The sequence below is a fragment of the Aquabacterium humicola genome (assembly GCF_030167915.1).
Lineage (GTDB): Bacteria > Pseudomonadota > Gammaproteobacteria > Burkholderiales > Burkholderiaceae_C > Pseudaquabacterium > Pseudaquabacterium humicola.
The window spans coordinates 2,080,057-2,193,102 of sequence record NZ_JARGNB010000001.1 but is presented as its reverse complement, the minus strand read 5'-3'; the positions used below and the strand labels follow the sequence as shown (position 1 = coordinate 2,193,102).

Below are 113,046 nucleotides of genomic sequence, written 5' to 3'. Positions count from 1 at the left end.
GCTCAGCGCCCTTCGGGCGGCCGGGCGGGCGCTGATGGACGAGATCGTCTTGGCCGCGATGCGCAAGTGGCCCAACGTGCCGCATTGCTTCGGCTGGCTGGCGCTCGATGCACGCGGCGACTGGTACCTGCGCGACGAGGCCGCGCAGCGCGCCGGCCCGTTCCCGCGGGTCAAGGGCAGCCGCATCGAGCACGACAAGCTCAAGGCCTTCATCGGCCGCAACTACCTGGCCGACGAGGCCGGCCACTGGTTCTTCCAGAACGGCCCGCAGCGCGTCTACGTGCAGCTCGAGGTCGCGCCGTGGATCTGGCGCCTGGACGGTCCCGCCGGGCGGCCGACGATCACCAGCCACACCGGCCGGCCGGCGCAGCTGCGCAGCCCCTGGCTCGACGACGACGGGCGCGTGTTCCTCGACACGACACTCGGCTTCGGCCTCGTGCACAGCCAGGACATGGGCCTCGCCGCCCAGGCCGTCGAGATTGGCCACTGGGCGCCGATGCCACTGCACTTCGACGACGCGCCGGCGCGCTTCGGCTACCGGCTCGACCCTCAACCATCCATGTCCACGCCTGCGCCCGCACACGACCGCTCCTGATCCCGTTCCCGACAGGTGGGGGCGCTTCGGCCCCGGTCCGGTGGTCTACGCAGCGTGGCCGGATCCGGATGCAGGCGTGAAAAAGGCCGGCGCTGGGCCGGCCTTCTGCGGAGCGGGGACGCTCGGAGGCTTACTTGCTGGCCGCACTCGCGGCCGCTGCGCCGCTGGCGGCGGCACCGGGGGCCTTGGGCTCGGCGAAGCTCGCGCCGCCCTGGTTGGCAAGGTAGACCACCGCTCGGCCGATCTCGATGTCGCTGAACTCGCCGCCGCCCTGGGGCGGCATGCTGGCCTTGCCCTTCAGCGCTGACTGCAGCAGGCCGTCGACGCCGGCCTTCAGTCGCGGCGCCCAGGCCGCGGCATCGCCGAGCTTGGGGGCGTTCAGCGCGCCGGTGGCGTGGCAGCTGGCGCACTGCGCCTGGAACACCTGCTCGCCGGTCTTCATGGCGGCGGGGTCGTTGACGTCCTTGATCTCGACGGAGCCGACCGGACGGATGCGGCGGGCCACGGCCTCGGCCGACATGCCGTCGCTGCCCGCACCCGACTTGGTGCCGAAGGCGACGAAGTTCGTCAGCATGATGATCACCACCACCGGGACCACGAAGGCCGCGACGACGGTGAACATCAGCTGCTTCGGCGTCTTGATCGGACCTTCATGGGGGGCATCGTGACCCGCGTGGTTCTGGTGTTGGGCGTCGCTCATGGAAATCCTCGTGCCGGGGCGGCGTTCTTCAGTCGGCGTTCTTCGAGCCCGGGAAATGGGGCGGGCCCCGAGCAAAACCAGTCGATTATAACGAGCGACCTGCGCAGGACCGGCGTGCACTAGAATGCCGGGCTGCCACCTGCAAGCGACCGTGGTGAAGTGGATATCATTGGGCCCTCCGAAGGCCTAGTCGCAAGTTCGATTCTTGCCGGTCGCGCCACCCCCTCCTTCCGATCGTCCGCGCGCACTCGCCTGCGCTGCCGTCGCTGCGCTGGCCGCATGGCTGGCCGGCTGCGCCAGCGGCCCGGCGCCGCGCAGCGGACCGGTCGCCACGCCGCCCTCGGCTCCCGGCGCGCCGCGCGACGGCCGCGACGGCCCCGGCCTCGATCCCCCGCCCGATCTGCACAAGGTGCCCGACGCCGAGCCGCGCCTCGAGACCGCGCGCAGCGGCGGACCGAACAAGCCGTATGAAGTGCTCGGCCAGGCGTACGAGCCGGTCACCGGCGACCCGGTGATCGTCGAGCGCGGGCTCGCGTCGTGGTACGGCCGCAAGTTCCATGGCCGGCCGACGGCCAGCGGCGAGCTCTACAACATGTACGCGATGACCGGCGCGCACAAGACGATGCCGATTCCGAGTTATGCGCGTGTGCGCAACCCGGCCAACGGCCGCGAGGTGGTCGTGCGCATCAACGACCGCGGGCCCTTCCACCGCGACCGCATCGTGGACCTCAGCTACACCGCGGCGCTGAAGCTCGGCGTGCTCAACGGCGTCGCGCCGGTGGAGATCGAGCGCATCACGCACGAGGCGATCCGCACCGGCAGCTGGCGGCGCCCGGAGGATGCCCTCATGGTGGCCGCGGCCCCGGTTCCGGTCTCCCCGCCGGTCGCGCCGCCGGTCGCGCCGCCTTCGCCGGCGGCCGCGGCGGTCATTGCGCCGCCGACCGACGCTCGCGCGCCCGGCGCTCCGGCCGCCGCCGCGGCGTCGCCGGTCGAGACCACGCCCGCTGCCACGCCCGCCGCCCGCGGCTTCTGGCTGCAGCTGGGCGCATTCCGGCAGCGTGAGGGCGCGCTCGAGCTGCAGCGTCAGGTGCAGCAGCAGGTCGATTGGCTGGCGCCGTTGCTCGCGGTCTTCGGCGAGCGCAGCGTGCACCGCCTGCAGGCCGGCCCCTATGCCAGTCGCGACGAGGCGCAGCAGGCGATCGATCGCCTGCGCGGCGTGCTGCAGCTGTTGCCGCTGATCGTCGAGCGCCGCTGATCCGGCCGCCGCGGGCCCTCCATTTGCCCTGAAGGGCCTCGTGTGGCAGCGACTGTCAGGTGGCTTGCGGCGCGCGGCCCTTGCGGGCATGCTGCGCCGAATCTTGCAGGAGGGCCGATGGCCGGGTCGACCGATGTGCACGCGGCAATCGCCGCCTCGTCGCGGGAAACGCTCGCCGCGGACTACGCACGCGTGCGGGCGCTGTCCACCGCGCTGACCGAAGGCCTGGACGCCGAGGACATGGCGCTGCAGTCGATGCCCGACGCCAGCCCGACCAAGTGGCACCTCGCGCACACCAGCTGGTTCTTCGAGACGCTGGTGCTGCGGCCGTTTGCTGGCGGCTACGTCGCTCACGATGAGCGTTATCAGCGGCTGTTCAACTCCTACTACGAGGCGCTGGGCCCGCGCCACCCGCGGCCGCAGCGCGGCCTGCTGAGCCGGCCGACGCTGGCCGAGGTGAAGACCTACCGCAGCCATGTCGATGCGGCGATGCAGCGCTTCTTCGACACCGCCTCGCCCGCCGCATGGGAGGGCGCGGCGTCGACGGTGGCACTTGGCCTGCAGCACGAGCAGCAGCACCAGGAACTGATGCTGACCGACCTGCTGCACGCGTTCTCGTTGAACCCGCTGGCGCCGGCCTGGCGCGAGGCGGCGGTGCCGGGCAGCGGTCCGGCGGCGCCACTGCGCTGGCACGGTCTCGATCCGGGGCTGGTCGAGGTCGGCCACGACGGCAGTGGCTTCGGCTTCGACAACGAACGGCCGCGCCACCGCGTCTTCCTCGCGCCCTTCGAGCTCGCCGAACGGCTGGTCAACAACGCCGAGTACCGGGCCTTCATCGACGACGGCGGCTACCGCCGGCCCGAGTTGTGGTTGTCCGACGGCTGGGCGCTGGCGCAGGCGCAGGGCTGGAGCGCACCGCCGTACTGGCGCGAGCAGGACGGCGGCGGCTGGCAGCAGTTCACGCTGCACGGGCTGCAGCCCCTCGACCCGGCCGCACCCGTGGTGCACCTGTCGGCCTACGAAGCGGCGGCCTACGCGGCCTGGGCCGGTGCGCGGCTGCCGACCGAGTTCGAGTGGGAAGCGGCCGCCGGGCGGTGGCCGATCCAGGACGCTCCGATGACACGTTATCAGCTCGACCGCATGCTGCCGCAGCCGTCGGCGTCGCTGCTCGGCGAGGCCTGGCAGTGGACCTCGTCGGCGTATGCGCCCTACCCCGGCTTCCGGCCGTTCGAAGGTCCGGCCGCCGAGTACAACGGCAAGTTCATGGTCAACCAGCTGGTGCTGCGCGGCGGCAGCTGCGCGACGCCGCCCGGCCATGCCCGCGTGCCCTACCGCAACTTCTTCCCGCCGTCGGCGCGCTGGCAGTTCAGCGGACTGCGGCTGGCGCGGGATGCCCGATGAGCGCCGCCCGGCCGTTCCGAAGGCGCCCGGTTCCCGTCGAGGGGACCGGCGCGCAGCGCCGCAGGGGGCAACCATGAGGCCGCGCACCGAGGGATTCATCCGATGAATGCACTGACCGACCGCTGGGTGCCCCATCCGCTGGCGAGCGCGCTGCTCGAGGGCCTGCGCGAGCGTCCGCGCGCGGTGGCGCCGAAGTTCTTCTACGATGCCGCGGGCTCGGCGCTGTTCGACCGCATCTGCGAGCTGCCCGAGTACTACCCGACGCGCACCGAGACCGCGCTGCTGGCCGCCCATGCGCACGAGATGGCCGAGTGCATCGGGCCGGCGGCGGAGCTCGTCGAGTACGGCGCCGGTTCGCTGCGCAAGGTGCGGCTGTTGCTCGAGGCGCTGCGGCGCCCGGCGCGTTACCTGCCGATCGACCTGTCCGCCGAACACCTGCGCCAGCATGCGCTGCAGCTGGCCGCGGACCATCCGCAGCTGCCGGTCGAGCCGCTGGTCGCCGACTTCAGCGCGGCGATCGACCTGCCGCCGATGGCTCCCGGCGCGCGCCGGCGGGTCGGCTTCTTCCCCGGCTCGTCGATCGGCAATTTCACGCCGGACGAAGCGCGCGGCTTCCTCGAACGCGCCGCGCACGCGCTGCGCGGCGGCGGGCTGCTGATCGGCGTCGACCTGGTGAAGGACCCGGCGCTGCTGCACCGGGCCTACAACGATGCCGAGGGCGTGACGGCCGCGTTCAACAAGAACCTGCTGGCGCGTGCGAACCGGGAGCTCGGCGCCGACTTCGACCTCGACAACTTCGACCACTACGCGTTCTACGAGCCGCGCCTGCAGCGCATCGAGATGCACCTGGTGAGCCGCCGGCGCCAGCGCGTGCGCCTGTGCGGCGAAGTCTTCGAGTTCGCGCAGGGCGAGCCGCTGCACACCGAGATCTCGTGCAAGTACACGGTCGACGGCTTCGGCGCGCTGGCGCGTGCGGCCGGCTGGCGGCCCCAGGCCACGTGGGTCGATCCGGCGCAGCTCTTCAGCGTGCACTGGCTGGCGGCGCCGGCCTGAGCGCGCGCGCCGGCGCGCGCGACGGTCTGTGAGGCGGGTGTGAGGCGGCCTGGTGGGGCGGCCGGTCGGGAGGCCTGGCGCGGCGGGCTCGGGCAGCAGCCTCGGGCGGTGTCTGCCCGCCGCGACAATCGCGGCACGCTTCACACCGCGTTTACCGGCGAGCGGCATGCTGCCGCGCCGTGATCGCCCGCCCCGCCGCCAACGTGCCGACCTTCCGACCCCTTCGCGCCGTGATGCTTGGCGCCTGGCTGCCCTGTGCCGCGCTGGCCCAAGGGACCACGCCGCTGCCGCCGGCGCGTGCGGCCTCCGCGGCGCCGCAGGCGGCGTCAGCGCCCGCGGCGGCGGCATCGGCGGCGTCGGCCGCTCCCGCTCCTGCTTCCGCTCCCGCTGCAACGCCCACCGCGCCGCGCCGCGGTCCGGCCGCCACGCCGGCGCAGCAGGTCGAGGTCATCGGCAATACCGGCGTCGACAGCCAGGCGGACCGCCGCCGCTCGACCGCGTCGCGCATCGTCTACGGCCGCGAGGAGATCGACCGCATGGGCGACGGCACGCTCGGCGAGGTGCTCAAGCGCCTGCCGGGCGTGACGCTCGGCGGGCCACCGGGCCGCGGCGGGCAGATCCGCATGCGCGGCATGGGCGGCGGCTACACGCAGATCCTGATCGACGGCCAGCGCATGCCGTTCGGCTTCTCGCTCGACTCGATCGCGCCGGAGCAGATCGAGCGCATCGAGATCATGCGCGCACCGGTGGCCGAGCATGGCGCGCGGGCGATCGCCGGCACGATCAACGTGATCATGCGCGACGATTTCAAGCGCCAGGCCAACGACGTCAAGTTCGGCGGCGGCTTCGAAGACGACCGGCCGCAGGCCGGGTTGAACTGGCTCTACAGCGGCCAGACCGAGACGCTCGGCTACAACGTCACCGTCAGCGCCTACCGCCGCACCGAGGGCAACGAGAGCCGCGGCACCACGCGGCGCTTCGATGCCGATGGCGACCCCGTGCTGGAGCAGCTGAACACGGTGCTCGGCCGCGACGTGCGCCAGGGCCTCTTCTTGACCTCGCGGCTGCAGTTCCGGCTCGCGCCCGGGGAGTCGCTGGACCTGCAGCCCTTTCTCAGTGCGATGGGCAGCCGCGGCCGCAGCGACAGCACGCTGCGCCAGACCCCGGCGCAGGGCCTGCCGGCCGCCGGCGTCGATGCGCAGCCCTATGCCTTCGCCCACTCGGACAGCCGCTACGACACCCGCATGGCCCGCCTGAACGGCACCTGGATGCGGCCCACCGGCAACGGCGGCCGGCTGCAGATGCGCTTCGGCAGCATGCTGGCCCGCAGCGACAGCCGCACACAGCGCCTGGAGTTCGACGATGCCGACGGCCTCGACCACCGGCGCGACGACGACGTCTCGCAGCGCGACCTGTCGATCGACTTCAACGGCAAGTTCTCGCAGCTGATCGCCGAGCGCCACAGCTTCTCGGCCGGTTGGGAGCTGGCGCGCGGCGAGCGCCGCGACCGCCGCCGCACCGAACGCGACGGCGAGCTGCTGTTCGCCGAATACGGCGAGAACCTCGAGGCGCGCACGCTGCGCGTGGCGGCGTTCGCGCAGGACGAGTGGGACTGGAGCAAGACCTTCTCCTTCTACGCCGGCCTGCGCTGGGAAGGCATCGAGACGCGCAGCGATTCGGCGCTCGACGACCTGCGCAACCGCAGCAGCGTGCTGACCCCCTTGGTGCACATGGTGTGGAAGCTGCAGGATGCGCCTACGAGTGCGCCGCGCGACCAGATCCGCCTCGGCCTGACGCGCAGCTACCGCGCGCCGAACACCTCGGACCTGATCGCCCGCCCGCAACCCACGGTGCGGCCGAACAGCGAGACCAACCCGGACCGCGCCGGCAACCCGGCGCTGAAGCCCGAGCTGGCCTGGGGCCTGGACCTCGCCTACGAGCATTACCTCGACGCCGGCGGCATCGTCAGCGCGAATGTCTTCGTGCGCAGCATCGACGACTTGATCCGCCGCGTGACGCGGCTCGAGACCTCGGGCGACCCGGCGCAGTCGCGCTACGTGTCGCGGCCGCGGAACATCGGCGGCGCACTGTCGGCGGGCCTCGAGCTCGAAGGCAAGGTCCGCGCGTCGGACCTGTGGCAGACCGAGCTGCCGCTGTCGCTGCGCGGCAACCTGAGTCTCTTGTGGTCGCGTGTGGACGGCGTGCGCGGCCCCGACAACCGGCTCGACCAGCAGCCGCGCTACACCGCCAACCTCGGCTTCGACCTTCCGCTGCGGGGCACGCCGCTGACCATCGGCGGCAACCTGAACTTCACGCCGTCCTTCATCGTGCAGCAGCTCGACGACCAGGCCTCCCGCCAGGGCCGCAAGCGGGTGCTCGACGCCTACGCGCTGTGGCGCTTCGGGCCGTCGGCAAGCGCGCGGCTGTCGGTCTCCAACGCCGGGCCGCTGGACTACGAGACCGGCAGCACCGTGCTGCTGGACAACGGCGGCTGGCAGACGCAGGACACGGTGGCGCGCAGCTACACCACCGTCACGCTGCGCGCCGAGCTGCGGTTCTGAGGCCGGCCGCCGCGTGCCGCGCCCGCCGGCGACACGCGGGTGCGTCAGCGCCCGCCGCCAACATCCAGCAGCGCGCCGGTCGTGTAGCTCGCCTCGGCGCTCAGCAGCCAGCCGATCGCCGCGGCCACTTCCTCGGCGCGGCCGGGGCGCTGCATCGGGATCAGGTCGGTCGATTTCTGCGGCCGCGCGCGGTCGCCGCTGGCCGCGTGGATGTCGGTGTCGATGATGCCGGGCCGCACCGCGTTGACGCGCACGCCCTCGGCGGCCAGCTCGCGCGCTAGGCCGATCGTGAAGCTGTCGATCGCGCCCTTGCTGGCCGCGTAGTCGACGTACATCGCCGGTGCACCCAGCACCGCGGCGACGCTCGACAGGTTGACGATCGCGCCGCCGCGGCCGCCATGGCGGATGCTCAGGCGCTTCACCGCCGCGCGGCTGCACAGCAGCGTGCCGATCACGTTGATGTCGAACATGCGGCGCCAGCGGGCGACGTCCATCTGATCGAGCCGGGCCTTCATCGCGACGATGCCGGCGTTGTTGACGAGGCCTGCCAGCGGCGGCGCGTCGGCATCGAGGCGCGCGAACATCGCCTCGACCTGGGCTTCGTCGGCGACGTCGGCCTGCACGGTCGTCGCCTGGCGCCCGAGCGCGCGCACCTGGCCGGCGACCGCCGCCGCGGACGTTTCGTCGCGCTGGTAGTTGATCGCGACGTCGAAGCCGCGCCGCGCGAGATCCAGCGCGGCCGCGGCACCGATGCCGCGGCTGCCGCCGGTGATCAGGATGGTGCCGGTATTCATCGCACCATTGTGCGGCTTGGGTACAGTCGTCGATCCGAACCCCTGCCGGTCCTCCGCCCATGACGCTTCGCCGCCGCACCCTGATCGCCGCCACGCCCGCGCTGGCCGCCGCCCTGCCCAGCCTGCTGCACGCGCAGACCGCGCTGGAGAAACCGAAGCTGACGCTCGCCGTCGGCGGCAAGAACCTGCTGTACTACCTGCCGCTGACCATCGCCGAGCAGCTGGGCTACTTCAAGGCCGAAGGGCTGGAGCTGCAGATCGTCGACTTCGCCGGGGGCTCGCAGGCCCTGCGCGCGCTGATCGGCGGCAGCGCCGACGTCGTCAGCGGCGCCTTCGAGCACACGGTGAACATGCAGGCCAAGGGCCAGCGGCTGCGCGCCGTCGTGCTGATGGGCCGCGCGCCGCAGATCGTGCTCGGCGTCAACCCGAAGACGATGCCGAACTTCAAGTCGATCGCCGACCTGAAGGGCAAGAAGGTCGGCGTCACCGCGCCCGGCAGCTCGACCAACGTGATGACCAACTTCGTGCTGGCGAAGGCCGGCCTGAAGCCGAGCGACGTCAGCATCATCGGCGTCGGCGCGGGCAACGGCGCGGTGGCGGCGATGCGCTCGGGGCAGATCGACGCGATCTCCAACCTCGACCCGGTGATCTCGCTGCTGCAGCGCTCGAACGACCTGAAGATCGTCTCCGATACGCGCGTCGTCGCCGAGGCCGACAAGGTCTTCGGCGGCCCGATGCCCGCGGCCTGCCTGTACCTGCCGCAGGCCTTCGTCGACAAACATCCGCGTACGGTGCAGGCGCTGGTCAACGCGATCGTGCGCGCCGACAAGTGGATCCAGGCCGCCGGCCCGGGCGACATCATCAAGACCGTGCCCGAGAGCTACCTGCTCGGCGACCGCGCGGTCTACATCGATGCCTTCCTGGCCGCCAAGGGCGCGCTGTCGCCCGACGGCCTGTTCCCGGAGGCCGGCGCCGAGACCGCGCGCCGCGCGCTCGCCAGCATCGACCCGGAGATCGCCAAGGCGACGCTGGACCTGAAGGCGGTCTACACGAACGAGTTCGCGAAGGCGGCGAACCTCAAGTACCCGAAGGGCTGATGGCGTCGCCTGACGCACCGGCGCTGCGCCTCACCGGCGTGCGCTGCACCTTCGTCTCGCGCGACGAGGCGGCGCAGCGCTACACCGCGGTCGACCAGGTGACGCTGGCCGTCGGCGCGGGCGAGTTCGTCTCGGTCGTCGGCCCCACCGGCTGCGGCAAGAGCACGCTGCTGAACGTCGCGGCCGGGCTGCTGAGTCCCAGCGCCGGCACGGTCGAGGTGTTCGGCGCGCCGCTGGCCGGCCTCAATGCGCGCGCCGGCTACATGTTCCAGGCCGAGAGCCTGATGCCGTGGCGCAGCGCGCTCGGCAACGTGATGGCTGGCCTGGAGTTCCGCGGCGTGCCAGAGGCGCAGGCCCGCGAGCAGGCCGAAGCCTGGCTGCGCCGCGTCGGCCTCGGTGGTTTCGGCGACCGCTATCCGCACCAGCTGTCCGGCGGCATGCGCAAGCGCACCAGCCTCGCGCAGGTGCTGGTGCTCGACCCCGACATCATCCTGATGGACGAGCCGTTCTCGGCGCTGGACATCCAGACGCGGCAGCTGATGGAGAACGAGGTGCTCGACTTGTGGCAGCAGAAGCGCAAGGCGGTGCTCTTCATCACCCACGACCTCGACGAAGCCATCGCGATGAGCGACCGCGTGGTGGTCATGAGTGCCGGCCCGGCGTCGCGGCCGATCGGCGAGTTCACGGTCGACCTCGAACGGCCGCGTGACGTTGCCGAGGTGCGCACGACGCCGCGCTTCATCGACCTGCACAAGGCCATCTGGTCGGTGCTGCGCGACGAGGTGCTCAAGGGCTACCGGCAGCAGTTGCAGCCGCAGGAGGCGTGAGCGCGATGTGGCAAGCGATCAAGCCGAACCCGCGCAACCTGCGGATCTGGCAGCTGCTGCTGCTGGTGGCGGTGTTCGGGGTCTGGTGGGCGTTGACGACACCCGGGCTGCTGCCGAACGTCGTGTTCGAGAACGACCGCCAGGCCGCGTTCTTCTTCGGCGAGCCGCTGCAGGTGGCAGGCCGCATCTGGAAGTGGTTCGTGATCGATGCGGACATCTATGCGCATCTCTGGGTGACGCTGGTCGAGACCGTGCTGGCGTTCGCCTTCGGCGCGGTCTTCGGCCTCGGCTTCGGCCTCTGGCTGGCTCTGCAGCCGATGGCCAGCGCGCTGCTGGAGCCCTACATCAAGGCGCTGAACTCGATGCCGCGCATCATCCTCGCGCCGATCTTCGCGGTGTGGTTCGGGCTGGGCATCGCCAGCAAGGTCGCGCTCGGCGTCACGCTGGTCTTCTTCATCGTCTTCTTCAACGTCTACCAGGGCGTGCGCGAGGTGAGCCCGGTGATCCTGGCCAATGCGCGCATGCTGGGCGCGACGCGGCGCCAGCTGCTGCGCCATGTCTACCTGCCCAGCGCGACCAGCTGGGTCTTCAGCTCGCTGCATACCAGCGTCGGGCTGGCCTTCGTCGGCGCGGTGGTCGGTGAGTACCTCGGCTCCGCCAGCGGCGTCGGCTACCTGATCCACCAGGCCGAAGGCGTGTTCGACATCAACACGGTGATGGCCGGCATCCTGGTGCTGACCGGCTTCGCGCTGGCGCTGGACGCCGGCGTCGGCCGCATCGAGCGCCGGCTGATGAAGTGGCAGCCGAAGGCGGGCGAAACCGAGAAGCTCTGACCGGCGCAGTGCGCGCCGGGCCGCGCTCACATCCCGCAGAGCTTGCGGAACGGCCCCAGCACCGCCTCGCCGCGGAAGGGCTTGACGATCCAGCCGTTGACGCCGATGTCCTTGCCGCGCGCGCGCATGCTGGCGTTGTCCTCGGTGGTCAGCATCACGATGCGCACGGCGGTGTTGCCGAGGTCCTTGCGGATCTTCTCGGCCATCGTCAGGCCATCCATGTTGGGCATGTTGATGTCGCTGACGACGAGCCGGATGCCGGGATCGTCCTGCAGGCAGCGCAGGCCATCGCGGCCGTCGTTGGCCACCGCGACCTCGAAGCCGTTCTGCGTCAGGAAGGACGAAACGATCTCGCGCATCGTGCTGGAGTCGTCGACGATCAGAACCTGGGCCATGGTGGGATCAGAACAGCTCGAGCTCGCCGGTCGCGGCGACGTTCGTGGCTTCGGCGAACTCGGTGAAGGCCTCGGCTTCGAACAGCAGGTTGAAGATGAAGCGCTGCACGATGGTCAGCGGCCGCTGGCGCGGGCGCCGCGGATCGGTCAGCTGGTAGCGGATGCACAGCTGCGGGTCCTGCGACCCGAACGAGATGTACTTCTGCTCGTGATTGATGACGATCGGCACCTGCGTCTGCTGGTTGGCGAAGGCCTGCGGCGGGATGTAGCGGTTCTTGAATGCGCCCCAGATCAGGTTCGTCGTCTCGCCGAGCAGGTGGTTCAGCTCGCGGAAACCCAGGTCGCCGCCGACACCTTCGTAGCCCAGGCCCTGCGCCATGCCCTGGCGCAGCGCGCCTTCTTCGGTCTGCAGCATCATGTAGCCGCGGCACCAGGTGCTTTCCAGCGCGATCAAGGTCGACACCTGGCCGTAGATGATGCGGTCGTGCACCACGTAGGGCGGCTCGTGCTCGACCTGGGCGTTGGGAAAGGTCGAGCGCAGCGCGTGTAGCGACAGGTCGAGGATGCCCTGCACCAGCACGGTCGGGTAGCGCAGGCCGAACAGGCTGCGCTCGACATGCGCGCGCAGCGGCGCCAGGTCGTCGCTCGGCCACGGGTGCGTGACGGCGCGGGCCTCGTCGTCGGTGAGCGCGCGCGCGGTGGTGCGGCGCAGGAAGATCGGCAGCTCCGGGCGCTGGCGGTGCAGCGCCTGGGCGAGCTTCAGCCCGTTCGGCAGCCCGTCGCAGCAGGGCAGGTCCTCGGCCAGCAGCACGCCGGCCAGGTCCTTGTGCTGCGCCAGCGCATCCATGGCGTTGGCCGCGGCGCAGGGCACGGTCACCAGGCCCAGCTGCTCGCAGAACTCGAGCAGCCGTGCATAGTGCTGCACGTCGTGCTCGAGCAGCAGGATCTTCGCGGCGAGAAAGGTCGGGTCGGCCATCGATGCTCTATCGGCTCGACCGGCGCCGGGCTTGAGACCCCCCTACAGCCGGCGTGCGCCGCGCGACTACTTCGACACCGGGAACGCGAATTCCGCACCCTTGCCGATGCTCTCGCTCCAGCGCTGCATCACGCTCTTCTGCTTCGTGTAGAAACGCACGCCTTCTTCGCCGTAGGCATGCATGTCGCCGAACAGGCTCTTCTTCCAGCCGCCGAAGCCGTGCCAGGCCATCGGCACCGGGATCGGCACGTTGATGCCGACCATGCCGACCTGCACGCGGCGCGAGAACTCGCGCGCGACGCCGCCGTCGCTGGTGAAGCAGGACACGCCGTTGCCGAATTCATGGTCGTTGACCAGCTTGACCGCTTCGCCGAGGTCATGCGCACGCACGCAGGAGAGCACCGGGCCGAAGATCTCTTCCTTGTAGATGCGCATGGCCGGCGTCACGTGGTCGAACAGCGTGCCGCCGGTGAAGAAGCCGTCCTCCAGCCCCGGCACCTTCAGCCCGCGGCCGTCGACAACCAGCTTGGCGCCTTCCTCGACGCCGGTGGCGATGTAGCCCTCGATGCGCTGCTTGGCCTCGCGGGTGACGATCGGGCCCATCTCGGCCTTCAGGTCCATCGGGTTGGTGACCTTCAGCGCCTTCGCGCGTTCGGCCAGCAGCGGCACGATGCGGTCGCCGACGTCGCCGACCAGCACCGCGACCGAGATCGCCATGCAGCGCTCGCCGGCCGAGCCGTAGGCCGAGCCGATCAGCGCGTCGACCGCCTGTTCGATGTCGGCATCGGGCATCACCACCATGTGGTTCTTCGCGCCGCCCAGCGCCTGCACGCGCTTGCCGTGCCGCGCGCCGGTTTCATAGATGTACTGCGCGATCGGCGTCGAGCCGACGAAGGACAGCGCCTTGACGTCCGGGTGCGTCAGCAGCGCGTCGACCGCCACCTTGTCGCCCTGCACGACGTTGAAAACGCCGTCCGGCAGCCCGGCTTCCTTCAGCAACTCGGCCATGAACAGCGACGGCGACGGGTCGCGCTCGCTGGGCTTCAGGATGAAGGTATTGCCGGTGGCCAGCGCCAGCGGGAACATCCACAGCGGCACCATGCACGGGAAGTTGAACGGCGTGATGCCCGCGACGACGCCCAGCGGCTGGCGCAAGGTCCAGTTGTCGATGCCGGTGGAGACCTGGTCGGTGAAGTCGCCCTTGAGCAGCTGCGGCGCGCCGCAGGCGAACTCGACGATGTCGATGCCGCGCGAGACCTCGCCCTGCGCGTCGGTGAAGACCTTGCCGTGCTCGGCGCTGATCATCGCGGCCAGCGTGTCGCGGTGCTGGTTCAGCAGCTGCAGGAAGTTGTTCAGCACGCGGGCGCGGCGGATCGGCGGCGTCTCGGCCCAGGCGGGAAACGCGGCTTTTGCGGCGGCGACGGCGGCGGCGACCTCGTCGGTCGAGGCCAGCGCGACCTGGCGCGCGACGCGGCCGGTCGACGGGTTGTAGACCGCCTGCTGGCGGCCCGACGTGCCGGCGGTGCGTTCGCCGCCGATGAAGTGGCCGACGTCGGTGGTGGCGGTGAAGGCTTCCGGAGCACCCATGGCGCTGTCTCCTGGCATGTGGTCGGGGGGAAGCGGGCAGTCTAGGACTCGACCCGGCGCCGCGCTAGGCGCTGGTGGTGGATTCATTGTTCAGATTGGCGAACAATCAGCCATCTGAATCGAGAACAGCCGCGATGGACGAAGAGCGCCGCGTCGAAACGCTGTGGTCGCACCTGCACTGGTTGACCGTGCTCGGCACCGCCGGCAGTTTCACCGCGGCCGCGCAGCGCCTGGCGGTCAGCAAGGCGGCGATGAGCGCGCGCATCGCCGAGCTCGAACGCGCCGCCGGCGTGCCGCTGGTGCGGCGCACGACGCGCAGCGTGCGGCTGACCGAGGCCGGCCAGCAGCTCGTCGACGCGACGCGCGGCGCCTTCGAGGACATCGGCACCGCGTTCGCCGGCATCAAGGACCTCGCCGCGGCGCCGCGCGGTCTGCTGCGGATGACCGCGCCGGTGGCGCTGGCACGGCAGCAGATCGTGCCGCGGCTGGCGGAGTTCCTGCGCGCGCATCCCGAGGTGCGCATCGAGCTCGACCTGTCGGACCGGCTGATCCCGCTGGCGCAGGAGGGTTTCGACCTCGCGATCCGGCACACCCATGCCCCGCCGGACACGCACGTCGCGTGGACCTTGTGCGCGACGCGCTCGGTGCTGGTCGCCAGCCGCGCCTACCTGCGTCGGCGCGGCACGCCCGGCCAGCCCGCCGAGCTGGCGCAGCACGACTGCCTGCACTACCTGCGCACCGGCGAGGCGCCGGCGTGGCAGCTGGTGCCGCAGGCGGAAGGCTCGCGCTCGGCGGCCAAGGTGACGGTGCCGGTGTCCGGTCCCTTCGTCGCCAACAACAGCGAGGCGCTGCGCGAGGCGGCGCAGGGCGGGCTGGGCATCGCGCTGCTGCCGGACTTCAGCGCGCAGGCGGCGCTGGCGGCCGGCCGGCTGGTCGAGGTGTTGCCCGACTGGCGGCCGGTCGGCAGCTTCGGCGAGCACCTGTATGCGATCCGGCCCTACAGCCCCTACGTGCCACGCGCGGTGCAGGCCTTCGTGGCCTACCTGCGCGAATCGCTGCGCCAGGGCTTCGGCGTCGACTGACGCGTCGGCGACCGCGGCGCCGGGCTCAGCGTGCCTGCGGCGTCTCGTAGGCGATCAGGTTGCCGTCGGGGTCGCGCACGACGAACCAGCGCGTGCCCCAGTGCGTCGACTCCGGATGCACCACGACAGCGGCGCGGTCGGGCAGCGCCGCATAACGTGCATCTAGATCGTCCACGCGCAGGTGCAGCGTCGGCCGGTGGCCCTGGATGCCGCCGGACTTGCTGTGATCGTCGGCCGGGTGGTCCTCGGCGATCACCAGGCGCACGCCGCCGCCATTTAGTTGCGCGCCGCGTGGCTCGCCGGCGCTGCCCCACTGGAAGTCGATCGTCCAGCCCAGCGTGTCGCGGTAGAAGGCCAGCGTCGCATCGAAGGACGCGGGCTCGATGAACAGGTGGTCGAAGCGGTCGTTCACAAGCGGCTCCCGAGGGTGTGGATCAGGTGGGCGGGAACAGCGCCAGCGCGCTGCGGCGGATGTCCTGCTTGATTTGCTGCCAGCCGGCTTCGCTGTTGATCTCCAGCCCGCCGAAGATGCGGATGCGGCGCGCGCGCAGCAGCAGGTATTGCACACCGGCGACCAGCAGCAGCGTCAGCGTGCGCAGCTCGGGCCTGGACGCGAGGCTGGCGCCGCCGAGCACGCGCGCGGCCTGCTCGCCCCAGGCCTCGCGTTCGCTTTCGAGCACGGCGGTCAGTGCATTGCGGTCGAGCACCTCGGCCGCGAGGATCTCGATCGTCAGCGGCCGCGCGCGCAGCCCGTCGATGAAATGTTCGAAGAAGCGCGCCCAGCGTTCCCCTTCGGGCTGCGCCAGCAGCGCGGGCGGGTCGTCGCCGAGCAGTTCCTCGATCGGCGGCCAGAAGCGCCCGCTCGCACCCCAGGCCTGCAGCAGCTCGGGCAAGCCGCCGAAGTAGCGGTAGATCAGCACCTTGTCGACCCCGGCCTCGCGGGCGATCGCATTGACGCCGAGCGCCGCGAAGCCGTCGCGCGCGAGCACGGTGCCCACCGCGCCGAGGATGCGCTGTTCGGTGGCGCCGCGGTCGCGGGCGGGGCGGGCCGTTTCGCTCATGGCGGCCGATTGTGGCGGCCCGCGGGGGGGCGATCGGTGTGCTGGCTCAGGCGGCCCGGATCAGGCTGTCCAGCGGCCGGCGCGGCGCCGGCGCCACCGGCGCGCAGTAGCCGAGCCGGCTCAGCATCTGCACGGTGACGGCGCCGTCGTCGCGGCCGGTCAGCAGCCGGCGCAGCGCGTCGTGGTGGGGCTTCATCTCGGGAAACTCCTGCGGCGCCTGGCTCATCGGGTGCATCTGCAGGCCCAGTGCCGTCGCCGCCAGCTGCTGGCGCACGAACGCGCGGCCGGCGTTCACTTCGGCACTGCGCGTGCGGCCGGGCGCCGCCTCGGTGAGCAGCCAGGTGAAGCCCATCGCCGTGCGCGTGTGCTCGGCGAAGCGGTCGATCACCCGATCGAAGGTGCGGCTGCCGGGCTGCGGCGCCTGTTCGCGGTCGAAGAGGCCCAGCGCAGTCGCCGCGCGCGGCACCAGGTCGTTGATGCTGATGCCGTCGCGGTGGCGGCGGATCTCGTCGGGGCCGATGCGCATCAGGCGGGCGCTCTCCAGCGCGGTGCGCGGCGTGCCGACCTCGACGCGCGCGGCATCGAGGCACAGGCCGCGCAGCCGCTCGACCGCCTCCGGCTGCAGCGTGTGGCCGCAGCGCAGCCCGGGCACGTTGGCCGGCAGCGCCGCCAGCAGCGCCGCGGCGTGCGCCGGATCGACGGCACGGGCGACGTCGAAGGGCACCTTGGCGGTGTGGCGGCGCAGGATCTGCGCGAACAGCGGGTCCCTGGTCGGCGCGGCGGCCGCCGGGTCCCACGACACCCGCGCGACCGGGCGATCGTCCAGCGTGCGCGCCGCGAACTCGCCCTGCGGGAACAGCTGCAGCTGCGGCGCGAGCCCACGCTCCTTCAGCGCGATCAGCAGCAGCTCGACGAAGGTGCCCTGGCTGACCACGATCTGGCGGAACCACGGATCGGTCTCCGGCAGCAGCCGTTCGCGGTCGACGTGCAAGGTGATCACGTTCGGCTCGCGCAGGTCGACCAGCCAGGGCTGGCGGTTGTGCGAGCTCGGCGCCAGCAGCGCATGTGCCAGCGCCCAGCGCCGCACGTCGGTCTCGCCGGCCGGCCCGGCCCAGGCCGCGAGGGCCTCGTCCGGCAGGGCGGTCGAGCAGCCGGCCGCCGCCAGCGTGGAACCGAGCACACCACCGCCGGCAAGGCGGATGAATCGACGTCGCTGCATGGTCGCCCCTTCAAAGTCACTATAAGGTGACATCAGCATAGTCACTTGTTGGTGACAAATCAAGCGGGCGAAAAAAAACGCCCGCCGACTTGAATCGGCGGGCGCTGGAAGTCCTCAAAGAAAGGACGTCGTTGGGACCGTCACGGCGCGCAGCCCGGAGCCTTGGGGGCGCCGCTGTCGCTGGGGGCCGGGAGGCCGCAAGCGACAACCGAGGGCACTGTGCCGCGCGTACCGGAGTGCGGCCATCCCTAGAAAGTGCAGCCCGTGCAGGGCCGCGCCTTGCCCCGCCGCGACGGCCCGCGCAGGGCCCGGCCGCTTCAGATCGACAGCCGCGGTGATTCGGCGACGCAGCGGGCCGCTGCCAGGTCCCAAAGCGCCGAGCCGCAGCTCTTGAACAGCACCGGGCCGCGGTCCTGGCGCGCCGGCTGTTCGGCCAGCGTCTGGCATGCCGCGACGTCCACCCCGGCGACGATCAGGTCGCCGGCCTCGTGCCGCGCCGAGGCGCTGTCGACCACCACCTGGCCGCGGGCGGCGATGTCGCGCGTCAGGGCCGGATCGAGCTCCACCATCGTCGGCGTGAAGCCGCCGATCGCCGCGACGAAGGCGTCATCGCGCACGCTGCCCTGCAGGCACACCGTCTGCGCCGACGTGCAGGTGATGACCATCGGGCAGCGCTGCAGCGCGTCGTCGAGGTTCTCGGCAACCTCGGCGAACAGCCCGTGCTGGTGCAGCGCCTGCGTGAAGGCGCGGCCGGATGCGGGCGTGCGGCCGCGCACCCAGACCTCGTCGATGCCCAGCGCCTCGGTGAAGGCCGCGACATGCGCCAGGGCCTGCACGCCGGTGCCGATCACCAGCAGCGGGCCGACCGGGCGCGGCGCGAGGCGGTAGGCGGCCAGCAGCGTGACCGCCGCAGTGCGGCGCGCGGTGACGGTCGGCCCGTCGAGCAGCGCGAGGCGCTCGCCCGTGCTCGCGCGCAGCACCAGCACGTCGCCGAGGATCGCCGGCAGGCCGCGTTCGGCGTTGTCGGTCGCGTAGGTGATCAGCTTGATGGCCGCCAGGTCACCCGCCTGGGGGGCGAGCCAGGCGGGCATCAGGAACCAGGAGGTGGCGGGTGCCAGCGGCAGCACCCAGCGCTCGGGGGCCTGCACGTGCCCGGCGGCCAGGTCGGCCAGCGTGCGTTCGAGGGCATGCACCAGCGGCGCCCAGGGCAGCGCGCGGGCGGTGGCGGCGGCGTCGTGAACGATCATGGCGTCGATGATAGGCAGGAGAGAATCCGGCCATGAGTACCCGTCGCCCTGCCGCGCCGCCACTGCACAAGCCGCCGCAGCGCCGTCCACCGCCGCCGGCCGCCGGCGGCGAGGGCCCGCTGTCCGAGGCCGAGCTCGGCGAGCTCGAATCGATGCTCGACGGCCTGCCCGCCAGCCACGACGCGCTCGACGTGACGATGGTCGACGGTTACCTCTGCGGTGTGCTGCTGCAGCCCAAGCCGGTGCCCGAGGGCCAGTGGCTGCCGCCGGTGATCGACCTCGACGGCAAGCCCGCGCCGGCAGGCCTCCCGATCGACCGCCTCGCCGCGCTGCTGCGCCGCCGCCATGCCGAGCTGAACCGCGCCATCGAGCGCCGCGACTGGTTCGATCCCTGGGTCTGGGAGCTCGACGCCGAGACCAGCCCGTCGGAGACGGTGCTGCCATGGGTGGCCGGGTTCGCGGCCGCGCTCGACACCTTCGTCTCGCTGGTGCAGCGCCACGAGGACGACATCATCGAGCCGCTGGCGACGCTGTACCGTCACTTCGATCCCGAGGATCTCGAAGATGCCGATGCGCTGCTCGCCGAGATCGAGACGCTGGAGCTGCCGGTCGATCTGCCGGAGGCGGTCGAGGACCTGGTGCGCAGCGTGCTGCTGATCGCCGATGTGTCGCGGCCGCGCGCTGCGGCAGCGCCGCGGGCGTCGAAACCGCCGCCGCGCCGCGGCCCGCCGCGACGCTGACTTCGTGCGCTAGGCGAAGATCCGCCGCGCGTGCACGCCGAGGCCCTGCGCGACGCTGGCGAAGCGGTCGCCGCGCATCACCTTCGCGGCCGGGAAGCGCGCGGCGATGCGGTCGGCCAGCGGCTTGAAGCCGGTCGAGCCGCCGGTGAAGTACAGCGCGTCGATGCGGCCGGCGGGCAGCTGCGCCTGCGTCAGCGTATCGACCGCCGCCGTCACGATGCGCTCGAGGTCGGCCTCCAGCGCGGCGACGGTCGCCGCCTCGTCGATCGACGCTTCGAGGCCCGGCTCGATGAGGTCGAGGTCGATGCGCGTCGCGCCGCCTTCGGCCACCGCGATCTTCGCGGCCTCCGCGCGTGCGATCAGCGCATGGCCGAGGTGCGCCTCGACCACCGCCATCAGGCGGCGGTGCTGCTGCAGATCGGCATAGAAGGTCTTCATGCGCGCGAGCTCGCGCACCCGCGCCGGTGCGTAGACGGTGTTGATCAGGTGCCAGGTCGCGAGGTCGAAGTAGACCTTGCTCGGCACCTCGCGGCCGGTCGGGCCGGTGCCGCGGTAGCCGCAGACCGGCAGGATGCGCGCGAGCTCGATGTGGCGGTCGAAGTCGGTGCCGGCGATGTGCACGCCGTGGTTGCCGAGGATGTCGTCGCGTCGCTCGACGCGCCGGCGCCGTTCGGGTCCGACGCGCACCAGCGAGAAGTCGGAGGTGCCGCCGCCGATGTCGGCCACCAGCACCAGCTCTTCGTGGTCGATGGTGGTCTCGTAGTCCAGCGCCGCGGCGATCGGCTCGAACTGGAAGGCGATGTCGCGGAAGCCGACATCGTGTGCCGCGCGCGCCAGTGCCGCCTGCGCCGCGGCGTCGCGGGCCGGCTCGTCGTCGACGAAGAAGACCGGCCGGCCGAGCACGGCGCGCGACAGCGGCGCGCCGGCCTGGGCTTCGGCCAGCGACTTCAGGTGCCGCAGGTAGCCCGACACGACATCCAGGTATCGCACCGAGTGGCCGGCGCCGACCTCGGTCGCCTGGTCCGCCAGCGTGGAGCCGAGGATGCTCTTCATCGAGCGCATCAACCGGCCCTCGTGGCCCTCGACGTAGGTGGCCACCGCCGCGCGGCCGTAGTGGCGGTGCGGCTGCTCGTGCGGCGCGAGGCCTTCGACGCCGTAGAACACCGCGGTGGGCATCGTGCGCTGGCCGGGTTCGAGCTCGACCAGCTCGACGCCGCCACCGCTGGCCGCCGGCAGCGCGATCGCCGAGTTCGACGTGCCGAAGTCGATGGCGCAGAAGTTGGCAGCGGCCGGGTTCGAGCGGGACATGGTGCAAGGGCGACAGCCCGGGTCCGCGAGGACGCCGGGCTGTCGGGCGGTTTTCTGGGGGGCGCGATTCTAGCGATGCGCGTGGAGGACGGGCGCCGGCGCGTTGGGGCGGCCCGGCGGCGCCGGGTCAGCCGCGCGAACCTTGCGGCGCCGGCACCACGACACGCGGCCGCGCCGCCGGCAGCGAATCGCCGCCGCAATAGGCGTAGTTCAGCGCCGGGCGCTTGCCGCTGATCAGCTCGGCCAGGGCCTGGCCGGAGCCGGCGCCGTGCGTCCACCCGAGCGTGCCGTGGCCGGTGTTGAGCCACAGGTTGGCGATCTTGCTGCGGCCGATGTAGGGCAGGTTGCTCGGCGTGCTCGGGCGCAGGCCGGTCCAGAAGTTCGGCTCGCGGGTATCGGCGACGCCGGGGAACAGCTCCTCGTAGCGCTGCACCAGCGCGGCGCAGCGCTTGCGTGCGGTCGACCCGTCGAGACCCAGGTCGTACCCCGCGAGCTCGGCGGTGCCGGCGATGCGCACCGTGTCGCCCAGGCGCGAGATCGCCAGCTTGCGCGTGTCGTCGAGCAGGCTGACGACGCTGGCGTCGTCGGGGCGCTTGAGCTTCAGCGTCGCCGAGTAGCCCTTGGCCGGGTAGACGTTCAGCCAGATGCCGAGCGGGCGCAGCAGCGGCGCGCTGAACGAGCCGAGCGCGGTGACGTAGTGGTCGCCGCGCACAGTCTGCGTGCTGCCATGGCGCAGGTGGCGCACCTGCACGCCGCTGACCAGGCCACCGGCACGCTCGAAGCCGTCGATCGCCGTCTCGTGCAGGAAGGTCGCGCCGCGCTCGCGGCACAGGGCGGCCAGGCGCTGCGTGAAGATGCGCGCGTCGCCGGATTCGTCGCTGGGCGTGAAGGTGCCGCCGAAGATGCGGTCGCCGAAGGTGCGCAGCGCCGGCTCGACCGCGAGCACCTCGTCGCGGTTCAGCACGCGGCGGTCGACGCCGTGGCGGCGCATCAGCTCGGCGGCGTCGGCGCCGCTGTCGAAGTCGGCCTGCGACGAGAAGAAGTGCAGGATGCCGCGCTCCAGGCGCTCGTACTCGATGCCGGTCTGCGCGACCAAGGCTTTCAGCGACTCGTGGCTGTAGCGGCCCAGCGCGACCAGCTGCCTGACGTTGCGCTCGAAGGCGGCGTCGGTGCACTGGGTCAGGAAGGACAGGCCCCAGCGCCACTGGTGCGGATCCAGCTTCGGCCGGAACAGCAGCGGCGAGTCGTCGCGCAGCAGCCACCTGGCGACCTTCAGCGGGGCGCCCGCGTTGGCCCACGGCTCGCAGAAGCTGACCGAGATCTGCGCGCCGTTGGCGAAGCTGGTTTCCAGCGCGGCATCGGGCTGGCGGTCGATCACGGTGACCTGGTGGCCCTGCTGCAGCAGGTGCCAGGCGGTGGACACGCCGATGATGCCGGCGCCGAGGACGATGACTTTCATGGGAAGGGTCTGTAGAGGAGGAATGGACTTCAGGTGCGCAGCAGTTGCACCGCGGTGGCGGCCATCACCAGCGCGATGACCGCATCGATCACCCGCCAGACACCGGGCCGCGCGAGCTTCGGGGCCAGCGCCGCGGCGCCGTAACCGAGCGCGGCGAACCACATCAGCGAGGCCAGACCGGCGCCGATCGCGAAGGCCTGCTTCGAGGCGAGCTCGAAACCGGCCGCGGCGGCGCCGAGCAGCACGACGGTGTCGAGGTAGACATGCGGGTTGAGCCAGGTGACCGCGGCCGCCGTGGCCAGCGTGCCGGCCAGCGGCACACGCGCGCCGCTGTCGATCAGTGCGGCATCGCTTCGCCACGCGCGTTGCGCCGCGCGCCAGGCATACCAGGCGAGGAAAGCGGCGCCGATCCAGCGCAGCGCGAGCGTGGCGGTCGGCGAGCCGGCCACCAGCGCGCCGAGGCCGAAGACACCGAGCGCGGTCAGCAGCCAGTCCGACAGCGCGCACAACATCACCACCGGACCCACATGCGAGCGCAGCAGGCCCTGGCGCAACACATAAGCGTTCTGCGCGCCGATCGCGACGATCAGGCCGGCCATCATCAACCAGCCCTGCAGCAGCGGCAGCGATGCTGCGGCGTTCATCGGCGGAGGGCGGCAGGGCGGGGCATGGGGGCGGATTCTTGCGATGCGTCGGCCCATTGAGTAGCGTTCTTAATGAAATTACGTGTTCATCGCATTTGCTAATAGAGGCGACCGCGTGACGTCGGTCACCGCATCGGCGCGCGTTCCCCGCATCGGCGGGGAGTGCAGTCGCGGCCGCCTCTCGTAGCATCGCGCCCGTGCAAAAACCGACCCGTGCTTTCATTGCCCGCGGGCGCTCGGCCTTGGCCGGCGCCCTGATCGCGCTGCTGCCGTTGCTGGCCACGGCGGCCGATCCGGCGCAGGCCGCGAAGCTCTACGAGGACGCGCTCGGCCGCTACCAGAAGAACGACCTGTCGGGCGCGGTGATCCAGCTGCGCAACGCGTTGCAGGCGGACAAGAACAACCTCGCGGTGCAGATGCTGCTGGCCAAGGTGCTGTCGGCCCAGGGGGATGCCCGGGGCGCCGAAGTCGCCTACCTGGAGGCCCTGCGCCTGGGCGTCAACCGCGCCGAGGTGATCCCGGGGCTCGCCCGCGCGCTGGTCGCGCAGGCCAAGCATGCGCAGCTGTTCGAGCATGAACGTTTCGATGTCAACGGCCTGCCGCCGGCGGTCAAGCTGGAGATGCTGCTGCTGCGCGCCAGCGCGTCGGCCGACCTGGGCGATACCAAGGCGGCGTTCGCCGCGGTCGAGCAGGCACGGGCGCTGCAGCCCGGCAACGTCGAGGTCTGGCTGACCGAGGTGCCGCTGCGCATCCGCGCGCGCCAGTTCCGCGAGGCGCAAGCCGCGGTGGAGCAGGCGCTGAAGCTGGCTCCGAACGCCGCCAACGCGTGGTACCAGAAGGGCTCCGTGGCGCATGTGATGGGCGATCGCGCCGCCGCCTTCGCCGCGTACGACCGCACGTTGGCGCTGGATCCGTCCCACGTCGAAGGCTTGATCGCCCGCGCGGGCCTGTCGATGGACGCCGGCAAGCTGACCGAGGCCGCCAAGGATGTCGCCGAGCTGCGCCGCATCGCGCCCACCGAGGCCCGCGGCCTGTACCTGCGCGCGCTGCTCGCCGAGCGCGACGGCGACGCCGTCGGCGCCCGCGCCGCGCTGCGCGAGATCACCGCTTTGCTCGAGCCGGTGCCGTTCGATTTCCTGCGCTACCGGCCGCAGTTGCTGATGCTGGCGGGGCTGGCCCAGTTCGGGCTCGGCGAACGCGAGAAGGCCAAGCCGTTCCTCGACGCATTCCACCGCCAGCAGCCGGGCAGCCCGGTGGCGAAGCTGCTGGCGCAGCTGCATGTCGCCGAAGGCCAGCCCGAACTGGCGCTCGAGGTGCTGGACACCTACCTGCGTCAGCAGCCGAACGACGGCCAGGCGCTGGCGCTGAAGGCCTCGGTGCTGATGGTGCAGGGCCGGCACGCGAAGGCGACAGCGCTGATGCAGGAGTCCCTGCGGCAGAAGGACTCGCCGACGCTGCGCTCGGTGCTGGGCATGAGCATGATCGGCGGCGGCCAGGCGGGCAACGCGTTGGCCGAGCTCGAACGCGCCTACAAGGCGGACCCGAAGCAGACGCAGGCCGGCATGGCGCTGGTCAACCTGTACCTGCGGGCGCAGCAGACCGCCAAGGCGAAAGCGGTGGCCGAAGCGCTCGTGCGCCAGCGGCCGGCGAACCCGGGCTTCCACAACCTGCTCGGCATGGCGAAAGCGCAGGGCGGCGACAGCGCCGGGGCGATCGCGTCGTACAACCAGGCCATCAAGCTCGACGACAAGTTCGTCGGCGCCAAGCTGAACCTGGCGCGCCTGGAGATCGCCGCGAAGTCCTACGACGCGGCTGCGGCGCGGCTGACGGCGCTGCAGAAGAGCGACGAGACCAACATCGACATCCTGCTCGAGCTCGCGTTGCTGGCCGATCGCCGCGGCCAGTTCGCGGATGCCCAGCGCTGGCTCGAGAAGGCCGTCGACCATGCCGGTCCGCGTGAGCTGCGGCCGGGCCTCGGCCTCACCGAGTTCCACCTGCGCCGCGCCAATCCGCAGGCGGCGCTGGCCGCGGCACGCGCACTGACCGCCAAGCTGCCCGACGAGCTGGCGGTGCAGCTGGCCCTGGCACGTGCGCAACTGGCCGCCGGCGACTCGACGAACGCCCGCGCGACGTTGTCGAACGCCACCCGCACGGCCACCTACGACGCCGCGGTGCAGGTCGAGGTGGCCTTGCTGCAGATGGCGGCGGGCAATCCGGGCGGCGCCGCCTACAACCTGCAGAAGGCCTTCGCGGACAAACCCGACTTCCTGCCCGCGCACGTGCTGATGACCGAGGTCGAGATCCGCCAGAACGAGCCGGCGAAAGCCGAGGCGCGCGCGCGCCAGATCGTGCAGAAGTTCCCGCAGCGCGCCATCGGCCATACGCTGCTCGGCGATGTTTCGGCGTCGCGGGGCCAAACCGCGGCGGCGATCGACGCGTACCGCAAGGCCCACCAGACCGAGCCCTCCACCGACACGCTGCTGCGCCTTTACAACGCGCTCTACGCCCAGGGTGGGGACCGCCAGCCGGCGTTGCAGCTGGCCGAGCAGTGGCTGAAGTCGCGTCCGCAGGATCGCCAGGTGCGCCGGCTGCTGTCCGACAGCTACGCGAGGCTGGGCCGTTACCCCGCCGCCAAGCAGTCGTACGAAGCCTTCCTGAAGCTGGTGCCGGACGATCCGGAAGCCCTGAACAACCTGGCCAATGTGCTGCTGCGCATGAAGGACCCGGGCGCGCAGAAGGTGGCGGAGCAGGCGCTCGCCCGCAGTGCCAGCTCGCCGCCCGCGCTGGACACGGCCGGCTGGGCCGCGCACCTCGCCGGCCAGCAGGATCGCGCGCTGCAGCTGCTGCGCGACGCGCGCCTGCGGGATCCGGGCAACGCCGAGATTCGCTACCACCTGGCCGCCGTGCTGGCGGCGACCGGCCGGCGTACCGAAGCCCGGGACGAACTGGAAGCGGCCTTGAAGGATCGGCGCCAGCTGGAGAGCAGCGCAGCGGCCGAGGACCTGCTGCGATCACTCAAGTAGGGGCTGTACAGCCAGCGGGCGGGCGTCGAGAATTTTTACGAATGTGGGGGTCTGGTGCCCCCTAGAAACTGCAAGTCATTGATCTGAAAAGCAGTTTTTGATCGGCACCAAGTTTGCTAACCGTGACCGATCATTGCCGGCGGAGCAGGCGGCAAGAACGACTTGATAAGGAATCACCGATGAACTTCACCGTTGTCCGCAAGCTCGCCAGCGCAGCGCTGGTCGTGCTGGGTGCCGGTCTGGCCACCTCGGCCCAGGCGACCTGGAACTTCAGCAGCGGCTGCACCCAGAACGCTGCCAATTCGGGCAATTACGGGAACAGCTACGCCTGCGGCGGCGACGCCAGCGGCGTGAATGCCACCGCGACGGCGTGGTCCACGACGCGCAACGCGGCCGGCACCGTCAACAACATGAGTGGCGGCACCAACTGGACCACGGCCAACCTCGCGATGTACAGCGGCAGCGGCTTCGGCGTCAGGAACCAGTACGAGACCCTGGGCACCGGTTCGCCGAACCACTCGATGGACAGCTACAACAACACCACCGATGCGGTGCTGTTGAGCTTCGACAGCAGCGTGATCCTCAGTGATGTCGGCATCGGCTGGTACAACTCCGATTCCGACATCACCGTGATGCGCTGGACCGGCGCCTCCGCCCCGACTCTGACCGGCGCGGCGGCCGACCTCGACACCGTCAGCGGCTGGGAACTCGTCGGCAGCTATTCCGACCTGCATGCGAACGGGTACACCGCCGCGATCAACCCCGACGACAAGGCGTCGTCGTGGTGGCTGATCAGCGCCTACAACAACACCTACGGCGGGCAGAGCTGGTCGACCAACAACGACTACGTGAAGCTGCTGTCGGTTTCGGGTGTCAAGTGCACGTACAACTGCGGCCCGGATCAGGGTGTGCCGGAACCCGCTTCGCTGGCCCTCGTGGCCCTGGCGCTGGTCGCCGGCCAGGCGACGCGCCGCCGCAAGCAGCGCTGATTCGCCGCGCCGACAAGCGCGCAACCCAAGGGGCTGGCAGTTGCCAGCCCTTTTGTTTTTTGGCTGAATCGGTGCGCGACAACGAAGTGCACCGCGCTCGCCCCCCTTTTCGTCCCACCGCGCGACGATGACCGACACCACACTCGTGCAACAGGATGTTGTCGGAGTCGGACATGCCGGATGCGTTGAACCCCTCGCTGCTGCAGCGCTTGATGCGCCCGCGGCGCGCGCGTGCGCAGCCCGACCCGGCCGAGATGGGGACCGCCTTCGGGCTCGAGTACGTGCTCGGGCAGGCGGGGTCGCCGGCGGACGGCGCCGACGGCTTGCCCCACGAGCCGGCGCTGCCCTGGTGGCAGCGCTGGGGCGGACAGAGAACCGCGCGCTGACGCGCTGACGGGCTTCCAGGCCGGCGGGCTTGGGCCGCGAGCGCGGGCCCGCCCGCTCAGCGAATGATCAGCACCGGCGTCTGACAGTGCGCCATCACCTTCGTCGACACCGAGCCCAGCACCAGCTTGCCCAGCGTGCCGTGGCCGTGCGAGCCCATCATCAGCAGGTCGTAGCGACCCTCGTTGGCCACGTCGGCGATCACGTCGCCCGCCGGTCCCACCTTGCCGAGGTAGTCGGCCGGCACCTGGTGCTGCTCGAGGAAGCCGCGTATCGGCGCGAACACCTTTTCCGCCTCCTCGGCGTAGTGCTCCTTGAGCAGCTGGCGGTCCAGGGCCGCGGCGGCCCGGGAGGGCACCGCCGGCGCCACGTGCAGCACCGTGTAGGCATGCTTCGCGCCGAGCCAGTCGCCGTGTTCGACGATGTAGGCCAGGATGCGCTGGGTGAACGGGCTGCCGTCGACGGCGACGAGGATCTTCATGCGGGGGCTCCCCGGGGCTGCGAAGGCCGTCAGTGTGGCACCAGCTCGATCAGCTTGGTCGCGTCGTAGCCTCGATCCTCGCCCTTGCGCTGGAGGCCGACGGCCTGGCAGACCACCCGCGAGGGCGCGCGGCCCGGGCGCTCGACGAGGTAATCGTGCCGGCAGTGCAGGTGGCCGTGCAGCCACAGGTCGGCCAGCGGGATCAGCGGATCGTCGGCGTTGCAGAAGCTCGCCGTACCGGGCTGGCTGCCGAAGCGCGGGTCACCACTGCGCAAGCTCGGGCCAAAGTGAGTGATCACCACTGTGGCGTCGTAGGAGCCATCGGGCGGGGCGTTCAGGGTCGCCGCCAACCAGGCGCGGCAATCGAGCGACTCCGCACGCAGCCGGTCGGCATCGAGCACCTCGCCGCCGATCGTCGAGCCCATCAGGCGCAGGAAGTACCCGGCGGCGCGCATCGCCTGCGGGCGCCGGGCCTCGCCAAAGAGGTCGAAATCGGACCAGCGGATGGTGCCGACGAAGCGCACGCGCTGGCCGCCGGAATCGGTCAGCAACAGGGTCTCGCGTTCGAGCAGCCGGATGCCGCAGCCGTCGCAGCGCTGGCGCAGGGCCGGCCAGGCGTCGTCGAACTCGCGGCCGTCGAACTCGTGGTTGCCGGCCACCGCGATCACCGGCACCGGCCAGCCCTTGAAACGATCGAACGCGTCCCAGGTCGCGTCGATGTCTCCGGCCAGCACCAGCAGCTCGGCGCCGGGGACCGGCTCCGGGTCGAAGGCCTCGGTCTCGAGGTGCAGGTCGGAAAGAAGTTGCAGCCGCATGATGAAAGACGGGGCGGCCGAATCGATCGGCCGCCCCGGGGCAGTCTAGCGGTCAGGCTGGACGATCAGCGGTCGAGCCGGCGCTCCAGCACCGCCTTGATCTCCAGGAGCTCGTCGGGCAGGCGGCCGGACAGCTGCGCGAACAGCTCGCCGTGCAGCGTGAGCTCGTGCTTCCACGCGGCGTGCTCGACGGTGATCACCGTTTGGTACTGCGCCCGCGTGAAGTCGAGGCCGGTCCAGTTCAGGTCCTCGTGGCGCGGGCTGAGGCCGAACAGGCTCTCGGTGCCACCCGCATCGCCGTCGACGCGTTCGAGCATCCACTTCAGCACGCGCATGTTCTCGCCGTAGCCCGGCCAGACGAACTTGCCGTCCTCGCCCTTGCGGAACCAGTTGACGCAGAAGATCTTCGGCAGCTGCGCGCCCTGCGCCTGCAGCGTCGCGCCGACCTGCAGCCAGTGGCCGAAGTAGGCGCCCATGTGGTAGCCGATGAAGGGCAGCATCGCGAACGGGTCGCGGCGCACCACGCCTTGCGCGCCGGCGGCGGCGGCGGTGGTCTCGGAGCCCATCGTTGCGGCCATGTAGACGCCTTCGGCCCAGCTGCGGGCCTCGGTCACCAGCGGCACGGTCGTCGAGCGGCGGCCGCCGAAGATGAAGGCGTCGATCGCCACGCCGGCCGGCGAGTCCCATTGCGGGTCGAGCACCGGGTTGTTCGTCGCGGCGACGGTGAAACGGGCGTTCGGGTGCGCGGCCTTGGCGCCGGTTTCCTTGGCGATCGCCGGTGTCCAGTCCTTGCCCTGCCAGTCGATCAGGTGCGCCGGCGGCTCGTCCGTCATGCCTTCCCACCAGACGTCGCCGTCGTCGGTCAGCGCGACGTTGGTGAAGATCACGTCGCGCTGCAGCGAATCCATGCAGTTCGGATTCGTCTTGCGGTTGGTGCCCGGAGCGACGCCGAAGTAGCCGGCTTCGGGGTTGATCGCGCGCAGCTGGCCGTTCGCATCGGGCTTGATCCACGCGATGTCGTCGCCGATCGTCGTGACCTTCCAGCCCTCGAAGCCGGCCGGCGGCACCAGCATCGCGAAATTGGTCTTGCCGCAGGCGCTCGGGAAGGCGGCGGCGACGTGGTACTTGCGCCCTTCGGGGGAGGTGACGCCGAGGATCAGCATGTGCTCGGCCAGCCAGCCCTGGTCGCGGCCCATGGTGGAGGCGATGCGCAGCGCGAAGCACTTCTTGCCCAGCAGCGCGTTGCCGCCGTAGCCCGAGCCGTAGCTCCAGATCTCGCGCGTCTCGGGGTAGTGCACGATGTACTTGGTCTGGTTGCACGGCCACGCGACATCGCGCTGGCCCGGCACCAGCGGCGCGCCGACGGTGTGCACGCAGGGCACGAAGTCGCCGTCCTCGCCGAGCACGTCGAACACCGCGCGGCCCATGCGGGTCATGATGCGCATGTTCACCGCGACGTACGGGCTGTCGGACAGCTCGACGCCGATGTGCGCGATGGGCGAGCCGATCGGGCCCATCGAGAACGGCACCACGTACATCGTGCGGCCGCGCATGCAGCCGCGGAACAGCGCATCGGCGCCGGTCTGCAGCTTGTCGCGCATCTCGTCGGGCGCGACCCAGTTGTTGGTCGGGCCGGCGTCCTCTTCGTACTCGCTGCAGATGAAGGTGCGGTCCTCGACGCGCGCGACGTCGCTCGGGTCGCTCAGCGCCAGGTAGCTGTTCGGGCGCAGCTCGGCGTTCAGGCGTCGGAAGGTGCCGGCGTCGACGAGGCGCTGGCAGAGCCGGTCGTACTCGACCTCGGACCCATCGCACCAGTAGACGTCCGCGGCTTCGGTCAGCGCGGCAATCTCGGCCACCCAGGACACCAGGCGGGCGTGTTTCACGTAGGCCGGCACGTTCAGGCGCAGGCCTTCCATCACGGGCTTGTTCATCGAAGGTCCAATCATCGGATGTCAGGAAACGGGATTGGTGCAGCCTCGCCGGTGAGTGGAAGGGGCTGGACCAATGCCGCTCGGAGAGCGGGCCCGAAGAAATGGGTGGGATCGGGAGGGCAAGAGGGGTGCCGCGGAACCGTCGTGAGGTTTCAGCGGGTTACGGCGCATCCCTGGGGGTGGGGTCTCCGTGCCAGAGGGAAACGCATTGTCGGACCAGTGTAATGGGGTGGTAATCACCGGGCCCCGGGGGGTCATGCGAGTTCCGCATGACTTGATGCACGGAAACCGGCCTCCGGCGGCCGCTACGATGCACGCTCTGCTCGCCGACCCTTGCCATGACGAATGCCCTGCGCTTGCTCAGCGTCAATCGCGCGCTGGCCACCCCGATGCTGATCAACGGCCAGGCGGTGCTGACCGGCATCCGCAAGTGCGCCGTCGACGGCCCGGTGGCGGTGCGGGCGCTGGGGCTGGAAGGGGACGAGCAGGCCGATCCCAGCGTGCACGGCGGTCTGGCGAAAGCCGTCTACGCCTACCCGCAGGCGCACTATGCGTTCTGGCAGACGGTGCGCGCGCAGGCCCGCGCCGCGGCGCCGGGCGAGGCGCTGGCACCCGGCGCGATGGGCGAGAACCTGACGATCGAGGGCCTGGCCGAGGACCGGCTGTGGATCGGCGACCGGTTGCTCCTGCCCGACTGCGTGCTCGCCGTCAGCGAGCCGCGCTTCCCGTGCTTCAAGTTCAACGCGACGATGGGCTTCAACCAGGCCGCGAAGCTGATGGCGCAGTCGGGTTACTGCGGCAGCTACCTGGCGGTGATCACGCCCGGCACCGTGGCGGCCGGCCAGGTGATCGAGCTGGCGCCCGGCCCGCGGGAGGTCAACCTGCGCGAGCTGTTCATGGCGCGCATGGCGAAGGCCAAGGTCGCCGGCTGACGCGGCGGCCGGCCGTGCCGGCCGCGCTGCGCGCCGGGTGCGGCGCTACAGTGCGCGCGCCATGAACGACGCCAATCTGCCGCCCGCCGGCCCCCTGGCCGGCCTGAAGGTGCTCGAGCTCGGCCAGCTGATCGCCGGCCCCTTCGCCGGCAAGACGCTCGGCGACTTCGGCGCCGACGTCATCAAGATCGAGCCCCCGGGCGACGGCGACCCCCTGCGCAAGTGGCGCCTGCTGCACCAGGGCACCAGCGTCTGGTGGCAGGTGCAGAGCCGCAACAAGCGCAGTGTCGTGCTCGACCTGCGCACCGACGAGGGCCGCGCCGACGTGCGCCGCCTGGCCGCCGAGGCCGACGTGCTGATCGAGAACTTCAAGCCCGGCACGATGGAGAAGTGGGGCCTGGGCTACGACGTGCTCTCGGCCGACAACCCGGGCCTGGTCATGCTGCGCATCAGCGGCTACGGCCAGACCGGGCCCTACCGCGACCTGCCGGGCTTCGCCGTCGTCGCCGAGGCGATGGGCGGCCTGCGCCACCTGATGGGCGAGCCGGGGCGACCGCCGGTGCGTGCCGGCGTCAGCCTGGGCGATACGCTGGCGGCGCTGCATGGGGTGATCGGCGTGCTGCTGGCGCTGGAGGCCCGGCGCAAGAGCGTCGATGCGCTGGCGCCCAAAGGACGCGGCCAGGTGGTCGACGTGGCGCTGTTCGAAGCGGTCTTCAACTGCATGGAGAGCCTGCTGCCGGAGTACAGCGCGTTCGGCACCGTTCGTCAGCCGGCTGGTTCGGCGCTGCCCGGCATCGCACCGTCGAACGCCTACCGCTGTGCCGACGGCCAGGTGGTGATCGGCGGCAACGGCGATTCGATCTTCAAGCGGCTGATGCAGGCGATCGGCCGCGACGAGCTGGCCGCCGATCCGGGGCTGGCCGACAACGCGCAGCGTGCCGGACGCGCCGAAGAGCTCGACGCGGCCATCACCGCATGGACCGTTCAGCGGCCGGTGGCCGAGGTCGTCGAGCGCCTGCAGGCGGCCAGCGTGCCGGTCGGCCGCATCTACACGGTGGCCGACATCGCGGCCGATGCGCACTACCGCGCGCGCGGCATGCTCGAACGCATCGTCACTGCCGAGGGCCTGGCGCTCGACGTGCCCGGCATCGTGCCGAAGCTCAGCGCGACCCCGGGCGCGATCCGGCACCTCGCGCCGGCGCTGGGCGCCCACACCGATGCGGTGCTCGGCGCGATCACGCGCCCGGCGCCGAAGCCCTGAGTCAGGAACTGCGCCGGCCGCCGACGAACTGGCGCACCGCGAAACCCGCCGGTGCCGGCTCGTTCGGCTCGCGCTTCAGGTCGCGGAAGGCGGCGAACAGCCACGAGCGCATGCCGATCATCAGCGTGTAGGGCCGCTTCTGGTCCGGCGGCAGCTTCTGGTCGGCGAGGTGCTGCTGCGCGAAGTCCTGCGCCACGCGCTGCAGCCGCTCGTTGAACAGCGCCGCCAGGCTGCGGCCGATCTGGCCGTGCACCAGCATCAGCAGCTCGCCTTCGCCGTCGAAGCCGCCGCTGTAGTAGTCGCCGACCACCCTCTGGCGGAAGTACTGCATCACCGGCCCGTCCGGCCGCCAGCGGAAGGTCTTGTCCAGCTGCAGCCGGTAGCGGTTCATCGGCCGCAACTCGATGACGCCCAGGCGGTCGAGCTGCGCGAAGCGGGCAATCGCCTCCGCCTCGCTGACCGTGTAGGTGGCGACGATCTGCTCCATCGTCCACTGGCTCAGCACGCAGATCGCGCACAGCAGCAGCTTCGGATCGGCGACGACCGCCGCTTCCTGCTCCATCGTCAGCTCGCGACGCAGCGTCTTCGACGCGGCGACCTGGCGCGACAGCTCGGCGAAGTCGGTCTTCAGCACGCGGCAGATGTCGTCGATGCGCGTCAGCGGCATGTCGCCCTTGGCGAACATACGCTTGATGCTCGATTCGGCGAGGTCCAGCTCGCGCGCCAGCGCCGCGTAGGTGATGCCGGCGGTCTTCAGCTCGGCCTTGAGGACGTTGATCAGCGCTTGGGTGGTCGACATGGTCGCGCACGGTAGCACCAACGGATACCGCCGGGCCGACGCGCGTCATCCAGGCATCGAGAGGCTGGCCTGCGCAGGCCGGCCATCGCAGCATCGCGGCCCGTTGCCCACCCTTGCCGACAGGCCGCCCCCCCGATGCGAACGAACCCTCATCCGAACCGGCGCCATGTGCTGGGCTGCTGTGCCGCCGCGGCCGCCGGCCTCTTCAGCAGCCTGCTCGCGGACGACAGCGCGGCTGCGCCGACGCTGCGGGCCATGCCACCGACGCTGGCGCCGCCGCCACCACCGACGCCGAAACCCGCGCTCCCGGCCGCCGTCGACGACCTGCTCGCGCGTTGCTTCGACGGCCTCGACCCCGCCGCGCTGTGGGACGCGCACGCCCACCTGCTCGGCGTCGGCGATGCCGGCAGCGGCTGCCGCATCCACGAGCACCTGACGCAGTGGTGGCACCCGGTCGAATACGTCCGGCGCCGCGTGATCCTCGGCGCATCTGGCGTCGACGAGGCCGCACCGTCGATCGACCGCGCCTACCTCGACCGGTTGCGCGCGCTGGTGCGCGACTTTCCCGCCGGCGCGCGCTGGCTGCTGTATGCCTTCGACGATGCGCACGACGATCGCGGCCGCATCCGGCCCGACTGGAGCACCTTCCACGTGCCCGATGCCTATGCCGCGTCGATCGCCGGCGCCGAGCCGGACCGCTTCGCCTGGGTCGCATCGATCCACCCCTATCGCGAGGACGCCGCCGAATGCCTGCAGCGGGCGCTCGCCGGTGGCGCGCTGGCGATCAAGTGGCTGCCGAGCGCGATGAACATCGACCTGCGCGATCCGCGCTCGCTGGCCTTCTGCGAGCGCCTCGCCGCCGCCGACCTGCCGCTGATCGTGCACTGCGGCGAGGAGCACGCGGTGCCCGGCGCCGGCCGCGACGAGCTCGGCAACCCGCTGCACCTGCGCGCGCCGCTGGAGCGCGGCGTGCGCGTGATCGCCGCGCACTGCGCGTCGCTCGGCCAGGCGCGGGACCTGGACGCCCCGCGGCTGCGCGAGCGCCCGGCTTTCGAGCTCTTCGCGCGCCTGATGGACGAGCCGGCGTGGCGCGGCCGGCTGCTCGGCGACGTCTCGGCGATGTTCCAGCGCAACCGCAGCGCCTCGGTGTGGCGCGCGGTGCTCGAGCGCAGCGACTGGCACGGGCGCCTGCTGCACGGCTCGGACTACCCGCTGCCGGGCATCGGCCCGCTGTACTCGCTCACCGCGCTGGTGCGCGCGCAGCTGCTCGATCCGGCGCTGCTGCCGCCGCTGAACGCACTGCGCGCGCGCAACCCGCTGCTGTTCGACTTCGCGCTGAAGCGCTGCCTGCGCGTGGGCGGGGCGGGCCGCGCGGCGGGCTCGGGGCTGTCGCCCGCGGTCTTCGACACCCGCGCGCACCTGGCCCGTCCGGTATCAAAGGTATCGCCGGACGGTACCGCTTGATTCATTGGCTGCAACCGCGTGTCCCGCCATTGCACCGGCGCGGCCCAGCCGCCACCATGCGCCCCGTGTTCAACAACCGGCGTAGCGAATCAGCACGCTGACCATGACCCCCTCCAACACCCCGCTCATCCGTCGCGACACCTCGGCCTGGCGCCTGCAGGTCTGGCTCTCGTTCGGCATCGCCGTGTCGCTGTGCGCGATCGGCCTGTCGTATCTGCCGGGCGACGACATCGACCGTGCGTTCATGGTGATGGGCTATGTGTTCTGTCTGTCGACCGCCTTCGCGCTCGCCAAGTTCGTGCGCGACAACCAGCACCGGCCGGTCGACACGCCGATGTGGAAGCTGGTCGTCTGGGCCGGCTTCTTCTTCGCGATGGCGCTGACCGGCTGGGGGCTGTACCGCATGGACATCCAGCCGGTGTGGAAGGCCTACCTGCTGGTGTGCTGGCTGTTCCTGATCTCGCAGGTCTTCACGCTGGCCAAGACGTTGCGCGACGCGCACGACGCCGACCTCCTCGAAGCGCGCCTGGCCGGCCGCCGCGAGTCGAGCGAAGCGCCGATGGCCTGACCTTTCAACGAACGCATCAAGGACCTCCCGATCATGAGCAAGACCCTCTACCTGCGCACGCTGTGCGCCAGCGCCGCCGCCGCGGCCCTGATGACCTTCGCCAGCCTGCCTGCGCAGGCCCACAACAACGCGGCGTCCGAACTCAGCGCGATCTCGCTGCTGCCGGTGGCCGTGGTGGTCGCGGCGCCGGCGGCCCTGCTGTCCGGCGGCGCGATGCTGACAGTTGCCGCCGTCGAGGTCTCGGCCGAAGGCACCGTGTGGGTGCTCGAGCGCGCCTCCGACGGCGCGCGCGCGTCGGTCAAGCTCGCCGGCCAGTCGGCGATGGCGGTCGGCACCGGCCTGACGGTCACCGCGCTGAGCGCCGGCTGGCTGCTGTCGGCCGGCTCGCAGGCGATCGCCTTCATCCCCAACGAGATCGGCGCCTCGCTGCTCTACAACGAGCGGGTCACGCGATGAAGCGCCGCCGTCTGTTCGGGGTTGGGCTGGCCGCGGCCGGCCTGATCGCCACCGCCGCCGCCACGCTGCCGACGGCGGCGCAGGCCGGCCGGCCCTGCGAGCAGAAGCCGGCCGAAGCGGCCAGCGTCGAGCGCGGCATGACGCTCGCCGCGTCCACCGCGAAGGCGCTGGATGCCAGCGGCGCCGAGGTGCTGATCCTGGCGCGTGCCGGCCAGGACCTCGGCAAGTACGGGCTGAAGTACTCGCACCTGGGCTTCGTCTACCGCGAGACCGTCAACGGCAAGCCGGCCTGGCGGGTCATGCACAAGCTCAACCACTGCGGCACCGCCGACGCGGCGCTGTACCGCCAGGGCCTGGGCGAATTCTTCCTCGACAACCCGCACCGCTACGAGGCCGCCTTCGTCGTGCTGGCGCCCGAGCTGCAGGCGAAGCTGCTGCCGGTGCTGAAGGACAACGTGCGCGTCGCCGCGTTGAACGAGCGCCGCTACAACATGGTGGCCTACCCCTGGTCCACGCGTTACCAGCAGAGCAACCAGTGGGCGCTGGAGACGCTGGCCGCCACGGCCGCGAACACCCGCGACCGCGACACCGCGCAGGCCTGGCTGGTGGTCAAGGCCTACCAGCCGACGGTGCTGAAACTCGGCGCCTTCACCCGCCTGGGCGCCCGGGCGACCGCCGCGAACATCGCCTTCGACGACCACCCGAACGAGAAGCGATTCGCCGATCGCATCGAAACCGTCACGGTCGACTCGGTCTTCGAGTGGCTGCAGCGCAGTGGCCTGGGCTCGGCCCCGGTGACCGTGCGCTGATCCGCCGCTACAGTCGCTGCGCAACGGACGGCATGCTCGCGGCGTGCCGCCGACCGGCCCCGGACCCCGGGGCCTTCTGAACAACGAGGGAACCGCGTTGAGCCATCCGGACCACCCGAACCAGTTCGCGCTGCTGGGGCAGCGCCGCTTCGCGCCCTTCTTCTGGACCCAGTTCCTCGGCGCCGGCAACGACAACCTGTTCAAGTTCGCGTTCACCGTGATGGTGACCTACCAGCTGCAGGTCAGCTGGCTGCCGCCGGAGCAGGCCGGGCTGGTGATCGGCGCGGTCTTCATCCTGCCCTTCCTGCTGTTCTCGGCCACCAGCGGGCAACTGACCGACAAGTACGACAAGACCGCGGTGATCCGCTTCGTGAAGAACCTCGAGGTCGGCATCATGCTGCTCGCGGCGCTCGGCTTCATGACGCGCAATGTCCCCGTGCTGCTGGCCTGCGTGTTCCTGATGGGCCTGCACTCGACGCTGTTCGGCCCGGTCAAGTTCGCCTACCTGCCGCAGCACCTGAACGAGCGCGAGCTCACCGGCGGCAACGGCATGGTCGAGATGGGCACCTTCGTGGCCATCCTGCTCGGCAACGTCGCCGGCGGCCTGCTGGTCGCGCTGCCGGGCATCGGTGGGAACCTGGTGGCCATCGCCTGCGTCGGCGCCGCGGTGCTGGGCCGGCTGACCGCGCAGTACGTGCCGCCGACGCCGGCCACCGACCCGGGCCTGCAGATCAACTGGAATCCCGTCACCGAGACGATCCGCAACCTGAAGCTCGCGCACGGCAACATCGTCGTCTTCCGCTCGCTGCTGGGCATCAGCTGGATGTGGTTCTTCGGGGCCGTGTTCCTGTCGAGCTTCCCGTCGTTCGCGAAGAACGTGCTGCATGGCGACGAGCAGGTCGCGTCGCTGCTGCTGGTGGTGTTCTCGATCGGCATCGGCGTCGGCTCGCTGCTGTGCGAGGTGCTGTCCAAGCGGCATGTCGAGATCGGCCTGGTGCCCGCCGGCGCGATCGGCATGAGCGTGTTCGCGATCGACCTGTACTTCGCCTCGCGCGGCCTGCCCTCGGTGCCCACGCAGGGCCTGGCCACCTTCCTCGCGCAGGGCGCGCACTGGCGCGTGATGACCGACCTCGCGCTGCTGAGCCTCTTCGCCGGCCTGTACAGCGTGCCGATGTACGCGCTGATCCAACTGCGCAGCGCGCCCTCGCACCGCGCACGCATCATCGCGGCGAACAACATCCTCAACGCGCTGTTCATGATCGTCAGCGCGCTGGCCGCCGGCGCGCTGCTGGGCGCGGGCTTCACGATCCCCGAGGTCTTCCTGTTCACCGCGATCGCCAACGCGGTCGTCGCCGCCTACATCTTCCTGTTGGTGCCGGAATACCTGCTGCGCTTCATCGCCTTCATCACGACGCGGCTGGTCTACCGCTTCCGCGTGCGCGGCGACGACAACATCCCGGTCGAAGGCGCGGCGATCCTGGTCGCCAACCACGTCAGCTTCGTCGACGCGATCGTGCTGATGGCGGCCAGCCCGCGGCCGATCCGCTTCATCATGGACCACCGCATCTTCCGCGTCCCGGTGCTGGGCTGGCTGTTCCGGCTGGCCAAGGCGATCCCGATCGCCTCGCAGAAGGAAGACCCGAAGACCTACGCCGCCGCGTTCGCCGCCGCCGACCAGGTGCTGGCCGAAGGCGACCTGCTTTGCATCTTCCCCGAGGGCGGCATCACCCGCGACGGCAGCCTGCAGGAGTTCAAGGGCGGCATCATGAAGATCCTCGAGCGCCGCCCGGTGCCGGTGGTGCCGGTGGCGCTGCAGAACCTGTGGGGCTCGTACTTCTCGCGCATCGAGAACGGCACCGCGATGATCCGGCCGTTCCGGCGCGGCTTCTGGAGCCCGGTCGGCCTGGTGGCCGGTGAAGCGGTGCCCGCGGCGCAGGTCAGCCCGGCGCTGCTGCGCACGCGGGTCCAGGCGCTGCTGACCGCCTGAGCATGCGCGAGGGCAGCCGGCCGCGATTCACGAAGGGGCGCGTGACATGACGCTGTCGCGCGCCGCGCTGCTGCGCATCGCTCCGTTCGCCGCCTTCATGGGGCTGCTCGCGCTGCGCGGCGCCGCGCCGACGGATGGGTCCTGGGGCTTCGATGCGCGCTGGCTCTACGCGCTGAACTTGGTCGTCGTCGGCGGCCTGCTGCTGTGGTGGTGGCGCGAGTACGGCGAGCTGTCGCGCCCGAACGCACCCACCGTGCGCGAGGCGGCCCTCGCCGTCGCCGTCGGCCTCGGGGTCTTCGTCGCCTGGATCCTGCTCGACGCGCCGTGGATGCGCCTCGGCGAGCCCAGCGCGCCCTTCCATGCGCTCGGCGCCGACGGCCGGTTCGACCTCGGCCTCGTCGCGGTGCGCTGGCTCGGCGCGACGCTGGTGGTGCCGGTGATGGAGGAGCTGTTCTGGCGCTCCTTCCTGATGCGCTGGTTCGAGCGGCCGGTCTTCGAGGGCGTCGACCCGCGGGCCGTCGGCGCCCGGGCCGTCGTGCTGTCGACATTCGTCTTCGTGCTGGTGCACCCGCTGTGGCTGGCCGCGGTCGTCGCCGGGCTGGCCTACGCGCTGCTCTACCGGGCCACCGGCAGGCTGTGGACCGCGGTCATCGCGCATGCGGTGACCAACGGGGTGCTCGGCCTCTACGTGGTGAGCACCGGCCGCTGGGACTTCTGGTAGCGGCGCCGCGCTGCAGCACGCGCTCGATCGCCCGCGGCCCGCGCGGTGGCCCGGCGATCCCGTGCCGCTAGCAGGCGCGCAGCACGAGCGGCTGGTCGAAGGCACCCGGCAGCGCGGCCAGCGCCGCGCAGCCGCCGTGCCAGCACAGCCGGTAGCCGGCCGACGAGCCCGCGTTGGCCAGCTGCAGCGCCGGCAGCGTCGTCGCTTCGGGTTCGAAGACCCACCAGCCGTCGCCTGTCCAGCGCGTCTGTGGCGGCAGCGCGATGCCGGCACCGAGGCCCCGGCCACGCACCTCCTGCAAGCGCAGTCCCGAGGACATCGCGTGATAGGTCTCGACCAGCGCCACCCGCTCGACGCTGTGCGTCCACTGCAGTTGCACCGGCGCCGGCACGCGCAGCAGCAGCGTGCCGGCCACCAGCGCGACGCAGACGTCCATCGCCCGTGATCAGGGCAGCAGCCCGATCTCGCGGAAGTAGCGTTCGGCGCCCGCATGCAGCGCGATCGGCCGGCTCTGCAGCGCACGTTCGCGCTGGATCTCGCGTGCCGCCGGGTGTGCCGAGCGCAGCTCCGGCAGGTTCGCGTAGAGCGCCTTGATCGCCGCGTGCACCTGCGGCGCCGGCACCTCGCTGTGCGTGACGAGGAAGTTGATCAGCGCCGCGGTGGCGACCGGCCGCTCCTGCCCGGCGTAGGTGCGCGCCGGGATCACCGCCGGCGCGAATACGCCGGCGGACCGCGCGACGAGCTCCGGCGGCAGCGGCACGATCTCGACCTCGACGGTGTCGGCGAGGTCGGCCACCGCCTTGACGCCGAGGCCCGCGGAGACGATCAGCGCGTCGATCTGGCCGTCGCGCATCAGCGCCATCGCGTCGTTGTACGGCACGTAGTCGACGCGCCGCAGGTCCGCATAGCTCATGCCGGCGGCGCCCAGCAGCACGCGTGCGTTCAGCTCGTTGCCGCTGCGCAGCGCGCCCACCGAGACACGCTTGCCGCGCAGGTCGGCCACCGAGCGCACCTTGGCGGCGCGCGCGGCCACCAGGTGCAGATAATTCGGAAACAGCGCGGCCACCATGCGCAGCTTGTCGCGCGAGCTCGGGAAGCCGGCCTCGGCGTTGCCCTTGAAGGCGTCGGACATCACGTCGCCCTGGCCGAAGGCGAAGCTGCCGCGCCGCTGCTGCAGCAGGTTGAAGTTCTCGACCGAGGCCTGCGTCGCCTGCACCGTGACGCGCGCGCCTGGGATCGTGCGCTCCCAGATGCGCGCCAGCGCGATGCCCAGCGGGTAGTACACGCCGCCGGTGTTGCCGGTGAGCATGACGATCTCGTTGTCGCCCTGCGCGGCCAGCGGCGGCAGCGCCAACGCCAGCAGGCCGCCGGAGGCGAATCGGATCGCGGAACGTCGCGCGTTGCGCATGGTTCACCCTCCTGTCGTCGCGCGACCGATTGCGCTAGGCTGTGGCCGCAGGTGCTGATCCGGCAGGCGCCGCCGGCACGAGATCCAGGGAGCACGGCGCCGCCGTTCGGGTGACGGGGTACGCGGTCGATGCTCACTCGTCTGTCGATCAGGGTCAAGGTGCTGCTCGCGCCGTTGATCGTGATGCTGCTGTGCATCGCGGTTTCCGCCGGGTCGATTGCGCTGCTGCGGGCGCAGGGGGCGGCGTTCCGCGAAGTCATCGGCGGGGCCTTCGACACCGCGACCACCACCAGCCGCGTGTCGCTGACCGTGGCCGGCGTGCAGTCCGACCTGATCCGCCATATCGAGATCACCAGCCGCCAGCCGGATGCCGAGGCGGTGGCCGAGTTGCGCGCCAGCCTGCCGCGCCGGCTCGACCAGGTCGAGGCGATGCTGCAGAGCATCGAGACCAACGCCACCTCGATCGAGCCCGACCTGCTGCAGGCGATCCGCGAGCTGCTGGCCGTCTACCGCATCGTCGCCACCCGCCTGCTGCAGGCAACGCAGGGGCCGCAGGCCAACCCGATGCAGGTGTCCAGCCTGATGGCGCACTACAGCCAGCTCGACGCCTACCTCGGCCGCCTGTCGGAGATCAGCGTGCGCGCGGCCAAGGAGCGCCAGGCGCGCACCGAGAGCTTCGTCGCCCGCTCGGTCGACGTGATGCTGGCGGCGGTGGCCGCGAGCCTCGTGCTCGGGCTGATCGCCACCTGGCTGATCGGCCGCGCCATCGCCGAGCCGCTGACCGGGATGACCCGCGTGATGCAGCGCCTCGCGCAGGGCGAGTACGACATCCGCGTGCCGGCGATGGAGCGGCGCGACGAAGTCGGCTCGATGGCCGCGGCGGTGGAGGTGTTCCGGCTCGCCAGCCTGCAGCTGCGCCAGCACGAGGCCGAGCTGGCGCAGATGGTCGAGCACCTGGCGGTGATGCGCGACCAGGCCGCCGAGGCGAGCCGCGCGAAGAGCGACTTCCTCGCCAGCATGAGCCACGAGCTGCGCACGCCGCTGAACGCGGTGCTCGGCTACGCGCAGATCCTGCAATGGGACAGCGGGCTGACGCCGCGCCAGACCACCGGCCTGGCGACCATCGAGCAGGCCGGCCAGCATCTGCTGGGGCTGATCGACGAGATCCTCGACCTCGCGAAGGTCGAGGCCGGCAAGGTCGACCTGCATCCGGCGCCGGTCGAGCTGATGCCCTTCCTCGAGGGCCTGGTCAACATCAGCCGCGTGCGCGTCGAGCAGAAGGGCGTGGCCTTCGAGTTCGTGACCGAGGGGCCGCTGCCGCACACGGTGCTGGTCGACGAGCGGCGCCTGCGCCAGGTGCTGCTGAACCTGCTGGGCAATGCCGCGAAGTTCACCGATGCGGGCCGCGTGCGCCTGCAGGTGCACGCCGAGACGGCCGCGGCGGCCGACGGCGAGCCGCCGGCGATGGCGCTGCGCTTCGAGGTGCACGACAGCGGCATCGGCATCGGCGCCGCCGACCTGGCCTTGCTGTTCCAGCCGTTCCAGCAAGTGGGCGAGCAGCAGCGGCGGCGCGGCGGCACGGGCCTGGGCCTGGCGATCAGCCGCCAGCTGGTGCGCCACATGGGCGGCGACATCACCGTCGCCAGCACGCCGGGCCAGGGCAGCTGCTTCGCCTTCACGCTGCGGCTGCCGGTGCTCGCCGCGCCGGCGCGGCCGGCATCGACGCGCGTCGTCACCGGCTACGAGGGGCCACGCAAGATGGTGCTGGTGGTCGACGACGTCGCGCAGAACCGCATGGTGCTGGCGGACATGCTGCGGCCGCTGGGTTTCCGCGTCGAGGAAGCCGAGGACGGCGAGCACGGCCTGGCGCAGGCGCTCGCGCTGCGGCCGGACATCGTGCTGATGGACAACGTGATGCCGGTGCTCGACGGCCTGGAGGCGACACGCCGCCTGCGCCGCCTGCCGGGGCTGGAGCGCCTGCCGGTGATCTCGATCTCGGCCAGTGCCGCCGGCGACGGCGAAGCGCGCGCGCTGGCCTCCGGCGCCAACGCCTTCCTGACCAAACCTTTCCGCGCCGACGAACTGCTGGGGCTGCTGGCCCGCCACCTGTCGATCACGCTCGTGCAGCGCTAGACCTGCCGCCTCGTCGTCAATCGACGGCGGTCACTCGCCAGCGCTGCCAGCGCCGCTTCAGCCCCCGCTTGATCACGCGGCCGGCGCGCCAGGCCCAGGAGGCGCGGATGCGGGCGAGCACGCCTTCCTTCCACGCCGTCCAGCGTTCGTAGAGGGCAGCGAACCAGGCCAGCCGCATCAGCGCCGGGCGGGTCAACACGAACAGGCGCGCGACCAGCGCGGTGCCGATGATCTTCGCGCCGACGATCACGCCGACGCCGGCCATCGCCTGGCCCTGGGCGATCAGCCACAGCGCCAGCAGCTTGACCGGCAGCAGCAGCAGCGAGGGCAGCAGGAAGAGCGCCAGCGCGGCCCACGGCGGCAGCCGCGCGATGCCCGCTTCGAGCTGGCGCAGCAGCGGCAGCCGGCCGACCCAGGCGAGCGCGCGCTGCAGCGGCTCCCAGCCCCATTCCTCGAACAGGATGACGAGGCCGAGCAGCGCGCTGCCGGCCACGCGCAGCCAATGCAGCAGCGTCGCGAGCGGGCCCGTGCGCTGCGGCGTGGCCATCGTCGATCAGCCGGCGGCGTTCAGCGCCGCTTCGGCGGCCAGCAGGTAGCGCTGCAGCCGCGCGCCCTGCAGGAAGCCCTCGCGGCCGCCTTCGACCGGGCCGCAGGGCACGTCGGCGCGCAGCGCCAGCGTGTCGAACAGGCCGGCGTCGAGGCTGGCATCGGCGACGAGGTGGACGCACTGCCCCGGCGTCGCTTGCGGTCGCCAGGGCGTGCCGATGCGCACCACCAGGTCGACCGCCGGCAGCGCGGTGCCGTCGAGCACCAGCGCGAGCCGGCCGGCGACGCCGAGGCGGCGTTCGAGCTGCGTGCGATCGGCCGCCGTCGGGCAGACCAGCGCGATGCGCAGCCCGGGTGTCGTGCGCAGCTCGCCGAGCAGGTCCTGCAGCGCGGTGAGCGTCGCTTCGGCCAGCGGGCTGTCGGCCTGGCCCGGTTCGGCGCGGTGGCAGGCCACGCGCGCGGCCTGCAGCGCGACCCCGAGCTGCCACTGCTCGGCATCGGACAGCCGGCCGCTGCGGCGCCAGCCGGCGAGCCGCGCGCGGGCGTCGGCCAGCGCGCGGTCGTGCGCGGCGCGCTGCGGCGCCTCCATGGTCAGCACCCGCTCGCTTTGAACGCTATCGGGCAGCTGCGCCGCGACCTCGCGCCGGCGCCGGCGCAGCAGCAGCGTCTGCAGCCCGTCGTCGAGCGCCGCCGCGCCGTGCTGCACCAGCCGGGCCAGAGGCCCCTGGCGGTGGCAATCGAGGAAGCGCACCAGCGCGTCGAGCAGCGCCGGCTGCGCCGACAGGTCGGCGCCGCAGAGCACCAGCGCGAACGGCGCGTCGATCGCCTCCCATCGCTCGAGCCGCTGCGGTTCGTCGATCAGCACCAGGTCGGGCGTCCAGCCGTCGGCGAGCTCGTCGCCAATGCGCAGCTCGAGGTCGGTCTCGCGCACGAAGCGCGCCCACTCCCGCTGCCAGCTCAGGCGGCGCGCCGGCGCGCAGCGCAGCAGCACCCGGCGCACGCCGGCATGGCGGTGCAGCAGCACGGCGGCGGCCAGCGCCTGCACCGTCTTGCCGAGGCCGCGTTCGTCGGCGATCAGCGCGCGGCCGGCGCAGGTGGCGAAGAGCGCACCTTCAGCCTGGAACGGCGCCAGCGGAGCCCGCAGCAGCGCCTGCAATGCCGGGCTCGTCGGGCCTTCCGGGTAGCTGGTTTCGAGCTGGTGCAGCCGGTGGCGGGCATCGCGGGAATGCGCGAGCTGCAGCCACGCGGCCGGTTCGACCTGCAGCGCATGGCCGGCTTCGTCGGCCAGGCGCAGCAGCGTCGGCAGGGCGTCGTCGTCATCGGCGGGCAGGAAGCCGTCGGCATCGGCATGTTCGGCGGCCGCCTCGTGCAGCGTGTCCGGGCAGCCGGCGCCGGCGACCCAGCGCAGCCGGCGTTCATCGCCGTCGACCAGGTGCACCACGCTGTACGGCAGCAGCGGCGCGGCAGGCGCCACCGGTGCGGGAGGGGCATCGACCGCGGCCTCGTCCGCGACCGGCGCCGCCTTGCCGCGGCTGCGCGGCGCCTTCGCCGATTCGGCCGGTTCGGCCGGCCCGTCGGATGCCGCGGTCACCTCGACCGGGGCCGGCGGCGGCGTGCTGTCGACGGCGGGCAGCGCGGGTGGGACCGCCCGTTTCTTCGCCGGCGACTTCGGGCCCGGGGTCTTCGCCGCGGTCTTCGGGGCGGCTTTCGGGGCGGCGCTGGTAGCGGTGGTGGCGGCGGTGTCGGCGGTAGTGGTGGTGGTGGCGGTGGTGGCGGCCGTCTTGCCGGTTGCCTTGCGGGCCGGTGGTGTCTTGGCCACGGGTGCGTCCCCGACGGGCTTTGCCACCGCCTTCTCAGCCACCTTCTCCACCACCCTGTCCGCCGCCTTGTCCGCGGAGGCCTTCTTCACCGGCGCCTTGTTCGCGGCAGTCCTGCGGGGCGACGCCTTCGCCGCGGGTGTCGACGGCGATTCGGCCGCGGGCACCGCGTCGGCCGCGGCCGGTGCCGCCGGCTCGGGCGGCGCCTCTGCGCGGGCCGCGGTCTTGCGCGGCGGGCGTTTCGGTCTGGGCGTGTCGGCCGGTGCGGTGGCGGGCGCAGCGTCGGCTGCAGGCGTGTCGGTGCCGGCGGCCGGGGCGGCGCGGCGAGGTCTTGATCGGGTCGCCATGGGGCGGATGGTCTGGAGGTGGGCTCGCGGCGCGTTGGCCGCGGCCGCGTCGTTGGTGGGTTAGACGCCGCGCGCGCGGTCGGCGCGGAACTGCTCGCGCCAGGCCGCGAAGGCGCCGGCTTCGAGCGCTTCGCGGATCTCGCGCATCAGGTTCAGGTAGTAGTGCAGGTTGTGGATGCTGGTCAGCATCGGCCCCAGCATCTCGCCGCAGCGGTCGAGGTGGTGCAGGTAGGCGCGGCTCGTGCCGCTGCTGCAGGCATGGCAGCCGCAGCTCTCGTCGATCGGCCGCGGGTCGGTCTTGTAGCGCGCGTTGCGGATGCGCAGGTCGCCGAAGCGGGTGAACAGGTGGCCGTTGCGCGCATTTCGGGTGGGCATCACGCAGTCGAACATGTCGACGCCGTTGGCCACGCCGTCGACCAGGTCCTCCGGCGTGCCGACGCCCATCAGGTAGCGCGGCTTGTGCGCGGGCAGGCGGTGCGGGGTGTGCGCGACGATGCGCTGCATGTCCTCCTTCGGCTCGCCGACCGAGACGCCGCCGATCGCGTAGCCCGGGAAGTCCATCTCGACCAGGCTGTTCAGCGAGGCCTCGCGCAGGTGCTCGAACATGCCGCCCTGCACGATGCCGAAGAGCGCGTTCGGATTCGACAGGCGCGTGAACTCGGCCTGGCAGCGCCTTGCCCAGCGCAGGCTCAGCTCCATCGACGCGCGGGCTTCGGCCTCGGTGGTGAGGTGGCCGCGGGTTTCGTACGGCGTGCACTCGTCGAACTGCATCACGATGTCCGAGTTGAGCACCGTCTGCACCTGCATGCTCACTTCGGGCGTCAGGAACAGCTTGTCGCCGTTGACCGGTGACGCGAACTTCACGCCCTCCTCGGAGATCTTGCGCATCTCGCCGAGCGACCAGACCTGGAAGCCGCCGGAGTCGGTGAGGATGGGCTTGTTCCACCCCTCGAAGCCGTGCAAGCCCTTGAACTGCCCGATCACGTCCAGCCCCGGCCGCAGCCACAGGTGGAAGGTATTGCCGAGGATGATCTGCGCGCCCATGTCGATCAGCGACTGCGGCAGCACGCCCTTGACCGTGCCGTAGGTGCCCACCGGCATGAAGATCGGCGTCTCGACGACGCCGTGGTTCAGCGTCAGCCGGCCGCGGCGGGCCAGGCCCTCGGTGGCCAGCAACTGGAAGTTCAACATAGGGCGGCGATTGTCGCAGCGGCGGCCGCACGGCCGGCGCTCACCTGTCGAGGCTACGAACCGCAACAAGGTTTGCACGCGCCTGCACTAAGCTGCGGCGCCTTGGCCACCCGGCCTTGAACCACGGAGGAGCCGCCATGGCCAACAACACCGCGCTCGGCAGTTTCGACCAGCCGCAAGACCGCGACCATTTCCGCGTCGAGCTCGTCGCGGGTCAGCGGTATGTCTTCAACTCGCTGCGCACCGTCCCGGGCACCCTGACCGAGACCGGCTTCGCGCTGTTCGACCCGGCCGGCGACCCGGTCGCCGCCGACATCGCCTACGCGCCGGGTGGGGCCGCGTCGATGGTCCTCACCGCCCCGGCGAGCGGGTTCTACACGCTGGCGCTGAGCAGTGCCGACGGCACCGGCAGCTACGGCGTCGAGGTGCTGGCGGTGGCGCCCGACGACCATGCCGACCGCGCCGCGCAAGCCACGGCGATGACGGTCGGCTCGACCCTCAGCGGCGCATTCGACTTCGACCACGACCCGGACTACTTCCGCATCGACCTCGGCGCCGGCCAGCGCTACGTGTTCGAGATGCAGGGCGCGGGCGGCCATCCGCTGATCGCCACGCAGCTGCGCCTGTTCGACGCCGCGGGCCACGAGGTGGCGGCCGATTTCGGCGACACCGCCGACCCGAAGGCGGTGCTGAGCTTCGCGACGCTGACCGGCGGCAGCTACTTCCTGCTGGCGACCAACGAGGAGCAGGCCCTGCTCGGCGGCGTCGCCACCGGCACCTACCAGGTCTCGGCCCGCGCGGTCGCCCTCGACGACCATGCCGACCAGCTGCCGCTGGCCACCGTGCTGCCGCTGGCGACGACGGTCTCCGGCATCTTCGACCTGCCGTACGACGCCGACGTCTTCCGCGTCGAGATGACGGGCGGCCAGCGCTACCTGCTGACCCTGAACAACACCGGCTCCACCTCGCTGGAGCTGTCCGGCCTGCGCGTGCTGGACGCGGCGGGCCACGAGCTGCTGGTCGGGCAGCGCGTGCAGAACCAGCACGAGTCGCTGCTCGCCTTCGTGCCCGACACCAGCGGCAGCTACTACCTGGTGGCGGCCAACAACGTCGGCTACAGCCTGTCGCCGAGCGCCTCGGTGGGTTCGTTCACCGTGCGCGCCGAGCAGATCTCCGCCGACGACCACCCCGACCGCGCGGCGGCGGGCACGCTGCTGAACGGCGCGGCGTCGGTGGCCGGCAGCTTCGACCTGCCGTCGGACAAGGATTTCTTCCGCGTCAGCCTGACGGCGGGCGAGCGCTACGTGTTCGAGCTGAAGGGCACGGTCACCGACAGCGTCGATGCCAGCGCGCTGCAGCTGTACGACCTGGACGGCGCGCTGCGCGTCACCAGCATCGCGATCGGCCACCAGGGCGACAACGCGCTGACCTTCGTCGCGCCGGCCACCGGCACCTATGCGCTGCTGGCCACCAACTTCCTGCTCGACACCACCTTCGGCGACGGCATCCTCGGCAACTACAGCGTCGCGATGCGCACCGTCGCCGCCGACGACCACGCCGACCTGCCCGCGCTCGGCAGCGCGCTGCAGGTCGGCGGCAGCACCACCGGCCAGTTCGACCTGGCGGCCGACCAGGACTTCTTCAAGGTGAACCTGAACGCCGGCCTGCGCTACCTGTTCGAGCTGAAGGCGCAGGGCGCGACGCCGATCAGCACCGGCACGATGCAGCTGTTCGGGCCCGATGGCCTCGGCGTCGCGATCGACAGCCTGGACGGCCAGACGCAGGCGACCTTCTCGTTCGTCGCGCCGGCCACCGGCACCTATGCGCTGCTGGCGACCAATGCGATCGGCTACTCGCCGCTCGGCGGCCTGCTGCTCGGCGGCGGGGGTGGCGGCGCCTACGAGATCAAGGTCTCCCCGCTGTCGCTCGACGACCATGCCGACCTGGCGGGCCAGGGCACGCTGCTGGTGGTCGATACCAGCACGCCGCCGCCGACCGGCCAGACGATCAACGGCAGCGCCGGGCCCGACGTGCTGACCGGCACGGTCGGCAACGACACGCTGAACGGTCTGGGCGGCAAGGACCGGCTCGCCGGCGGCGCCGGCAACGATGCGCTCGACGGTGGCACCGGCATCGACACCGCCGTCTTCAGCGGCCCGCGCGCCAACTACGGCGCCGGCCCGCTCGGCGCCGGCTGGAGCGTCGTGGACACCAGCGGCGCCGACGGCACCGATACGCTCGTCGGCATCGAGCGCCTGGCCTTCGCCGATCGCCACGTGGCGATCGACATCGGCGGCAACGCCGGCCAGGTCGCCAGGATCCTCGGCGCGGTGTTCGGCGTGTCGTACCTGCAGAACGCGCAGTACGTCGGCATCGGCCTGTCGCTGCTCGACGGCGGCATGAGCGTCGCCGACCTGGTGCTGGCGGCGATCAGCACGACGCAGTTCAACGAGCTCGCCGGCTCGCGCTCGAACACGGACTTCGTGCGCTTCGTCTACCGCAACGTCGTCGGCGTGAACCCGAGCGCCGGCGACCTCGCGGCCTACGTCGCGCTGCTCGACAGCGGCCAGCAGACGCAGCAGTCGCTGGCGCTGCTGGCCTGCGGGCACGAGCTGAACGCACAGCACATCAACCTGACCGGGCTGGCGTCCACCGGCATCGAGTTCATGCCGGTGGGCTGACTGGCGCCGCCGGGGCCAGGTGGGCCAGGTGCGCCAGCTTGTCCGGGTTGCGCACGACGTAGACCGCGTCGATGCACAAGCGACCGTCGGCGCGGCGCGCCACCCGCAGCGCGATCGTCTGGATGGCCGCGCCGTTCTCGAAGATCACGGCGCCGGGCAGGCCGTTGATGCGCGCCGGCCGCGCTGGCTGGCGTAGCGGGTCCCAGCGCTTGCCGAAGCCGCAATAGACCTGCGCGATCTTCGCCGCGCCGACCAGCGGCCGCGGCACCGCGCTGGCCTTGCCGCCGCCATCGGAAAGGAAGACCGCGTCATCGGCCAGCAACGCGGCCAGGCCCGCGACGTCGCCGGTGCGGCTGGCTTCGACGAAGGCACCGAGCAGCGGCATCGCCTCCTCGTCGCGCACGTCGACACGGGCCTGGCCGGCCTGCACGTGGCCCCGGGCCCGCGCCACCAGTTGCCGGCACGCGGCGGTGGAGCGGCCGAGGCGGGTGGCGATCTCGTCGTAGTCGAGATCGAACACGTCGTGCAGCAGGAAAGCCGCGCGCTCCAGCGGCGTCAGCCGTTCCAGCGCCAGCAGGAAGGCGATCGAGACTTCCTGTGCGTACTCGGCACGCGCCTCGGGTCCGGCGTCGACTTCCGCCGCGGCCTCGTCGACCAGCGGCTCGGGCAGCCAGACGCCGACGTAGTGCTCGCGCCGCGCCCGCGCCGACTGCAGCCGGTCCAGGCACAGGTTGGTCGCCACGCGCGACAGCCACGCGGCCGGCTGCTCGATGGCCGCCGTGTCCGCGGCCTGCCAGCGCAGCCAGCAGTCCTGCACCACGTCCTCGGCCTCGGCGCGCGAGCCCAGCATGCGCCACGCCAGCGCGCGCAGGTGGCGCCGGCGGGCCTCGAAGACGGCGAGCGCGTTCATTCGGGCGCGAGCACCAGCTCGTCGGCACCCACCCGCACACGCTGGCAGGCCTGGCCGTGGCCGAGCGCGGTCTTGACCATCGGGTACATGCGCGCGGCCGACATCGCCAGCGCCAGCGATGCGAGGCCGGCATCGCCGAAGCGGCGCCGCACCTCGTCGCGGGCCTCGTCCAGCACCGGCGCCCGCGCGAGCCAGGCCGTCGCGAATCGCACCGCGTCCGCGGCGTCCGCGTCGATCGCGTGCAGCGCCCAGTAGTCGCCGGCCAGCACCGTGCGCAGCAGCGCATCGGACACGCCGTCGGCGCGCGCCATGTCGATGATCAGTTGCGTGCAGGGCCCGCAGTCCTCGGCGCGGATCGCGACCAGCTTGGCCGCATGCCAGGCGGCCTTCGGCACGCCTTCGCGGTGGCTGGACAGCGCCATCAGCTTCGAGAAGCGCCAGAAGCCGCGCCGGCTGGCGGCGAGCAGCGCGCGGGCGTAGTCCATCGGGTAGTGCCATTGCGCCTCGAAGGCCTCGAGGCGGCGGTGGATCAGCCAGTCGATCGGGTTCATGTGCGTGTCCGGGGGGTGGTCCTTCCCCCAGGACGACGCAGCCCGCCGCGCTGTGACATCGATCAGGTCGTGCGCTGCAGCAGCATCGCGTCGCCGTAGCTGAAGAAGCGGTAGCGCGACTCGATCGCGTGGCGGTACAGCGCGCGCACGTGCTCATGGCCGGCGAAGGCCGAGACCAGCATCAGCAGCGTGCTCTTGGGCAGGTGGAAGTTCGTCACCAGCAGATCGACCACCTGGAAGGCGAAGCCGGGGCGGATGAACAGGTCGGTGTCGCGGGCGCCGGCGCGCAGCGTGCCGCCGAGCGCGGCCGATTCGAGCGCGCGCAGGGTCGTGGTGCCGGCGGCGACCACCCGGCCGCCGCGCGCCTTCGCCGCGGCGATCGCGTCGACGGTGGCCGGGCTGACCTCGAACCACTCGCTGTGCATCCTGTGCTCGTCGAGGTTCTCGCTGCGCACCGGCTGGAAGGTGCCGGCGCCGACGTGCAGCGTGACCTGCGCACGCTGCACGCCGCGCGCGTCCAGCGCCGCCAGCACGCCGTCGTCGAAGTGCAGCGACGCGGTCGGTGCGGCCACCGCGCCGGGGCGCGCGGCGAACACGGTCTGGTAACGCTCGATGTCCTCGGCGGCGTCCTCGTGCGTGATGTACGGCGGCAGCGGCACGTGGCCGTGGGCCTGCAGCAGCGCCAGCGGGTCGGCCGGAAAGCGCAGGTGGAACAGCGCGTCGTCGGGGCCGGCGCGGCCGAGCACCTCTGCCTCGAAGGCGCCGTCGGCGAAGTGGATGGTGCCGCCCGGCTTCGGCGCCTTGCTCGCGCGCAGGTGGGCCAGCACCTCGTGGTTCGGCAGGATGCGCTCGACCAGCGCCTCGACGGCGCCGCCGGTCGGCTTCTCGCCGTAGAGCCGCGCCTTGATCACCCGCGTGTCGTTGAACACCAGCAGGTCGCCCGGCTGCAGCAGCCCGGGCAGATCGCGGAAGACACGGTCGACGGGCAGGCGGCCCCGCCCGTCGAGCAGGCGCGAGGCGCTGCGGATGGCCGCCGGGTGCTGGGCGATGAGCTCCGGCGGCAGGTGGAAATCAAAATCGCTGAGGGTGTGGCGGGGGGCTGTGGTCATCGTTCTCAGGCTTTACCGGCCTGGTGGCAGAGTGCACGAACCGGGCGATTGTTCCATGGGGCTTGCAAGGTGTTGCCGACGGCCCGCCCCCGGGTTCAGGTGCCCGGCGCCGAGGGCGCCGACGCCGGCGGCGCGGCGCCTTCCAGCGGCGCCACCTCGAAGCCGATCTGCCGCACGTACTGGCCGTCGGCCCATTCGTCGTAGAGCCAGTCGCTGCCGCTGCGCTGCAGTCCTTCGGGCGGCACGCCGGGCGTCTGCGGCGCGATGCCGGTCAAGGCCTGGCGCATGTAGGCGATCCACACCGGCAGCGCGAGCCCGCCGCCGGACTCGCGGTCGCCGAGGCTGCGCGGCTCGTCGTAGCCGATCCACACCACCGCGACCAGAGAGGGCTGGAAGCCGGCGAACCAGGCGTCGACCGCGTCGTTGGTGGTGCCGGTCTTGCCGTAGAGGTCGCTGCGGCCGAGCTGCGCCTGGGCCTTCGCCGCGGTGCCCGAGCGCGTGACCTCGTTGAGCAGCGAGTTGGTGACGAAGACATTGCGCGCCGGCAGCGCGCGGCTCTCCTCGGCGAAGGGTTCGGGCGCCGGCGCTTCGTACAGCAGCGCACCCCTGGCATCGGTGATGCGCTCGATCAGGGTCGGCGTGATGCGCCAGCCACCGTTGGCGAACACCGCGTAGGCCTGCGCCAGCTGCAGCGGCGTCGTCGCGCCGGTGCCCAGCGCCAAGGTCAGGTTGTCGGGCTGGCGCTCGGGTTCGAAGCCGAAGCGCTGCAGCCAGTCGCGCGTCGGCGCGAGGCCCACATGCTGCAGCAGCCGCACGCTGACCGAGTTCTTCGAACGCGCCAGCGCCTCGCGCAGCCGCATCGGGCCGTCGAACTGGCCGTCGGAATTCTTCGGCGACCAGCTGCCGGGCCCGTCGGCGCCGGGCAGCGACAGCGCGGCATCGTTGACCAGCGTCGCCGGCATCACGCCGTGCTCCAGCGCCGCCGAGTACAGGAAGGGCTTGAAGCTCGAGCCCGGCTGGCGCCAGGCCTGCACCACGTGGTCGAAGTTCTGCTCGGTGAAATCGAAGCCGCCGACCCAGGCGCGCACGCGGCCGGTGGCCGATTCCAGCGACACCAGCGCGCCCTGCGCATCGGGCCACTGCGCGAGCATCCACTGCACTTCGCCCTTCGGGCCGCGCTTGTCCTGCTGCATCACGCGCACGATCGAGCCGCGGCGGATCGCGATCTCGCGCCGGGCCTTCGGCTGCAGGCCGGGCTGCGCCCATTTCAGCGCGTCGCCGGACAGGGTCAGCTGTTCGCCGGTGGCCAGCTGCAGCAGCACCTCGCGCGGCGTCGCCGCCAGCACGATCGCGCTGCGCAGCAGCTCGTCGTCGTGGTGTTCCTTCAAGGCCAGCGCGGCCGCGCGTTCGAGCTCCGGTGCCGGCGTGCCTTCGGGCGGCAGCTCCTCGTGGTCCTCGGGGCCGCGCCAGGGCTGCTTGCGCTCGTGCTCCAGCACGCCGCGGCGCAGCGCGCCCCACGCGGCGGCCTGGTCGGCGGCGCGCAGCGAGGTGGTCACGCGGATGCCCTGCGCGTAGACCTCCTGGCCGAAGCGCTCGACGACCCAGCGCCGCGCCAGCTCCGCGACATGCTCGGCATGCAGCACGCCGTCGCGCGGCGAGCGGATCTTCAGCGGCTCGACACGGGCGGCGCTCCACTGCGCCTCGTCGATCACGCCGGTGTCGCGCATGCGCAGCAGCACCACCAGCTGGCGCGCCTTCGCACGCTCGAAGTTGGTCACCGGGTTGGCGTACGACGGGTTCTGCGGCAGCCCGGCCAGCATCGCCGCCTCGGCGATCGACAGCTGCTCCAGCTTCTTGCCGAAGTAGGTCTGCGCCGCGGCCGCGAAGCCGTAGGCGCGCTGGCCGAGGAAGATCTGGTTCATGTACAGACCCAGGATCTGGTCCTTGCTCAGCTCGCGCTCGATGCGCAGCGCCAGCAGCGCCTCCTTCAGCTTGCGCTCGGGCGTGCGGCGCGCGCTGAGGAAGAAGTTGCGCGCCACCTGCTGCGTGATCGTCGACGCGCCGTGGATGCGCCCGCCGGTCAGCGCCGCGCCGACCGCGCGCGTGACGCCGATCCAGTCGATGCCGGCATGGGTGCGGAAGCGCGCGTCCTCCACCGCCAGCACGGCCTCCTGCATCAGCTTCGGGATGTCCTCGATCGGCCGGTAGTGGCGGCGCTCGGCGCCGAACTGCGCGATCTCGACGCCGTCGCTGGTCAGGATCTGCAGCGGCTGGCGCGGCTGGTAGTCGATGACGCGGTCCAGCGGCGGCAGCTGCGGCAGCACCAGCGCGATGGCCAGCGCCAGCGCGGCGATCGCGCCGATGCCCAGACCCAGCGTGGTGCCGAGCGCGAAGCGCAGCCAGCGGCGGCGGTCGTAGCCGGAGAAACTGAAGATCATGTGCATGCCTGCCCGACGGAACCTCGCCGGGGGCTGTTCAACCCAGCGCGCGATTATCCGGAGTCGGCGGGCGTCGCTCGGTTAGCATCGCAACCGGTCGTGCGCAATACACGGCCAACGTCGCTCGGACGGTTCCGGGCGCTCACGTTGAAAGCGAAACATCCATGTCGGCTTCCGGCCAGCGCCGCTTTGCGCGCATCGACCGCCTTCCCCCCTACGTCTTCAACATCACCGCCGAGCTGCGCGCCGCCGCACGCCGCCGCGGCGAGGACATCATCGACATGAGCATGGGCAACCCCGACGGGGCCACGCCTGCGCACATCGTCGCCAAGCTCGCCGAGGTCGCGCAGCGGCCCGACACGCACGGCTACTCGGCCAGCAAGGGCATCCCGCGGCTGCGCCGGGCGATCTCGCACTGGTATGCCGACCGCTACGGCGTGCAGATCGACCCCGACCGCGAGGCCATCGTGACGATCGGCTCGAAGGAAGGCCTCGCGCACCTGATGCTGGCGACGCTGGACCGCGGCGACTCGGTGCTGGTGCCCGACCCGAGCTACCCGATCCACATCTACGGCGCGGTGATCGCCGGCGCGGACATCCGCTCGGTGCCGCTGGTGGAGGGGGTGGACTTCTTCGCCGAGCTCGAGAAGGCGATCCGCGGCAGCTACCCGAAGCCGAAGATGATGGTGCTGGGCTTCCCGTCGAACCCGACCGCGCAGTGCGTCGAGCTCGACTTCTTCGCGCGCGTGGTCGCGCTGGCGAAGAAGCACGAGATCCTCGTCGTGCACGACCTCGCCTACGCCGACATCGTCTACGACGGCTGGAAGGCACCGTCGATCATGCAGGTCCCCGGCGCGAAGGACGTGGCGGTCGAGTTCTTCACGCTGAGCAAGAGCTACAACATGGCCGGCTGGCGCGTCGGCTTCATGGTCGGCAATGCGGACCTGTGCCATGCACTCGCCCGCATCAAGAGTTATCACGACTACGGCAGCTTCACGCCGGTGCAGGTGGCGGCGATCGCCGCGCTCGAAGGCGACCAGCAGTGCGTGAAGGACATCGCGGCCAGCTACCAGAAGCGCCGCGACGTGCTGGTCAAGGGCCTGCGCGAGGCCGGCTGGCCGGTCGACTGCCCCAAGGCCTCGATGTACATCTGGGCGAAGATTCCCGAGGCCTACCGCGCGCTCGGCTCGCTGGAATTCTCGAAGCAGCTGCTCGCGAAGGCCAAGGTCAGCGTCTCGCCGGGCATCGGCTTCGGCGACCATGGCGACGAGCATGTGCGCTTCGCGCTGATCGAGAACGAATCGCGCATCCGCCAGGCGGTGCGCGGCATCAAGGCGATGTTCAAGGCCGACGGCGTGACCGGCTGAAGGCGGCGCCTCCCCCCGCAGGCGCGGGGGGCGTGCGCGCCGGCGTGCAGGAAGGCTGCTTGCGTTCGAGGCCTGCGGGCGCAGAATCAGCCGACCGTCGCGCCTGCAAAGGAGTTTCGATGGCCACGTCGACCTGGATTCCCGGTGTCAGCCCCGACCGCCGAGCGGGCGGTCCGGACCGGCGCATCGCGCAGTCGATCCTGAGCCAGGAGGCGCTGGCGCGCATCGTCGTCGAGACGCGTGGCGCCGATTCGTATGCCGGCCGCGCGCTGCAGGAGTTCGAGCGGCGCCGCGCCGAAGCCGGTTCGCCCGGCACCGGCGAGGACGAGCTGGTCATCTACTCGCTGCGCGGGCGCTGGATCGTCGGCACGGTGCGCGAGGTGCGCGAGCAGATGACCGCCGAAGCGCAGGCCGCCTGCCGGCGCCGCTCCAGCGCCGCGGCGACGCTGGCCGAACAGCAGCTGGCGGCCGAGCTGCCGCCGGGCAGCGGGTCGTCGCACTGAGCCTCTGCCGGCTCGGCGTTCGACGCCGGATCTGCAGACCCGACCGCCGGGTCCTCGAAGCGAGCGTCAGGCCGCGGTGGCCTGCCGCACCGCGTGTTCCCAGCGCGCCATCAGCTCGGCGGCGCGCTCGCGCGGCAGGGTGGGATGGAAGCGGCGCTCGACCTGCCACAGCGCCGACAGCTCGTCGAGGCTCGAATAGACGCCGGTCGCCAGGCCGGCAAGCGTGGCGGCACCGAGCGCCGTCGTCTCGACGACCTGCGGCCGCACGACCGGGATGCCCAGCAGGTCGGCCTGGAACTGCATCAGCAGGTCGTTGACGCAGGCGCCGCCGTCGACGCGCAGCTCCGACACCGCCGCGCCGCCGGCGGCCTGCGCATCGCGGCTCATCGCCTGCAGCAGCGCCGCGCTCTGGAACGCGATGCTCTCCAGCGCCGCGCGCGCGATGTGGGCCATCGTGCTGCCGCGCGTCAGCCCGGTGATGGTGCCGCGCGCGCCGGCATCCCAGTACGGCGCGCCGAGGCCGGTGAAGGCCGGCACCACCATCACGCCGCCGGAATCGGGCACGCTCTCGGCCAGCGCCTGCACCTCGCTGCTGGCCTTGATCGCGTGGAGGCCGTCGCGCAGCCACTGCACCACCGCGCCGCCGATGAACACGCTGCCTTCGAACGCGAACTCGGGCCGGGCGGTCGGCTGCGCCGCGCTGGTGGTGATCAGCCCGTTGGCCGAGGTCTGGAACTTCTCGCCCGTGTGCATCAGCATGAAGCAGCCGGTGCCGTAGGTGTTCTTCGCCAGGCCCGCCGTGAAGCAGGCCTGGCCGAACAGCGCGCTCTGCTGGTCGCCCGCGATGCCAGCGATCGGGATCGCCGCGCCGAGCAGCGACGCTTCGCACTCGCCGAACACGTGCGCCGACGGATGCACCTGCGGCAGCAGGCTGTCGGGCACGTGCAGCAGCTTCAGCAGCTCGTGGTCCCAGGTGTTGTGGCGGATGTCGAACAGCATCGTGCGCGATGCGTTGCTGACGTCGGTGGCGTGCACGCGGCCGCCCGTCAGCTTCCACAGCAACCAGCTGTCGATCGTGCCGAAGGCCAGCTCGCCCTGCGCGGCGGCGATGTGCGCACCGCTGGCATGGTCGAGGATCCAGCGGATCTTGGTGGCCGAGAAGTAGGCGTCGACGACCAGGCCGGTCGAGGCGCGGATCTGGTCGGCATGGCCGTGCGCGCGCAGCTGCGCGCACAGCGGCTCGCCGCGCCGGTCCTGCCAGACGATGGCGTTGTGTATCGGCTGCCCGGTGCGGCGGTTCCACACCACGGTGGTCTCGCGCTGGTTCGTGATGCCGATCGCGCGGATGTCCCTGGCCGTCAGCCCGGCCTGCGCCAGCGCCTGCTGCGCGGTGGCGAGCTGGCTCTGCCAGATCTCCTCCGGATCGTGCTCGACCCAGCCGGGCTGCGGGTAGATCTGCCGGAACTCGCGCTGCGCCATCGCGACGATGCGGCCGTCGCGGTCGAAGACGATGCTGCGCGAGCTGGAAGTGCCCTGGTCGAGGGCCAACAGGTAGGTCATCTCGGTCTTTCGTTCCGCGCCCATGCACCTGCACGCGCGATGTGGTCGATCATGCCGCCGCGTCGACGGCCGCCGGCCGCCCCACCACGTCGCAATCGACACCCGCATCCGCCAGCAGCGCGGGGAAGGGCTCGGGCGGCTCGACGTCGGTGAAGATGCGGTCGATCTCCGACAGCCGGGCCAGCTCGACCATCGCCGGCCGGTTGAACTTCGTGTGGTCGGCGGCGAGCCAGGTCTCGCGCGAGTGCTCGATGATGGTCCGCGCGACCTTCACCTCGCGGTAGTCGAAGTCGCGCAGCGTGCCGTCGGCCTCGATCGCCGAGATGCCGATCAGGCCGATGTCGACCTTGAACTGGCGCATGAAGTCGATCGTCGCCTCGCCGATCACGCCGCGGTCGCGGCTGCGCACCAGGCCGCCGGCGACGATCAGCTCGCAGTCGGGGTTGTCCGACAGGATCAGGGCCACGTTCAGGTTGTTCGTTATCACCCGCAGGCCCTTGCGGCGCACGAGCTCGCGGGCCACGGCCTCGATGGTCGTGCCGATGTTCATGATCAGCGAGCAGCCGTCGGGAATGCGCGACGCGATCAGCCGGGCGATGGCGGTCTTGCCGTCGGCGTTGATCGACTGGCGCTGCCGGTAGGCGATGTTCTCGGTGGTCGAGCTCAGCACGCGCACGCCGCCGTGGAAGCGCGCGACCAGGCCCGCGTCGGCCATGCGCTGCACGTCGCGCCGCACGGTCTGCAGCGTGACGCTCAGCTTGTCGGCCAGCGCTTCGACGGTGACGCTGCCGCGCGCCTGCACTTCCTCGAGCAACTGGGCCTGGCGGGGGTTCGGCGTCATGTCGTTTCGCAAACGAAAGCAGTGGGCGGAACGGAGCCTAAAGCGAACAAAAACGAATCGAATCAGGGAAAACCACGCCCCCGAATGGCGCATCTGGCCGCTATAAAGAAAAAAAGAAAACCAAAACGAATCAAAACGCGCCTTCTCAGGGAACTCCGGCTTACCATCGCCGGCCGTCATCGAATCCAGGCCTCGTCCATGCGCCATCCCGCATCCGATCCGAACGTTCGCCCGCGTGCAGCCGCGGCCGCTCCGGCCACGCCGGCGCCGCCGGGCGCGCAGGTGCCTGCCGCCTGCGACGTGCTGGTCGTCGGCGGCGGCATCAACGGCGTGGGCATCGCGCGCGATCTCGCCGGCCGCGGCCTGTCGGTGGTGCTGGCCGAGCGCGAGGACCTGGCGCAGCACACCAGCTCGGCGTCGACCAAGCTGATCCACGGCGGCCTGCGCTACCTGGAGTACTACGAGTTCTCGCTGGTGCGCAAGGCGCTGGCCGAACGCGAGGGCCTGCTGCGCGGCGCGCCGCACATCATGCGGCCGCTGCGCATCGTGATGCCGCACGACCCGTCGATGCGCCCGGCGTGGATGCTGCGCGCGGGCCTTTTCCTCTACGACCACCTCGCCAGGCGCGAGATGCTGCCGGGCTCGAACTCGGTCGACCTGCGCCGCGACATCACCGGCGCCGCGTTGAAGAAGCACTACACCAAGGGCTTCGTCTACTCCGACGGCTGGGTCGACGACGCGCGGCTGGTCGTGCTGTGCGCGGTCGACGCGGCCGAGCGCGGCGCGACGGTGCTGACGCGCTGCGCGGTGGCCAGCGCCACGCGCGGGTCCGGCGGCGCGGCCGGCGCCGGCTGGACCGCGACGCTGCAGTTCGCCGACGGCCGCGCGCACACCGTGAAGGCGCGCGCGCTGGTCAATGCCGCGGGGCCGTGGGCCGAGGTCTTCCTGCGCGACCACGCGCAGCAGCAGGGCGTGAAGTCGCTGCGCCTGGTGAAGGGCAGCCACATCGTCGTGCACAAGCTGTTCGACCACGACCATGCCTACATCTTCCAGAACCCCGACAAGCGCATCATCTTCGTGCAGCCCTACGAGGGCGACTTCACGCTGATCGGCACCACCGACATCGAGCACCAGGGCGCGATCGGCGCTGCGCGCATCGACGACGACGAGGTGCGCTACCTCTGCGAACAGGCCAGCCGCTACTTCGACCAGCCGGTGCGGCCGGCCGACGTGGTGTGGAGCTATTCCGGCGTGCGCCCGCTGATCGACGACGAATCGAGCGACGCCGCCGCGGTGACGCGCGACTACCTGCTCGAGCTCGACACCGCCGGCGGCGCGCCGCTGCTGAACGTGTGGGGCGGCAAGCTCACCACCTTCCGCCTGCTCGGCCAGGAGGCCGCCGACATGCTGGCCGCGCCGCTGCAGGCGAAGCAGGGCGCGTGGACGCACGGCGCGGTGATGCCCGGCGGCGACCTGTCGGCCTGGATCGGGCCGCCGAACAAGGCCTCGCGGCCGGATGCCGACCTGCGCCTGTTCGTGCAGGCGCTGCAGCGCCGCTGGCCGGCGCTACCCGAAAAAGTGCTCGGCCGCTGGGCGCGCCAGTACGGCGCGCGCATCGAGCTGCTGATGGCCGGCGGCTCGGCGGGCGACGAGATCGCCCCCGGCGTCTACGAAGCCGAGCTGCGTTACCTGGCCGCGCATGAATGGGCGTGCACGGCCGACGACATCCTGTGGCGCCGCACCAAGCTCGGCCTGCACCTGGACGACGCGCAGCGCGCGCGCATCAGCGCGTGGTGCGAGCAGCACATCACTCCGCCCGGACGAGAGATCACGTTGGAGAAGGCATGGAACTGAAGCTCGAGGGCGTGACCAAGCAGGTCGGGGCGGCGACGCACCTGTACCCGCTGGACCTCGCGCTGCACCCCCGCGCGGTCACGGTGCTGCTGGGCGCCACGCAGGCCGGCAAGACCTCGCTGATGCGGCTGATGGCCGGCCTCGATGCGCCGACGCAGGGCCGCGTCTCGGTCGACGGCCGCGACGTCACCGGCGTGCCGGTGCGCGAGCGCAACGTCGCGATGGTCTACCAGCAGTTCATCAACTACCCGTCGATGACGGTGGCCGAGAACATCGCCTCGCCGCTGAAGCTGCGCGGCGGCGGCACGCGCGCATCGATCGCCCAGCGTGTCGAGGCGCTGGCGGCCAAACTGCACATCGAGCCCTTCCTCAAGCGCCTGCCGGCCGAGCTGTCGGGCGGCCAGCAGCAGCGCGTCGCGCTGGCGCGCGCACTGGCCAAGAACGCGCCGCTGATGCTGCTGGACGAGCCGCTGGTCAACCTGGACTACAAGCTGCGCGAAGAGCTGCGCGAGGAGCTGTCCGAGCTGTTCGCCACCGGCGACTCGACGGTCGTCTACGCCACCACCGAGCCCACCGAGGCGCTGCTGCTGGGCGGCTACACCGCGGTGATGGACGCCGGCGAGCTGCTGCAGTACGGCCCCACCGCGGAGGTCTTCCACAAGCCGAAGTCGATCCGCGTCGCGCGCGCGTTCAGCGACCCGCCGATGAACCTGATCGAGGCACGCGCCGCGTCGCTGGGCGTGCAGCTGAACTCGGGCCTGCAGCTGCAGGTGCCGCTGCAGAAGACCTTCGACAGCGGGCTGACCGTCGGCCTGCGCGCCAGCGCGCTGCGTGTGCAGCAGCGCTCGGGCGACGTCGCGCTGCCCGGCACGGTGGAGCTGGCCGAGATCTCCGGCTCCGACACCTTCGTGCACGTGCACACCGACAGCGGCGAGCTCGTTGCGCAGCTGACCGGCGTGCACTACTTCGACCTGGCCCAGCCGATCACCCTGTACCTCGATCCGGCGCAGGCCTACGTGTTCGATCCGCGCGGCGACCTGCTGGTCGCCCCGGCGGCGAAAGGAAACTGACATGGCGCGCATCGACCTCGAGCTCGCGCACTCCTACAAGCCGAACCCGACGCAGGACGCCGACTACGCGCTGCTGCCGCTGAAGATGACGTTCGCCGACGGCGGCGCCTATGCGCTGCTGGGCCCCTCGGGCTGCGGCAAGAGCACGATGCTCAACATCATCTCGGGCCTCGTCGTGCCCTCGCACGGCCACGTGCTGTACGACGGCCAGGACGTCACGCACCAGTCGCCGCAGCAGCGCAACATCGCGCAGGTGTTCCAGTTCCCGGTGATCTACGACACGATGACGGTGGCCGAGAACCTCGCGTTCCCGCTGAAGAACCGCGGCGTGGCGCCCGATCGCATCAAGGCGCGTGTCGGCCAGATCGCCGAGATGCTGGAGATGAGCGGCCAGCTCGATACGCGCGCCGCGGGCCTGGCGGCCGACGCGAAGCAGAAGATCTCGCTCGGCCGCGGCCTGGTGCGCGAGGACGTCTCGGCGGTGCTGTTCGACGAGCCGCTGACGGTGATCGACCCGCACCTGAAGTGGCAGCTGCGGCGCAAGCTCAAGCAGATCCACCACGAGCTGAAGCTGACGCTGATCTACGTCACCCACGACCAGGTCGAGGCGCTGACCTTCGCGGACCAGGTGGTGGTGATGACGCGCGGCCGCGCGGTGCAGATCGGCTCGGCCGACGCGCTCTTCGAGCGGCCAGCGCACAAGTTCGTCGGCCACTTCATCGGCTCGCCGGGCATGAACTTCCTGCCGGCGTCGCTGGTGCCGCAGGCGCCGAGCGCGGCCGCGACCGTGGGCATCCGGCCCGAGTACGTGGCGCTGGCGCTGCCCGGTGCCCCTGGCGCGCTGCAGGCCGAGGTGGTGCAGGCGCAGGACATCGGCACCTACTGGCTGGTCGGCGCGCGCATCGGCGACGTGATCGTGCGTGCGCGCCTGGGCGTGGACGCCGGTGTGCCGCGCATCGGCGAGAAGGTGTGGCTCGGGATCGTCGGCCAGCACACCTGCTGGTACGGCGCCAACGAGGAACTCATCGAACCCGCCGCCAAGGAGGCCGCATGAAGCCCGTCAACCAGAAGGCCTGGTGGCTGGTGCTGCCGGTCTTCCTCTGCGTCGCGTTCTCGGCGGTGCTGCCGCTGATGACGGTCGTCAACTACTCGGTGCAGGACATCATCTCGCCCGAGCGCCGCGTCTTCGTCGGCACCGAATGGTTCGCCGCGGTGATGCGCGACACGGACCTGCACCAGGCCTTGCTGCGCCAGCTGACCTACTCGCTCGCGGTGCTGCTGGTGGAGATCCCGCTGGGCATCCTGCTGGCGCTGTCGATGCCGGCGCAGGGCTGGAAGGCCTCGGCCGTGCTGGTGATCGTCGCGCTGTCGCTGCTGATCCCCTGGAACGTCGTCGGCACGATCTGGCAGATCTACGGCCGCGCCGACATCGGCCTGCTCGGCGCCGCGCTGCAGAAGCTGGGCATCGACTACAGCTACACCGGCAACTCGCGCGACGCCTGGATCACCGTGCTGGTGATGGACATCTGGCACTGGACGCCGCTGGTCGCGCTGCTGTGCTTCGCCGGGCTGCGCTCGATTCCCGATGCGTACTACCAGGCCGCGCGCATCGACGGCGCCTCCAAGCTCGCGGTGTTCCGCTACATCCAGCTGCCGAAGATGCGCGGCGTGCTGATGATCGCGGTGCTGCTGCGCTTCATGGACAGCTTCATGATCTACACCGAGCCCTTCGTGCTCACCGGCGGCGGCCCCGGCAATGCGACGACCTTCCTGTCGCAGTACCTGACGCAGAAGGCGGTCGGCCAGTTCGACCTCGGCCCCGCCGCGGCCTTCTCGCTGATCTACTTCCTGATCATCCTGCTGGTCTGCTTCATCCTCTACAACTGGATGCAGCGCGTGGGCACCGGCGACAAGACGGAGGCCAGCCATGGCTGAGACGACCACCTACGCCCCGGCGATCACGGCGCCCCCGCTGCCGGCACCGAACGCGGCCGCGTTCCGCCGCCTCGGCACCGGCGCGCGCTTCCAGAAGCGCACGCTGTTCCTGGTCTTCTACATCCTGTTCGCGCTGCTGCCCATCTACTGGATGGTCAACATGAGCTTCAAGACCAACGAGGAGATCCTGTCGAGCTTCTCGATCTTCCCGCAGGAGTTCACCTGGGCGAACTACAAGACCATCTTCACCGATGTGTCCTGGTACTCGGGCTACATCAACAGCCTGATCTACGTGGCGATCAACACGCTGATCTCGATCACCGTGGCGCTGCCCGCGGCCTACGCCTTCTCGCGTTATTCGTTCCTCGGCGACCAGCAACTGTTCTTCTGGCTGCTGACCAACCGCATGACGCCGCCGGCGGTGTTCCTGCTGCCCTTCTTCCAGCTCTACACGACGCTAGGCCTGATGGACACGCACATCGCGGTGGCGATGGCGCACCTGGTGTTCAACGTGCCGCTGGCGGTGTGGATCCTCGAAGGCTTCATGAGCGGCATCCCGCGCGAGATCGACGAGACCGCCTACATCGACGGCTACTCGTTCCCGCGTTTCTTCATCACCATCTTCCTGCCGCTGATCAAGGCGGGCGTCGGCGTCGCGGCCTTCTTCTGCTTCATGTTCTCGTGGGTCGAGCTGCTGCTGGCGCGCACCTTGACCTCCGTCAACGCCAAGCCGATCGTCGCGACGATGACGCGCACCGTCAGCGCCTCCGGCATGGACTGGGCGGTGCTCGCCGCCGCCGGCACGCTGACGATCGTGCCCGGCGCGATCGTGATCTGGTTCGTGCGCCACTACATCGCGAAGGGTTTCGCGATGGGCCGTGTCTAAGGAAGTTGCCATGTTCGACTGGATGGTCTGGACCACCCCGGTGGCGGTCTTCTTCACCTGCATCGCGCTGACGCTGGTCGGCATGACGGTGTGGGAGATCAAGGCGCCCAACATCAAGCGCAAGGGCTTCCTGCCGATCGCCACCACGCGCGGCGACCGGCTCTTCATCGGCCTGCTGACGGCGGCGTACATCAACCTGGCCTTCGTCGGCCTGTCGGGCAAGTTCACGCAGTGGTTCAAGCTCGACGCCGAGCCCAGCGTGTGGATCAGCTTCGTGATCTCGATGGCGGTGCTCGCGCTGATCATGCGCAAGGGCTGAAGGCCAAGCGTTCGCGGGAATCCGGCCCGGAGCTTCCCCGGGGCCGTGGTCACCCACACAGACAACGGGGAAGCAACCTGAGGAGATCAGCAATGAAGGTGCGTTACAGCGCGCTCGCCCTGGCCGCCGCCTGCGCGGTGACGGGTCACGCCCTGGCCGGCGAGGCCGAGGCGAAGAAGTGGATCGACAGCGAGTTCCAGCCGTCCACGCTGTCCAAGGACCAGCAGATGGCCGAGATGAAGTGGTTCATCGACGCCGCCAAGAAGCTGTCGGCCAAGGGCGTCAAGGAGATCTCGGTGGTTTCCGAGACGATCACCACGCATGAGTACGAATCGAAGACCATGGCCAAGGCCTTCGAGGAGATCACCGGCATCAAGGTCAAGCACGACCTGATCCAGGAAGGCGACGTCGTCGAGAAGCTGCAGACCTCGATGCAGTCCGGCAAGTCGATCTACGACGGCTGGATCTCCGACTCCGACCTGATCGGCACGCACTACCGCTACGGCAAGGTCCTGAACCTGACCGACTACATGGCCGGCGCGGGCAAGGAGTTCACCAACCCCGGCCTCGACCTGAAGGATTTCATCGGCACCAAGTTCACGACCGCGCCGGACGGCAAGCTGTACCAGCTGCCCGACCAGCAGTTCGCGAACCTGTACTGGTTCCGCGCCGACCTGTTCGCGCGCAAGGACCTGCAGGACAAGTTCAAGGCCAAGTTCGGCTACGAGCTGGGCGTGCCGCTGAACTGGTCGGCCTACGAGGACATCGCCGAGTTCTTCACCAACGACGTGAAGACCATCGACGGCAAGCCGATCTACGGCCACATGGACTACGGCAAGAAGGACCCGTCGCTGGGCTGGCGCTTCACCGACGCGTGGCTGTCGATGGCCGGCACCGCCGACATCGGCACCCCGAACGGCCTGCCGATCGACGAGTGGGGCATCCGCGTGGCGGCCGACAAGTGCACCCCGGTGGGCGCCTCGGTCGAGCGCGGCGGTGCGACGAACTCGCCGGCCGCGGTCTACGCGCTGACCAAGTACGTCGACTGGATGAAGAAGTACGCGCCGAAGGAAGCCACCGGCATGACCTTCGGCGAAGCCGGCCCGGTGCCGGCGCAGGGCCAGATCGCGCAGCAGATCTTCTGGTACACGGCCTTCACCGCGGACATGACCAAGAAGGGCCTGCCGGTCGTCAACGACGACGGCACGCCGAAGTGGCGCATGGCCCCCGGCCCTAACGGCCCGTACTGGAAGCAGGGCATGCAGAACGGCTACCAGGACGTCGGCTCGTGGACCTTCTTCAAGGACCATGACGCCAACAAGACGGCCGCGGCCTGGCTGTACGCGCAGTTCATCACCGCGAAGTCGACCTCGCTGAAGAAGACCATCGTCGGCCTGACGCCGATCCGCGAGTCGGACATCCAGAGCAAGGCGATGACCGACCTGGCGCCCAAGCTCGGCGGCCTGGTCGAGTTCTACCGCAGCCCGGCGCGCGTGGCCTGGAGCCCGACCGGTACCAACGTGCCGGACTACCCGAAGCTCGCGCAGCTGTGGTGGAAGAACGTGGCGCAGGCGGTGACCGGCGAGAAGACGCCGCAGGGCGCGATGGACACGCTGGCCGGCGAGATGGACGACGTGCTGGCCCGCCTGGAACGCGCCGGCATGGCCAAGTGCCCGCCGAAGCTCAACGCCAAGGGCGACCCGGCCAAGTGGCTCAGCGACAAGGCCGCGCCGTGGGCCAAGCTGGCCAACGAGAAGCCGAAGGGCGAGACCATCGACTACAACAAGCTGCTCGCGGCCTGGAAGGCCGGCAAGGTCCGCTGATCCTGTCGGCGGCTGGCGCGGATCCCCCGTCACGGGTCCGGATCCGCGCCGCACCGTTCATTGTTCTCTGAATGCCTCCAGTTCATCCCGGCGGTGCGGGTTCCTCCCGCCCCGCACGGGGTGCTTTTTGGTCTGCAATGCGTATTGATTGGAGGTCTCGATCATGCGCAGCAAGTCCGCCAGCTCGACCAATCCCGATCCGTACCGGGCCGCGCTCGCCATCGGCGAATCGCTGGCCGAGATCGCGCCCGAGGTGGTGTTCCTGCACACCACGGTGCACTACGAGGACTGGCATGAATTCATCGAAGGCCTCTACGACGGCCTCGGCCACCGCGACGTGCGCGTGGTCGGCGCCAGCGGCGACGGCATCCACGAAGCCGGCCGCACGGTCGACGTCGGCGCCGCGGCGCTGGGCCTGAACAGCGCCGGCCGCGTGCGCTGGCACGTGGCCCATGCGAAGGGCGTCAAGGCCGGGCCTGAAGGCGCGGTGCGCGCCGCACTCGAGTCGCTAAACCAGAAACTGAGCGGCCGCAAGCCGGCGCTCTACTACTTCATCTCCGACTTCGACACCGACGCCAGCCGCATCGAGACCGTGCTGCGCGACGAGGTCGACGTGCCGGTGGTCGGCGGCATGGCCGGCGACGACAACGACCGGATGGACCACTGCTCGCTGTTCTGCGACGGCGAACGGCTCGACGACGCGGTGGTGATGCTCGCCGCCGAGGGTGATCTCGCGTTCCGCGTGCACATCGGCAACTCGATCCGCCCGGTCGGCCGCCCGGGTCGCGTGCAGGTCGCCGACGGTCGCACCGTGCACCGCATCGACGGCGTCGACGCCACCGAGTTCGTCGCCCGCGAATCGGGCAAGCCCTTCCTGCGCGCCGACCAGGGCATCGTGACGCTGGCGGTGCTGAACACCGCCGGTCCCGGCGAGAAGCGCCTGCGCGCGGTGGCCAAGGACCGCGGCGAAGGCGAAGGCTCGCTGACGCTGCACGGCGGCATCCACACCGACGACGACGTGCAGGTCTGCGTCACCAGCCCGCAGGACCTGATGCAGGAAGTGCAGGCCCTGGCGGGCGAGGCGGCGGCCAGCGGCTTCGACCCGGCCGCGGCGCTGGTGGTCACCTGCGCCGGCCGCAAGTGGCTGGTCGGCGGCAACATCCGCTACGAGGTCGACGCGGTCTTCGGCGCCTTCGGCCGCACGCTGCCGCTGGCCGGCTTCGCGTCCTTCGGCGAGATCGGCCCGCTGCGCCACGAGGGCGCCTATACCCGCAACCTGTTCCACAACATGACCTTCGTGCTGCTGCTGATCGGGTCCGGCGCGAGGTGAGCACCCGAGCCGCCATGACCGACACCGGCAGCCGCCCGCTGTTCCTGACGCCGACCGATCCGGCGCCGGCGGGCTGGCACCATGTCGTGCTGGCCAAGCGGCACCTGCTGGCCGGCCCGGTGGCCGTGCTGGTGGACGACCTCGCGCAGTGGCGCTCGGTCAGCGCCGGGTTCGGCGAGCGCCTCAACGGCCTGGTGCTGACGCCGAGCACCGACGAGCCGCATTGCGAACGGCTGTCGCCGCTGGCCTGGCACCTGACCGTGCCGCCGGAGCGTGTCGGCGCGGCCCCGCTGTTGTTCGGCGGCTGGCTCGAAGCCATCGGCGATGCCGACGCGAAGAGCCAGCAGCTGTTCGCGCTCGAGCACCGCATGGAGCGCATCGGCCGCGAGTTCGAGCTGACGCGCCACGACTACAACGAGCTCACCGGCCGGCTGCAGCATCAGGTGCAGCAGCTGCTGGCGAAGGAAGCCGAGCTGGGGCGCCTGAACGAGACGCTCGAGGCGCGTGTCGTCGAGCGCACCGCCGACCTCGGCCGCGCCAACGAAGGCCTCTACCAGGCGCTCGCGGAATTGAAGGCCACGCAGAACGAGCTGCTCAAGAGCGCCGAGCTCGCCCACCTGGGCGCGCTGGTGGCCGGCATCGCGCACGAGCTGAACACGCCGATCGGCAATGCGCTGACGGTGGCCACCGCGCTGTCGCACGAGACCGCGCAGCTGCGCCACGAGCGCGCGATCGGCGGCATCCGCCGCAGCTCGCTCGACCGGCTGCTCGACCGCGTCGACGAGATCGCGCTGGTGCTGGAGAAGAACCTGGTGCGCGCGGCGGACATCATCCACCACACCAAGCCGCTGGCGGTCGACCGGCTGAGCGAGCAGCGCCGGCGCTTCAAGGTGGCCGAGGTGATCGACGACACGCTCGCGGCGCTCAGCCCGCAACTCAAGCGCGCGCCGGTGACGCTGGCGCTGGAGGTCGACGGCGCGGTCGAGATGGACAGCTTCCCGGGCGCCTTCAGCACCGTGCTGTCCAACCTCGTCACCAATGCGCTGACGCACGCCTTCACCGACCGCGCGCAGGGCCGCCTGCAGCTGCGCGCCAAGCCCTGCGACGACGGCCAGCTGGAGATGGTCTTCAGCGACGACGGCGCGGGCATGACGCCGGCGGTGCTGGGCCGGATCTTCGAGCCGTTCTTCACCACCCAGCTCGGCCGCGGCGGCTCGGGGCTGGGGCTGTACATCGCCTACAACCAGGTGCGCCGCATGTTGGGAGGCCACATCTCGGTGACCAGCACGGTCGGCCGGGGAACATCATTCCGCCTGCTGCTGCCCACCGTGGCGCCGCAACCGGCATGATGTCGAAGAGGCGGAGGGCCACGCCGATGGGAATGCACGAGGGTTTTCCGACGGGAAGGGCACCGCTGCTGCCGCACCCGCTGGCCGTCGACACGGCGGCGACGCCGTGGCCAGCCTGGACCGACACGGCCTTGCCGGCCTGGACCGACGCGGCTTTGCCGGCCTTGAGCGACACGCCGCTGCCGGAGCTGCTGCAGCGCGCCGGCAGCCCCCTGGCGTCGACCGACCACGACGACCAGCTCGTCTTCGCCGCCGAGGACGAGACCGCGCTCGGCGCGGTGCTCGCGCCGCCCTGGCGCGTGCTGATCGTCGACGACGATCCCGAGGTGCACCAGGCGACGACGATCGCGCTCGACGGCGAGATCGTCGACGGCCGCCCGCTCGCCTTCCTGCATGCCTACAGCGCGCGCGAGGCGCGCGGGCTGCTCGCCTCGACGCCGGACATCGCCGTCGTGCTGCTCGACGTCGTGATGGAGAACGAGTACGCCGGGCTGCAGCTCGCGCGCGCCATTCGCGAGGAGCTGAGCCTGGCGGAAGTGCGCATCGTGCTGCGCACCGGCCAGCCGGGCTACGCGCCCGAGCTGCAGGTGATCCGCGAGTACGACGTCAACGACTACAAGACCAAGTCCGAGCTGACGCGCACGCGGCTGGTCACGACCATCACCACCGCGGTGCGCAGCTACGAGCAGCTGCGCCGCATCCGCGCCAGCCAGGCCGGGCTGCAGCACATCGTGCACGCGGCGGCCGAGCTGGCGACGCGGCGCGAGCCGGTCGACTTCGCCGAGGGTGTGCTGCAGCAGGCCGCGGCGCTGCTGCGCGTCGCGCCGCAGGGGCTGGTCTGCGTGCAGGTCGACGCCGGCCCCGACGACTCGCTCGAGGCGATGCACGTGGTCTGGGCCGACGGACCGTACCGGCCGCTGCGCGGCCGCTCGGCCGACGCGCTGGAGCCGGCGCTGCGCGTGCCGCTGCGCCGCTGCCTGGCCGAGCGGCGCCACCACCATGCCGACGGGCGGCTGGTGCTGCACGTGGCCGCCGGGCGCGGCCGCGCGATGCTGCTGATCGACCTGCCCGAGGGTCCGGACCCGACGCTGTGGTCGCTGCTCGCCGTCTTCGGCGTGCACCTGGCCGCCGGCTTCGCGAACGTGCAGCTCTTCAGCCGCCTGAACCACCTGGCCTACACCGACCGCCTCTGCGGCCTGCCGAACCGCCATCGCCTGATCGAGCACATCGATGGCCTGCAAAGTCAGCGGCCATCGCCGGACGAGCCGCCGGCCGCGCTGCTGCTGATCGACCTGCAGCAGTTCTCGCAGATCAACGACGCGCTGGGGCCGCGCGCCGGCGACCTGCTGCTGCTGGCGGTGGCCACGCGGCTGCGCGAGCGCACCGCCGGGCTGCTGCTGGCGCGCGTCGCGGCCGACGTGTTCGCGTTGCTCGGCCCCGAGCCGCGCATCGACGCCACCGCGATCGCCGCGGTCTTCGAGGCCCCGTTCCAGGTCGAACGCTACCCGCTGCCCGTGCGGGTGACGCTGGGCCAGGTGCGGCTGGCCGATGTCGACGGCGACGGGCTCGATGCCTTGAAGTGCGCCAACATCGCGCTGAACCGCGCGAAGACGCAGGGCGACGGCCATTGCCACTACAGCCGCCGCATGGCCGGCGACCTGCGGCGCCGGCTGCGGCTGCTGAACGACCTGCAGGCCGCGCTCGAGCAGGCGGCGCCGGCGCAGCTGCAGCTGCACTACCAGCCCAAGGTCGACCTGGCGAGCGGCCGGGTCACCGGCGCCGAGGCGCTGCTGCGCTGGCGCACCGCGTCGGGCGACGAGGTGGGCCCGGAGCAGATCGTCTCGCTCGCCGAATCGGCCGGCCTGATGGTGGCGCTGGGCGAACGCGTGATGCGCAAGGCCTGTCGCACTGCGGCGGGCTGGCGCGCGGCCGGGCATGCCGAGTTCTGCATCGCGGTCAACGTCTCGCCCAGCCAGTTCCGCAGCCCCGGCTTCGTGCAGAGCGTCGAGCGCTGCCTGGCCGATACCGGCCTCGCCGCGGCGGCGCTGGAGCTGGAGATCACCGAGACCATCGCGATGCAGGACATCGACGCGGTGGTCTGCGTGCTGCAGGCGCTGCGGCGCTCGGGCGTGCGCATCGCGCTCGACGACTTCGGCACCGGCTTCTCGTCGCTGGCCTACCTGCACCAGCTGCCGATCCACACGCTGAAGATCGACCGCTCGTTCCTGCGCGACTTCCCGGCGCCGCGTGGCCGCACGACGATGGCCGAGCTGGTCGTGCGCCTGGGCCGGCGCCTGAAGCTCGAGCTCGTCGCCGAAGGCATCGAGACGCCGGCCCAGGCGCTGGCGCTCAAGCGCCTGGGCTGCCGCGGCGGGCAGGGCTACTTGTTCTCGCAGCCGCTCGACGAGGCCGGCTTCGTCGATTGGCTGCGGGCGCGCTGAGCAGGCCGGCGCGCGGCGTCAGAACTTCGGCGCGGCCACCGTGTCGTTGTCGCGCGGCTCGCAGCGCATCTGCAGCCGGCCGATCTCGCGCCCCGCGCCGTCGCGCAGTTCGCCCTGCAGCGCCGCGGTCTGGCGGTCGACCGACATTCGGATCGTGTGCAGCTTGTGCAGGTCGGGGTTCCAGACCAGCAGCGCACCGCGCAGCCAGTCGTGCCAGATCACGCTGCCCGCGCGCGGCGCGTCGAACACCATCGTGTAGAACTGCGGCGTGATCTCCAGGCGCAGCTTCTGCCCGGCCGGCAGGATGTCGGAACGCTGGATCATCGCCAGAGCGCTGTTGCGCCGCAGCGCCAGGTCCAGCTGCGAAGCGCGCACCTTGCCGCCGGCCTCGACGCGGCCGGCGCAGTTCAGGTAGACGCCGAACTCCTGTGCCGCGCCCGGCGCGACGGCGCCGAGCGCGAACAGCAGGCCCGCGGCGGCCTGCGCGGCCACCGGTGCCCTCATCCGCGCGGTCGGCGGCCTCATTTCTGCCCGCTCTTCTTCGCATCGACGGCCTTCGAGGCCGCCGTGCTGCCGCCGGAGACGCCGAGCGTGCCGCCTTCGCCCAGGCCGCCCTTGACCGCCTGCGCCTTGTACTGCCGCAGGCCGACCACGAGCTTGTTGTACGCATCGACGAAGGAGGCGCTGATCAGCTTGCCCTCGTCGGTGCGGGCGAACGCACTGCCGCCGAGCGCGCCCTGCGAGGCGATGCCGATGCCGCCGAGGCTGAAGTTGGTGTTCTTCGAGTAGCCCTCGGCCGCGGCCAGCCGCACGGTGCTGCGGATGTCGACCAGCGTCAGCACCGTGCCGACCTCGTTCTGCCGCACCGACGCGGTGCCCGCGACCCAGCCGAGCGGCCCGGGCAGCGCGCGCCCGACACCGCCCAGCGAGCCGCCCTGCGTGCCCTTGTCGTTCATCACGATCTCGGGCTTGAGCAGGTAGTCGGCCACCACCTGCTGGCCCTTGCCGCGGGTGGCGCTCTCGCGCGCCTCGTCGCCGCGCGCACGCGCGGTCTCGGCGGCGATGCCGCGCTCGCCGGTGCCGCGCTCGACGACGACGAAGCAGTTCGACTGCATGATCAGCAGGCTCAGCAGCGGCGCGGTGGAGCCGACGCGCGAGTAGTAGTGCGCGTACCACGGCGAGCGCACGTCCTCCTCGATGCGCAGCACGCCCAGCGTGGCGTTGCAGCGCTCGAGGTGCTCGCTGTTGCCGCTGGCGGTGGCGCCGGCGGCGCTGCCGGTGGTCGGCGACGCGCTGCCGCCGCCGACGGTCGGCGCGGAGGCCAGGCAGCCGGCCAGCAAGGCGGCGGACAAGGTAGCGCACAGCGGCAGCGCCGCCCGTGCGGCCGCGGCGGCGGCGAGCGGGAGGGTCGGGATCGGATTCATCGGCATGGCAGCGTCTCCCAGGACGGGTGAAGGGCGCGAAACGGACTGAAAGCGCGCGAGCCGATGGCTCGCGCGCTCGATCCAGGGACGCGCCGGCGCGCCGATCGTCAGGACCGGGCCGCGGCGGAACCCGCGGCCTGCCGATGTCGGTGTGCCGATGCCGATGCCGATGCGAGGCCCGCGCCGCGCCTGCGGCGACCGGGCCGCCGGTGTGTCAGAGCTGGAACTGCGACACCGTCTCCGTCAGCCGCGAGGCCTGGCCCTTCAGGCTCTCGGCGGCGGCGCTGCTCTGTTCGACCAGCGCCGCGTTCTGCTGCGTCATCGTGTCGAGGTCGTTGACCGCCAGGCCGATCTGGCCGATGCCGGCCTCCTGCTCGGCCGAGGCCTGCGTGATCTCGGCCACCAGCGTCGACACCTGCTTCACGCGGGCGACGATGTCGGCCATCGTCGCGCCGGCCTGGGTGACGAGCTTGCTGCCGCCGTCGATGCGCTCGACCGAGTCGGAGATCAGCGTCTTGATCTCGCGCGCGGCCTGCGCGCTGCGCTGCGCCAGCGAGCGCACTTCGGAGGCGACGACCGCGAAACCGCGGCCCTGCTCGCCGGCGCGCGCGGCCTCGACCGCCGCGTTCAGCGCCAGGATGTTGGTCTGGAAGGCGATCGCGTCGATGACGCCGATGATCTCGGTGATCTTGCGGCTGGACGCCTGGATCTCCTCCATGCGGCGCACCACCTCGTTGACGGTGGCGCCGCCGTCGCCGGCGACCTGCGCCGCCGAGCTCGCGAGCTGGCTCGCCTCGCGCGCCGCGCTGGTATTGGTGCGCACGGTGTCGGTGAGCTGGGCCATCGACGCGCTGGTCTGCTGCAGGTTTGAGGCCTGCTGCTCGGTGCGCGAGGACAGGTCGAGGTTGCCGTGCGCGATCTCGCCGCTGGCCACCGACACCGAATCGGCCGACTGCTTGATCTGCACGACCAGCGTGCGCAGCCCGGCCTGCATCTCGCGCATCGCGGCCAGCAGGCTGCCCTCGTCGCCGGCGCGCAGCGCGATGTCGACATGCAGGTCGCCGGCGGCGATGCGGCGCGCAACGTCGCGCGCGTAGGCCGGCTCGCCGCCGAGCTGGCGCACCAGCGAGCGGCCGATGCCGGCGCCCAGGCCCGCGCTCAGCAGCAGCGCGAACACGCCGCCGCCGACCAGCCCGAACAGCGCCGCGCTGGCGCCGGCCTGCATCGATTCCGCGCCGGCGGCCGTGCGCTTGCTCTGCAGGTCGATCAGCGCCTGCATCGCGTCGATCCACTGCGTCTGCGGCTTCTGCACCTTGTCGATCAGCGTCTCGCTGGCCATCTCCTTCATGCCGCGCGACGCCTGGTCGATGGCTTCGTCGAACAGCGGCAGCACCACGCCGCGCAACTCGCCGATCGTCTTGTAGAGCTTCTTCTCCTCGTCGTCGACCAGCAGCGCCTGCAGCTGGCCGTAGATGGCGTCGAAGCGCTGGCGCGCCTTCAGCTGCGCTTCCTTCTGCTTGGCCTGCACCTCGGTGTCGCGGCTGACGATCAGGTTGCGCACCGAACGGGCGCTTTCCTCCAGCTCAGCGCGCAGGCGCCAGGCCATGTCGGTCTTCTGGTTGTTCTGGCGCACGATGACCTCGACGCCTTGCGAGGTGCGGTGCAGCGCCCAGCCGGCGGCCCCGGCGACGAGCAGCAGCAGCAGCGAGGTCAGGCCGAAGCCGAGGCCGAGGCGACGGCCGACGGTGAGGTGGCGAACCCACGACATGGGGGGACTCCTTTGCGGTTTCTGGTTGAACAACAAGCGGCTTCGGGGCAAGCGGCGACCAGAATCCCCCACACGCATGATCGTCATCGGCCGACAGTCCGATCGCTTGAATTGGGACGATCCCGGGGCCCAGATCGGCCGTGCGTCAAGTCACGCTGCCGTTCAATGGCTCGAGGCGCCCGGCGCCGACCGGGTTAGCGGGACACAAGCTGGCCGATTCCTGAAATCGGCTGGCCGAAAGCGCGGAGGCGCAGCTTTCGGCGAGACGTGCACCGCGGCGCGCGGCATCGTGCACCGCAGCGGGGGCGCCGTCCCCGATGGAGAAGCCCGAATGATCCCAATCCTGCCCTGGCGAGCGCTGGCCGCCGCCCTGCTGGCCTGCGCCGGCGCCGTGCGCGCGGCGCCGGCCGCGACGCCCCCGGCGGCCGAGCCGCCGGCACCAACGCCGGCGGTGGCCGCGGCGCCGCCGGTGTCGATGGGCCTGCAGCAGCTTCCCCCCACCGGCGACGACGGGCCGGTCACCGTCTACTACCCCAGCAGCGCGGCGCCGCAGGCCATCCGGCGTGGCCCGTTCACGCTGGTGCTCGCCGAACGGGGCGCGCCGCGGCCGGGCAACGGCCGGCTGGTCGTGCTGTCGCACGGCTCGGGCGGCGGGCCCTGGGTGCATGCCGACCTGGCGCGCGTGCTGGTCGCGCGCGGCTATGTCGTCGCGGTGCCCGAGCACCAGGGCGACAACAGCCGCGACCCCGGCCGGCCCGGCCCCGACAGCTGGAAGCAGCGCCCGGCCGAGGTCTCGCGGGCGATCGACGCGGTGGCCGCCGACGTGCGCCTGGCACAGTTGCTGCAGCTCGACCGGGTCGGCGTCTGGGGCCAGTCGGCCGGCGGCCACACCGCGCTGACGTTGGCCGGCGGCCGCTGGTCCGAAGCGGGCTTCCGCGACCACTGCCTCGCGCACGCCGCCGACGACTTCAACGCCTGCGTCGGCCTCTTCACCCGGCTGACCGGCGGCTGGGCCGACGGCTTCAAGACGTGGCTTGCGCGCACCGTGATCGGCCTGCGCTTCAGCGATCCGCAGCCGCAGCAGCACGAGGATGCGCGCATCGCCGCGGTGGTCGCCGGCAACCCGTTCGCGGCCGACTTCGACTTCGCCTCCTTCGCCGCGCCGCGCGTGCCGCTGGCGCTGGTGACGACCGGCCGCGACCGCTGGCTGGTGCCGCGGTTCCATTCGGCGCGCGTGCTCGCCGCCTGCCCGCGTTGCGAGCACCTGGCCGACCTGCCCGAGGCCGGCCACGGGGCGCTGCTGTCCCCGCTGCCGCCAGGGCTGGACGGGCTGATCGGCGAGCTGCTGAACGATCCGCCGGGTTTCGACCGCGCCGCGGCGCTGTCGGTGGTGGACCGCCGCGTGGCCGACTTCTTCGACCGCCACCTCGTCGACCCTCCGCCGCCGCCGGCGCCGGCCGTGCTGCCGGCAGCGGCGTCCCGCTAGCCGGGACACCGCCCCGCGTGGCGCGCTGCGTGCCATCATGCCGCCCATGGAAGGCGTGCCCGAGCAGTTCGATCACCCGGCCGACCGCGCGACCTACCGCCGCCTGGCCGGCCTGGACGGCGTCGAGCTGTACCGGGCGCACATCGTGCGCCACGCCTTCGAGCCGCATGCGCACGACGGCTACGGGCTCGGCGCCATCGACAGCGGCGTCGAACGCTTCCGCTACCGCGGCAGCGACCACCTCGCGGCGCCCGGATCGCTGGTGCTGATGAACCCCGATACGCTGCACACCGGCCGCGCCGAAACCGACGGCGGCTGGCGCTACCGCATGGTCTACATCGCGCCGGCGCTGGTCGAGGCGATCAGCGGCGAGCGCGGCTGGACCTTCGCGCAGCCGGTGGGCCACGACCCGGCGACCGCGCAGCGCCTGGCCGCGCTGCTCGACGCGCTGTGGCGGCAGGCCGATGATCCGCTGGCCGCACCGGGCCTGCTGCTGGACGCGCTGCAGCTGCTGCGCCCCTGGTCGCGCCCCGTCGCCTCGCCCGCTGCCGACAGCCGCCGCGTCGATGCTGCCGATGCCCGTGCGCTGGCGCTGATGCACGACCGCCTCGCCGAGCCGCTGCAGCTCGACGAGCTGGCCGCCGCCGCCGGCTTCAGCCCCTTCCACTTCCAGCGCCGCTTCAAGGCGCAGCAGGGCGTCACGCCGCACCAGATGCTGATGGCGCTGCGCGTCGCGCGCGCCAAGCGCCTGCTGGCCGACGGCCTCCGGCCGGCCGAGGTGGCCGCCGAGGTGGGCCTGGCCGACCAGTCGCACCTGACCCGCCGCTTTGCCCGCATGTACGGCGTGACGCCGGCGCGCTACCAGCGCCAGCTGGGTCTGTAGGCGTGGCGATGCGGCGCCGCTGCGTGGCCCTCGCTGCGGGGTTGCTGGCGACGCTCGGCCTGTGTTCGGGCGCCGCCGCGGCGGTCGACGAAGAAGGGCTCGAGCAGGCCTACGGCGATCGCGACACCATCAGCATCGCGACCGGCCGGCGCCAGCCGATCCGCCGCGCGCCGGCGGTGGCCACGGTGATCACCGCCGACCAGATCGCCGCGCTCGGCGCGACCGACCTGGACGAAGTGCTGGCGACGGTGCCCGGCCTGCACGTCGGCCGCGGTCACATCGGCATGACGCCGCTCTACGTGATGCGCGGCATCTACCACCGGCTCAATCCGCAGACGCTGGTGCTGCTCAACGGCGTGCCGCTGACCTCGCTGTTCACCGGCACGCGCGGGCTCGGCTGGTCGAGCTTCCCGCTCGACGACGTCGCGCGCATCGAGGTGATCCGCGGACCGGGCTCGGCGCTCTACGGAGCCGATGCGTACGCCGGCGTGGTCAACATCATCACCAAGGGCGCGGCCGAGCACGACGGCGTCGAGGCCGGGCTGCGTGCCGGATCGTTCCGCCGCCGCGAGGGCTGGCTGCAGCACGGCGGCCGGCTCGGGCCGGTCGACCTGGCCGGCTACCTGCACGCCGGGCGCACCGACGGCGCGCGCCGTGTGGTCGAGGCCGACGCGCAGACGGTGCTCGACGGCTTGTTCGGCACGCACGCCAGCCTGGCGCCCGGGCCGATGGCCACCGGCCACGAGACGCTCAACGCGCGCATCGAGCTGGCCTGGGAGCGCTGGCGCCTGCGTGCGGCCTGGCTGCTGCGCGACCAGGTCGGCATCGGCCCCGGCGTCGCCGAGGCGCTGGACCCGGTCGGCGCCTCGCGCCATGACCACCGCATCGTGCAGCTGGCGCTTGCCGACCAGCCGCTGGCCCCCGACTGGCCCCACTGGCGCCTTCACCTGGACCTCGCCTGGCACGCCTATTCGCAGGTCCACCGCCATGCGGTGCAGATCCTGCCGCCGGGCGCGTTCGGCGGTGCGTTCCCGGCCGGCATGCTGGGGGCGCCGAACGTGTGGGAACGGCAGTGGCGCAGCGCGGTCGCGCTGGACTACACCGGTTTCGCGGACCATCGGCTGCGCATCGGCGTCGGCTTCGACGACCTCGACATGCCGCGCACGCAGGAGTTCAAGAACTTCAACATCATCACCAGCGGTCCGCTGGCCGGCGTGCCGGTGCCGCTGGGGGAGGCCGCGCAGGGCGGGGCGCTGGTGGCCGCGTCGCCGGCGGACATCTTCCTGCTGCCGCAGCATCGCCGCGTGCGCCATGCCTACCTGCAGGACGAGTGGTCGCTCGCGCGTGACTGGTCGTTGACCGCCGGCGTGCGACACGACCGCTTCTCCGATGCCGGCCGCACGAGCAACCCGCGCCTGGGCCTGGTCTGGCACGCCGACTACGAGCTGACCGCGAAGCTGCTCTACGGCCACGCGTTCCGCGCGCCGGCCTTCAACGAGCAGCACAGCATCAACAACCCGGTCGAGCGCGGCAACCCGGCGCTGAAGCCGGAGACCATCCGCACGCTGGAGGCCGTGTTCGCGTGGCAGCCCGAGCCGGCGCTGCAGGCGCAGCTCAGCGTGTTCCGCCACCGCATGCACGACCTGATCCGCGCGGTGCCGGATGCCGGAGGTGTCGGCTCCAGCTACCAGAACACCGGCAGCCAGCGCGGCCGCGGGCTGGAGGCCGAAGTGCGCTGGGAACCGAGCCGGACGCTGCGGCTGGCGGCGCAGGCCGCCTGGCAGCGTTCGACCGACCAGGCGACCGGCCTCGACCCCGGCTACGCGCCGCGCCGCCTGCTGCGGCTGCGCGCCGACTGGACGCTGCCCGGCGCCTGGCAGCTGGGCGTGCAGGCCCGCGAGGTCGCCGGCCGCCGGCGCGCGCCCGGCGATGGGCGGCCGCCGATCGCCGACTACACGAACGTGGATGCCCACCTGGGCAGCCCGCTGCTCGACGGGCGCTGGCGCGTGATGCTGGCGGTGAACAACCTCTTCGACCGCGACCAGCGCGAACCGAGCAGCGCGCCGGGCCTGTCGCTGCCGAACGACCTGCCGCTGCCCGGGCGGGCGGCGGTGCTGCAGGCGAGCGTGCGTTTCTGAGGCCGCGCTTCCGGCCTGGCGCCCGTTCAGTGCGGCGCCGCGGTATCGAGCTGAGAGAAGCGCACCGGCAGCAGCTCGCGCTGCGCCAGCGTGCCGTCGAGCGCCTTCTGCACGACGATCAGCCGCTGCGCGTCGGGCGGCCCGGCCGGCAGCACGAGCCGGCCGCCGGGTTTCAGCTGCGCGATCAGCGCCGGCGGAATGTGCTCCGGCGCCGCGGTGACCATGATCTTGTCGAAGGGCGCCTGTTCCGGCCAGCCCTCGTTGCCATCGCCGATGCGCAGCACGACATTGCGGCAGCCGGCGTCGGCCAGACGCCGTTCGGCCTGGTGCGCCAGCAGCTCGATCAGCTCGATGCTGTAGACCCGCTGCACCAGCGCCGACAGCACCGCGCACTGATAGCCCAGGCCGGTGCCGATCTCGAGCACACGATCGGACGGCCGCGGATCGAGCAGGTCGGTCATCACCGCGACGATGAAGGGCTGCGAGATGGTCTTGTCGCAGCCGATCGGCAGCGGCCGGTTCAGGTAGGCCAGCGGCTTCAGCAGCGGCGGCACGAAGAGGTGGCGCGGCACCTCGCCGATGGCGTCGAGCACGCGCGACTGCAGCGCCGCCTTGTCGAGCTGGCCGCAGCTGAACACCGTCATCGCGACGATCTCGGCGATCATCGACTGGCGCAGTTCGGCGAACTCGGACTCGCTCACTGACCAACCCTCCGCACGGCGTGCTCCGGGATGAGCGCTTCGACAGCGGCCGGGCGCGCCCCTGCAGGCACCCCGACACCTGACGGCCATCGTACGCCCCGCCGCCGCGCGAGCGCAATCCGGTACAAGACCGCGCGAACGCGGGGGGCTAGTCTGCGCACGGCGCCGGTGGACCGGCGTCCCGTGTGACCAGGCGCCGCCTGGGCGCTCCCGTGGATTAAAGACATGCTGCTCGGAACTTCCTACGCGCTCGCTGCCGGCCTGATGTGGGGCCTCGTCTTCATCGGCCCGCTGCTGCTGCCCGACTACCCGGCGGCGCTGCTGTCCTTCGGCCGCTACGTCGCCTTCGGCCTGATCGCGCTGCCGCTGGCCTGGGCCGACCGCCGCGCCCTGGCGCAGCTGACCCGCGCCGACTGGTGGGAGGCCGCGCGCCTGGGGCTGGTCGGCAACATCGTCTACTACCTGTTCCTCGCCGCGGCGATCCAGAACGCCGGCGGGCCGCTGCCGACGATGATCATCGGCACCCTGCCGGTGGTGATCGCGGTGACGTCGCGGCTGCGCGAGGGACATGGCGCGGCGCTCGGCTGGTCGCAGATGGCGCCCTCGCTGCTGTTGATCGGCGCCGGCATCGCCTGCGTCAACCAGGTCGAGCTCGAGGCGCTGCGCCGCGCGCAGGACGCCGATTTCGGACGTTATGCGCTCGGCGCCGTGCTGGCCGTCGGCGCGGTCGCCTGCTGGACCTGGTATCCGATCCGCAATGCCGACTGGCTGCGCGCGCATCCCGGCCGCAGCCCGCGCGCCTGGGCCACCGCACAGGGCCTGGCGACGCTGCCGATGGCGCTGGCCGGCTACCTCGGCTGGGGGCTGTGGGCCGCCTTCATGCAACCCGACTTCCCGCAGCCCTTCGGCCCGCGGCCCGGCCCGTTCCTGCTGCTGATGTTCGCGATCGGCCTGTTCGCGTCGTGGCTCGGCACGCTGTGCTGGAACGCCGCCAGCCAGCGCCTGCCGACCGCGCTGGTCGGCCAGCTGATCGTCTTCGAGACGCTGGCCGCGCTGGCCTACGCGCTGGTGCTGCGCGGCAACGCCCCGGCGCCGGCCACGCTGCTGGGCGCGCTGCTGCTGGTCGCCGGCGTGGTGTGGGCGCTGCGCTCGCCGCGTGCGGCCGCACCGGCCGGCACCGCCTGACGTGCTGCGGCGCCGCCCGCGGCGGGGCGGCCGCGGGCGGCCGCTTCAGCGTGTCGAGGCCAGCGCTTCGTCGACCAGCTCGATCCAGTGCGCGACGCGCGTGCCGGTGCCGCTCTGCAGGTGCTGGATGCAGCCGACGTTGGCCGAGACGATCGTTTGTGGCTCGAGTGCCGACAGGTGGCCGAGCTTGCGGTCGCGCAGCTGTTTCGAGAGCTCGGGCTGCAGCACCGAATAGGTGCCGGCCGAGCCGCAGCACAGGTGCGATTCGTTCAGCGGCAGCGAGACCTCGAAGCCCAGCGCGCGCAGCGCCGCCTCGACGCCACCGCGCAGCTGCTGGCCGTGCTGCAGGCTGCACGGGGGATGGAAGGCCAGCCGCGCTGCGCGCGGCGACGCGGCGCCCAGGCGCTGCTGCAGCGCCGGCAACATCGACGGCATCAGCTCCGACAGGTCGCGGGTCAGCGCGGCGATGCGGCGCGCCTTGTCGGCATAGGCCGGATCGCGCGCCAGGGCGGGGCCGTAGTCCTTGACCATCACGCCGCAGCCCGACGCGTTCATCACGATCGCCTCGACCTCGCCGCGTTCGACGTGCGGCCACCAGGCATCGACGTTGCGCCGCATGTCGGCCAGGCCGCCGGCATGGTCGTTCAGGTGCGTGCGCAGCGCGCCGCAGCAGCCGGCGTCCGGCGCGATCACCGTCTGGATGCCGGCGGCATCGAGCACGCGCGCGGTCGCCGCGTTGATGTTGGGCATCATCGACGGCTGCACGCAGCCGGCCAGCAGCAGCACCTTGCGCGCATGCGTCGCGCTCGGCCAATCGTGCGCGCGCGCCGGCGGCACTGCCGGCACCTTGTCCTTCAGCGCTGCCGGCACCAGCGGCCGCAGCCACTGGCCGAGCTTCATCGCCGGTGCGAAGAAGGGCGAGGTCAGGCCTTCCTTCAGCATCCAGCGCGTCGTGCGTTCGGCCAGCGGCCGCTCGACCTTGCGCTCGACCACCTGGCGGCCGATCTCGACCAGCGCGCCGTACTGCACGCCGGACGGGCAGGTGCTCTCGCAGTTGCGGCAGGTCAGGCAGCGGTCCAGGTGCAGCTGCGTCGCGCGTGTCGGCGCCTCGCCCTCGAGCACCTGCTTGATCAGGTAGATGCGGCCGCGCGGGCCGTCGAGCTCGTCGCCGAGCAGCTGGTAGGTCGGGCAGGTCGCGGTGCAGAAGCCGCAGTGCACGCACTTGCGCAGGATGGCTTCGGCGGCATCGCCGTCGGGCGTGCCCTTGAACTCGGGCGCGAGGGTGGTTTGCATGCCGGGCTCAGGCGAGCTGGTACGACAGGCGCCAGTAGTGGCGCGTCGCCGACCAGTCGACGTCGCGCACGTGCGGCCCGATCGCCGCGATCGCCTCGTCGCGCGTCGGAAAGTTCTTCAGCACCTCGTGCACCGAGCCGTCGGCCAGGCGCCGCTGCTGGTACGTGTTGCCGTGTTCATCGCTGCGCGCCAGCGGCGTGCTGCTGCCCTCGGCATACTGGTTGTCGAGCATCACGATGCGCGCGCCGGGCACCAGCCGCGCATGCAGCGCCTCGATCCAGTCGATCAGCCGCTGGCGTGGCACGTGCGACCACCAGTGGCCGGCGAAGGCGGCGTCGAAGCGTTCGCCTTCGGCCAGGCCCTCGAAACTGTAGGCATCGAGCGTGCGCAGCTCGACCGACGCGGGCAGCGGCTTGCTGCGCGCGACGGCCATGGTCTCGGGGTTCAGGTCGGTGGCCAGCCAGTGCGCGGCATCGCGGGCGCCGTGCAGCGTCCACCAGCCGGTGCCGCAGGCGATCTCCAGCACGCAGCGGCCGGCGAAGAAGCCGGGCAGCTCGGCTTCCAGCGCCCGCAGCTCGGCCTGGCGCTCGGGCTTGGCGTAGATCGCCTCGTACTCGGCCGCGCGCTTGGCGTAATAGGCGGCGAGGTCCTGGTCGGCGGTGGTGGGCGTGGTCATCAGAGATCGGGGTAGAGCCGGCCGGGGTTGAATACGCGGTCGGGGTCGAACGCGTCCTTGATGCCTCGCTGGATGCGCGCCTGCGCCGGGGCCAGCGGCGCCAGCGCGCCAGCCGACTTGTCGCCGCGGAAGACCACCGCGTGGCCCCGCAGCTTCGTCGCCGCCTCCCGCAGCACGCTGGCCGGCGCGGTGGTGACGATCCAGCGCTGCGCGCCGCCCCATTCGATCAATTGTTCGCCGCTCAGGGCCAGTGGCGGCGCGGTCTGCGGCAACGACAGCCGCCACAGCGTCGCGCCGCTCTCGACGGCGCGGCGCGCACCCTCGAAGAACTCGTCGCGCTGGTCGCGCAGGCCGCGCCAGAACGCATCGGCCAGCGGCGCATCGATGCGCTCGCCGCCCAGCGTCTGCGCCGCGGCCTGCACCGCGGCCGAGGCCCCGGCCAGGCGCAGCACCAGCATGCCGCTCCACCACGCGCTGGCGTTGACCGGCAGCGGCTCGCGGCCCCAGGCGTTGAGCTGGCGCAGTGCCTCGGCCTGCTCGCGCTCGAAGCGCAGGGTCAGCGTCGCCGGCGGCAGCGGCAGCACCTTCAGCGACACCTCGAGGATCACGCCGAGCACGCCCATCGAGCCGGCGAGCAGCCGCGACACGTCGTAGCCGGCGACGTTCTTCATCACCTGGCCGCCGAAGCTTAAGCACTCGGCCCGGCCGTTGAGCAAGGTCGCGCCGAGCAGGTAGTCGCGCACGCCGCCGCTGGCCGCGCGCGCCGGTCCGGACAGACCGGCGGCGACCATGCCGCCGACCGTGCCGCCTTCGGCGTAGCGGGGCGGCTCGAAGGCCAGGCACTGGCCTTTGTCGGCCAGCGCCGCTTCGAGCGTCGCGAGCGGTGTGCCCGCGCGCACCGTCACCACCAGCTCGCTCGGCTCGTAGCTGCTGATGCCCTGCAAGGCGCGCGTGTCCAGCGGTTCGCCGCGCGGCGCCTCGCCGTAGAAGTCCTTCGTGCCGCCGCCGCGGATGCACAGCGGCGAGCGCTGCGCACGCGCGGTCTGCACGCGGTCGATCAAGGCAGCGAGGGCGCTGTCGGTCATCGCTAGAACCGCTCCAGTTCCGGGAAGGGCAGCAAGCCCTTCTTCACATGCATGCGCCCGTACTCGGCGCAGCGCTGCAGCGTCGGGATCAGCTTGCCCGGGTTCAGCAGGCCCGCGGGATCGAAGGCCGTCTTCAACGCGGCCATCTGCAAGAGCTCGGCCGGGCTGAACTGCACGCACATCGAATTGAGCTTCTCGACGCCGACGCCGTGCTCGCCGGTGATGGTGCCGCCCATCGCGACGCTGGTCTCGAGGATCTCGGCGCCGAAGGCCTCGGCGCGGTGCAGCTGGTCGGGATCGTTGGCGTCGAACAGGATCAGCGGGTGCAGGTTGCCGTCGCCGGCATGGAAGACGTTGCAGCAGCGCAGGCCGTGGCGCTGCTCCATGTCCTGGATCGCCAGCAGGATGTCGGCCAGGCGCTTGCGCGGGATCGTCGAGTCCATGCACATGTAGTCGGGGCTGATGCGGCCCGACGCGGGGAAGGCGTTCTTGCGGCCGCTCCAGAAGGTCAGGCGCTGGCGCTCGTCGGCGCTGACCTCCAGCCGGGTCGCGCCGCAGCGGTCGAGCACCGCGCGCATGCGCTCGATCTCCTCGGCCACTTCCTCGGGCGTGCCGTCGCTCTCGCACAGCAGGATGGCCGCGGCGTCGAGGTCGTAACCCGCGCCGACGAAGGCCTCGACCGCGGCGGTCATCGGCTTGTCCATCATCTCCAGGCCCGCCGGGATGATGCCGGCGGCGATGATCGCGGCGACCGCATCGCCGGCTTTGCGCACGTCGTCGAAGCTGGCCATGATGCAGCGCGCGAGCTGCGGCTTCGGCAGCAGCTTCACGGTGACCTCGGTCACCACCGCCAGCATGCCTTCGCTGCCGATGACCACCGGCAGCAGGTCCAGCCCCGGCGCGTCGAGCGCGTCGCCGCCGAATTCGACCGCTTCGCCGTCGGCGGTGAACCCGCGCACCTTCATCACGTTGTGCAAGGTCAGCCCGTACTTCAGGCAGTGCACGCCGCCGGAGTTCTCGGCGACGTTGCCGCCGATGGTGCAGGCGATCTGGCTCGAGGGGTCGGGCGCGTAATAAAGCCCGAATGGCGCGGCCGCCTCGCTGATCGCCAGGTTGCGCACGCCGCACTGCACACGCGCGGTGCGGCTGGCGACGTCGACGTCGAGGATGCGGTTGAACTTGGCCAGCGACAGCGTCACGCCCAGCGCATGCGGCATCGCGCCGCCGGACAGCCCGGTGCCGGCGCCGCGCGCGACCACCGGCACGGCCAGCGCATGGCAGGCGCGCAGCACCGCGGCGACCTGGGCCTCGTCCTCCGGCAGCGCGACGACCAGCGGCATCTGCCGGTAGGCGGTGAGGCCGTCGCATTCGTAGGGCACGGTGTCCTCGCGCCGGTACAGCAGCGCATGGGCCGGCAGCAGCGGCGCCAGCGCCGCGACCACCGCCAGCTGGCGCGCGGCGCGGTCGGCAGGCTGCAGCGGATCGAGCCGATCGGGGGTCTGGGCGGACATCGCGGGGCAGTCTAGTGCAGGCCCGGTCGCGTCCGGTTGAAAGTTCTGCGCGCCGCCCGTGAAGGAAATTCAGGCCAGGGATTGCCGCAGCCAGTCGGCGAAGGCGGCGCATTCCCAGCGCTGCAGCGCCCCGGGTTTCCAGCACAGCCAGTGCTGGTGCGGCGAGGGCACCGCGCGCGGCGACAGGCGCAGCAGCCGGCCGCTGTCGAGCCACGCGGCGCCCAGCTTCAGCCGGGCCAGCGTCACGCCGAAGCCGGCGGCCGCGGCCTCCAGCATCAAGCCGACATCGTTGAACTGCGCGCCTTCGCGCGGCTCGGGCAGCGCGAGAGCGCAGGCGGCGAACCACGTCGACCAGGGTTCGAGCGGGCTGCGGATCAGGCGCACGCGGCCGACCTCGGCGGCGGACTCGAAGTGGCCGTCGAAGGGGCCGTGTTCGGCGAGGAACTCGGGGCTGCAGGCGGGGGTGATCTCGTCGGCCAGCAGCAGGCGGTGCGCCAGGCCGCTGCCCGGCGCCGGTTCGGGGCCGTAGCGGATCTCCAGGTCGGCGGGCTCGCCGGTCACATCCAGCAGCGGGATCGCCACCTGCAGCACCAGCTCGATGTCGGGCCAGGCATGGCGGAAGCCGGCCAGGCGCGGCAGCAGCACCTCGCGCGAGAAGGTCGGCGTGACGGCGATGCGCAGCCGCGCGCCGTCGTTCGCGCCGCGCTGCGGCAGCTGCGCCAGCGCCGCGAGCGCGGCGCGCACCTGCACGAGGGCTGCGACCCCGTCGGCGGTCAGCGTGAAGTCGGCGCGTTCGAAGAGCCGCGTGCCGAGCTGCGTCTCCAGCTGGCGCAGCCGGTGGCTGACGGCGCTGGGCGTCACTGCCAGCTCGTCGGCGGCCTGCGTCACGCTGCGCAGCCGCGCCAGCGCCTCGAAGGCCTGCAGGTTCTGGATCGGCGGCAGGCGGGCGGCCATGCGGTTCAGGTCGACGTCCAGCCCGGCGGCGTGCAGAAGAGGCGGTGCGGCTGCAGCGGGTGGCCGGCGAGGTTCGGGTGCGCGAAGTCGCCGGCATGCTGCAGGCCCAGGCGTTGCATCACCGCCTGCGACTTGACGTTGCCGGTGGTGGTGAACGAGACGATGCGCGCGCGCTTCAGTTCGTCTCGCGCGAAGTCCAGCAGCAGTTGCGCGGCTTCGGTCGCGTAGCCCTGGCCCCAGGCGGCGCGCGCGAGCCGCCAGCCGATCTCCAGCTGCGGTTCGGTGTCGAATCCGGGCACCGGGATCGTGAAGGCCGGCGTCGAGAGCCCGACGAAGCCGGCGAAGCCCACCGCGGGCACCTCCAGCGCGTAGTGGCCCCAGCCCTGCGACCGCAGCCGGTCGGCCATGCGGCGCGCCATCGCGTCGCTGTCGTCGCGGGACAGCGGCGCCTTCAGCCAGCGCATCACCTCGGGGGCGGCGTTCAGCGCGGCGAAGGCCGGCAGGTCGTCGTCGCGCCAGGCGCGCAGGCGCACGCGCAGGCCCTCGAAGGTCCGCACGGTCATGAGCGCACGAACACCGTCAGCACGCCGGTGTAGCCGTAGACATGGCGGTGGCCGATCTCGCCGCCGGCGAAGAAACCGACCAGCGGCACGTCGCCGAGCGCGTGCTGCACGATCAGCGCCTCGGCCGATGGCGCGCCGAAGTGCGGGCCGCCGCGGCCGGCGCAGGAGACGTAGATCGCGCCGGCGATCGGCGAGCGCGGTGGTTCGCCGCCGGCGTCCGGCAGCGCGGGCACGGGATGGTTCGGCGCCATCGCGTCGACCTCGTCGCGGATCTCGCTGCAGATGCGCACCAGGTCGCGGCGCGCGGCCTCGGCATCGCGGCGGCAGAAGGTGAGCTGCTCGCCGGCGACCGCGAGGTCGGCGATGGCCACCGCATCACGCGCGGGGTCGATGCCGATCAGGTGGCGCACGCGGGTGTCGACGCCGAACTGGCCGCCACGGCCGAGCGAGGTGTCGCCGGCATCGGACAGCCCGACCAGCGTCGCGCGCAGCGCGCGGATCGCGGCTTCGGGCCGATCCAGCGTCTGGCCGAGGTCGCCCAGCAGCAGCGGCAGCGCCGGTTCGCCGTCGAGCTCGAGCACGACGTTGCTGACCTCGGTGCCGGGGCGGCCGCTCGAGTCGCTGCTGGCGGCCACCTGCGTGATGCGCCGCACCGGCCCGACCGGCCGGCAGCCCTGCGTGACCCGCGAGACCAGCGCGATCTCGCGGCCGAACGCGACACCCGACAGCCCGCCTTCGAAGACGCCGTCGGCGATGTGCAGCGTGCGCTCGCGCGAGCTGGCGAGGCCGCCGAAGAGATAGCCCGAGCGGGTGCGTCCGCTCAGCTCGCCGACCAGCTCGGCGAGCTCCGGCGTGGCCGGATCGGCATGCACGAGCGCGGTGTGCGCCCGCGCGGCATCGAGCGGCTGGCGGCCGTTGAAGAGCTGGAAGTCCGACGGCGGCAGGTCGGCCAGCATCAGCGAGATCGCCGGTGCGTCGATGTACTCGGCGCCGCTGCCCATCACGCCGATGCCGACCGAGCCGGTCCAGGCGACACCCGGCCAGCGCCGGCGCGCATCGGCCAGCAGGTCGTCGGCAGCGTCGGCGAAGTGGTCGGTGAAGTACAGGAAGCCCAGGGTCGGCACGAAGGCCGGCGTGCGGCGGCTGCGCTGCGCGTCGAGCTGCGCGGCGACCAGCGCCATCGCCATGCCGGCCTGCGGATGCGTGGCATGCGCGGCGAGGAAAGGGTTCATGGCGAGCTTCGGGCCGGGACCGTGGATCAGCGCGGCGCGGTGCGCTTGCGCGGCGTGGCCGAGCGGGTGGACGAGTGCGTGGCCGAGCGGGTGGGCGACTTGCGCGGCGCCTTCGCCGGCGGTGTGCCGGCCGGGGTGCCCGCACCGCCGCGCGTCGCGCCGCCGCGGTTGCCGTTGCCGGCGCCCGCCACCCGGGCGGCCTGCTGGGCCGCCTGCTGCGCGGCGCTGGCCGCGGTCTTGGCGACGGCCGCCGGCACCGACGCGGCCTTCTTCAGCGTTTCGCTCGCGGCGTCGAAGCCCTGCTTGACCATCGCGCCGGCCAGGCCCTTCGCGGCATCGGCGGCGCTGTCCTTCATCGCGTTGGCGGCGAGCTCGGTGAACTGCTTGGTCAGCGCGCCCCACCATTGCATCGGGTCGGGCACGCCCGGCGGCACCAGCGGCGCGGCGGCGGCCTTCGGCTTGCGTGCGGCCTTCGGCCTGGCGGCCGGCGCGGGCGCGGGGGCGTCGTCGTCATCCGTGTCGTCGTCGGCCGTGTCGTCGTCGGCCGCTGCGGGCGCGGCCGCAGCTTGCTCCGGCAGCTTGATCTTCAGCGACTCGGTCAGGTCACCGAGCGAGACGTTCATCGTCTTCAGCGTCGACAGCGTCATGCGCTGCACTTCCAGCGCCTGGATCGTCGCGCCCAGCATGCGCGCGTTCTGCTCGAGCCAGAACTGCACCGTGCGCAGCTCCTCGATCTTCTTTTCCAGCTCTTCGGGGTTCAGGGTCGGCGCGACCCACTGGCCCACCGACGGCAGCGCCGCGCCGGCGTTCTTCACCAGGCCCTGCAGGAAGTCGAAGCCCGGCACGAGCTTGCTGAACGCGGCGGTCGGGTCGGCCATGGGATCTCCTGCAGGCGGTGTGGTGCCGCCGATGGTAGTCCCAGGACGCGGTGAAGTCAGTCCGCCTTGGCCGTCGGCGAGGAGGTCGGTGCGGAGGCCGGTGCGGGAGCAGGTTTGGGGGCCGCGTCGGGGGCCGGTGCGGGGGCCGGTGCCGAGGCCGCCGGCGACGGCGGGACCGCCACGGCAGCGGCCATCGACGCGCTCGCGAACGGGACCCGCTCGACCGCATAACCGAGCTTCTCCATCAGCTGCGGCAGGCCCTGCGGACCGGTCATGTGCAGCGAGCCGACGGCGGCGAAGACGGTGCGGCCGGCGGTGTGCAGCGCGTCGATGCGCGCGGCCATCGGGCCGTTGCGCTCGTCGTTCAGCCGGCGCAGGAAGGCGCGGTCCTCGTCGTTGTCGATGCAGTCGCACCACTGCTCGTAGTGCGACAGCAGCTCGAAGTCGCCCTGCTCCCAGGCGCCCGCCACGCGCACCAGCGCCCGGCGCGAGGCCCCGCGCTCCAGCTGCGCCAGCGTCTGCTCGGTCATCGCCAGCGCCTGCTTCGCATCGGTGGGCACCAGCAGCGCCGCCTGCTGCTCGGCCGACTCGAGCGCCACGATGGGCTTGTCCAGCGCGCGCGCCACGCCGCCGAGCACCAGCTCCTGCGCGAACGCCGGGTCCAGGCCTTCGTGGCGCGCCGCCAGCACGGTCAGCGTGATGGCCTGCATCACCGGATGCTGGCCGGCCAGCACGCCGGGCGGCAGGCAGGCCGCCTCGGTCTGACGCTTCAGCCGCTGCTGCATCGCCGGCGGCAGATTCACGCGGGCGTCGCCGGCGCCCGGGCCCATGCTGAGCGCCAGCTGCCGCAGCGTGGCTTCATCGGTCAGGTCGAGCTCCAGCGCCAGCGCCTGCGCGCCCAGCAGGGCCTCGCGCACCCGCGGGCCGGGGAAGGCCCAGTCGAGCTTGCCGACGTGGATCGTGCCGTAGAGGTAGGAATTGCGGCCGTGCTTGCTGATGCGCCACAGGAAGCCGCGGTCGCGCGCGGCGCGCTGACCTGCCTGGATCTGCGCGTCCGTCGGCGGCTGCGGCACGGGCGGGCAGTCGGCCACGCGGGCCGCGGGCGGCGCCGACGCCGTGTTCGCCGGCGGGGCCGCCGGCAGGGACTGCGGCGCGAACAGCGTGACGAACAGCGTGGCGAGCGGCAGGGCCAGCGCAGCCAGGGTGCGGGTCAGCGGCCCGCGCAGGCGAGGGATCATCCGGCGACGATGCCACGAATCCCGGTGCGCGCCTAAGGCCGCTTGTCACGCCAAGGGGGGTCGTGCACCCGCGTTCCGGCGGCGGGTGCGCTCAGCGGGCGGCTTGCAGCGGATACCACCAGCCGTCCTGGCCGCGCTGGTACAGCTGCCCGCCGGCGTCGACGTGGTAGGCCTGCCCCTGGTGCAGGTGGGTGGTATTGCGCTGCCAGGTGTGCGGCAGCACGCGGGCGCTGCCGTCGGGGGCCAGCCAGGTGCTCTGGCCGGTGAGCTGCCGGCCGGCTTCGGCCTGGTTGGCGTGGAAGCCGTCGCGCCAGGCCGCCTGGGCCTGCGCGCGCTGCGCCTGGGCCTGCTGCAGGCCCTGCCAGGCGGCGCGTTCGCGCGCCTGGTTGCCGGCCTCGGTCGAGCGCATGTGGGCCATGCCTTGCGCGCTGTAGCCGTTGGTGTAGACGTAGTAGTAGGTGAACGTCGCGTAGTCCATCGGCGCGCGGCCGCTGGCCGCGGCCTGGGCCTGGTGCTGGCGGTACATCGCCTGCACCTGCGGGTCGTGCATGCGCTGCTGGACGATGCCCTGCACCATCTGCTGGCCGCGCGCGATGTTCTGGTTCATTGCCGCCATCTGCTGCTGCACCATCGCGCCGTAGTCCTGAGCCGCGGCGGCCAGCGGCAGCGCGCCGATCCAGGCGCCCAGCAGCGGGGTCAGCAGGCGGCGCAGCAAGGTCGAGAGACTCATCGTCGGGCTCCGTCGGTAGGGATGCCCGCAGGATGCGCGGCGACCGTTAGTCGAACGCTAGCGCCGCGCCGCGCGCCGGCATGACCGAAGTCACGCCGGCGCGGCGTCGGTCGGCGCCGGGGCGAGCGGCACCTCGCCGTCGGCATCCACCACGCGCTGCTCAATCGCGCCGAACACGCTCTGGCCGTCGCGGCCCTTCATCTCGATGCGGATGGTGTCGCCGTACTGCATGAAGCCGGTTTTCGGCGCGCCGTCCGAAACGGTCTCGATCGCCCGCTTCTCGGCGATGCACGAATAGCCGCGCGACCAGTCCTGGTTGCTGACGGTGCCCGAGCCGACGATGGAACCGGCCCGCACGCGGCGGGTCTTCGCCAGGTGCGCGATGAGCTGGCCGAAGTGGAAGGTCATCTCGGGGCCGGCCTCCGTCATGCCGACCTTGCGGCCGTTCCAGCTCGACTGCAGCGCGAGGTGCACGCGCCCGCCCTGCCAGGCGTCGCCGAGCTCGTCCGGCGTCACCGCGACCGGGCTGAACGCGGTGGCCGGCTTGCTCTGCAGGAAGCCGAAGCCCTTCGCCAGCTCGTCGGGGATCAGGTTGCGCAGGCTCCAGTCGTTGGCCAGCAGCACGAGGCGGATGCCTTCGAGCGCCTCGTCGGCGTCGACGCTGGCCGGCACGTCGCCGGTGATCACGGCCACCTCCGATTCGAAGTCGATGCCCCAGTCGAGGCTGGCGAAACGCGCGTTCTCGCAGGGACCGAGGAAGTCATCGCTGCCGCCCTGGTACATCAGCGGGTCGGTGTAGAACGATTCCGGCACCGTCGCGCCGCGGGCCTTGCGCACCAGCTCGACGTGGTTGATGTAGGCCGAGCCGTCCGCCCACTGGAAGGCGCGCGGCAGCGGCGCCATGCACTGGCGCGGCTCGAAGGCGAAGGCATGGCGCGCCTTGCCCTGGTTCAGCGTGACCGACAGGTCCTGCAGCTGCGGCGACAGGTAGTTCCAGTCGTCCAGCACCTGCTGCAGGCGGGTGGCGATGCCGGTGGCGTAGTGGGCGGTCGCGAGGTCGCGCGAGACGACGACCAGCTGGCCATCGCGCGAGCCGTCGTTGTAGGTGGCAAGTTTCATCGAGTGCGCAAGCGTGGGAGGGCGGGCGGCGGACCCGCGATGGCAGCATTGTCCGATGCGCCGGCCCGTCGACCCCGAGCCCCGCCCGGGCCCGACGCCGCGGGCGCTGGTGGCGCTGCTGCTGGCCGTTGGGCTGCTGCACGGGCTGCTGCTGGCGCGCTGGACACAGCCCCGGGCGGACCGTTTCGGCGCGCCGGCGCCGGTGTTGCCGGCGATGCAGGTGCGCACGCTCGCCGCCGCACCGGCACCGGCACCCGCACCCGCACCCGCACCGGAGCCCGCACCCGCACCGGCCGAAGCGACGCCCGCTGCGCCGGCGGCCGCACCGCGGCGGTCGGTCGACGCGATTCCTCGGCCTGTGCGCCCAGCGCCCGCCGAGGCGCCCGCGCGATCGCCGCAGATGCGGGCGCTCACCCCGCCGGCGGACGAGCCGGCGCCCTCATCCTCGCCCGAGGCCCGCCCCAGCCCGCCGCCCGCCGCCACCGAGCACGATGGCGACGAGGCCCCGATCGCCGCCGGCGAGACCGCCCCGCCCGTCTACGCGACGCGCCTGCCGGGTGATGCGAGCCTGCGCTACCGGCTGCAGCGCGGGCCGCTGAGCGGCGACGCGGCGCTGGTCTGGCGCAGCGACGGCGAGCGCTACACGCTGGACTTCGAGGCCCGCGGCGGTGCGGGGTCGGGGCGGGCGCTGATCGAACAGCACAGCCAGGGCAGCCTGGACGCCGGCGGGCTCGCGCCGGAACGTTTCGCCGACCGCCGCCGCGGCCGCGGCCCGCAGTCGGCGCAGTTCGACCGTGCCGCCGGCGCCGTGCGCTTCAGCGGTCCGTCGCACACCTACCCGGCCTGGCCCGGCGCGCAGGACCGGCTGGGGTGGATCGTGCAGCTGGCGGCGATCCAGGCGGCCGCGGTGCAGCAGCCGCCGGGCGAGCCGCTGGCGGAGGTCGTCCTGTTCGTCGTCGGCGCGCGCGGCGGCGCCGGCTGGTGGACCTTCCGCCGCATCGGCCGCGAACCGGTCGTGCTGCCATCGGGGGAGACGGTGGACGCCTGGCACTTCGAGCGCCGGCCGGCGGTGCCGCGCGACCTGCACGTCGAGGCCTGGCTCGACCCCGCGCGCGGCTTCTGGCCGGTGCGGCTGCGCTGGCGTCCGGCGCTCGGCGGGCCGCCGCTGGAGCTGCTGTTGTCGGCCGATCCCGACAGCCAACCGCGCCGCTGACTGACTTGAAACGGCCGCCAACGGTGTCACCTTGGGCCCCAAGGAGAAATTCATGCAGCTGCTTTACAACTCGGACAACTTCGTCGTCGTTGCGTTCGAGCTGGCGGACGTCGCCGGCGCCACCAGCACGCAGGGCGGCTACGAGATCGTCGACAAGTTCAACCGCAAGGAGATCTTCATCGACGGCGAACTCGCGGCCACCTTCAAGCAGGGCGTGCAGGCGCTGGTCGATGCCGGCCCGACGCAGGAAGACCTGGACGAATACATCAGCCGCTTCACGGCGCTCGCGCAGCAGCCGGTGCTGATGCATTGACGAGCGCCCACCGGCGCCGGGTGCCGACGATGCACCGGTGCCGCGTGGGGCCGCAGCGCACGGCCCCTTGCCCGCCCGCGCGCGCTGCGCCAAGATGGTCCCGACAAGGGATCGTCGCCAAGTGAAGGGTTCGACCGCCAGTCACAGCTCCCAGTGGATCGTGTCGCCGGGCCTCGCGCAGGCCCCGGTGCTGGATCGGCTGTGCTCGCATTTCGTGCTGACGCTCACCCGCGCGCAGGCCGGGCAGTTCAATTTGCGCCGCGACTGGGGCGGCCTGCTCGCGCTGGTCGGCCGCCATCTCGTCTGGCCGGCGAGTGTGCTGGGGCGGCTGCGCAGCTACCTGAACAAGCGCTGCGAAGGCAATGTGCTGTGGCGCGGCCACCGCGAGCTCACCGACGCCGCCTTCATCGAGCGCCATGGCCTGTGGCGCGGCCCCTACGAAGAAGGCACGCTCTTCTTCTACCTCGACGAGTACATCAAGGACGCGCCCAAGGACCTCGCCGCGGTGCTGTCGGCCACCTGCGACTGGCTCGGCCGCGACCTGAAGAAGCAGTCGACGCTGGTGCAGAAGAACATCGATGCGCTCGGCAGCCTGCTGCAGCTGAACCCGGCCGAACGTGCGCTGCTGCTGTACGGCACGCTGGCGCGCTACCAGCGCGAGCTGCGCGGCCTGCTGGTCGAGTTCAAGGTGTCGAACGCGCAGCAGGCCTATGCGGCCATCGCCGCGGTGGCCGGCGTCGACGAGCGCGAGGTCGCCGAAGCCTTGCGCGCCGGCAGCCGGCTCGAGCGCATCGGCATGGTCGAGAACCTGATCTCGGAGCACAACATCACCGACCTCGCCGACCTGATGAAGGTCAGCGAGCAGCTGCCGCCGGTGCTGATGCGCGAGTACAAGGGCCCGGACGAGCTGATGGCCGTGTTCACGCGGCCGGCCACGCGCTCCGAGCTGACGGCGGCGGACTTCGCCTTCGTCGCCGACGACGTCGAGATGCTGACGCGCCTGCTGCGCAACGCCGCGGCCAGCGAATCGCACGGCGTCAACGTGCTGTTGTACGGGCCGCCGGGCACCGGCAAGACCGAGCTCGCGAAGGTCTGCGCGCAGGCGGCATCGCTGGTGCTGTACGAGGTGGAATACGCCGACCGCGACGGCAACTCGCTGTCCGGCCGCGACCGCTACCGCTCGCTGCAGATCAGCCAGGTGTTCCTCAAGGGCAGCCCCGATGTCGCGCTGCTGTTCGACGAGGTCGAGGACGTCTTCCCGCCGCTGTCGGCCGATGCCGCGCAGTGGATGGCGCGCCTCGATTCCAGCGGCGGCGAATCCGGGCCTTCGGCCAGCGTCAGCGGCAAGGCCTGGGTCAACCAGATCCTCGAGACCAACCGCGTGCCGGTGATCTGGATCACCAACCGCATCGAGCAGATCGACCCGGCCTTCCGCCGCCGCTTCCAGTACCACCTGGAGCTGAAGTCGCCGCCGCCGGGCGCCCGGCTGCAGCTGGTGCAGCGGGCGCTCGACGGCGAACCGGTCAGCGAAGGGTTCGCCGCGCGCCTGGCCGAACGCCGCGGGCTGACGCCGGCGCAGATCCGCACCGCGGTGCGCTTCGCGCGGCTGGCCGGCGAGCCCGGGCAGACCGAGACGCTGATTGAGCGCCAGCTCGCCAACGCCGACCGCGCGCTCGGCCAGAACGCCGCCGGCAGTGCGGCGCGGCCGGTGGTCACTCGCTACGACCTCGGGCTGCTGAACCTGGAGAGCCGCTTCCCGGTCGAGCGCATCGTCGAGGCGTTGCGCCGCCGCGGCCACGGCACGCTGTGCCTGCACGGCCTGCCCGGCAGCGGCAAGACGGCGCTGGCCGAATACATCGCGCAGGCGCTGAACCGGCCGCTGATGGTGCGGCTGGCGAGCGACCTCGTTAGCAAGTTCGTCGGCGAGACGGAGGCCAACATGGCGCGCATGTTCGCCGAGGCCGAAGCCGAGCAGGCGGTGCTGCTGCTCGACGAGGCCGACAGCTTCCTGCGCAGCCGCCGACGCGCGGAACGCCACTACGAGGTCACCGAGGTCAACGAGATGCTCGCCGGCATGGAACGCTTCGCCGGCATCTTCGTCTGCACGACCAACCTGTTCGAGGACCTCGACGAAGCCGCGCTGCGCCGCTTCACCTTCAAGATCGGCTTCCGCGCGCTGACCCCCGAGCAGCGCGAGCGCATGTTCGTCGCCGAGGCGCTGAAGGACGGGGACGCGCTCGACATCGATCAGCGCCGGCGCCTGGCCGCGCTGGACCTGCTGACGCCGGGCGACTTCGCCGCCGTGCAGCGCCAGGCCGAGATCCTCGGCGTGCCACTCGAGCCCGACGAATTCCTGAGCCAGCTCGAAGGCGAGCACCGGGTGAAGCCGGAGGTGCGCGAGCGCCGCGCGATCGGCTTCGGCGCGCCGCGGCCGGCCGAGCCGAAGGCCTGAACCCCGCGGGGGCAGGCGCGCTTCCTACAATCGGCGCCATGAACGCCGCCCGACCCATCGCCTACACCCGCGCCGCCGACCTGCCGGCGTTGCTCGCCCAGCGCATCGTGATCATCGACGGCGCGATGGGCACGATGATCCAGCGCTACAAGCTCGGCGAGGCCGACTTCCGCGGCACCCGCTTCACGGACCATCCGAAGGACCTGAAGGGCAACAACGACCTGCTGCCGCTGACACGGCCCGACGTGCTGCGCGAGATCCACGCGCAGTACCTCGCCGCCGGCGCCGACATCATCGAGACCAATACCTTCGGCGCGACCTCGATCGCGCAGGAGGACTACGGCCTCGGCCACATCGCCCGCGAGCTCAACGTCGAGGCCGCGCGCATCGCGCGATCGGCGGCCGATGCCCATTCGACGCCCGAGCGTCGCCGCTACGTCGCCGGCGCGCTGGGCCCGACGCCGCGCACCGCGAGCATCAGCCCCGACGTCAACGACCCCGGCGCGCGCAACGTCACGTTCGAGCAACTGCGCGCCGCGTACCACGAGCAGGCCGCCGGCCTGCTCGAAGGCGGCGTCGACCTCTTCCTCGTCGAGACCATCTTCGATACGCTGAACGCCAAGGCGGCGATCTTCGCGCTCGACGAGCTGATGGAGAGCACCGGCGAACGGCTGCCGGTGATCATCTCCGGCACCGTCACCGACGCCTCGGGCCGCATCCTGTCGGGCCAGACGGTCACCGCGTTCTGGCACTCGGTGCGCCACGCGCGGCCGATCGCGATCGGCCTGAACTGCGCCCTGGGCGCGACGCTGATGCGGCCGTACATCGAGGAACTCTCGAAGGTCGCCGGCGACACGTACATCAGCTGTTATCCGAACGCCGGTCTGCCCAATCCGATGAGCGAGACCGGCTTCGACGAGACGCCCGAGATCACTGGCGGCATGCTGGCCGAGTTCGCGCAGGCCGGCTTCCTGAACATCGTCGGCGGCTGCTGCGGCACCACGCCGGACCACATCGCCGAGATCGCGAAACGCGTCAGCGCCTACCGGCCGCGCTCGCGGCACGATCCGCTGTTCGGCGGATTGCTCGCCGCCTGAACCCCGGCCGCGGGATCGCGGCCGTGCGCCTGTCGTGATAGAAGCGGCGCTTCCAACAACAGAGGGAGCGCAGATGAAGAACAGGGCGGGTGCATGGCTCGGCGCCGCGCTGGCGTTCGTGCTGGCGGCGTGCGGCGGTGGCGGTGGCGACAGCGGATCGACCGATCGCGCGCCGAGCGCACCGCCGGCCGCGCCGGCGACCACCACGCTGGCCGACTACCTGAAGAGCCGTGCCGACCGGGTGACGGTGATGGGCTATCCCGAGCCGAGCGCCGAAGAGCGTGCCTGGCTCTTCGACGACAGCCGCGAGCGCGCCGTCGCCCAGGTCGCCCGCAGCCTCGTCTCGTGGCCGAACGCGGTCGCGCTGCCGCCGCTGCAGGCCTCCTTCGTGCAGACCGTCGGCGCAGCCGCCCGCGGCGACACGCTGGCCGAGCTGCGCCAGGCCCATCCGGGCGTGGCCCCCGGCTTCTACGCGTCGATGCGGCGTACCGCCGGGGTGCATCGTGAGCTCAGCGCGCTGACCGGCACGCGGCTGCTGCCGGAGTTCCTGGCGGCGACCGACTCCTTCGGGCCGCTGCCGCCGCTGGCGCACTGGTCGGCCGAGGAGGTTGCGGACCCGCGCGGGCTGAGCAGCCACGGCAGCGACGTGCGCCTGGTCGTGTCCGACCGGATCAACGTCGATCTGGCATTGCCCAGGGGCGAGGCGTACGAGGGCCTCGTCGTCGGCGCCGACGGCTCGCGGTCGTCGCTGGCCGTGCTCGAGCTGACCGACGGTGTCGTGCAGCACCGGGCCGCCGACTACGCTGCCCAGGCGCTGCGGGTCGGCCAGCACCTGCTGGTGAAGATCGAGCCGGCGGTCGTGCCACTGCGGACATTTGCCGAGAGCCGGCTCTCGGCGGCCTTGTCCGAGGTCGTGCACACGGTCGGCTCACCGACGCTGGTCGCCCTGCCGCCGGGCAAGATGCTGCTGCCGCGGCAGGGGATGAGCGTGGACGGGCGCGAGGCGTCGAGCAACGGACTGGCCAGCGCCTTCGACGAGCTGCGGGCCGACCTGCGCGGCCTCGATGGGGGCGGCACCTACCTGAAGGCGGACAACGGGCCCAGCGGGCTGTGGATGGAGGCCGGCGCGCTGTCGATGTACGGCAGCCACACGACCACCTTCATCCATAGCATCCGCAATCCGCATGCCCCGGACACCTCCAGTGGCGGATCCGTGTTGGTCAACCCGGTGACCTGTCCGGAGCGTGTGGTAGCGCTGCGGCCCTTCTTCATCGTCGTGCTCGATGCCGACCGGCGTGTCGTGGCGCTGGCCGCGATGGGGGCCATCGCGTCGACCGCGTGCTGGTCAATGGGCTGACTTCTGCTGCATCGCCGGCGCCGAATCCTCGAGGCGCCCGATGCCCGCCGGCGCGAGGCTGAGGCGCAGCGCGACGCCGTCGCCGCTTCCGCCCGCTTGCGCCGCGACGCGGTGCGCGCCGACCCCGCGCGACACCAGGTGCGCGCGTGCGGCCTGCGCCCGGTCGGCGGAGGCCGTGCCGATCGTCAGCCGGCTCGTCGGCTGGCGCTTCAGGCTCTGGCCCACCTTGTCGAGCACCGCCTTCAATGCCGGCTTCGGCTGGGCCGACGCCGTGTCGAAGGCGTGCACCATCGGCACCAGCAGGTTCACGCCGCCCTCGGCATCGCTGCTGATGACCACCGGCGTGCCTTCGAACAGCTGCGTCAGCCAGCGCTGCTCGCTGACCAGCGGCGAGGGCCTGGGCGCGGCCGGCGCCGGGGCGGACGCCGCCGGCAGCGGCGCTTCGGCCCGGCTGTCGGGCCGCGTCGTCGTCGAGGGGGAGGGCGCCGGTGCGCGGCTGGCACAGCCGGCCACCATCGACAGCACCAGCGCACTGATCAGCAGACTTCTCATGGCTCGATTGGACCGTCCGTGCAGGCTGTATCTGCGTACAGCGTTGTAAACGCAGTGTGCAGGCGTGAAGCGTGAAGCGCGGCGGGCCAGGCCCTAGAATCCGGCTCCTCCCGAGGAGCGTTGCAACGGCCCATCCGAGTCACGGATCGGCGCCGCCAGGCTCGGGAGTCGTCTCCCGCAGCAACGGCGCTCACCCACACGAAGCCTTCAGCCTCTGGGTGAGTATGAACACCGATTCCGCCGCCTCTTCGCGCCCCGCGCCGCCGCCGATGCGCCTGGCCGGCCTCGAGCCCGTCGCCATCGGCGATCAAAGCCTGTTCGTCAACATCGGCGAGCGCACCAACGTCACCGGCTCGAAGGCCTTCGCGAAGATGATCCTCGAGGGTCGCTTCGAGGACGCGCTGTCGGTCGCGCGCCAGCAGGTCGAGAACGGCGCGCAGATCATCGACATCAACATGGACGAGGCGATGCTCGACAGCCAGGCGGCGATGGTGCGCTTCCTGAAGCTGATCGCCAGCGAGCCGGAGATCGCGCGCGTGCCGATCATGGTCGACTCGTCGAAGTGGAGCGTGATCGAGGCCGGCCTGCAGTGCCTGCAGGGCAAGGGCATCGTCAACTCGATCTCGCTGAAGGAGGGCGTTGCCGAGTTCAAGCGCCAGGCGACGCTGCTGCGCCGCTACGGCGCGGCCACCGTCGTGATGGCTTTCGACGAGCAGGGCCAGGCCGACACCTTCGCGCGCAAGACCGAGGTCTGCGCGCGCGCCTACCGGATCCTCGTCGACGAGGTCGGCTTCCCGCCCGAGGACATCATCTTCGACCCGAACATCTTCGCGATCGCCACCGGCATCGAGGAGCATGCGAACTACGCGGTCGACTTCATCGACGCGACGCGCTGGATCAAGGCCCACCTGCCCGGGGCGAAGGTCTCCGGCGGCGTTTCCAACGTGTCGTTCAGCTTCCGCGGCAACGAGCCGGTGCGCGAGGCGATCCACACCGTGTTTCTCTATCACGCGATCAGAGCGGGCATGGACATGGGCATCGTCAACGCCGGCATGGTCGGCGTCTACGACGAGCTCGACGCGGACCTGCGCGAGCGCGTCGAGGACGTGGTGCTGAACCGCCGCACCGACGCCACCGAGCGGCTGCTGGAGGTCGCCGACGCGGTCAAGGGCGCGGCCAAGGACGACAGCCAGCGCCTGGCCTGGCGCGCGCACGACGTCGAGACGCGCCTGGCGCATGCGCTGGTGCACGGCATCACCGACTTCATCGTCGACGACACCGAGGAGTGCTGGCAGAAGATCCGCGCCGGCGGCGGCCGGCCGCTGCACGTGATCGAGGGCCCGCTGATGAACGGCATGAACACGGTGGGCGACCTGTTCGGCGCCGGCAAGATGTTCCTGCCGCAGGTGGTCAAGTCGGCGCGCGTGATGAAGCAGGCGGTCGCCCACCTCGTGCCCTACATCGAGGAAGAGAAGCGCCAGCTCGAGGCCGCCGGCGGCGACGTGCGCTCCAAGGGCAAGATCGTCATCGCGACGGTGAAGGGTGACGTGCACGACATCGGCAAGAACATCGTCACGGTGGTCCTGCAGTGCAACAACTTCGAAGTGATCAACATGGGCGTGATGGTGCCGTGCCAGGACATCCTGGCGAAGGCCCGCGTCGAAGGCGCCGACATCGTCGGGCTGTCCGGCCTGATCACGCCCAGCCTCGAGGAGATGCAGCACGTCGCCGCCGAGATGCAGCGCGACGAGTGGTTCCGCATCAAGAAGATCCCGCTGCTGATCGGCGGGGCCACCTGCAGCCGCGTGCACACTGCGGTGAAGATCGCGCCGAACTACGAGGGGCCGGTGGTCTACGTGCCGGATGCCTCGCGCTCGGTGGGCGTGTGTGCCGACCTGCTGTCCGACGAACGCGCGACGAAGTTCCTCGACGAGCTGAAGGCCGACTATGAGCGCGTGCGCCAGCAGCATGCGAACAAGAAGCAGACGCCGCTGGTGTCGTGGGCCGACGCGCGAGCCAACCGCACGCCGATCGACTGGGCGGCCTACCTGCCGCCGAAGCCGAAGTTCATCGGCCGCCGCGTCTTCCGCAACTACGACCTCGCCGAGCTCGCCGCCTGCATCGACTGGGGCCCGTTCTTCCAGACCTGGGACCTCGCCGGCCGTTTCCCCGAGATCCTGCGCGACGAGCTCGTCGGCGCCGAGGCCCAGCGCGTCTTCAGCGACGGCAAGCGCCTGCTGCAGCGGCTGATCGAAGGGCGCTGGCTGCAGGCCAGCGGCGTGCTCGCGCTGCTGCCGGCGAACACCGTCGACGACGACACGATCGAGGTGTATGCCGACGAGTCGCGCGACAAGGTGCTGCTGCGCTGGCGGCCGCTGCGCATGCAGACCGAGCGGCCCGTCATCGACGGCGTGAAGCGGCCCAACCGCTGCCTCGCCGACTTCGTCGCGCCGCGGGGCGTTCAGCGGGACTACATCGGCCTCTTCGCGGTGACCGCGGGCCTCGGCATCGACAAGAAGGTGAAGCAGTTCGAGGCCGACCACGACGACTACTCGGCGATCATGCTGAAGGCGCTGGCCGATCGCCTCGCCGAAGCCTTCGCCGAGCGCCTGCACCAGCGCGTGCGCACCGAGCTGTGGGGCTACGCGGCCGACGAGGCGCTGGGCAACGAGGACCTGATCGCCGAGAAGTACCGCGGCATCCGGCCGGCGCCCGGTTACCCGGCCTGCCCGGACCACGGCGTCAAGCGCGCGATGTTCGAGGTGCTGGACGCCACCGAGATCGGAATGGGCCTGACCGAAAGCCTGGCGATGACCCCCGCGGCCAGCGTCTCGGGCTTCTACCTCGCGCATCCCGAGTCGACCTACTTCAATGTCGGCCGCATCGGCCACGACCAGCTCGACGCCTGGGCCGCCGCCGAGGGGCGCGATGCCGAGGCCGCGGCGCGCGCGCTGGCCGCGTTGCTGTAGCGGGTCCGTCACGCCCTCCGCATCGTTGAATTACGCGGCGGGCGCGGCGGTGCGCGCCGTTGCGCGACGCCGCGCTGACGCTCCGTCCTGGTGCTAGCAGCCGGCGGTAAGCCCGGCAACGAGCCGTAAGCACCTCTCCGTTCGTGACAAAGTTTGCAGATTGCGGACGCACTTGCCTCCAAGAATCCGCGCCACAAATCCGAGCGGGCGAGGGCGAGCATGAGGATGAGCACACCGACAGGGTGGGCGCTGGCGTCGGCGTGGCTGGCGCTGGGCCTGCAGGGCTGCGGCGGCGGTGACGACGCGGCGGCCGCCTCCACCGCGGCCGCGACCGAGCCGATGCGCGCCGCCGTGGCGCCAGCGACGCACGCCCCGGTCGATGCTCAGCGCCAGGCGCTCGCGGTGCGCGCGGCCGCCGTCAGCGTCGCCGACGCGCACCGGCTGTTGACGCAGGCCAGCTTCGGTCCCACCAGCGCCACGCTGGCCGACGTGCAGGCGCGCGGTGCCGCGGGCTGGATCGACCACCAGTTCACGCTCGGGTCGCCGAACGCAATGCGCCTGTACTGGGAAGCCGTCGATGCCCAGATCCAGGCCGCCGACCCGACGCGCAAGGCCGGCACCACCGAGGTCTACAACGCCTTCTGGAAGCAGGCGCTCATCGCACCGGACCAGCTGCGCCAGCGGGTGGCCTTCGCGCTGTCGGAGATCTTCGTCGTCTCGCTCGACGGCGCGCCCAACAGCAACCCGCGCGCGGTGGCCGCCTACCACGACATGCTGGCCGCCCAGGCCTTCGGCAATTACCGCCAGCTGCTCGAATCGGTGGCGCTGCATCCGATGATGGGCGTGTACCTGTCGCACCTGAAGAACCAGAAGGCCGACCCGCTCACCGGCCGCGTGCCGGACGAGAACTTCGCGCGCGAGGTGATGCAGCTGTTCTCGATCGGCCTCGTGCAGCTGAGCCCCGACGGCCTGCCCATCTACGGCCCGGACCGCCAGCCCGCGCCCACCTACGGCGCCGCCGACATCGCCGGCATGGCCAAGGTGTTCACCGGCTGGAGCTGGGCCTGCCCGGACGCGCCGCACAAGAACTGCTTCCTCTACGGCAACGCCAACGGCAAGAGCGACCCCGACCGCGGCTTCAAGCCGATGGTGGCCTACCCGCAGTACCACAGCACCGAGGTGAAGCAGTTCCTCGGCGCGACGGTGCCGGCGCAGTCCACCGCCAACCCGGCGCAGAGCCTGAAGGTCGCGCTCGACACGCTGTTCAACCACCCGAACGTCGGGCCGTTCATCGGCCGCCAGCTGATCCAGCGCCTGGTCACCAGCAACCCCAGTCCGAGCTACGTGCGCGCCGTGTCCGCGGCCTTCGCCAACAACGGCGCGGGCGTGCGCGGCGACATGAAGGCGGTGCTGCGCGCGGTGCTGCTGCATCCGGAGGCGCGCAGCGCGACGACCGATCCCGCGGCGGGCAAGCTGCGCGAGCCGGCCTTGCGCGCGACCGCGCTGATGCGCGCCTTCGGCTACACGTCCGACAGCGGGCTGTACCGGCTGGGTGATACCAGCAACCCGGGCAGCGCGCTCGCGCAGCAGCCGCTGAAGTCGCCGTCGGTCTTCAACTTCTTCCGGCCGGGCTACGTGCCGCCCGGCACGCAGGCGGCCGCGCGCTGGCTGACGGTGCCGGAGATGCAGCTGGTGCACGAGACCAGCGCCGCCGGCTACGTGAACTTCATGCGCAATGCGATCGGCTCGGGCGCCGGCTCATGGAACGCCACGCTGCAGCGCAACGACCTGCAGCCGAACTTCTCCGCCGAGCTGGCGCAGGCCGCCCAGCCGGCCGCGCTGGTCGACGGCGTGGGGCTGAAGCTCACCGGCGCGGCGCTGCCCGCGGCGCTGCGCACCGAGATCGTCAACGCCGTCAGCGCCATCACCATCCCGACGCCGAACGCGACCAACGCGGCGCAGATCGACAAGGCCAAGCGCAACCGCGTCAATGCCGCGGTGCTGCTCGTCGCCGCGTCGCCCGAATTCCAGATCCAGAAGTGAGGGGGGACCGACGATGAAGACCTTCGATGCTTCGCGCCGCCAGTTCCTGGCCCGGGGCGCCGCGCTGTCCACCTGTGGCGCCGGTGCGCCGCTCGCGCTGAACCTGGCCGCCCTCGGCAGCGCCGCCGCGGTGTCCGGCAACGCCGCGGCGCAGAGCGCCGGCGACTACAAGGCGCTGGTCTGCGTGTTCCTGTTCGGCGGCAACGACGCCTACAACACGGTCCTGCCGACCGACAGCGCGTCCTGGCTGAACTACAGTGCCGTGCGCAACCAGGCCCCCGACCCGATCGCGCTGCTGGCGCCGGGCACGCCGCCGAACCTCGCCGCGGCCGTGGCCACGCCGGCCCGCCTGGGCGGCGTGCTGCCGCTGGCGCCGGTGGTCGCGCTGCCGCGGCCGGTGGCACTGCATCCGCTGCTGACGCAGCTGCAGGGCCTGTTCAACACCGACCGGCGCCTCGCGGTGATCTCGAACATCGGCCCGCTGGTGATGCCGACCACCAAGGCGCAGCTGGGCCTCGACAGCCATCCGAAACCGGCGAACCTGTATTCGCACAACGACCAGCAGAACACCTGGCAGGCACTGGCGCCCGAAGGGGCGACGCGCGGCTGGGGCGGCCGCATGGGCGACCGCCTGGCGGCGCTGAATGGGCTGCCGGTTTTCACCTCGGTGTCCGCCGCCGGCAATGCGGTGTGGCTGGCCGGCGACGCGGTGCAGCAGTACCAGGTCGGCGGCAACGGCGCGATCCGGCTGGGCAGCGATTCGAACGGCAAGGTCTACGGCTCGACCGCGGTGGCCCAGGCGCTGCAGCGCATCGCCGGCACGCCGCGCAGCGCCCACGTGCTGGAGGCGGACCTCGCCGGCGTCGCGCAGCGCTCGATGGCCGCCGAGGCCACGCTGCGCAACGCGCTGCGCCCGGCGGACAGCGCGCCGTTCGGCACGCCGGCGCCGGCCGGCAGCAACTACAGCGCCGAGAACGATCCGCTGCTGCGTTACCTGAACCCGCTGACCGGCAACAGCGCCGGCAACGGCCTCGCGCAGCAGCTGCAGGTGGTCGCGCGCATGATCGACGCCGGCCGCTCGACGCTGGGCGCACGCCGCCAGGTCTTCTTCGTCAGCCTCGGCGGCTTCGACACGCACGACGCGCAGAACCGCAACCAGGCCGACCTGCTCGCCAGGCTCGGCCAGGGCCTGGCCTATTTCGACGCGACGATGGGCGCGCTGGGGCTGCGCGAGCAGGTGACGCTGTTCACCGCCAGCGACTTCGGCCGCAGCTTCACCAGCAACGGCGACGGCACCGACCATGGCTGGGGTGCGCACCATGTCGTGCTCGGCGGCGCGGTCAAGGGCGGCCGCGTCTACGGCAGCCTGCCGGTGCTCGGCGCGAAGAACGCCAACAACAACAACTTCGATTCGAGCCCCGACCAGCTCGGCAACGGCGTGCTGCTGCCGAGCACGTCGGTCGACCAGCTCGGGGCGACGCTGGGCCGCTGGTTCGGCCTGAGCGACGCGGAGCTGGCCGACATCTTCCCGAACCTGAAGTACTTCTCGCAGAAGAACCTCGGCTTCATGGTCTAGCCAGGGCCTGCCGGCGGGCGGCGCGAGCCCGCCCACGGCGTTGCGAGGGCCAGCGTCACCGCGCCGCCGGTGCGGCCGCTCGCCGGGTGGCCTTGGCTATCATCGCCGCTTCGAGCCGCTGCCTTCCGCGCGGCGGCGCCACCCGTGGCCACCATGGTTCTGCGACGACAGCTTTCGCCCGAGCAGCGCGCGGCCCTCGCGCGCATCGAAGGCCTCATCGAGTACTGGCAGATCAGCGTCGACGAGATCGAGGCGGCGCCCGACGTGCCGCCACCATCGGCGCCGGCCGGCAGCGGCGCGCGCTACCGCCACCCGGTGTCCGGCGAGACCTGGGACGGCCGCGGCGAACACCCCGAATGGCTGCGCCGCGCCCTGCTGACCGAAGGCCTGCGCGTCGCCGACGTCAAGCTCGACGGCTGAGCGCGCTGCCGGTCACGCGCTGAGCAGCGCGCGCCGGAACTGCAGCGCCTCGGCCAGGTGCACCACGGCGATCGCTTCGGCGCCCCCCAAGTCGGCGATCGTGCGCGCGACCTTCAGCACCCTATGCAGCGACCGGCCGGACCAGCCGAAGCGCTTGGCCGCCTGTTCGAGGAAGCGCGCCGATGCGGCATCGAGCCGGCAGTGCTCGTCGAGCTGTGCGGCGGCGAGCGCGGCGTTGGCCGCGCCCTGGCGCGTGCGCTGGCGCTCGCGCGCGCGGGCGACACGTTCGGCCACCGCGGCGCTCGGTTCGCCGGCCGGCTGCGCGAGCATGTCCGCGGCCGGCACCAGCGTGACCTCGACCTGCAGGTCGATGCGGTCGAGCAGCGGCCCCGAGAGCCGGCCCTGATAACGCGCAATCTGCTCGGGTGAACAGCGGCAGCTGCGGCCCGAGGCCGCCGGCGCGCCGAGCCAGCCGCAGGGGCAGGGATTCATCGCCGCGATCAGCTGGAAGGCCGCCGGGAAGCTGGCCTGGCGCGCCGCGCGCGAAATCGTGATCTGACCGGTTTCCAGCGGCTCGCGCAGTGCCTCGAGCGCGCGGCGCGGGAACTCGGGCAGCTCGTCGAGGAACAGCACGCCGCCGTGCGCGAGCGAGATCTCGCCCGGCCGCGGCGGCACGCCGCCGCCCACCAGTGCCGCGGCACTGGCCGAGTGGTGCGGCGCGCGCACCGGCCGCTGGCGCCAGCGCTGCGCGTCGAAGCCGCCCGGCGCCAGGCCCTGCAGCGCGGCGCTGGCCAGCGCCTCGGCCTCGTCCATCGGCGGCAGCAGGCCGGGCAGGCGCTGCGCGAGCATCGACTTGCCGGTGCCCGGCGGGCCGACCATCAGCAGGCTGTGCGCGCCGGCCGCGGCGATCTCCAGCGCGCGTTTCGGCGCCGCCTGGCCGCGCACGTCGGCGAGGTCGGGCGCGCTCGCCGCGGCCACCGCCTCCGGCGCGACGGCGCGCGGCAGCGGCTCGGCGGCGTCGCCGGGCTGCATCGCGCGCACGACGTCCAGCAGGTGCGCGGCGCCATGCACCTGCGCATCGGTCACGCGGGCGGCCTCGCGGGCGCTGGCGGCCGGCAGCACCAGCGGCCGGTCGCGACCCGACCGCCCGGCGCCCAGCGCCAGCGCGAGCGCGCCCCGCACCGGGCGCAATTCGCCGGCCAGCGACAACTCGCCGGCGAACTCGCAGCGCGCCAGCTTTGCGGCATCGAGCTGGCCGTCGGCGGCCAGGATGCCGAGCGCGATGGGCAGGTCGAAGCGGCCGGACTCCTTCGGCAGGTCGGCCGGCGCCAGGTTGACAGTGATGCGCTTGTTGTGCGGAAAGGCGAAGCCGGAATTCACCAGCGCCGCGCGCACGCGTTCCCGCGCTTCCTTGACCTCGGTGTCCGCCAGGCCGACCAGCGTGAAGCTCGGCAGCCCGTTGGCCAGGTGCACCTCGACCTGGACCTCGGGCGCCTGCAGCCCGTCCAGCGCACGGCTGCCGATCACGGCCAGCGTCATCGTCCGCTCCCTTCCCTCGCCCTGCGGGCTGTGGATATACACAGCATTGTGGCGGTCGCGGACCGGGCCGCGGGCCGCGACTCCCCAGTTCATCCGCCGTCGGTACGAGCCGCAGCGACTGCACCGGTTCGGTGCCATTCCAGGCATTGCGCCATCACGGTGCACGCCGGCGCCGCAAATCGGGTCATGTTCCCCGCGTTGGGGCGGTTCTGCGGGCGGTGGGCCGTGGCATGGAAGCTGCAAAACCCGGCCGGACCCCCTCTCGCCCCTCGGAGCCCTTGCACATGAAGAAATCCCTGCTCGCCCTTTCGGTCGCCCTGACGGCGGCCGCGGCGCCCACGGCCTCGTTCGCCGACCTCGCGTTCAACGTCGGTGCGGTGTCCGACTACCGCTACCGCGGCATCTCGCAGACCCGCCTGAAGCCTGCGCTGCAGGGCGGCATCGACTGGAGCGGCAACGGCTTCTACGTCGGCACCTGGGCCTCGACGATCAAGTGGATCAAGGACTTCGGCGGCGATGCCGGCGTCGAGATCGACGTCTACGGCGGCTACAAGGGCGAGATCGCCAAGGACCTCGCCTACGACGTCGGCGTGCTGACCTACTACTACCCGCGTAACAAGCTCAACCCCAGCGCCAACACCACCGAGCTCTACGGCGCGCTGACCTTCGGCCCGGCGACGGTGAAGTACTCGCACGCGGTGACCGACACCTTCGGCAACCTCGACAGCAAGAACAGCTTCTACCTCGACGCCAGCGCGAGCTTCGAGATCGCCGACGGCTGGATGCTGGCGCCGCACATCGGCTACCAGAAGATCAAGGGCCCGTTCAGCGATCCGGCGACCTACACCGACTACTCGCTGACCCTGAGCAAGGACTTCAGCGGCCTGGTGCCCAGCATCGCGATCGTCGGCACCGATGCCGACAAGGCGTTCTACGTGCCGGGACCGTTCGGCAACAGCACCAAGTTCCTCGGCAAGACCGCCGTGGTCGTGGGCGTCAAGTACAACTTCTGAGGAGAGCAACCATGAAGATGGTGACCGCCATCGTCAAGCCGTTCAAGCTCGACGAAGTGCGCGAGGCGCTCAGCGCCATCGGCGTGCAGGGCATCACGGTGACCGAGGTCAAGGGCTTCGGGCGCCAGAAGGGCCACACCGAGCTCTACCGCGGTGCCGAGTACGTCGTCGACTTCCTGCCGAAGGTGAAGATCGAGGCGGCCGTCGACGACGCCATCGTCGAGCGCGTGATCGAGGCGATCGAGTCGTCGGCCCGCACCGGCAAGATCGGCGACGGGAAGATCTTCGTCTCGGCGCTGGAGCAGGTGGTGCGCATCCGCACCGGCGAAACCGGCAAGGACGCGCTCTGATCGCGCGTTAGAACACATCCACATCCGAGACAACCCATGAAGAAACTGCTTGCTTCATTGGCCCTGGGCCTCGCGGTCCTCGGCTTTGCCGGCGGCGCGCTGGCCCAGGACGCCGCGGCGTCCGCGCCGGTCGCCGCCGCGTCGGCGGCGACCATCGAAGCCGCGCCCGCCGCGGCTGCCGCATCGGCGCCGGCCGTTGCGGCCTCCGCCGAAGCCGCGTCGGCCCCGGCCGCGCCGGTGGCCAACAAGGGCGACAACGCCTGGATGCTGGTGTCGACGCTGCTGGTCATCATGATGACGGTGCCCGGCCTGGCGCTGTTCTACGGCGGCCTGGTGCGCAGCAAGAACATGCTGTCGGTGCTGATGCAGGTGATGGTGACGTTCTCGCTGATCGTCGTGCTGTGGGCCGTCTACGGCTACAGCCTGGCGTTCACCGAGGGCAATGCCTTCATCGGCGGCCTCGACCGGCTGTTCCTGAAAGGCATCTTCGACCCCGCGACCGGCACCTTCGCGATGGGCGCGACCTTCAGCAAGGGCGTCTACATCCCCGAGCTGCTGTTCGCCGCCTTCCAGGCCACTTTCGCCGGCATCACCTGCTGCCTGATCGTCGGCGCCTTCGCCGAGCGCATCAAGTTCTCGGCGGTGCTCGCGTTCATGGTGCTGTGGTTCACCTTCAGCTACGCGCCGATCGCCCACATGGTCTGGTACTGGATGGGCCCGGACGCCTACGCGAGCAAGGACGTCGTCGACGCGATGAACGCCAAGGCCGGCCTGATCTGGCAATGGGGCGCGCTGGACTTCGCGGGCGGCACGGTGGTGCACATCAACGCCGCGGTCGCCGGCCTGGTGGGTGCCTTCATGCTCGGCAAGCGCGTCGGCTACGGCCGCGAGGCGATGGCCCCGCACAGCCTGCCGCTGACGATGGTCGGTGCCGCGATGCTGTGGGTGGGCTGGTTCGGCTTCAACGCCGGCTCGGCGCTGGAAGCGGGCAACTCGGCGGTGCTGGCGTTCATGAACACCTTCACCGCCACCTCGGCCGCCGTGCTGGCCTGGTGCCTGGGTGAATCGCTGATGCGCGGCAAGGCCTCGATGCTGGGTGCCGCGTCGGGTGCCGTCGCCGGCCTCGTGGCGATCACGCCGGCCGCCGGCAACGTCGGCCTGATGGGCGCGATCGTCATCGGCCTCATCGCCGGCTTCGCCTGCCTGTGGGGTGTCAACGGCCTGAAGAAGCTGCTCGGCGCGGACGACTCGCTCGACGTGTTCGGCGTGCACGGCGTCGGCGGCATCGTCGGCGCGCTGCTGACCGGCGTGTTCAACACGCAGGACCTCGGCGGCCCCGGCCTGGTGACCGACTGGGTCACCGCCACCGTCGGCTCGAACCCGATCGGTGCCCAGGTGTGGATCCAGCTGAAGGCCGTGCTGCTGACGGTGGTCTGGTCCGGCATCGTCGCGGCGGTCTCTTACAAGATCGTCGACCTGGTGATCGGCCTGCGCGTCACCGAGGAAGAGGAGCGCGAAGGCCTCGACATCTCGAGCCACGGCGAGACGGCCTACAGCAAGTAAGCCGCGTCGTCGACGCACGAAGGGCTGCCCGCGGGCAGCCCTTTTTTCTTGGCGGACCGCTGGATCGGGTACGGGCGCGACGCTTGCCGTTCGACCCAGCCTCTGTTCTTGCCTTTTCCTCCGGCGGCGCCACCTTCCTACAATCTTCACCGTTACGCCCGCCGCAGGCCTGCCCCATGGTCCCCCACCTCATCACCGCGCTCACCGGCCCGATCAACGAGCTGGAAGCCCGCATCCTCGACTCGATGCCGGCGATCGAGCGCTGGTTCCGCCTGGAATGGATGGAGCACACGCCGCCGTTCTACAGCGCGGTCGACCTGCGCAACGCCGGCTTCAAGCTGGCGCCGGTGGATACCAACCTCTACCCGGGCGGCTTCGGCAGCCTGACGCCGGAGATGCTGCCGCTGGCGGTGCAGGCGGCGATGGCGGCGATCGAGAAGATCTGCCCCGAGGCGAAGAACCTGCTGCTGGTGCCCGAGAACAACACCCGCAGCACCTTCTACCTGACCAACCTGCAGCGCCTGGTGCGCGTATTCACGCAGGCCGGCCTGAACGTGCGCCTGGGCTCGCTGGACCCGGAGCTGAAGACGCCGAAGACGCTGCGCCTGCCCGACGGCAGCGAGCTGGTCGTCGAGCCGCTGGAGCGTTCGCAGCGCCGCCTGGGGCTGAAGAACTTCGACCCCTGCACCATCCTGCTGAACAACGACCTCTCCGAGGGCACGCCCAAGGTGCTGGAAGGCCTGCACGAGCAGTACCTGCTGCCGCCGCTGCATGCCGGCTGGGGCCACCGCCGCAAGAGCCGCCACTTCCAGAGCTACGAGGACGTGGCCAAGAAGTACGCCAAGCTGCTGGGCATGGACCCCTGGCTGATCCACCCGATGTTCGCCCACTGCGGCGAGGTCGACGTCGTCGACGACGCGGGGCTCGACTGCATGAAGACCCATGCCGACGCGCTGCTCGGCAAGGTGCGCCGCAAGTACAAGGAATACGGCATCAACGAGAAGCCCTTCGTCGTCATCAAGGCCGACAACGGGCCGAGCGAGCTGGGCATCTGCACCGTGCGCGACGCGAAGGAGCTCGACGCGGTGTGCCAGCGCGTGCGCCAGAAGGCGGCCGCCGGCGGCCCGGTGCTGAGCGACGTGATCATCCAGGAAGGCGTGCCGACCTACGAGCGCATCAACGACGCGGTGGCCGAGCCGGTGGTCTACATGATCGACCGCTACGTCGTCGGCGGGTTCTACCGGGTGCATGCCGAGCGCGGCGTCGACGAGAACCTCAACGCGCCGGGGGCCAGCTTCGTGCCGCTGGCCTTTGCCGAAGGGCATCACCTGCCGCGGCCCGGCGAGCGCCCGGGCGCCAGCGCGCCGAACCGGTTCTACATGTACGGCGTCATCGGCCGGCTGGCGATGCTGGCGGCGAGCTACGAGCTCGAGGCGACCGACCCCGAAGCCGAGGTCTACGAGTAGCGCGGGCCGGCGGCGGCGGCGTCGCGCCGCGGCCACGCGCACCGGCCCCCGCCAGTTCGGGCGCTGGCATGCTGCGGTGCAACAGGCGTAGGATCGCGGTCCTTTCGGCTCCCGCTGACCGCTCGATGACGGCCGGCGATCCTCCGCAGTGAGTACGGCGAATGCCCCCAAGAGCCCGGCCCAGGTGGCCGCGCTCACTCTCGGCGCCCTCGGCGTCGTCTATGGCGACATCGGCACCAGCCCGCTGTATGCATTGAAGGAGGTCTTCCACGGCGGGCACGTCGAGACGACCCCGGACAACATCCTCGGCGTGCTGTCGCTGATCTTCTGGACGATGACCATCATCGTCTCGATCAAGTACGTGCTGCTGATCCTGCGTGCCGACAACAACGGCGA

The 113,046-nt window shown here is 71.6% G+C and carries 98 protein-coding genes, 1 tRNA gene and 1 riboswitch (1 of these 100 only partly in view); of the genes, 55 read left to right on the top strand and 44 right to left on the bottom strand.

What is annotated here, in order from left to right; translation table 11 throughout:
• Positions 1–34 precede the first annotated feature (34 nt).
• Positions 35–595, top strand: a complete 561-nt coding sequence (locus P1K89_RS09810) for a DUF2946 family protein (RefSeq protein ID WP_284616190.1) — start codon at positions 35–37, stop codon at positions 593–595.
• Positions 596–725: 130 nt separating this feature from the next.
• Here the strand turns inward: P1K89_RS09810 and P1K89_RS09805 are convergent, their stop codons facing one another.
• Positions 726–1,295 (bottom strand): c-type cytochrome, encoded by a 570-nt coding sequence (locus tag P1K89_RS09805; RefSeq protein ID WP_284616189.1) that lies wholly within the window; start codon positions 1,293–1,295, stop codon positions 726–728.
• A 145-nt stretch (positions 1,296–1,440) separates the two neighbouring features.
• On the opposite strand from P1K89_RS09805, the gene P1K89_RS09800 reads away from it, so the two are divergent.
• The 5 genes from P1K89_RS09800 to P1K89_RS09780 all read left to right on the top strand — a co-directional run bounded on the left by P1K89_RS09800 (position 1,441) and on the right by P1K89_RS09780 (position 7,565).
• Positions 1,441–1,515: transfer RNA gene (locus tag P1K89_RS09800), tRNA-Arg, on the top strand.
• Positions 1,501–2,550, top strand: a complete 1,050-nt coding sequence (locus P1K89_RS09795; RefSeq protein ID WP_284616188.1) for a septal ring lytic transglycosylase RlpA family protein — start codon at positions 1,501–1,503, stop codon at positions 2,548–2,550. The genes P1K89_RS09800 and P1K89_RS09795 overlap by 15 nt, the downstream gene beginning before the upstream one ends.
• Positions 2,551–2,667: 117 nt before the next feature.
• Positions 2,668–3,951 (top strand): ergothioneine biosynthesis protein EgtB, encoded by a 1,284-nt coding sequence (gene egtB, locus P1K89_RS09790; protein WP_284616187.1) that lies wholly within the window; start codon positions 2,668–2,670, stop codon positions 3,949–3,951.
• A 102-nt stretch (positions 3,952–4,053) separates the two neighbouring features.
• Complete coding sequence (gene egtD, locus P1K89_RS09785; protein ID WP_284616186.1) at positions 4,054–5,004, top strand: L-histidine N(alpha)-methyltransferase; 951 nt, start codon at positions 4,054–4,056, stop codon at positions 5,002–5,004.
• 179 nt (positions 5,005–5,183) lie between these two features.
• Positions 5,184–7,565 (top strand): TonB-dependent receptor plug domain-containing protein, encoded by a 2,382-nt coding sequence (locus P1K89_RS09780; RefSeq protein WP_284616185.1) that lies wholly within the window; start codon positions 5,184–5,186, stop codon positions 7,563–7,565.
• A 44-nt stretch (positions 7,566–7,609) separates the two neighbouring features.
• Here the strand turns inward: P1K89_RS09780 and P1K89_RS09775 are convergent, their stop codons facing one another.
• Complete coding sequence (locus P1K89_RS09775) at positions 7,610–8,359, bottom strand: SDR family oxidoreductase (RefSeq protein ID WP_284616184.1); 750 nt, start codon at positions 8,357–8,359, stop codon at positions 7,610–7,612.
• Between the two features lie 59 nt (positions 8,360–8,418).
• Here P1K89_RS09775 and P1K89_RS09770 point away from each other — a divergent pair, with 59 nt between their 5' ends.
• From P1K89_RS09770 to P1K89_RS09760, 3 genes are read left to right on the top strand one after another with little or no spacing between them, the layout of a single operon-like run.
• Entirely contained in the window at positions 8,419–9,456 is a 1,038-nt protein-coding gene (locus tag P1K89_RS09770) for an ABC transporter substrate-binding protein (RefSeq protein ID WP_284616183.1), read from the top strand.
• Positions 9,456–10,283, top strand: coding sequence for an ABC transporter ATP-binding protein (locus P1K89_RS09765; protein ID WP_284616182.1), 828 nt, complete (start codon positions 9,456–9,458; stop codon positions 10,281–10,283). Before P1K89_RS09770 ends, P1K89_RS09765 begins: the two co-directional genes overlap by 1 nt.
• A gap of 5 nt (positions 10,284–10,288) precedes the next feature.
• Positions 10,289–11,116 carry an ABC transporter permease gene (locus P1K89_RS09760; protein WP_284616181.1) on the top strand — a complete coding sequence of 276 codons (828 nt, stop codon included), beginning with the start codon at positions 10,289–10,291 and terminating at the stop codon, positions 11,114–11,116.
• A gap of 26 nt (positions 11,117–11,142) precedes the next feature.
• On the opposite strand, the gene P1K89_RS09755 is transcribed toward P1K89_RS09760, so the two are convergent.
• The 3 genes from P1K89_RS09755 to P1K89_RS09745 form a co-directional block, all read right to left on the bottom strand.
• On the bottom strand, positions 11,143–11,511 hold the full coding sequence (locus P1K89_RS09755) for a response regulator (protein WP_284616180.1): 369 nt from the start codon (positions 11,509–11,511) through the stop codon (positions 11,143–11,145).
• Positions 11,512–11,518: 7 nt separating this feature from the next.
• Entirely contained in the window at positions 11,519–12,487 is a 969-nt protein-coding gene (locus P1K89_RS09750; RefSeq protein ID WP_284616179.1) for a chemotaxis protein CheX, read from the bottom strand.
• Between the two features lie 66 nt (positions 12,488–12,553).
• On the bottom strand, positions 12,554–14,074 hold the full coding sequence (locus P1K89_RS09745) for a CoA-acylating methylmalonate-semialdehyde dehydrogenase (protein ID WP_284616178.1): 1,521 nt from the start codon (positions 14,072–14,074) through the stop codon (positions 12,554–12,556).
• A gap of 134 nt (positions 14,075–14,208) precedes the next feature.
• Between P1K89_RS09745 and P1K89_RS09740 the strand changes: the two genes are divergently transcribed.
• Entirely contained in the window at positions 14,209–15,156 is a 948-nt protein-coding gene (locus P1K89_RS09740; RefSeq protein ID WP_284616177.1) for a LysR family transcriptional regulator, read from the top strand.
• 25 nt (positions 15,157–15,181) lie between these two features.
• Here the strand turns inward: P1K89_RS09740 and P1K89_RS09735 are convergent, their stop codons facing one another.
• The 4 genes from P1K89_RS09735 to P1K89_RS09720 all read right to left on the bottom strand — a co-directional run bounded on the left by P1K89_RS09735 (position 15,182) and on the right by P1K89_RS09720 (position 18,683).
• Entirely contained in the window at positions 15,182–15,568 is a 387-nt protein-coding gene (locus P1K89_RS09735; protein ID WP_284616176.1) for a VOC family protein, read from the bottom strand.
• Between the two features lie 22 nt (positions 15,569–15,590).
• Entirely contained in the window at positions 15,591–16,217 is a 627-nt protein-coding gene (locus P1K89_RS09730) for a TetR/AcrR family transcriptional regulator (RefSeq protein WP_284616175.1), read from the bottom strand.
• A gap of 46 nt (positions 16,218–16,263) precedes the next feature.
• Entirely contained in the window at positions 16,264–17,436 is a 1,173-nt protein-coding gene (locus P1K89_RS09725; RefSeq protein ID WP_284616174.1) for an Acg family FMN-binding oxidoreductase, read from the bottom strand.
• 317 nt (positions 17,437–17,753) lie between these two features.
• Complete coding sequence (locus tag P1K89_RS09720; protein ID WP_284616173.1) at positions 17,754–18,683, bottom strand: delta(1)-pyrroline-2-carboxylate reductase family protein; 930 nt, start codon at positions 18,681–18,683, stop codon at positions 17,754–17,756.
• A 32-nt stretch (positions 18,684–18,715) separates the two neighbouring features.
• Between P1K89_RS09720 and P1K89_RS09715 the strand changes: the two genes are divergently transcribed.
• Positions 18,716–19,423, top strand: a complete 708-nt coding sequence (locus P1K89_RS09715) for a YecA/YgfB family protein (RefSeq protein ID WP_284616172.1) — start codon at positions 18,716–18,718, stop codon at positions 19,421–19,423.
• Positions 19,424–19,432: 9 nt separating this feature from the next.
• Here P1K89_RS09715 and P1K89_RS09710 read toward each other — a convergent pair whose 3' ends face one another.
• The 3 genes from P1K89_RS09710 to P1K89_RS09700 all read right to left on the bottom strand — a co-directional run bounded on the left by P1K89_RS09710 (position 19,433) and on the right by P1K89_RS09700 (position 22,834).
• Positions 19,433–20,731, bottom strand: a complete 1,299-nt coding sequence (locus tag P1K89_RS09710) for an Hsp70 family protein (protein WP_284616171.1) — start codon at positions 20,729–20,731, stop codon at positions 19,433–19,435.
• Positions 20,732–20,858: 127 nt separating this feature from the next.
• Positions 20,859–22,190 (bottom strand): D-amino acid dehydrogenase, encoded by a 1,332-nt coding sequence (locus tag P1K89_RS09705; protein WP_284616170.1) that lies wholly within the window; start codon positions 22,188–22,190, stop codon positions 20,859–20,861.
• 29 nt (positions 22,191–22,219) lie between these two features.
• Positions 22,220–22,834: a LysE/ArgO family amino acid transporter gene (locus tag P1K89_RS09700; RefSeq protein WP_284616169.1), complete on the bottom strand. Its 615-nt coding sequence runs from the start codon at positions 22,832–22,834 to the stop codon at positions 22,220–22,222.
• A gap of 242 nt (positions 22,835–23,076) precedes the next feature.
• Between P1K89_RS09700 and prsT the strand changes: the two genes are divergently transcribed.
• The 3 genes from prsT (at position 23,077) to P1K89_RS09685 (ending at position 27,232) form a co-directional block, all read left to right on the top strand.
• Complete coding sequence (gene prsT, locus P1K89_RS09695) at positions 23,077–25,857, top strand: XrtA/PEP-CTERM system TPR-repeat protein PrsT (protein ID WP_284616168.1); 2,781 nt, start codon at positions 23,077–23,079, stop codon at positions 25,855–25,857.
• A gap of 179 nt (positions 25,858–26,036) precedes the next feature.
• A complete protein-coding gene (gene xdp1, locus P1K89_RS09690; RefSeq protein WP_284616167.1) occupies positions 26,037–26,846 on the top strand; it encodes an exosortase-dependent surface protein XDP1 in 810 nt (269 codons plus the stop codon).
• Between the two features lie 173 nt (positions 26,847–27,019).
• Positions 27,020–27,232: a hypothetical protein gene (locus P1K89_RS09685; protein WP_284616166.1), complete on the top strand. Its 213-nt coding sequence runs from the start codon at positions 27,020–27,022 to the stop codon at positions 27,230–27,232.
• A 56-nt stretch (positions 27,233–27,288) separates the two neighbouring features.
• Here the strand turns inward: P1K89_RS09685 and P1K89_RS09680 are convergent, their stop codons facing one another.
• From P1K89_RS09680 to P1K89_RS09670, 3 genes are all read right to left on the bottom strand, one after another.
• Positions 27,289–27,711 carry a universal stress protein gene (locus tag P1K89_RS09680; RefSeq protein ID WP_284616165.1) on the bottom strand — a complete coding sequence of 141 codons (423 nt, stop codon included), beginning with the start codon at positions 27,709–27,711 and terminating at the stop codon, positions 27,289–27,291.
• A gap of 29 nt (positions 27,712–27,740) precedes the next feature.
• Entirely contained in the window at positions 27,741–28,526 is a 786-nt protein-coding gene (locus P1K89_RS09675) for a metallophosphoesterase (RefSeq protein WP_284616164.1), read from the bottom strand.
• Positions 28,527–28,591: 65 nt separating this feature from the next.
• On the bottom strand, positions 28,592–30,457 hold the full coding sequence (locus P1K89_RS09670) for a phosphoenolpyruvate carboxykinase (GTP) (RefSeq protein ID WP_284616163.1): 1,866 nt from the start codon (positions 30,455–30,457) through the stop codon (positions 28,592–28,594).
• Between the two features lie 338 nt (positions 30,458–30,795).
• Here P1K89_RS09670 and P1K89_RS09665 point away from each other — a divergent pair, with 338 nt between their 5' ends.
• Positions 30,796–31,389, top strand: coding sequence for an MOSC domain-containing protein (locus tag P1K89_RS09665; protein WP_284616162.1), 594 nt, complete (start codon positions 30,796–30,798; stop codon positions 31,387–31,389).
• Between the two features lie 61 nt (positions 31,390–31,450).
• Entirely contained in the window at positions 31,451–32,650 is a 1,200-nt protein-coding gene (locus tag P1K89_RS09660; protein ID WP_284616161.1) for a CaiB/BaiF CoA transferase family protein, read from the top strand.
• 1 nt (position 32,651) lies between these two features.
• On the opposite strand, the gene P1K89_RS09655 is transcribed toward P1K89_RS09660, so the two are convergent.
• Positions 32,652–33,449, bottom strand: a complete 798-nt coding sequence (locus P1K89_RS09655) for a helix-turn-helix domain-containing protein (protein WP_284616160.1) — start codon at positions 33,447–33,449, stop codon at positions 32,652–32,654.
• Positions 33,450–33,584: 135 nt separating this feature from the next.
• Between P1K89_RS09655 and P1K89_RS09650 the strand changes: the two genes are divergently transcribed.
• From P1K89_RS09650 to P1K89_RS09625, 6 genes are all read left to right on the top strand, one after another.
• Entirely contained in the window at positions 33,585–34,913 is a 1,329-nt protein-coding gene (locus P1K89_RS09650) for an amidohydrolase family protein (RefSeq protein ID WP_284616159.1), read from the top strand.
• A gap of 103 nt (positions 34,914–35,016) precedes the next feature.
• Positions 35,017–35,481 carry a YiaA/YiaB family inner membrane protein gene (locus P1K89_RS09645; protein WP_284616158.1) on the top strand — a complete coding sequence of 155 codons (465 nt, stop codon included), beginning with the start codon at positions 35,017–35,019 and terminating at the stop codon, positions 35,479–35,481.
• 33 nt (positions 35,482–35,514) lie between these two features.
• Entirely contained in the window at positions 35,515–35,937 is a 423-nt protein-coding gene (locus tag P1K89_RS09640) for a hypothetical protein (protein ID WP_284616157.1), read from the top strand.
• Positions 35,934–36,746, top strand: coding sequence for a DUF2145 domain-containing protein (locus tag P1K89_RS09635; RefSeq protein ID WP_284616156.1), 813 nt, complete (start codon positions 35,934–35,936; stop codon positions 36,744–36,746). Before P1K89_RS09640 ends, P1K89_RS09635 begins: the two co-directional genes overlap by 4 nt.
• Positions 36,747–36,843: 97 nt before the next feature.
• A complete protein-coding gene (locus tag P1K89_RS09630; RefSeq protein WP_284616155.1) occupies positions 36,844–38,733 on the top strand; it encodes an MFS transporter in 1,890 nt (629 codons plus the stop codon).
• Positions 38,734–38,779: 46 nt separating this feature from the next.
• Positions 38,780–39,454 (top strand): CAAX prenyl protease-related protein, encoded by a 675-nt coding sequence (locus P1K89_RS09625; protein WP_284616154.1) that lies wholly within the window; start codon positions 38,780–38,782, stop codon positions 39,452–39,454.
• Positions 39,455–39,521: 67 nt separating this feature from the next.
• Here the strand turns inward: P1K89_RS09625 and P1K89_RS09620 are convergent, their stop codons facing one another.
• Together P1K89_RS09620 and P1K89_RS09615 are read right to left on the bottom strand one after the other, a co-directional pair.
• The gene (locus P1K89_RS09620) at positions 39,522–39,890 is read right to left on the bottom strand and encodes a DUF1850 domain-containing protein (protein ID WP_284616153.1); all 369 of its coding nucleotides are present in this window, start codon (positions 39,888–39,890) and stop codon (positions 39,522–39,524) included.
• Positions 39,891–39,899: 9 nt separating this feature from the next.
• Positions 39,900–40,862 carry a TAXI family TRAP transporter solute-binding subunit gene (locus P1K89_RS09615; protein WP_284616152.1) on the bottom strand — a complete coding sequence of 321 codons (963 nt, stop codon included), beginning with the start codon at positions 40,860–40,862 and terminating at the stop codon, positions 39,900–39,902.
• A 129-nt stretch (positions 40,863–40,991) separates the two neighbouring features.
• Between P1K89_RS09615 and P1K89_RS09610 the strand changes: the two genes are divergently transcribed.
• A complete protein-coding gene (locus tag P1K89_RS09610; protein ID WP_284616151.1) occupies positions 40,992–42,995 on the top strand; it encodes an ATP-binding protein in 2,004 nt (667 codons plus the stop codon).
• 16 nt (positions 42,996–43,011) lie between these two features.
• Here the strand turns inward: P1K89_RS09610 and P1K89_RS09605 are convergent, their stop codons facing one another.
• Entirely contained in the window at positions 43,012–43,542 is a 531-nt protein-coding gene (locus P1K89_RS09605) for a hypothetical protein (protein WP_284616150.1), read from the bottom strand.
• 6 nt (positions 43,543–43,548) lie between these two features.
• Positions 43,549–45,015 (bottom strand): DEAD/DEAH box helicase, encoded by a 1,467-nt coding sequence (locus tag P1K89_RS09600; RefSeq protein WP_284616149.1) that lies wholly within the window; start codon positions 45,013–45,015, stop codon positions 43,549–43,551.
• A gap of 49 nt (positions 45,016–45,064) precedes the next feature.
• Between P1K89_RS09600 and P1K89_RS09595 the strand changes: the two genes are divergently transcribed.
• Positions 45,065–45,769, top strand: a complete 705-nt coding sequence (locus P1K89_RS09595) for a hypothetical protein (RefSeq protein WP_284616148.1) — start codon at positions 45,065–45,067, stop codon at positions 45,767–45,769.
• Here P1K89_RS09595 and tgt read toward each other — a convergent pair.
• Positions 45,766–46,896 (bottom strand): tRNA guanosine(34) transglycosylase Tgt, encoded by a 1,131-nt coding sequence (gene tgt / locus P1K89_RS09590; RefSeq protein ID WP_284616147.1) that lies wholly within the window; start codon positions 46,894–46,896, stop codon positions 45,766–45,768. The genes P1K89_RS09595 and tgt overlap by 4 nt on opposite strands.
• 137 nt (positions 46,897–47,033) lie before the next feature.
• Here tgt and P1K89_RS09585 point away from each other — a divergent pair, with 137 nt between their 5' ends.
• The gene (locus P1K89_RS09585; RefSeq protein WP_284616146.1) at positions 47,034–49,577 is read left to right on the top strand and encodes a hypothetical protein; all 2,544 of its coding nucleotides are present in this window, start codon (positions 47,034–47,036) and stop codon (positions 49,575–49,577) included.
• On the opposite strand, the gene sigJ is transcribed toward P1K89_RS09585, so the two are convergent.
• The 4 genes from sigJ to P1K89_RS09565 form a co-directional block, all read right to left on the bottom strand.
• Complete coding sequence (gene sigJ / locus P1K89_RS09580) at positions 49,561–50,487, bottom strand: RNA polymerase sigma factor SigJ (RefSeq protein ID WP_284616145.1); 927 nt, start codon at positions 50,485–50,487, stop codon at positions 49,561–49,563. The genes P1K89_RS09585 and sigJ overlap by 17 nt on opposite strands.
• Positions 50,484–51,038 (bottom strand): hypothetical protein, encoded by a 555-nt coding sequence (locus tag P1K89_RS09575; protein WP_284616144.1) that lies wholly within the window; start codon positions 51,036–51,038, stop codon positions 50,484–50,486. The genes sigJ and P1K89_RS09575 overlap by 4 nt, the downstream gene beginning before the upstream one ends.
• A 62-nt stretch (positions 51,039–51,100) precedes the next feature.
• Positions 51,101–52,147, bottom strand: a complete 1,047-nt coding sequence (gene queA, locus P1K89_RS09570) for a tRNA preQ1(34) S-adenosylmethionine ribosyltransferase-isomerase QueA (RefSeq protein WP_284616143.1) — start codon at positions 52,145–52,147, stop codon at positions 51,101–51,103.
• Between the two features lie 95 nt (positions 52,148–52,242).
• Entirely contained in the window at positions 52,243–54,585 is a 2,343-nt protein-coding gene (locus P1K89_RS09565; protein WP_284616142.1) for a penicillin-binding protein 1A, read from the bottom strand.
• 164 nt (positions 54,586–54,749) lie between these two features.
• On the opposite strand from P1K89_RS09565, the gene alaC reads away from it, so the two are divergent.
• Both alaC and P1K89_RS09555 read left to right on the top strand, forming a co-directional pair.
• Positions 54,750–55,952 (top strand): alanine transaminase, encoded by a 1,203-nt coding sequence (gene alaC / locus P1K89_RS09560; RefSeq protein ID WP_284616141.1) that lies wholly within the window; start codon positions 54,750–54,752, stop codon positions 55,950–55,952.
• 119 nt (positions 55,953–56,071) lie between these two features.
• Complete coding sequence (locus P1K89_RS09555) at positions 56,072–56,455, top strand: hypothetical protein (RefSeq protein ID WP_284616140.1); 384 nt, start codon at positions 56,072–56,074, stop codon at positions 56,453–56,455.
• Positions 56,456–56,521: 66 nt separating this feature from the next.
• On the opposite strand, the gene glpK is transcribed toward P1K89_RS09555, so the two are convergent.
• Positions 56,522–58,015 carry a glycerol kinase GlpK gene (gene glpK, locus P1K89_RS09550; RefSeq protein ID WP_284616139.1) on the bottom strand — a complete coding sequence of 498 codons (1,494 nt, stop codon included), beginning with the start codon at positions 58,013–58,015 and terminating at the stop codon, positions 56,522–56,524.
• Between the two features lie 49 nt (positions 58,016–58,064).
• Entirely contained in the window at positions 58,065–58,856 is a 792-nt protein-coding gene (locus P1K89_RS09545) for a DeoR/GlpR family DNA-binding transcription regulator (protein WP_284616138.1), read from the bottom strand.
• A gap of 198 nt (positions 58,857–59,054) precedes the next feature.
• Here P1K89_RS09545 and glpD point away from each other — a divergent pair, with 198 nt between their 5' ends.
• From glpD to P1K89_RS09495, 10 genes are all read left to right on the top strand, one after another.
• Positions 59,055–60,710, top strand: a complete 1,656-nt coding sequence (glpD, locus tag P1K89_RS09540; protein ID WP_284616137.1) for a glycerol-3-phosphate dehydrogenase — start codon at positions 59,055–59,057, stop codon at positions 60,708–60,710.
• On the top strand, positions 60,701–61,780 hold the full coding sequence (locus P1K89_RS09535) for an ABC transporter ATP-binding protein (protein ID WP_284616136.1): 1,080 nt from the start codon (positions 60,701–60,703) through the stop codon (positions 61,778–61,780). The genes glpD and P1K89_RS09535 overlap by 10 nt, the downstream gene beginning before the upstream one ends.
• A 1-nt stretch (position 61,781) precedes the next feature.
• Positions 61,782–62,834 (top strand): ABC transporter ATP-binding protein, encoded by a 1,053-nt coding sequence (locus P1K89_RS09530; RefSeq protein ID WP_284616135.1) that lies wholly within the window; start codon positions 61,782–61,784, stop codon positions 62,832–62,834.
• Positions 62,831–63,715 carry a carbohydrate ABC transporter permease gene (locus tag P1K89_RS09525; protein WP_284616134.1) on the top strand — a complete coding sequence of 295 codons (885 nt, stop codon included), beginning with the start codon at positions 62,831–62,833 and terminating at the stop codon, positions 63,713–63,715. The genes P1K89_RS09530 and P1K89_RS09525 overlap by 4 nt, the downstream gene beginning before the upstream one ends.
• Complete coding sequence (locus P1K89_RS09520; protein ID WP_284616133.1) at positions 63,708–64,601, top strand: carbohydrate ABC transporter permease; 894 nt, start codon at positions 63,708–63,710, stop codon at positions 64,599–64,601. Before P1K89_RS09525 ends, P1K89_RS09520 begins: the two co-directional genes overlap by 8 nt.
• A 10-nt stretch (positions 64,602–64,611) precedes the next feature.
• On the top strand, positions 64,612–64,920 hold the full coding sequence (locus P1K89_RS09515) for a DUF2160 domain-containing protein (RefSeq protein ID WP_284616132.1): 309 nt from the start codon (positions 64,612–64,614) through the stop codon (positions 64,918–64,920).
• 92 nt (positions 64,921–65,012) lie between these two features.
• On the top strand, positions 65,013–66,743 hold the full coding sequence (locus P1K89_RS09510; RefSeq protein WP_284616131.1) for an ABC transporter substrate-binding protein: 1,731 nt from the start codon (positions 65,013–65,015) through the stop codon (positions 66,741–66,743).
• 163 nt (positions 66,744–66,906) lie between these two features.
• Positions 66,907–68,073, top strand: a complete 1,167-nt coding sequence (locus P1K89_RS09505) for an FIST signal transduction protein (RefSeq protein WP_284616130.1) — start codon at positions 66,907–66,909, stop codon at positions 68,071–68,073.
• A 14-nt stretch (positions 68,074–68,087) separates the two neighbouring features.
• On the top strand, positions 68,088–69,422 hold the full coding sequence (locus P1K89_RS09500) for a sensor histidine kinase (protein WP_284616129.1): 1,335 nt from the start codon (positions 68,088–68,090) through the stop codon (positions 69,420–69,422).
• Between the two features lie 26 nt (positions 69,423–69,448).
• Entirely contained in the window at positions 69,449–71,863 is a 2,415-nt protein-coding gene (locus P1K89_RS09495) for an EAL domain-containing response regulator (RefSeq protein WP_284616128.1), read from the top strand.
• 18 nt (positions 71,864–71,881) lie between these two features.
• Here P1K89_RS09495 and P1K89_RS09490 read toward each other — a convergent pair whose 3' ends face one another.
• The 3 genes from P1K89_RS09490 to P1K89_RS09480 form a co-directional block, all read right to left on the bottom strand.
• Positions 71,882–72,388, bottom strand: coding sequence for a hypothetical protein (locus P1K89_RS09490; RefSeq protein WP_284616127.1), 507 nt, complete (start codon positions 72,386–72,388; stop codon positions 71,882–71,884).
• A complete protein-coding gene (locus P1K89_RS09485) occupies positions 72,385–73,293 on the bottom strand; it encodes a peptidoglycan-binding protein (RefSeq protein ID WP_284616126.1) in 909 nt (302 codons plus the stop codon). The genes P1K89_RS09490 and P1K89_RS09485 overlap by 4 nt, the downstream gene beginning before the upstream one ends.
• Before the next feature lie 208 nt (positions 73,294–73,501).
• Positions 73,502–75,055: a methyl-accepting chemotaxis protein gene (locus P1K89_RS09480; RefSeq protein WP_284616125.1), complete on the bottom strand. Its 1,554-nt coding sequence runs from the start codon at positions 75,053–75,055 to the stop codon at positions 73,502–73,504.
• Between the two features lie 331 nt (positions 75,056–75,386).
• Between P1K89_RS09480 and P1K89_RS09475 the strand changes: the two genes are divergently transcribed.
• The 3 genes from P1K89_RS09475 to P1K89_RS09465 are packed head-to-tail and all read left to right on the top strand — an operon-like array spanning position 75,387 to position 79,562.
• A complete protein-coding gene (locus tag P1K89_RS09475; protein WP_439897961.1) occupies positions 75,387–76,541 on the top strand; it encodes an alpha/beta hydrolase family protein in 1,155 nt (384 codons plus the stop codon).
• A gap of 46 nt (positions 76,542–76,587) precedes the next feature.
• Entirely contained in the window at positions 76,588–77,424 is an 837-nt protein-coding gene (locus P1K89_RS09470) for an AraC family transcriptional regulator (protein WP_284616346.1), read from the top strand.
• A 23-nt stretch (positions 77,425–77,447) separates the two neighbouring features.
• Entirely contained in the window at positions 77,448–79,562 is a 2,115-nt protein-coding gene (locus P1K89_RS09465) for a TonB-dependent receptor plug domain-containing protein (protein ID WP_284616124.1), read from the top strand.
• Between the two features lie 26 nt (positions 79,563–79,588).
• Here the strand turns inward: P1K89_RS09465 and P1K89_RS09460 are convergent, their stop codons facing one another.
• Entirely contained in the window at positions 79,589–80,263 is a 675-nt protein-coding gene (locus tag P1K89_RS09460; protein WP_284616123.1) for a protein-L-isoaspartate(D-aspartate) O-methyltransferase, read from the bottom strand.
• A gap of 225 nt (positions 80,264–80,488) precedes the next feature.
• On the opposite strand from P1K89_RS09460, the gene P1K89_RS09455 reads away from it, so the two are divergent.
• A complete protein-coding gene (locus tag P1K89_RS09455) occupies positions 80,489–81,448 on the top strand; it encodes a DMT family transporter (RefSeq protein ID WP_284616122.1) in 960 nt (319 codons plus the stop codon).
• Between the two features lie 45 nt (positions 81,449–81,493).
• Here P1K89_RS09455 and glcF read toward each other — a convergent pair whose 3' ends face one another.
• The 11 genes from glcF to P1K89_RS09400 all read right to left on the bottom strand — a co-directional run bounded on the left by glcF (position 81,494) and on the right by P1K89_RS09400 (position 92,727).
• Positions 81,494–82,741 carry a glycolate oxidase subunit GlcF gene (glcF, locus tag P1K89_RS09450; RefSeq protein ID WP_284616121.1) on the bottom strand — a complete coding sequence of 416 codons (1,248 nt, stop codon included), beginning with the start codon at positions 82,739–82,741 and terminating at the stop codon, positions 81,494–81,496.
• Positions 82,742–82,748: 7 nt separating this feature from the next.
• Positions 82,749–83,417: a class I SAM-dependent methyltransferase gene (locus P1K89_RS09445; protein WP_284616120.1), complete on the bottom strand. Its 669-nt coding sequence runs from the start codon at positions 83,415–83,417 to the stop codon at positions 82,749–82,751.
• Positions 83,417–84,502 carry a glycolate oxidase subunit GlcE gene (gene glcE / locus P1K89_RS09440; RefSeq protein ID WP_284616119.1) on the bottom strand — a complete coding sequence of 362 codons (1,086 nt, stop codon included), beginning with the start codon at positions 84,500–84,502 and terminating at the stop codon, positions 83,417–83,419. The genes P1K89_RS09445 and glcE overlap by 1 nt, the downstream gene beginning before the upstream one ends.
• Positions 84,503–84,504: 2 nt before the next feature.
• Positions 84,505–86,013, bottom strand: a complete 1,509-nt coding sequence (locus P1K89_RS09435; protein ID WP_284616118.1) for an FAD-linked oxidase C-terminal domain-containing protein — start codon at positions 86,011–86,013, stop codon at positions 84,505–84,507.
• A 69-nt stretch (positions 86,014–86,082) separates the two neighbouring features.
• Positions 86,083–86,967 (bottom strand): LysR substrate-binding domain-containing protein, encoded by an 885-nt coding sequence (locus tag P1K89_RS09430; protein WP_284616117.1) that lies wholly within the window; start codon positions 86,965–86,967, stop codon positions 86,083–86,085.
• A gap of 5 nt (positions 86,968–86,972) precedes the next feature.
• Complete coding sequence (locus P1K89_RS09425; RefSeq protein WP_284616116.1) at positions 86,973–87,530, bottom strand: GNAT family N-acetyltransferase; 558 nt, start codon at positions 87,528–87,530, stop codon at positions 86,973–86,975.
• Positions 87,527–88,762, bottom strand: coding sequence for an FIST signal transduction protein (locus tag P1K89_RS09420; RefSeq protein ID WP_284616115.1), 1,236 nt, complete (start codon positions 88,760–88,762; stop codon positions 87,527–87,529). Before P1K89_RS09420 ends, P1K89_RS09425 begins: the two co-directional genes overlap by 4 nt.
• Before the next feature lie 26 nt (positions 88,763–88,788).
• On the bottom strand, positions 88,789–89,640 hold the full coding sequence (locus P1K89_RS09415; RefSeq protein WP_284616114.1) for a PhaM family polyhydroxyalkanoate granule multifunctional regulatory protein: 852 nt from the start codon (positions 89,638–89,640) through the stop codon (positions 88,789–88,791).
• A gap of 56 nt (positions 89,641–89,696) precedes the next feature.
• Positions 89,697–90,878, bottom strand: a complete 1,182-nt coding sequence (locus P1K89_RS09410; RefSeq protein ID WP_284616113.1) for a TraB/GumN family protein — start codon at positions 90,876–90,878, stop codon at positions 89,697–89,699.
• A 91-nt stretch (positions 90,879–90,969) separates the two neighbouring features.
• Entirely contained in the window at positions 90,970–91,608 is a 639-nt protein-coding gene (locus P1K89_RS09405) for a hypothetical protein (RefSeq protein WP_284616112.1), read from the bottom strand.
• 90 nt (positions 91,609–91,698) lie between these two features.
• A complete protein-coding gene (locus tag P1K89_RS09400; protein ID WP_284616111.1) occupies positions 91,699–92,727 on the bottom strand; it encodes a fumarylacetoacetate hydrolase family protein in 1,029 nt (342 codons plus the stop codon).
• A 55-nt stretch (positions 92,728–92,782) separates the two neighbouring features.
• On the opposite strand from P1K89_RS09400, the gene P1K89_RS09395 reads away from it, so the two are divergent.
• The 5 genes from P1K89_RS09395 (at position 92,783) to P1K89_RS09375 (ending at position 99,159) form a co-directional block, all read left to right on the top strand.
• Positions 92,783–93,940 (top strand): DUF3108 domain-containing protein, encoded by a 1,158-nt coding sequence (locus P1K89_RS09395; protein WP_284616110.1) that lies wholly within the window; start codon positions 92,783–92,785, stop codon positions 93,938–93,940.
• A gap of 52 nt (positions 93,941–93,992) precedes the next feature.
• A complete protein-coding gene (locus P1K89_RS09390) occupies positions 93,993–94,253 on the top strand; it encodes a BTH_I0359 family protein (protein ID WP_284616109.1) in 261 nt (86 codons plus the stop codon).
• 121 nt (positions 94,254–94,374) lie between these two features.
• Positions 94,375–96,705, top strand: a complete 2,331-nt coding sequence (locus tag P1K89_RS09385; RefSeq protein ID WP_284616108.1) for an ATP-binding protein — start codon at positions 94,375–94,377, stop codon at positions 96,703–96,705.
• Positions 96,706–96,743: 38 nt separating this feature from the next.
• Entirely contained in the window at positions 96,744–97,802 is a 1,059-nt protein-coding gene (locus P1K89_RS09380; RefSeq protein ID WP_284616107.1) for a homocysteine S-methyltransferase family protein, read from the top strand.
• A gap of 73 nt (positions 97,803–97,875) precedes the next feature.
• On the top strand, positions 97,876–99,159 hold the full coding sequence (locus tag P1K89_RS09375) for a hypothetical protein (RefSeq protein ID WP_284616106.1): 1,284 nt from the start codon (positions 97,876–97,878) through the stop codon (positions 99,157–99,159).
• On the opposite strand, the gene P1K89_RS09370 is transcribed toward P1K89_RS09375, so the two are convergent.
• A complete protein-coding gene (locus P1K89_RS09370; protein ID WP_284616105.1) occupies positions 99,148–99,711 on the bottom strand; it encodes an OmpA family protein in 564 nt (187 codons plus the stop codon). The genes P1K89_RS09375 and P1K89_RS09370 overlap by 12 nt on opposite strands.
• 106 nt (positions 99,712–99,817) lie before the next feature.
• A riboswitch (S-adenosyl-L-homocysteine riboswitch) is annotated at positions 99,818–99,910 on the top strand.
• Between the two features lie 25 nt (positions 99,911–99,935).
• On the opposite strand from P1K89_RS09370, the gene metH reads away from it, so the two are divergent.
• The 4 genes from metH (at position 99,936) to P1K89_RS09350 (ending at position 106,719) form a co-directional block, all read left to right on the top strand.
• Positions 99,936–102,680: a methionine synthase gene (metH, locus tag P1K89_RS09365; RefSeq protein ID WP_284616104.1), complete on the top strand. Its 2,745-nt coding sequence runs from the start codon at positions 99,936–99,938 to the stop codon at positions 102,678–102,680.
• Positions 102,681–102,905: 225 nt separating this feature from the next.
• The gene (locus P1K89_RS09360; protein ID WP_284616103.1) at positions 102,906–104,723 is read left to right on the top strand and encodes a DUF1800 domain-containing protein; all 1,818 of its coding nucleotides are present in this window, start codon (positions 102,906–102,908) and stop codon (positions 104,721–104,723) included.
• A 13-nt stretch (positions 104,724–104,736) separates the two neighbouring features.
• Positions 104,737–106,299: a DUF1501 domain-containing protein gene (locus tag P1K89_RS09355; RefSeq protein ID WP_284616102.1), complete on the top strand. Its 1,563-nt coding sequence runs from the start codon at positions 104,737–104,739 to the stop codon at positions 106,297–106,299.
• A gap of 153 nt (positions 106,300–106,452) precedes the next feature.
• Positions 106,453–106,719 (top strand): H-NS family nucleoid-associated regulatory protein, encoded by a 267-nt coding sequence (locus P1K89_RS09350; protein WP_284616101.1) that lies wholly within the window; start codon positions 106,453–106,455, stop codon positions 106,717–106,719.
• A gap of 12 nt (positions 106,720–106,731) precedes the next feature.
• On the opposite strand, the gene P1K89_RS09345 is transcribed toward P1K89_RS09350, so the two are convergent.
• Positions 106,732–108,258 carry a YifB family Mg chelatase-like AAA ATPase gene (locus P1K89_RS09345; protein ID WP_284616100.1) on the bottom strand — a complete coding sequence of 509 codons (1,527 nt, stop codon included), beginning with the start codon at positions 108,256–108,258 and terminating at the stop codon, positions 106,732–106,734.
• Positions 108,259–108,542: 284 nt separating this feature from the next.
• Between P1K89_RS09345 and P1K89_RS09340 the strand changes: the two genes are divergently transcribed.
• The 5 genes from P1K89_RS09340 to P1K89_RS09320 all read left to right on the top strand — a co-directional run.
• Positions 108,543–109,271 (top strand): TorF family putative porin, encoded by a 729-nt coding sequence (locus tag P1K89_RS09340; RefSeq protein WP_284616099.1) that lies wholly within the window; start codon positions 108,543–108,545, stop codon positions 109,269–109,271.
• A gap of 11 nt (positions 109,272–109,282) precedes the next feature.
• Complete coding sequence (locus tag P1K89_RS09335) at positions 109,283–109,621, top strand: P-II family nitrogen regulator (protein ID WP_173126889.1); 339 nt, start codon at positions 109,283–109,285, stop codon at positions 109,619–109,621.
• Positions 109,622–109,657: 36 nt separating this feature from the next.
• A complete protein-coding gene (locus P1K89_RS09330; protein ID WP_284616098.1) occupies positions 109,658–111,184 on the top strand; it encodes an ammonium transporter in 1,527 nt (508 codons plus the stop codon).
• Between the two features lie 176 nt (positions 111,185–111,360).
• Complete coding sequence (gshA, locus tag P1K89_RS09325; protein ID WP_284616097.1) at positions 111,361–112,650, top strand: glutamate--cysteine ligase; 1,290 nt, start codon at positions 111,361–111,363, stop codon at positions 112,648–112,650.
• A gap of 148 nt (positions 112,651–112,798) precedes the next feature.
• Positions 112,799–113,046, top strand: the 5' end (the start) of a protein-coding gene (locus P1K89_RS09320; RefSeq protein WP_284616096.1) for a potassium transporter Kup. It continues 1,636 nt past the right edge of the window; the window shows 248 of its 1,884 coding nt (coding positions 1–248); its start codon is at positions 112,799–112,801; its stop codon lies beyond the right edge, outside the window.

Coding starts and splice junctions, on each gene's coding strand:
- P1K89_RS09620 (WP_284616153.1), bottom strand. CDS start 39,890: ATGGACGTCTGCGTCGCGCTGGTGGCCGGCACGCTGCTGCTGCGCGTG.
- P1K89_RS09715 (WP_284616172.1), top strand. CDS start 18,716: ATGAGTACCCGTCGCCCTGCCGCGCCGCCACTGCACAAGCCGCCGCAG.
- P1K89_RS09710 (WP_284616171.1), bottom strand. CDS start 20,731: ATGTCCCGCTCGAACCCGGCCGCTGCCAACTTCTGCGCCATCGACTTC.
- P1K89_RS09380 (WP_284616107.1), top strand. CDS start 96,744: ATGAACGCCGCCCGACCCATCGCCTACACCCGCGCCGCCGACCTGCCG.
- P1K89_RS09645 (WP_284616158.1), top strand. CDS start 35,017: ATGACCCCCTCCAACACCCCGCTCATCCGTCGCGACACCTCGGCCTGG.
- P1K89_RS09610 (WP_284616151.1), top strand. CDS start 40,992: ATGCTCACTCGTCTGTCGATCAGGGTCAAGGTGCTGCTCGCGCCGTTG.
- P1K89_RS09625 (WP_284616154.1), top strand. CDS start 38,780: ATGACGCTGTCGCGCGCCGCGCTGCTGCGCATCGCTCCGTTCGCCGCC.
- queA (WP_284616143.1), bottom strand. CDS start 52,147: ATGACCACAGCCCCCCGCCACACCCTCAGCGATTTTGATTTCCACCTG.
- P1K89_RS09520 (WP_284616133.1), top strand. CDS start 63,708: ATGGCTGAGACGACCACCTACGCCCCGGCGATCACGGCGCCCCCGCTG.
- P1K89_RS09500 (WP_284616129.1), top strand. CDS start 68,088: ATGACCGACACCGGCAGCCGCCCGCTGTTCCTGACGCCGACCGATCCG.
- P1K89_RS09445 (WP_284616120.1), bottom strand. CDS start 83,417: ATGACCACGCCCACCACCGCCGACCAGGACCTCGCCGCCTATTACGCC.
- P1K89_RS09400 (WP_284616111.1), bottom strand. CDS start 92,727: ATGAAACTTGCCACCTACAACGACGGCTCGCGCGATGGCCAGCTGGTC.
- P1K89_RS09755 (WP_284616180.1), bottom strand. CDS start 11,511: ATGGCCCAGGTTCTGATCGTCGACGACTCCAGCACGATGCGCGAGATC.
- P1K89_RS09555 (WP_284616140.1), top strand. CDS start 56,072: ATGGCCACGTCGACCTGGATTCCCGGTGTCAGCCCCGACCGCCGAGCG.
- xdp1 (WP_284616167.1), top strand. CDS start 26,037: ATGAACTTCACCGTTGTCCGCAAGCTCGCCAGCGCAGCGCTGGTCGTG.
- P1K89_RS09335 (WP_173126889.1), top strand. CDS start 109,283: ATGAAGATGGTGACCGCCATCGTCAAGCCGTTCAAGCTCGACGAAGTG.
- P1K89_RS09390 (WP_284616109.1), top strand. CDS start 93,993: ATGCAGCTGCTTTACAACTCGGACAACTTCGTCGTCGTTGCGTTCGAG.
- P1K89_RS09615 (WP_284616152.1), bottom strand. CDS start 40,862: ATGCGCAACGCGCGACGTTCCGCGATCCGATTCGCCTCCGGCGGCCTG.
- P1K89_RS09425 (WP_284616116.1), bottom strand. CDS start 87,530: ATGACCGTGCGGACCTTCGAGGGCCTGCGCGTGCGCCTGCGCGCCTGG.
- alaC (WP_284616141.1), top strand. CDS start 54,750: ATGTCGGCTTCCGGCCAGCGCCGCTTTGCGCGCATCGACCGCCTTCCC.
- P1K89_RS09750 (WP_284616179.1), bottom strand. CDS start 12,487: ATGGCCGACCCGACCTTTCTCGCCGCGAAGATCCTGCTGCTCGAGCAC.
- P1K89_RS09370 (WP_284616105.1), bottom strand. CDS start 99,711: ATGAGAAGTCTGCTGATCAGTGCGCTGGTGCTGTCGATGGTGGCCGGC.
- P1K89_RS09810 (WP_284616190.1), top strand. CDS start 35: ATGGACGAGATCGTCTTGGCCGCGATGCGCAAGTGGCCCAACGTGCCG.
- P1K89_RS09505 (WP_284616130.1), top strand. CDS start 66,907: ATGCGCAGCAAGTCCGCCAGCTCGACCAATCCCGATCCGTACCGGGCC.
- P1K89_RS09650 (WP_284616159.1), top strand. CDS start 33,585: ATGCGAACGAACCCTCATCCGAACCGGCGCCATGTGCTGGGCTGCTGT.
- P1K89_RS09705 (WP_284616170.1), bottom strand. CDS start 22,190: ATGAAAGTCATCGTCCTCGGCGCCGGCATCATCGGCGTGTCCACCGCC.
- P1K89_RS09605 (WP_284616150.1), bottom strand. CDS start 43,542: ATGGCCACGCCGCAGCGCACGGGCCCGCTCGCGACGCTGCTGCATTGG.
- glcF (WP_284616121.1), bottom strand. CDS start 82,741: ATGCAAACCACCCTCGCGCCCGAGTTCAAGGGCACGCCCGACGGCGAT.
- P1K89_RS09655 (WP_284616160.1), bottom strand. CDS start 33,449: ATGTCGACCACCCAAGCGCTGATCAACGTCCTCAAGGCCGAGCTGAAG.
- P1K89_RS09670 (WP_284616163.1), bottom strand. CDS start 30,457: ATGAACAAGCCCGTGATGGAAGGCCTGCGCCTGAACGTGCCGGCCTAC.
- P1K89_RS09420 (WP_284616115.1), bottom strand. CDS start 88,762: ATGAACCCTTTCCTCGCCGCGCATGCCACGCATCCGCAGGCCGGCATG.
- P1K89_RS09770 (WP_284616183.1), top strand. CDS start 8,419: ATGACGCTTCGCCGCCGCACCCTGATCGCCGCCACGCCCGCGCTGGCC.
- P1K89_RS09775 (WP_284616184.1), bottom strand. CDS start 8,359: ATGAATACCGGCACCATCCTGATCACCGGCGGCAGCCGCGGCATCGGT.
- P1K89_RS09740 (WP_284616177.1), top strand. CDS start 14,209: ATGGACGAAGAGCGCCGCGTCGAAACGCTGTGGTCGCACCTGCACTGG.
- P1K89_RS09480 (WP_284616125.1), bottom strand. CDS start 75,055: ATGTCGTGGGTTCGCCACCTCACCGTCGGCCGTCGCCTCGGCCTCGGC.
- gshA (WP_284616097.1), top strand. CDS start 111,361: ATGGTCCCCCACCTCATCACCGCGCTCACCGGCCCGATCAACGAGCTG.
- glpK (WP_284616139.1), bottom strand. CDS start 58,015: ATGACCTACCTGTTGGCCCTCGACCAGGGCACTTCCAGCTCGCGCAGC.
- P1K89_RS09510 (WP_284616131.1), top strand. CDS start 65,013: ATGAAGGTGCGTTACAGCGCGCTCGCCCTGGCCGCCGCCTGCGCGGTG.
- P1K89_RS09350 (WP_284616101.1), top strand. CDS start 106,453: ATGGTTCTGCGACGACAGCTTTCGCCCGAGCAGCGCGCGGCCCTCGCG.
- P1K89_RS09375 (WP_284616106.1), top strand. CDS start 97,876: ATGAAGAACAGGGCGGGTGCATGGCTCGGCGCCGCGCTGGCGTTCGTG.
- sigJ (WP_284616145.1), bottom strand. CDS start 50,487: ATGAACGCGCTCGCCGTCTTCGAGGCCCGCCGGCGCCACCTGCGCGCG.
- P1K89_RS09405 (WP_284616112.1), bottom strand. CDS start 91,608: ATGAGTCTCTCGACCTTGCTGCGCCGCCTGCTGACCCCGCTGCTGGGC.
- metH (WP_284616104.1), top strand. CDS start 99,936: ATGAACACCGATTCCGCCGCCTCTTCGCGCCCCGCGCCGCCGCCGATG.
- P1K89_RS09430 (WP_284616117.1), bottom strand. CDS start 86,967: ATGGCCGCCCGCCTGCCGCCGATCCAGAACCTGCAGGCCTTCGAGGCG.
- glpD (WP_284616137.1), top strand. CDS start 59,055: ATGCGCCATCCCGCATCCGATCCGAACGTTCGCCCGCGTGCAGCCGCG.
- P1K89_RS09475 (WP_439897961.1), top strand. CDS start 75,387: ATGATCCCAATCCTGCCCTGGCGAGCGCTGGCCGCCGCCCTGCTGGCC.
- P1K89_RS09495 (WP_284616128.1), top strand. CDS start 69,449: ATGGGAATGCACGAGGGTTTTCCGACGGGAAGGGCACCGCTGCTGCCG.
- P1K89_RS09355 (WP_284616102.1), top strand. CDS start 104,737: ATGAAGACCTTCGATGCTTCGCGCCGCCAGTTCCTGGCCCGGGGCGCC.
- P1K89_RS09530 (WP_284616135.1), top strand. CDS start 61,782: ATGGCGCGCATCGACCTCGAGCTCGCGCACTCCTACAAGCCGAACCCG.
- tgt (WP_284616147.1), bottom strand. CDS start 46,896: ATGTTGAACTTCCAGTTGCTGGCCACCGAGGGCCTGGCCCGCCGCGGC.
- P1K89_RS09765 (WP_284616182.1), top strand. CDS start 9,456: ATGGCGTCGCCTGACGCACCGGCGCTGCGCCTCACCGGCGTGCGCTGC.
- P1K89_RS09545 (WP_284616138.1), bottom strand. CDS start 58,856: ATGACGCCGAACCCCCGCCAGGCCCAGTTGCTCGAGGAAGTGCAGGCG.
- P1K89_RS09585 (WP_284616146.1), top strand. CDS start 47,034: ATGGCCAACAACACCGCGCTCGGCAGTTTCGACCAGCCGCAAGACCGC.
- P1K89_RS09640 (WP_284616157.1), top strand. CDS start 35,515: ATGAGCAAGACCCTCTACCTGCGCACGCTGTGCGCCAGCGCCGCCGCC.
- P1K89_RS09410 (WP_284616113.1), bottom strand. CDS start 90,878: ATGATCCCTCGCCTGCGCGGGCCGCTGACCCGCACCCTGGCTGCGCTG.
- P1K89_RS09360 (WP_284616103.1), top strand. CDS start 102,906: ATGAGCACACCGACAGGGTGGGCGCTGGCGTCGGCGTGGCTGGCGCTG.
- P1K89_RS09490 (WP_284616127.1), bottom strand. CDS start 72,388: ATGAGGCCGCCGACCGCGCGGATGAGGGCACCGGTGGCCGCGCAGGCC.
- glcE (WP_284616119.1), bottom strand. CDS start 84,502: ATGACCGACAGCGCCCTCGCTGCCTTGATCGACCGCGTGCAGACCGCG.
- P1K89_RS09720 (WP_284616173.1), bottom strand. CDS start 18,683: ATGATCGTTCACGACGCCGCCGCCACCGCCCGCGCGCTGCCCTGGGCG.
- P1K89_RS09330 (WP_284616098.1), top strand. CDS start 109,658: ATGAAGAAACTGCTTGCTTCATTGGCCCTGGGCCTCGCGGTCCTCGGC.
- P1K89_RS09535 (WP_284616136.1), top strand. CDS start 60,701: ATGGAACTGAAGCTCGAGGGCGTGACCAAGCAGGTCGGGGCGGCGACG.
- P1K89_RS09565 (WP_284616142.1), bottom strand. CDS start 54,585: ATGATCTTCAGTTTCTCCGGCTACGACCGCCGCCGCTGGCTGCGCTTC.
- P1K89_RS09680 (WP_284616165.1), bottom strand. CDS start 27,711: ATGAAGATCCTCGTCGCCGTCGACGGCAGCCCGTTCACCCAGCGCATC.
- P1K89_RS09675 (WP_284616164.1), bottom strand. CDS start 28,526: ATGCGGCTGCAACTTCTTTCCGACCTGCACCTCGAGACCGAGGCCTTC.
- egtD (WP_284616186.1), top strand. CDS start 4,054: ATGAATGCACTGACCGACCGCTGGGTGCCCCATCCGCTGGCGAGCGCG.
- P1K89_RS09660 (WP_284616161.1), top strand. CDS start 31,451: ATGAACGACGCCAATCTGCCGCCCGCCGGCCCCCTGGCCGGCCTGAAG.
- P1K89_RS09760 (WP_284616181.1), top strand. CDS start 10,289: ATGTGGCAAGCGATCAAGCCGAACCCGCGCAACCTGCGGATCTGGCAG.
- P1K89_RS09730 (WP_284616175.1), bottom strand. CDS start 16,217: ATGAGCGAAACGGCCCGCCCCGCCCGCGACCGCGGCGCCACCGAACAG.
- P1K89_RS09805 (WP_284616189.1), bottom strand. CDS start 1,295: ATGAGCGACGCCCAACACCAGAACCACGCGGGTCACGATGCCCCCCAT.
- P1K89_RS09685 (WP_284616166.1), top strand. CDS start 27,020: ATGCCGGATGCGTTGAACCCCTCGCTGCTGCAGCGCTTGATGCGCCCG.
- P1K89_RS09455 (WP_284616122.1), top strand. CDS start 80,489: ATGCTGCTCGGAACTTCCTACGCGCTCGCTGCCGGCCTGATGTGGGGC.
- P1K89_RS09665 (WP_284616162.1), top strand. CDS start 30,796: ATGACGAATGCCCTGCGCTTGCTCAGCGTCAATCGCGCGCTGGCCACC.
- P1K89_RS09515 (WP_284616132.1), top strand. CDS start 64,612: ATGTTCGACTGGATGGTCTGGACCACCCCGGTGGCGGTCTTCTTCACC.
- P1K89_RS09395 (WP_284616110.1), top strand. CDS start 92,783: ATGCGCCGGCCCGTCGACCCCGAGCCCCGCCCGGGCCCGACGCCGCGG.
- P1K89_RS09415 (WP_284616114.1), bottom strand. CDS start 89,640: ATGGCCGACCCGACCGCCGCGTTCAGCAAGCTCGTGCCGGGCTTCGAC.
- P1K89_RS09345 (WP_284616100.1), bottom strand. CDS start 108,258: ATGACGCTGGCCGTGATCGGCAGCCGTGCGCTGGACGGGCTGCAGGCG.
- P1K89_RS09635 (WP_284616156.1), top strand. CDS start 35,934: ATGAAGCGCCGCCGTCTGTTCGGGGTTGGGCTGGCCGCGGCCGGCCTG.
- P1K89_RS09470 (WP_284616346.1), top strand. CDS start 76,588: ATGGAAGGCGTGCCCGAGCAGTTCGATCACCCGGCCGACCGCGCGACC.
- P1K89_RS09745 (WP_284616178.1), bottom strand. CDS start 14,074: ATGGGTGCTCCGGAAGCCTTCACCGCCACCACCGACGTCGGCCACTTC.
- egtB (WP_284616187.1), top strand. CDS start 2,668: ATGGCCGGGTCGACCGATGTGCACGCGGCAATCGCCGCCTCGTCGCGG.
- P1K89_RS09340 (WP_284616099.1), top strand. CDS start 108,543: ATGAAGAAATCCCTGCTCGCCCTTTCGGTCGCCCTGACGGCGGCCGCG.
- P1K89_RS09435 (WP_284616118.1), bottom strand. CDS start 86,013: ATGTCCGCCCAGACCCCCGATCGGCTCGATCCGCTGCAGCCTGCCGAC.
- P1K89_RS09725 (WP_284616174.1), bottom strand. CDS start 17,436: ATGCAGCGACGTCGATTCATCCGCCTTGCCGGCGGTGGTGTGCTCGGT.
- P1K89_RS09485 (WP_284616126.1), bottom strand. CDS start 73,293: ATGCCGATGAATCCGATCCCGACCCTCCCGCTCGCCGCCGCCGCGGCC.
- P1K89_RS09525 (WP_284616134.1), top strand. CDS start 62,831: ATGAAGCCCGTCAACCAGAAGGCCTGGTGGCTGGTGCTGCCGGTCTTC.
- P1K89_RS09700 (WP_284616169.1), bottom strand. CDS start 22,834: ATGAACGCCGCAGCATCGCTGCCGCTGCTGCAGGGCTGGTTGATGATG.
- P1K89_RS09575 (WP_284616144.1), bottom strand. CDS start 51,038: ATGAACCCGATCGACTGGCTGATCCACCGCCGCCTCGAGGCCTTCGAG.